This is a genomic window from Catellatospora sp. NPDC049133 (genome assembly GCF_040648455.1).
GTDB classification, from domain to species: Bacteria; Actinomycetota; Actinomycetes; order Mycobacteriales; family Micromonosporaceae; genus Catellatospora; species Catellatospora aurea.
In genome coordinates, this window is sequence record NZ_JBEZDT010000040.1 from 1 (window position 1) to 92,014 (window position 92,014).

At 71.2% G+C, this 92,014-nt stretch carries 83 protein-coding genes, 2 tRNA genes and 3 pseudogenes; 61 read left to right on the forward strand and 27 right to left on the reverse strand.

All coding sequences use genetic code 11. The features are described from left to right. A pseudogene (locus AB0B35_RS34125) lies at positions 1 to 364 on the forward strand (deoxyguanosinetriphosphate triphosphohydrolase); the annotation flags it as partial. 56 nt (positions 365 to 420) lie between these two features. Here AB0B35_RS34125 and AB0B35_RS34130 read toward each other — a convergent pair. Beyond that, the gene (locus AB0B35_RS34130) at positions 421 to 1,236 is read right to left on the reverse strand and encodes a hypothetical protein (RefSeq protein WP_361053585.1); all 816 of its coding nucleotides are present in this window, start codon (positions 1,234 to 1,236) and stop codon (positions 421 to 423) included. A 55-nt stretch (positions 1,237 to 1,291) separates the two neighbouring features. On the opposite strand from AB0B35_RS34130, the gene dnaG reads away from it, so the two are divergent. The 6 genes from dnaG (at position 1,292) to AB0B35_RS34160 (ending at position 7,539) form a co-directional block, all read left to right on the forward strand. Beyond that, positions 1,292 to 3,136, forward strand: coding sequence for a DNA primase (gene dnaG / locus AB0B35_RS34135; protein ID WP_361053588.1), 1,845 nt, complete (start codon positions 1,292 to 1,294; stop codon positions 3,134 to 3,136). Next, on the forward strand, positions 3,136 to 3,645 hold the full coding sequence (locus tag AB0B35_RS34140) for a hypothetical protein (protein WP_360538353.1): 510 nt from the start codon (positions 3,136 to 3,138) through the stop codon (positions 3,643 to 3,645). The genes dnaG and AB0B35_RS34140 overlap by 1 nt, the downstream gene beginning before the upstream one ends. 304 nt (positions 3,646 to 3,949) lie before the next feature. Next, a complete protein-coding gene (locus AB0B35_RS34145) occupies positions 3,950 to 4,864 on the forward strand; it encodes an ABC transporter ATP-binding protein (protein ID WP_361053799.1) in 915 nt (304 codons plus the stop codon). After that, positions 4,864 to 5,619 carry an ABC transporter permease gene (locus AB0B35_RS34150; protein WP_361053592.1) on the forward strand — a complete coding sequence of 252 codons (756 nt, stop codon included), beginning with the start codon at positions 4,864 to 4,866 and terminating at the stop codon, positions 5,617 to 5,619. The genes AB0B35_RS34145 and AB0B35_RS34150 overlap by 1 nt, the downstream gene beginning before the upstream one ends. 11 nt (positions 5,620 to 5,630) lie before the next feature. After that, positions 5,631 to 6,452, forward strand: coding sequence for an ABC transporter permease (locus AB0B35_RS34155; protein ID WP_361053595.1), 822 nt, complete (start codon positions 5,631 to 5,633; stop codon positions 6,450 to 6,452). 163 nt (positions 6,453 to 6,615) lie between these two features. Continuing rightward, on the forward strand, positions 6,616 to 7,539 hold the full coding sequence (locus AB0B35_RS34160; protein ID WP_361053598.1) for a hypothetical protein: 924 nt from the start codon (positions 6,616 to 6,618) through the stop codon (positions 7,537 to 7,539). Positions 7,540 to 7,556: 17 nt separating this feature from the next. Here AB0B35_RS34160 and AB0B35_RS34165 read toward each other — a convergent pair whose 3' ends face one another. Further along, positions 7,557 to 7,763 (reverse strand): hypothetical protein, encoded by a 207-nt coding sequence (locus tag AB0B35_RS34165; RefSeq protein WP_144119525.1) that lies wholly within the window; start codon positions 7,761 to 7,763, stop codon positions 7,557 to 7,559. A gap of 168 nt (positions 7,764 to 7,931) precedes the next feature. Here AB0B35_RS34165 and AB0B35_RS34170 point away from each other — a divergent pair. Then, positions 7,932 to 8,007 (forward strand) — tRNA-Asn (locus AB0B35_RS34170). Positions 8,008 to 8,180: 173 nt separating this feature from the next. Next, on the forward strand, positions 8,181 to 9,641 hold the full coding sequence (locus AB0B35_RS34175) for a hypothetical protein (protein ID WP_361053603.1): 1,461 nt from the start codon (positions 8,181 to 8,183) through the stop codon (positions 9,639 to 9,641). Positions 9,642 to 9,698: 57 nt separating this feature from the next. Here AB0B35_RS34175 and AB0B35_RS34180 read toward each other — a convergent pair whose 3' ends face one another. Then, on the reverse strand, positions 9,699 to 10,508 hold the full coding sequence (locus AB0B35_RS34180) for a serine/threonine protein kinase (protein ID WP_361053606.1): 810 nt from the start codon (positions 10,506 to 10,508) through the stop codon (positions 9,699 to 9,701). A 156-nt stretch (positions 10,509 to 10,664) separates the two neighbouring features. Between AB0B35_RS34180 and AB0B35_RS34185 the strand changes: the two genes are divergently transcribed. Continuing rightward, positions 10,665 to 10,738: transfer RNA gene (locus AB0B35_RS34185), tRNA-Ile, on the forward strand. Positions 10,739 to 10,804: 66 nt separating this feature from the next. Here AB0B35_RS34185 and AB0B35_RS34190 read toward each other — a convergent pair. Then, positions 10,805 to 11,377 (reverse strand): TetR/AcrR family transcriptional regulator, encoded by a 573-nt coding sequence (locus AB0B35_RS34190; protein WP_361053609.1) that lies wholly within the window; start codon positions 11,375 to 11,377, stop codon positions 10,805 to 10,807. Positions 11,378 to 11,576: 199 nt separating this feature from the next. On the opposite strand from AB0B35_RS34190, the gene AB0B35_RS34195 reads away from it, so the two are divergent. From AB0B35_RS34195 to AB0B35_RS34230, 8 genes and pseudogenes are all read left to right on the forward strand, one after another. Beyond that, positions 11,577 to 11,936, forward strand: a complete 360-nt coding sequence (locus AB0B35_RS34195) for a DUF1330 domain-containing protein (RefSeq protein WP_361053612.1) — start codon at positions 11,577 to 11,579, stop codon at positions 11,934 to 11,936. A gap of 13 nt (positions 11,937 to 11,949) precedes the next feature. Next, positions 11,950 to 12,297 (forward strand): annotated as a pseudogene (locus tag AB0B35_RS34200) (alpha/beta fold hydrolase); the annotation flags it as partial. Between the two features lie 85 nt (positions 12,298 to 12,382). Next, positions 12,383 to 12,505, forward strand: coding sequence for an antitoxin VbhA family protein (locus tag AB0B35_RS34205; RefSeq protein WP_361053615.1), 123 nt, complete (start codon positions 12,383 to 12,385; stop codon positions 12,503 to 12,505). Beyond that, positions 12,502 to 12,798 (forward strand): hypothetical protein, encoded by a 297-nt coding sequence (locus AB0B35_RS34210; protein WP_361053618.1) that lies wholly within the window; start codon positions 12,502 to 12,504, stop codon positions 12,796 to 12,798. Before AB0B35_RS34205 ends, AB0B35_RS34210 begins: the two co-directional genes overlap by 4 nt. Positions 12,799 to 13,169: 371 nt before the next feature. Beyond that, positions 13,170 to 13,376, forward strand: a complete 207-nt coding sequence (locus AB0B35_RS34215) for a type II toxin-antitoxin system VapB family antitoxin (protein ID WP_361053621.1) — start codon at positions 13,170 to 13,172, stop codon at positions 13,374 to 13,376. Then, complete coding sequence (locus AB0B35_RS34220) at positions 13,373 to 13,804, forward strand: PIN domain nuclease (RefSeq protein WP_360538331.1); 432 nt, start codon at positions 13,373 to 13,375, stop codon at positions 13,802 to 13,804. The genes AB0B35_RS34215 and AB0B35_RS34220 overlap by 4 nt, the downstream gene beginning before the upstream one ends. Before the next feature lie 449 nt (positions 13,805 to 14,253). Continuing rightward, positions 14,254 to 17,208: an AAA family ATPase gene (locus tag AB0B35_RS34225; RefSeq protein WP_361053624.1), complete on the forward strand. Its 2,955-nt coding sequence runs from the start codon at positions 14,254 to 14,256 to the stop codon at positions 17,206 to 17,208. A 248-nt stretch (positions 17,209 to 17,456) separates the two neighbouring features. Next, positions 17,457 to 23,639 (forward strand): S8 family serine peptidase, encoded by a 6,183-nt coding sequence (locus AB0B35_RS34230; protein ID WP_361053627.1) that lies wholly within the window; start codon positions 17,457 to 17,459, stop codon positions 23,637 to 23,639. A 135-nt stretch (positions 23,640 to 23,774) separates the two neighbouring features. Here the strand turns inward: AB0B35_RS34230 and AB0B35_RS34235 are convergent, their stop codons facing one another. The 6 genes from AB0B35_RS34235 to AB0B35_RS34260 form a co-directional block, all read right to left on the reverse strand. Next, on the reverse strand, positions 23,775 to 24,524 hold the full coding sequence (locus AB0B35_RS34235; protein ID WP_361053630.1) for an ABC transporter permease: 750 nt from the start codon (positions 24,522 to 24,524) through the stop codon (positions 23,775 to 23,777). Next, positions 24,521 to 25,453, reverse strand: coding sequence for an ATP-binding cassette domain-containing protein (locus AB0B35_RS34240; RefSeq protein WP_361053633.1), 933 nt, complete (start codon positions 25,451 to 25,453; stop codon positions 24,521 to 24,523). Before AB0B35_RS34240 ends, AB0B35_RS34235 begins: the two co-directional genes overlap by 4 nt. Before the next feature lie 134 nt (positions 25,454 to 25,587). After that, positions 25,588 to 26,160 carry a dienelactone hydrolase family protein gene (locus tag AB0B35_RS34245; protein WP_361053636.1) on the reverse strand — a complete coding sequence of 191 codons (573 nt, stop codon included), beginning with the start codon at positions 26,158 to 26,160 and terminating at the stop codon, positions 25,588 to 25,590. 111 nt (positions 26,161 to 26,271) lie between these two features. Beyond that, complete coding sequence (locus AB0B35_RS34250) at positions 26,272 to 27,471, reverse strand: serine hydrolase domain-containing protein (protein WP_361053638.1); 1,200 nt, start codon at positions 27,469 to 27,471, stop codon at positions 26,272 to 26,274. Between the two features lie 145 nt (positions 27,472 to 27,616). Then, positions 27,617 to 28,801 carry a glycoside hydrolase family 3 N-terminal domain-containing protein gene (locus tag AB0B35_RS34255; RefSeq protein ID WP_361053641.1) on the reverse strand — a complete coding sequence of 395 codons (1,185 nt, stop codon included), beginning with the start codon at positions 28,799 to 28,801 and terminating at the stop codon, positions 27,617 to 27,619. Between the two features lie 82 nt (positions 28,802 to 28,883). After that, positions 28,884 to 29,741 carry an alpha/beta hydrolase gene (locus AB0B35_RS34260; RefSeq protein WP_361053644.1) on the reverse strand — a complete coding sequence of 286 codons (858 nt, stop codon included), beginning with the start codon at positions 29,739 to 29,741 and terminating at the stop codon, positions 28,884 to 28,886. Between the two features lie 428 nt (positions 29,742 to 30,169). Between AB0B35_RS34260 and AB0B35_RS34265 the strand changes: the two genes are divergently transcribed. Next, the gene (locus AB0B35_RS34265; protein WP_361053647.1) at positions 30,170 to 32,623 is read left to right on the forward strand and encodes a glycosyl hydrolase family 28-related protein; all 2,454 of its coding nucleotides are present in this window, start codon (positions 30,170 to 30,172) and stop codon (positions 32,621 to 32,623) included. A 48-nt stretch (positions 32,624 to 32,671) separates the two neighbouring features. Here the strand turns inward: AB0B35_RS34265 and AB0B35_RS34270 are convergent, their stop codons facing one another. Beyond that, a complete protein-coding gene (locus AB0B35_RS34270; RefSeq protein ID WP_361053650.1) occupies positions 32,672 to 34,660 on the reverse strand; it encodes a bifunctional diguanylate cyclase/phosphodiesterase in 1,989 nt (662 codons plus the stop codon). A gap of 225 nt (positions 34,661 to 34,885) precedes the next feature. On the opposite strand from AB0B35_RS34270, the gene AB0B35_RS34275 reads away from it, so the two are divergent. The 11 genes from AB0B35_RS34275 (at position 34,886) to AB0B35_RS34325 (ending at position 42,436) form a co-directional block, all read left to right on the forward strand. After that, positions 34,886 to 36,070 carry a branched-chain amino acid ABC transporter substrate-binding protein gene (locus AB0B35_RS34275; RefSeq protein WP_361053653.1) on the forward strand — a complete coding sequence of 395 codons (1,185 nt, stop codon included), beginning with the start codon at positions 34,886 to 34,888 and terminating at the stop codon, positions 36,068 to 36,070. A 28-nt stretch (positions 36,071 to 36,098) separates the two neighbouring features. Next, entirely contained in the window at positions 36,099 to 36,890 is a 792-nt protein-coding gene (locus AB0B35_RS34280) for a class I SAM-dependent methyltransferase (RefSeq protein WP_361053656.1), read from the forward strand. 166 nt (positions 36,891 to 37,056) lie between these two features. Further along, positions 37,057 to 37,482: a hypothetical protein gene (locus AB0B35_RS34285; protein WP_361053659.1), complete on the forward strand. Its 426-nt coding sequence runs from the start codon at positions 37,057 to 37,059 to the stop codon at positions 37,480 to 37,482. A 401-nt stretch (positions 37,483 to 37,883) separates the two neighbouring features. Then, a complete protein-coding gene (locus tag AB0B35_RS34290) occupies positions 37,884 to 38,261 on the forward strand; it encodes a hypothetical protein (protein ID WP_360538299.1) in 378 nt (125 codons plus the stop codon). Between the two features lie 8 nt (positions 38,262 to 38,269). Then, positions 38,270 to 39,235 (forward strand): hypothetical protein, encoded by a 966-nt coding sequence (locus tag AB0B35_RS34295; RefSeq protein ID WP_361053662.1) that lies wholly within the window; start codon positions 38,270 to 38,272, stop codon positions 39,233 to 39,235. A 53-nt stretch (positions 39,236 to 39,288) separates the two neighbouring features. Continuing rightward, a complete protein-coding gene (locus AB0B35_RS34300) occupies positions 39,289 to 39,669 on the forward strand; it encodes a roadblock/LC7 domain-containing protein (RefSeq protein ID WP_360538295.1) in 381 nt (126 codons plus the stop codon). Between the two features lie 41 nt (positions 39,670 to 39,710). Further along, a complete protein-coding gene (locus AB0B35_RS34305; RefSeq protein ID WP_361053665.1) occupies positions 39,711 to 40,082 on the forward strand; it encodes a hypothetical protein in 372 nt (123 codons plus the stop codon). A gap of 316 nt (positions 40,083 to 40,398) precedes the next feature. Beyond that, the gene (locus tag AB0B35_RS34310) at positions 40,399 to 40,824 is read left to right on the forward strand and encodes a DUF6232 family protein (RefSeq protein ID WP_361053668.1); all 426 of its coding nucleotides are present in this window, start codon (positions 40,399 to 40,401) and stop codon (positions 40,822 to 40,824) included. A gap of 130 nt (positions 40,825 to 40,954) precedes the next feature. Beyond that, positions 40,955 to 41,845 (forward strand): helix-turn-helix transcriptional regulator, encoded by an 891-nt coding sequence (locus AB0B35_RS34315; RefSeq protein WP_361053671.1) that lies wholly within the window; start codon positions 40,955 to 40,957, stop codon positions 41,843 to 41,845. Positions 41,846 to 41,910: 65 nt separating this feature from the next. Further along, on the forward strand, positions 41,911 to 42,105 hold the full coding sequence (locus AB0B35_RS34320; RefSeq protein ID WP_361053802.1) for a DUF397 domain-containing protein: 195 nt from the start codon (positions 41,911 to 41,913) through the stop codon (positions 42,103 to 42,105). Positions 42,106 to 42,241: 136 nt separating this feature from the next. Continuing rightward, complete coding sequence (locus tag AB0B35_RS34325; RefSeq protein ID WP_361053674.1) at positions 42,242 to 42,436, forward strand: DUF397 domain-containing protein; 195 nt, start codon at positions 42,242 to 42,244, stop codon at positions 42,434 to 42,436. A gap of 185 nt (positions 42,437 to 42,621) precedes the next feature. On the opposite strand, the gene AB0B35_RS34330 is transcribed toward AB0B35_RS34325, so the two are convergent. Beyond that, positions 42,622 to 43,548 (reverse strand): site-2 protease family protein, encoded by a 927-nt coding sequence (locus AB0B35_RS34330; RefSeq protein WP_361053678.1) that lies wholly within the window; start codon positions 43,546 to 43,548, stop codon positions 42,622 to 42,624. 71 nt (positions 43,549 to 43,619) lie between these two features. Between AB0B35_RS34330 and AB0B35_RS34335 the strand changes: the two genes are divergently transcribed. Then, positions 43,620 to 44,300: a VOC family protein gene (locus tag AB0B35_RS34335; protein WP_361053681.1), complete on the forward strand. Its 681-nt coding sequence runs from the start codon at positions 43,620 to 43,622 to the stop codon at positions 44,298 to 44,300. A 54-nt stretch (positions 44,301 to 44,354) separates the two neighbouring features. Here AB0B35_RS34335 and AB0B35_RS34340 read toward each other — a convergent pair whose 3' ends face one another. Beyond that, positions 44,355 to 44,912: a TetR family transcriptional regulator gene (locus tag AB0B35_RS34340; protein ID WP_361053684.1), complete on the reverse strand. Its 558-nt coding sequence runs from the start codon at positions 44,910 to 44,912 to the stop codon at positions 44,355 to 44,357. Between the two features lie 55 nt (positions 44,913 to 44,967). Here AB0B35_RS34340 and AB0B35_RS34345 point away from each other — a divergent pair, with 55 nt between their 5' ends. From AB0B35_RS34345 to AB0B35_RS34390, 10 genes are all read left to right on the forward strand, one after another. Beyond that, positions 44,968 to 46,029 carry an FAD-dependent monooxygenase gene (locus tag AB0B35_RS34345; protein ID WP_361053687.1) on the forward strand — a complete coding sequence of 354 codons (1,062 nt, stop codon included), beginning with the start codon at positions 44,968 to 44,970 and terminating at the stop codon, positions 46,027 to 46,029. A gap of 299 nt (positions 46,030 to 46,328) precedes the next feature. Continuing rightward, positions 46,329 to 47,339, forward strand: coding sequence for a LacI family DNA-binding transcriptional regulator (locus AB0B35_RS34350; RefSeq protein ID WP_361053690.1), 1,011 nt, complete (start codon positions 46,329 to 46,331; stop codon positions 47,337 to 47,339). Positions 47,340 to 47,610: 271 nt separating this feature from the next. After that, positions 47,611 to 48,969, forward strand: coding sequence for an extracellular solute-binding protein (locus tag AB0B35_RS34355; RefSeq protein ID WP_361053693.1), 1,359 nt, complete (start codon positions 47,611 to 47,613; stop codon positions 48,967 to 48,969). Positions 48,970 to 49,074: 105 nt separating this feature from the next. Further along, entirely contained in the window at positions 49,075 to 50,037 is a 963-nt protein-coding gene (locus tag AB0B35_RS34360; protein WP_361053696.1) for a sugar ABC transporter permease, read from the forward strand. Positions 50,038 to 50,048: 11 nt separating this feature from the next. Beyond that, positions 50,049 to 50,936 carry a carbohydrate ABC transporter permease gene (locus tag AB0B35_RS34365; protein WP_361053699.1) on the forward strand — a complete coding sequence of 296 codons (888 nt, stop codon included), beginning with the start codon at positions 50,049 to 50,051 and terminating at the stop codon, positions 50,934 to 50,936. 141 nt (positions 50,937 to 51,077) lie between these two features. Beyond that, a complete protein-coding gene (locus tag AB0B35_RS34370) occupies positions 51,078 to 54,038 on the forward strand; it encodes a carbohydrate-binding protein (protein ID WP_361053702.1) in 2,961 nt (986 codons plus the stop codon). Between the two features lie 29 nt (positions 54,039 to 54,067). Beyond that, complete coding sequence (locus AB0B35_RS34375; RefSeq protein WP_361053704.1) at positions 54,068 to 55,687, forward strand: alpha-amylase family glycosyl hydrolase; 1,620 nt, start codon at positions 54,068 to 54,070, stop codon at positions 55,685 to 55,687. A gap of 281 nt (positions 55,688 to 55,968) precedes the next feature. Beyond that, positions 55,969 to 56,535 (forward strand): hypothetical protein, encoded by a 567-nt coding sequence (locus AB0B35_RS34380; RefSeq protein ID WP_361053707.1) that lies wholly within the window; start codon positions 55,969 to 55,971, stop codon positions 56,533 to 56,535. A gap of 198 nt (positions 56,536 to 56,733) precedes the next feature. Further along, on the forward strand, positions 56,734 to 57,726 hold the full coding sequence (locus tag AB0B35_RS34385) for a LacI family DNA-binding transcriptional regulator (RefSeq protein ID WP_361053710.1): 993 nt from the start codon (positions 56,734 to 56,736) through the stop codon (positions 57,724 to 57,726). 64 nt (positions 57,727 to 57,790) lie between these two features. Beyond that, a complete protein-coding gene (locus AB0B35_RS34390) occupies positions 57,791 to 58,138 on the forward strand; it encodes an ADP-ribosylation/crystallin J1 (protein ID WP_361053712.1) in 348 nt (115 codons plus the stop codon). Between the two features lie 14 nt (positions 58,139 to 58,152). Here the strand turns inward: AB0B35_RS34390 and AB0B35_RS34395 are convergent, their stop codons facing one another. Both AB0B35_RS34395 and AB0B35_RS34400 read right to left on the reverse strand, forming a co-directional pair. Further along, positions 58,153 to 58,650 carry a hypothetical protein gene (locus AB0B35_RS34395; protein WP_361053715.1) on the reverse strand — a complete coding sequence of 166 codons (498 nt, stop codon included), beginning with the start codon at positions 58,648 to 58,650 and terminating at the stop codon, positions 58,153 to 58,155. Positions 58,651 to 58,698: 48 nt separating this feature from the next. Continuing rightward, positions 58,699 to 60,288 (reverse strand): MFS transporter, encoded by a 1,590-nt coding sequence (locus AB0B35_RS34400; protein WP_361053718.1) that lies wholly within the window; start codon positions 60,286 to 60,288, stop codon positions 58,699 to 58,701. A gap of 165 nt (positions 60,289 to 60,453) precedes the next feature. On the opposite strand from AB0B35_RS34400, the gene AB0B35_RS34405 reads away from it, so the two are divergent. From AB0B35_RS34405 to AB0B35_RS34415, 3 genes are all read left to right on the forward strand, one after another. After that, on the forward strand, positions 60,454 to 61,770 hold the full coding sequence (locus AB0B35_RS34405; RefSeq protein ID WP_361053721.1) for a PQQ-binding-like beta-propeller repeat protein: 1,317 nt from the start codon (positions 60,454 to 60,456) through the stop codon (positions 61,768 to 61,770). Between the two features lie 77 nt (positions 61,771 to 61,847). Beyond that, positions 61,848 to 62,603, forward strand: coding sequence for a nucleotidyltransferase domain-containing protein (locus AB0B35_RS34410; protein ID WP_361053805.1), 756 nt, complete (start codon positions 61,848 to 61,850; stop codon positions 62,601 to 62,603). Positions 62,604 to 62,646: 43 nt separating this feature from the next. Further along, on the forward strand, positions 62,647 to 63,555 hold the full coding sequence (locus AB0B35_RS34415) for an ADP-ribosylglycohydrolase family protein (protein ID WP_361053724.1): 909 nt from the start codon (positions 62,647 to 62,649) through the stop codon (positions 63,553 to 63,555). Positions 63,556 to 63,635: 80 nt separating this feature from the next. Here the strand turns inward: AB0B35_RS34415 and AB0B35_RS34420 are convergent, their stop codons facing one another. Genes AB0B35_RS34420 through AB0B35_RS34430 form a run of 3 tightly spaced genes read right to left on the reverse strand, consistent with a single transcriptional unit; the run spans position 63,636 to position 66,085 of the window. After that, entirely contained in the window at positions 63,636 to 64,568 is a 933-nt protein-coding gene (locus tag AB0B35_RS34420; protein WP_361053727.1) for an LLM class F420-dependent oxidoreductase, read from the reverse strand. A gap of 58 nt (positions 64,569 to 64,626) precedes the next feature. Continuing rightward, the gene (locus AB0B35_RS34425) at positions 64,627 to 65,151 is read right to left on the reverse strand and encodes a hypothetical protein (protein ID WP_361053730.1); all 525 of its coding nucleotides are present in this window, start codon (positions 65,149 to 65,151) and stop codon (positions 64,627 to 64,629) included. A 1-nt stretch (position 65,152) separates the two neighbouring features. Then, positions 65,153 to 66,085: an MBL fold metallo-hydrolase gene (locus tag AB0B35_RS34430; protein ID WP_361053733.1), complete on the reverse strand. Its 933-nt coding sequence runs from the start codon at positions 66,083 to 66,085 to the stop codon at positions 65,153 to 65,155. 123 nt (positions 66,086 to 66,208) lie between these two features. Here AB0B35_RS34430 and AB0B35_RS34435 point away from each other — a divergent pair, with 123 nt between their 5' ends. From AB0B35_RS34435 to AB0B35_RS34445, 3 genes are all read left to right on the forward strand, one after another. Further along, positions 66,209 to 66,535, forward strand: a complete 327-nt coding sequence (locus AB0B35_RS34435; RefSeq protein WP_361053736.1) for a hypothetical protein — start codon at positions 66,209 to 66,211, stop codon at positions 66,533 to 66,535. A gap of 147 nt (positions 66,536 to 66,682) precedes the next feature. Further along, positions 66,683 to 67,426, forward strand: coding sequence for a hypothetical protein (locus AB0B35_RS34440; protein WP_360540804.1), 744 nt, complete (start codon positions 66,683 to 66,685; stop codon positions 67,424 to 67,426). 104 nt (positions 67,427 to 67,530) lie between these two features. Beyond that, complete coding sequence (locus AB0B35_RS34445; protein WP_361053739.1) at positions 67,531 to 68,016, forward strand: GNAT family N-acetyltransferase; 486 nt, start codon at positions 67,531 to 67,533, stop codon at positions 68,014 to 68,016. Between the two features lie 514 nt (positions 68,017 to 68,530). On the opposite strand, the gene AB0B35_RS34450 is transcribed toward AB0B35_RS34445, so the two are convergent. From AB0B35_RS34450 to AB0B35_RS34460, 3 genes and pseudogenes are all read right to left on the reverse strand, one after another. Beyond that, on the reverse strand, positions 68,531 to 69,493 hold the full coding sequence (locus AB0B35_RS34450) for a hypothetical protein (protein ID WP_361053742.1): 963 nt from the start codon (positions 69,491 to 69,493) through the stop codon (positions 68,531 to 68,533). 48 nt (positions 69,494 to 69,541) lie between these two features. Next, entirely contained in the window at positions 69,542 to 70,066 is a 525-nt protein-coding gene (locus AB0B35_RS34455; protein ID WP_361053807.1) for a phosphoribosyltransferase family protein, read from the reverse strand. Between the two features lie 63 nt (positions 70,067 to 70,129). Continuing rightward, a pseudogene (locus AB0B35_RS34460) lies at positions 70,130 to 70,777 on the reverse strand (alpha/beta hydrolase); the annotation flags it as partial. A gap of 123 nt (positions 70,778 to 70,900) precedes the next feature. Here AB0B35_RS34460 and AB0B35_RS34465 point away from each other — a divergent pair. From AB0B35_RS34465 to AB0B35_RS34475, 3 genes are all read left to right on the forward strand, one after another. Further along, positions 70,901 to 71,647 (forward strand): DUF6518 family protein, encoded by a 747-nt coding sequence (locus tag AB0B35_RS34465; protein WP_361053744.1) that lies wholly within the window; start codon positions 70,901 to 70,903, stop codon positions 71,645 to 71,647. Between the two features lie 332 nt (positions 71,648 to 71,979). Beyond that, positions 71,980 to 72,135 carry an RCC1 domain-containing protein gene (locus AB0B35_RS34470; protein WP_361053747.1) on the forward strand — a complete coding sequence of 52 codons (156 nt, stop codon included), beginning with the start codon at positions 71,980 to 71,982 and terminating at the stop codon, positions 72,133 to 72,135. 28 nt (positions 72,136 to 72,163) lie between these two features. After that, on the forward strand, positions 72,164 to 72,622 hold the full coding sequence (locus AB0B35_RS34475) for a hypothetical protein (RefSeq protein ID WP_361053750.1): 459 nt from the start codon (positions 72,164 to 72,166) through the stop codon (positions 72,620 to 72,622). Between the two features lie 21 nt (positions 72,623 to 72,643). On the opposite strand, the gene AB0B35_RS34480 is transcribed toward AB0B35_RS34475, so the two are convergent. The 3 genes from AB0B35_RS34480 to AB0B35_RS34490 form a co-directional block, all read right to left on the reverse strand. Beyond that, positions 72,644 to 73,036, reverse strand: a complete 393-nt coding sequence (locus AB0B35_RS34480; RefSeq protein ID WP_361053753.1) for a DUF309 domain-containing protein — start codon at positions 73,034 to 73,036, stop codon at positions 72,644 to 72,646. A 130-nt stretch (positions 73,037 to 73,166) separates the two neighbouring features. Beyond that, the gene (locus AB0B35_RS34485; protein ID WP_361053756.1) at positions 73,167 to 74,420 is read right to left on the reverse strand and encodes a pyridoxal phosphate-dependent aminotransferase family protein; all 1,254 of its coding nucleotides are present in this window, start codon (positions 74,418 to 74,420) and stop codon (positions 73,167 to 73,169) included. Between the two features lie 46 nt (positions 74,421 to 74,466). Then, the gene (locus AB0B35_RS34490) at positions 74,467 to 77,514 is read right to left on the reverse strand and encodes an EAL domain-containing protein (protein WP_361053759.1); all 3,048 of its coding nucleotides are present in this window, start codon (positions 77,512 to 77,514) and stop codon (positions 74,467 to 74,469) included. A gap of 258 nt (positions 77,515 to 77,772) precedes the next feature. On the opposite strand from AB0B35_RS34490, the gene AB0B35_RS34495 reads away from it, so the two are divergent. Continuing rightward, on the forward strand, positions 77,773 to 78,525 hold the full coding sequence (locus AB0B35_RS34495; RefSeq protein WP_361053762.1) for a hypothetical protein: 753 nt from the start codon (positions 77,773 to 77,775) through the stop codon (positions 78,523 to 78,525). A 137-nt stretch (positions 78,526 to 78,662) separates the two neighbouring features. Here the strand turns inward: AB0B35_RS34495 and AB0B35_RS34500 are convergent, their stop codons facing one another. Both AB0B35_RS34500 and AB0B35_RS34505 read right to left on the reverse strand, forming a co-directional pair. After that, entirely contained in the window at positions 78,663 to 80,318 is a 1,656-nt protein-coding gene (locus AB0B35_RS34500) for a sodium:solute symporter (RefSeq protein WP_361053765.1), read from the reverse strand. Between the two features lie 2 nt (positions 80,319 to 80,320). After that, on the reverse strand, positions 80,321 to 80,530 hold the full coding sequence (locus AB0B35_RS34505) for a DUF3311 domain-containing protein (RefSeq protein ID WP_239167841.1): 210 nt from the start codon (positions 80,528 to 80,530) through the stop codon (positions 80,321 to 80,323). 218 nt (positions 80,531 to 80,748) lie between these two features. On the opposite strand from AB0B35_RS34505, the gene AB0B35_RS34510 reads away from it, so the two are divergent. From AB0B35_RS34510 to AB0B35_RS34540, 7 genes are all read left to right on the forward strand, one after another. After that, the gene (locus AB0B35_RS34510) at positions 80,749 to 81,948 is read left to right on the forward strand and encodes an acyl-CoA dehydrogenase family protein (protein ID WP_361053768.1); all 1,200 of its coding nucleotides are present in this window, start codon (positions 80,749 to 80,751) and stop codon (positions 81,946 to 81,948) included. After that, complete coding sequence (locus AB0B35_RS34515) at positions 81,945 to 83,072, forward strand: acyl-CoA dehydrogenase family protein (protein WP_361053771.1); 1,128 nt, start codon at positions 81,945 to 81,947, stop codon at positions 83,070 to 83,072. Before AB0B35_RS34510 ends, AB0B35_RS34515 begins: the two co-directional genes overlap by 4 nt. 223 nt (positions 83,073 to 83,295) lie before the next feature. Next, on the forward strand, positions 83,296 to 84,132 hold the full coding sequence (locus AB0B35_RS34520) for an ABC transporter ATP-binding protein (protein ID WP_361053774.1): 837 nt from the start codon (positions 83,296 to 83,298) through the stop codon (positions 84,130 to 84,132). Then, entirely contained in the window at positions 84,129 to 84,854 is a 726-nt protein-coding gene (locus AB0B35_RS34525) for an ABC transporter ATP-binding protein (RefSeq protein WP_361053777.1), read from the forward strand. The genes AB0B35_RS34520 and AB0B35_RS34525 overlap by 4 nt, the downstream gene beginning before the upstream one ends. A 34-nt stretch (positions 84,855 to 84,888) precedes the next feature. Then, positions 84,889 to 85,767: a branched-chain amino acid ABC transporter permease gene (locus AB0B35_RS34530; RefSeq protein WP_203697288.1), complete on the forward strand. Its 879-nt coding sequence runs from the start codon at positions 84,889 to 84,891 to the stop codon at positions 85,765 to 85,767. Positions 85,768 to 85,834: 67 nt separating this feature from the next. Further along, complete coding sequence (locus AB0B35_RS34535; RefSeq protein WP_361053781.1) at positions 85,835 to 86,947, forward strand: branched-chain amino acid ABC transporter permease; 1,113 nt, start codon at positions 85,835 to 85,837, stop codon at positions 86,945 to 86,947. An 88-nt stretch (positions 86,948 to 87,035) separates the two neighbouring features. Further along, the gene (locus AB0B35_RS34540; protein WP_361053784.1) at positions 87,036 to 88,316 is read left to right on the forward strand and encodes an ABC transporter substrate-binding protein; all 1,281 of its coding nucleotides are present in this window, start codon (positions 87,036 to 87,038) and stop codon (positions 88,314 to 88,316) included. Between the two features lie 134 nt (positions 88,317 to 88,450). Here the strand turns inward: AB0B35_RS34540 and AB0B35_RS34545 are convergent, their stop codons facing one another. Further along, complete coding sequence (locus AB0B35_RS34545; RefSeq protein WP_361053787.1) at positions 88,451 to 89,671, reverse strand: acetyl-CoA C-acetyltransferase; 1,221 nt, start codon at positions 89,669 to 89,671, stop codon at positions 88,451 to 88,453. Between the two features lie 180 nt (positions 89,672 to 89,851). On the opposite strand from AB0B35_RS34545, the gene AB0B35_RS34550 reads away from it, so the two are divergent. The 3 genes from AB0B35_RS34550 to AB0B35_RS34560 all read left to right on the forward strand — a co-directional run. Beyond that, the gene (locus AB0B35_RS34550) at positions 89,852 to 90,634 is read left to right on the forward strand and encodes an SDR family oxidoreductase (protein WP_361053790.1); all 783 of its coding nucleotides are present in this window, start codon (positions 89,852 to 89,854) and stop codon (positions 90,632 to 90,634) included. Positions 90,635 to 90,824: 190 nt separating this feature from the next. Continuing rightward, the gene (locus tag AB0B35_RS34555) at positions 90,825 to 91,445 is read left to right on the forward strand and encodes a TetR/AcrR family transcriptional regulator (RefSeq protein ID WP_361053793.1); all 621 of its coding nucleotides are present in this window, start codon (positions 90,825 to 90,827) and stop codon (positions 91,443 to 91,445) included. Positions 91,446 to 91,516: 71 nt separating this feature from the next. Further along, positions 91,517 to 92,014: AAA family ATPase (locus AB0B35_RS34560; protein WP_361053796.1), on the forward strand; the 498-nt coding region annotated here is incomplete at its 3' end.

The window sequence follows — 92,014 nt, forward strand, 5'->3', positions numbered from 1 at the left end:
CGCCGCGGTCGACGCCACCCGCGACAAGTACGGCGACGGCCGGCTGCGCCGCTATGACGCGGATCTGATCGTGCCGTCCGCCGCCCGGATCCGCTGCGCCCTGCTCAAGGGCATCGCGCTGCGCTACGTGATGCGCCGCCGGGGCATGGAGCCGTGGTACGACGAGCAGCGCAAGATCCTGCGCGACCTGGTACGGCTGCTGGCCGACCGGGCCCCGGACGAGCTGGACCCGGTCTTCGCCCCGCTGTGGCGGGCCGCCGCCGACGACACGGCGCGCTACCGGGTCGTGGTGGACCAGGTGGCCTCACTGACCGACACCGCCGCGCAGGCCTGGCACCAGCACCTCACCGCCCCGAACGCCTGACCCGCCGGCTTCCGGGCGAATCGGCGACCTGGGCAGTCCCGGCCGGAGCGGCAGGGTCACGCCTCGGGCGTGCGCGGTGACGGCACGTCGAGGGCGGGCTCTGCGACCAGGTGCTCCGCGACAGCGGGGGTGGTGGGCGCCTCGGCCGGTGCGCCCGCGTCGTGCAGCGGGTGCGGTCGGGACGGGAACAGGTCGAGCACGTCCAGGGCGCGGGCGGCGAGCAGGCGTTCGCGCTCGGCGGCGTCGCGGCGCACGGTCCGGCTGACCCACCAGAGGTGGAGGGCGGCCGAAGCGGCGAACAGTGCCACGACGAGCAGGAACAGCGCCCAGCCGTCGTTGTCCAGGGCGTTCAGGGCGTACCCGCCGCCCGCGGCCAGCAGCGCACTGTTGACCAGGCCGATGCTGGCTGCCAGGCCGACGGCCTCGCGCTGTCGCTGTCGTCCGGGTCCCGCGCTCGGCAGGAACAGGCCGGGGTCGTCGAGCGTGGGCAGCAGCACGTACGGGGCGACCTGCGGGGCGCGGCGCACCAGGTAGCTGCGCAGCGCCTGTTCGGCCAGTCCGTAGCGGTGCGCCGTGCCGGTGAAGCGCAGCTGCCGCAGGAACACGGCCGGGCCCATCAGCAGCAGAAGCGCGCCGAGGGCCGCGATGACGCCGAGGCGCGCCTCGGCGTCGATGTCGCTGCCGACCAGGCCGGCGGACACGGCCGCCACGGCGGTGGCGATGACCAGGAAGAAGTTGTACCGGTTGTGGGCCTGGTCGCTCACCGCCCGGCGCATCTCGATGATCTTCTGGTACTCGGTGAGGGCGACGGCGAGCTCGATGTCGTCGGCGGCGCGGCGGGCAGGGTCGGGGGCGAGGGTGGGATGGGCCACGATCGCACGGTATCGGCTGTGCGCCCGCCGGGCATCGGCTGGCAGGATGTAGCGCATGGCCGGGGGTCGCATCCGTGATGAGGACATCGCGCTCGTACGCGAGCGCAGCTCGATCGTGGACGTGGCCGGTGAGCAGGTCACCCTGAAGAACGCGGGTGGCGGCAACCTCAAGGGGCTGTGCCCGTTCCACGACGAGAAGACCCCGTCGTTCACCGTGTCCCAGGCCCGCAACGTGTGGTTCTGCCACGGCTGCGGCGAGGGCGGCGACGTGATCAACTTCGTGCAGAAGATCGATCACCTGAGCTTCATCGAGTCCGTCGAGCGGCTGGCCGACCGGGCGGGCATCCAGCTGCGCCGGATCGAGGGCGGCCCGGCGGTCGAGCGCCCGCAGCACGGCCAGCGCCAGCGCCTGGTCGCCGCGCACGCCGCGGCGCAGGAGTTCTACGCCGAGCAGCTGCTCACGCCGGGGGCGCGGGCGGCCCGGGAGTTCCTCGCCGAGCGCGGCTTCGACCGGGACGCGGCCCAGCGATACGGCTGCGGCTTCGCCCCGCCGGACTGGGACCTGCTGGTCAAGCACCTGCGCGGGCGCGGCTTCACCGCCGCCGAGATGGAGACCGCGGGCCTGGCCCGGCCCGCGCGCTCGGGCAGTCTGGTGGACCGGTTCCGCCGCCGCCTGCTGTGGCCGATCCGGGACGTCTCCGGCGACGTGATCGGCTTCGGGGCGCGCAAGCTGTTCGACGACGACGACGGCCCGAAGTACCTGAACACCCCCGAGACGCCGCTGTACAAGAAGTCGCACGTGCTCTACGGCATCGACCAGGCCAAACGCGAGATCGCCAAGCAGGGCCGGGCGGTGATCGTCGAGGGGTACACCGACGTGATGGCGTGCCACCTGGCCGGGGTGACCACGGCCGTGGCGACGTGCGGCACGTCGTTCGGCGCGGACCACATCGGGGTGCTGCGGCGGCTGCTGCTCGACACCGACGCGTACGCCGGAGAGATCATCTTCACCTTCGACGGCGACGCCGCGGGGCAGAAGGCGGCGCTGCGCGCGTTCGGCGACGACCAGCGTTTCGTCGGGCAGACGTTCATCGCGGTCAGTCCGGACGGCATGGACCCCTGCGAGTTGCGCCTGGCCCGGGGCGACCTGGCCGTGCGCGACCTGGTGGCCCGCCGCGAGCCGCTGATCGCGTTCGCGCTGCGCTCGACGCTGGCCCGCTTCGACCTGGACACGGTCGAGGGCCGGGTGGCCGCGCTGCGCACCACCGCGCCCATGGTCGCGAAGATCAAGGACCGGTCACTGCTCACCGGGTACGCCCAGAAGCTCGCCGGGGACCTCGGCGTCGACGTCGACCAGGTGCGTACCGCGATCCGCGGCGCCGACGGCGCGACGGTGCCCGCGCCCCGCCCGGCCGCGGCCACCCCCGACAGCCCGCGCCTGGTGGTCGAGCGCGAGGCGCTCAAGCTGGCGATCCAGCAGCCGGTGCTGGCCGGGCCGGTGTTCGACGCGGTCGACGAGACCCTCTACGCCCACCCGCCGTACCGCGACGTCCGGGCGGCGATCGCCGCGGCCGGCGGTGCCTGCGCCGGGGTGGCCGGGCCGGGCTGGGTCAACAGCGTGCGCGACGCCTGCGCCGACCTGGCCGCGCAGATGCTGGTCATGGAGCTGGCCGTGGAGCCGGTGCGCTACGACGGCGAGCCGGACTCCGGCTACCTGCACGTCGTGCTGGCCCGCCTCCAGCTCGCCGGGCTCAACCAGCGCATCGGCGAGGTGAAGTCGCGGCTGCAGCGGATCAACCCGGTCACCGAGTCCGACGAGTACCGGGCGCGGTTCACCGAACTCGTCGCCCTGGAGCAGCACTCCCGGGCGCTCAAGGAGAAGGCCGCCGGAGGGCTCTGATGAAGTTTCGACTGTTCGGCGGGCGGCGTACGCTGCCCGCGGAGCGCCGCCCGCAGCTGACCGCCGACGAGCGGGTGCTGGCCTGGGCCCCGATGGGCGAGGACACCGTCGTCGCCACCAACCTCGGCCTGTGGTGGGACGAGCAGCGCACCGGCTGGCACCGCATCGACAAGGCGGTCTGGGACGGCGAGGCGCTGGTGGTCACCCCGGCCGAGGTCGTCGCCGAGCGCGCCGGCTACGAGGTGGTCGCCGACGGCACCCCGGTGCGCCTCAAGCTCACCGACCCCGACCACCTGCCGCACCAGGTGCGCCTGCGGGTGACCAGCTCGGTGCAGCATCCGCAGCACCACGAGCTGCCCGGCGGCGGCGCCTGGATCTTCGCCCGCCGCGTCCCCGGAGTGAACGGCCTGTCCTGGACCGTGCGCTACGACCACGGCACCGACGGCGACGACCCCGCCACCGTCGCCGCCACCGACCAACTCATCGCCGCCACCCGCGGCGACCTCTGACCACCCGCCCCGCGCTGCACGCCGCGCGCCGCCCCGCGCTGCGCGCGAAGGAGGGGCACCTTCTTATCGCTATGCGTAGAGGAAGGTGCCCCTCTTAACCTCGGACGGCCGCGGGGCTGGATGAAGATCGCTGTTTCGGGTCGAATTGCGCGGTCCAACCTCGTGTATTGACCGGAAACAGCGATCTTCGTCAGCGGGGCCGCGGGCCGGGCCGCAGGCAGGTTGATCGATTAATCGGGAAAAAGGCCGCGAGATTGTCGGGGCCCGGGGATAGGGTCGCCGCGTGAGTGACCAACGACCCCCGATGATCCATGCCCGCGGACTGGTCAAGCGGTTCGGCGACTTCACCGCGGTGGACGGCATCGATCTGGAGGTGGCGCCCGGCGAGGCGTTCGGCTTCCTCGGTCCCAACGGCGCGGGCAAGTCCTCCACCATGCGCATGATCGGCTGTGTCTCCACGCCGACCGCCGGTGAGCTGCGCATCCTGGGCATGGACCCGGTGCGTGAGGGCCCCGCGATCCGCGCCCGGCTCGGCGTGTGCCCGCAGACCGACAACCTCGACCCCGACCTCACCGTGTTCGAGAACCTGACCACCTACGCGCGCTACTTCGGCATCCCGCGCGCCGAGGGCCGCCGCCGCGCCGCCGAGCTGCTGGATTTCGTACAGCTCACGGAGAAGTCGGGCAGCACCGTCGACCCGCTGTCGGGCGGCATGAAGCGCCGGCTGTCCATCGCCCGCGCGATGATCAACGAACCCGACCTGGTGCTGCTCGACGAGCCCACCACCGGCCTCGACCCGCAGGCCCGCCACCTGCTGTGGGAGCGGCTGTTCCGGCTCAAGCAGCGCGGCGTCACCCTGGTGCTGACCACGCACTACATGGACGAGGCCGAGCAGCTGTGCGACCGGCTCGTGGTCATGGACGCGGGCAAGATCGTCGCCGAGGGCTCCCCGCGCCACCTCATCGAGACGTACTCCACCCGCGAGGTCGTCGAGCTGCGCTTCGGCGACGACGCCCCGGCGACGTACGTGGAGAAGCTGGCGGGCATCGGCGAGCGCCTCGACCCGCTGCCGGACCGGCTGCTGCTGTACAGCGCCGACGGCGACGCGGCTGTGAACGAGGTGCACCGGCGCGGCTTCACCCCGTCCAGCGTGCTGGTGCGGCGCTCGACCCTGGAGGACGTGTTCCTGATCCTCACCGGCCGGACGCTGGTCGACTGATGGACGGCACACTGGCAGTGTTCAACCGGGCGCTGGTCTCGTACCGGCGGCTCTGGCAGGCCTCGGTCTTCTCGTCGTTCATCCTGCCGGTGCTGTTCGTGCTCAGCATCGGCATCGGGGTGGGCGGGTACATCAGCGGCGTCGACGGCGTCAGCTACCTCGACTGGATCGTGCCGGGCGTGCTCGCCTCGACCGCGTTCCAGATGGCGGTGGGGGAGTCGACCTTCCCCGTGCTCGGCGACTTCAAATGGGTCCGCGGTTACCACGCGATGCGGGCCACCCCGGTGCGCATCGCGGACATGATCGCCGGATACCAGCTCTACATCATGTTCCGGGTGGTCATCGCCGCGGTGGTGTTCCTCGGGGTCAGCGCGCTGTTCGGGGCGATCCACTCGCCCTGGGTGGTGCTCACCCCGCTGGTCTGCGCGCTGCTCGGGGTCGCGGTCTCCGCGCCGACCTCGGCGTTCGCGGCCTCGATCGAGAACGACAGCTACTTCGCGCTGCTGTTCCGGTTCCTGGTGATCCCGTCGACGCTGTTCGCCGGGGTGTTCTTCCCGGTGTCGCAGCTGCCTGAGCTGCTGCGGCCGCTGGCGTACGCGTCGCCGCTGTGGCACGCGGTGGAGCTGTGCCGGGCGGCCACGCTGGGCGTCGCGCCGCCGTGGCCCGTCGCCGCGCACGTGGGCTACCTGCTGGCCTGGGCCGGGCTGGGTTATCTGCTGGCGCTGCGCGCGTTCCGCCGCCGGCTCGCGGACTGAGGGGACGGACCATGGTCACCACGTATGCCGTCGCGCGGGTCGCCCGCGGCAACCGGCTCTCGCCCGCGCGGGTGGGCGCGGTCATCAACCGCAACGTCGGGGCGCTGCGCTCCGGCCCCGCGTACTGGCTGGTCCTGGCCTCGGGCTTCTTCGAGCCGGTGCTCTACCTGCTGTCGATCGGCGTCGGCGTCGGCGCGCTCGTCGGCGACCTGACCTTGAAGAACGGCGAGGTGCTGCCGTACGCCAACTTCGTCGCCCCGGCCATGCTGGCGGTCTCGGCGATGTCCGGCGCGCTGGCCGAGACCACCTTCAACTTCTTCTTCAAGTTCAGGTACGTCAAGACGTACGACGCCATGCTGGCCACCCCGCTGCGCCCGATGGAGATCGCGACCGGCGAGCTGACCTGGGCGATGATCCGCGGTTCGCTGTACACCGGAGCCTTCCTGATCGTCATGGTGGCGCTGGGCCTGACCACGCCCGGCTGGGCGCTGCTGGCCTTCCCCGCGACCTGGCTGGTGGGCCTGGCGTTCGGCGCGGTCGGCATGGCGGTGAGCACGTTCATCCGCGGCTGGCAGGACTTCGACCTGATCAGCACGGGGCAGTTCGCGCTGTTCCTGTTCTCCGGCACGTTCTCGCCGGTGCAGGACTACCCGCTGCCGGTGGAGATCCTGATCGCGGTCACTCCGCTGTACCACGCGGTGGAACTGATCCGAGGCATCACCACCGGGATGCTCAGCTGGTCGATGCTCGGCAACGTGGCATACCTGCTGGTCATGCTGGCTGTCGGCCTGTGGGTGGCGAGCCGCCGCCTTACCTCCGTGCTCTGCCGTTAAACCTGTTCGGGCGTGAATGAGCGCATGAGCGAGATCATGCTCATGCGCTCATTTGTTAGGTTCTATTTGTCTGATGTGGATCAGGCAGGTACGTTCTCGGCAACACGCCGCCGGGCGGAGGTGACCGATGCGCCTACGACACCCCGACGGACAGACTGTGCACGTGGCGACCGTCGTGTCCGTCGAGAACGTCAAGGACGTGCGCGCGCTCTTGAAGACCCTGGACGCCCGCGTCGTGCCGCAGCGCCAGCGCCTGTTCGCCGACGTGCTCAGCGTGAGCCTGCGGCTCGGGCCCATCCTCGCCGCCACGCTCGCCTCCTCGCTCGGGCTGCGCCAGCGGCTGCGTCACGAGCTGGCCGTGCGGCGGCTGGAGGTGGTCACCCTCGATACCGGCCCCGACGTCACGCCACCCGACGGCAGCTGGCGCACCTGGTGGATGCACACCCTCGACCTGGCCCGGGTGCTGGTCGACCTGCTGCCCGAGGACAGCGCCCACGGCTCCATCTCCACCACGCTGCCGCGCTCGGCCGTCGCCGCGCTCACCGGTGACGAGGCCGACGGCGAGACCGACGCCGCGGCCGACGAGGTCCGTCGGGAGCAGCGCGAACGCGAGTGGCAGGTGGCGACCCGGCTGATGGCCGACCTCAGCGGCGGCCTGACCGAGATCGCCTGGCACACCGGCCGGCTCGTCCGGGTCGCGGTCGAGGCCGCGCCGAACACCCTGGTCACGGGCTCGCAGGATGTCGTACGGCTGCTGGAGCGCGCCGACCCGGCCCGCATCGGCGCCTGCCTGAGCGCCGAGCAGCTCGCCCATGCCGCGGAGAGCCCCGCTCAGGCGCTCACCCGGCTGCGCCGCGCCCGGCTGTCCGTGGTGAAGCTGCGGCTGGGGCACCACGCCGACGGCACCGATCTCGCCGCGGTCGCCCGGTCGATGCTCGCCGCGGTGCTCGGCGGGGTGCACGCCGGCTGCGACCACCTCGAGGTCGACGGCACCGAGGAACTCGACGCCGCCCGCGACGAGCTGAGCGCGGTGGGACTCGACGGCGCGGCGGACCGCCCGATGCCGGGGGTCGGCCGCGCCGGATAGGTCCGCGCGAAAGGGCTTCAGACCTGCTGGTTCAGCTTGCGCAGGCCCTCGTCGTAGAGCTTCGCGGCCTGCGCCTGGACCAGGCCCGCCGCCTCCTGCACCGTGGGGTGCTCCATCACCTTGCGCGTGGTGGCCACCAGGTCGTCGTAGGTCTGCCGTCCGGCCCGGGTGCCGAACACGAACCCGACGGCCGCACCCGCGGCGAACCACACCAGCTTCCCCATCGTGCCTCCTCAGCCTTGATCGCGTAGTACGTCCCATCCTGCCTGTTGCGGGTACACCGCGACACCAGACCGGCCAGGGTTACCCGTTTGCCATACCCGGGGGAGGGTCCTGTAGTCTTGTCGAGGCGCGCCGCTGAGGAGAGATCCGCAGGGTCGCCGAGAGCACATTCCCCTGTAGCTCAATTGGCAGAGCAGCCGGCTGTTAACCGGCAGGTTCTTGGTTCGAGTCCAAGTGGGGGAGCCAGCAGACAGACCCCGGCCCTAGGGCCGGGGTTTTTTGCTGCCGTTCGCGCTCACACAATGCGAATAAAAGACGTGTTTGACGGTTTTGCCTCATTTGATGCTGTTGTCGGTCATATGCTCCGTCTCGGTGTTTCTGCACCTCAGACGTCATCTCACGCAGCGGAGGCATTGCGTATGACAACACGACTCCACCGGACGGCCCGCCGGGCGGCGCACACGGCGCTGCTCAGCCTGGCCCTGGTGACCGGAGCGGCTTCGGCCGCCACGGCCGGCATGCCGGTCGGCCTGAACAGGGCACTGCAGGACCTGTCCACAGCCGCGTCCGCGGACGTGCCCATCGGCGGCGTCATCTTCGACACGGCCATGGTGAGCGGCGTCGCCACGGGAGTGCCCGGCTCGCTCGTCTTCGAGCTCTACGGGCCGGACGACGCGGAGTGCACGGGCGACATCATCTTCAACCCGACCGTTGTGACCAGCGGATCCGGTAACTTCCCATCGGGCGACTTCACCCCGACGGCTCCGGGAACGTACCGGTGGATCGTCCGGTTCAGCACCGGCACCGAAACGATCGTGTCGGGCTGCAACGAGGCGGGCGAGGACACGGACGTCCTTCAGGCCACGCCGCGGGTGCGGACGCTCGCCTCCGACGACGTCCCGCTGGGCGAACCGATCTTCGACCGGGCCCGGCTCACCGGCGGCTACCAGCCCACAGGCACACTCACGTTCAACCTGTACGGCCCCGGGGACGACGTCTGCGAGGAGGCGCCGATCACCACGTCGCCCGTGACGGTCAACGGCAACGGCCCCTACCGGTCCGCCTCGTTCACGCCGACGGTGCCCGGCACCTACCGCTGGCGCGCCGACTACAGCGGTGACGCCAACAACGCTATCGCCGGCACGGCCTGCAACGACGAGCTTGAGCAGGTCACGGTCCGCGCCGTGCCGACGCTGGCCACCAACGTGACCGACCCCGAGGTCGACCTGGGCGCGGCCGTCAGCGACACCGCGACCCTGACCGGCGGCCTGCGGGCGACCGGCACGATCGTCTTCACCCTGTACGGCCCGGACGACGAGGACTGCGCCACCGACCCGGTGTTCACGTCGGACGAGATCGCGGTGGACGGCGACGACACCTACGAATCCGGCGACTTCACGCCCGACGCCGCCGGCACGTACCGGTGGATCGCCACCTACAGCGGCGACGCCGGCAACGAAGAGGTCGCGACCCAGTGCGGCGACCCGAACGAGACCGTGGTCGTCCGCGGAGACCAGGTCACGCCGGTCCTCACCACCCGGGTGTCGCGCGGCACCACCTACCTCGGCAAGCCGGTCACCGACATCGCCACCCTGTCCGGCGGCGACGACCCGACCGGCACCATCACCTTCAACCTGTACGGGCCCGGCGACGCGACCTGCTCGCGTACCCCCGTCTTCACCTCCGTCGTGGATGTCACCACCGGCAACGGCGACTACACGTCCGGCGAGTTCCGGCCCCGCGTCCCCGGCACCTACCAGTGGGTCGCCGAGTACAGCGGCGACGAGAACAACACAGGCGTCGTGACCGACTGCGGTGACCCCGCCGAGCAGTTCATCGTGAAGAAGAAGCCGCCCTACGGCGGCGTGCCGCGCCCGTAGTTCCCGAACACCTCCGGTGGGCTCGACGACTGTCGGGCCCACCGGTCTTTGTGCAGCTCACGCCGTCACGGCCCGCCAGGCCTCGGTCAACTCGGCGACGGTGGCGTGACGGCCTTCGGGGCGCGAGGCGGTCGCCGTGGTGATCACGGCCGCTTGGCGGTCCGTGCCGCGCCACGCGGCCTCGACGTCGCCCGCGTCCAGCAGCAGGCGCAGCATCCGGCCCAGATTGAACACCGTGGTCCGCTCGTCGATCACCGCGCCGCGGCGGAACTCCTCCGGGGCCATGAACCGGGTCGAGCCGGGCAGGCGGTCCGCCTCCAGCGTGAACGGTCCCGGCCGGTACTCGTCCACGTCGACGACGTGCATCCGGGACGCGGCGAAGTCGTACAGCAGGCAGCCGTCGTAGAAGTCCACCGCGACCAGGCCCGCCGCCGCCACCGCGACATGGGCGTCGAGCACCGCGTCCAGCGCCGCCTCCACCCGGTCCGCCGGCAGCGCCCGGAAACGGGCCATCGCACCGTCGGGGTCGGTACGCACCGCGGCTCCGCGCGCATCGGTCGGGTACAGCACCCCGCCGTCCCGCCACGGGTACACCAGCGCGGACTCGCCAGAGCGCAGCCGGTACGCGGCCAGCGGCGCGACGATCGACTTGTGCGCCACCGCCGTGTGCACCGCCAGCGCGCGATGCAGCAGCCGGTCGTGCTCGGCCCCGAAAATCTTCACGAAACGCCGCCCGGCGGACGTGGCGATCCCGTACGACAGGCAGCCGGAGCCCTGCAGTTCGAAGGCGGCGAAGCGGGTGCCCAGCGAGTCGAGCCAGGCCGGCAGGTCGGCGTCGGCGGGGATCGGCGTCAGGGGAATCGGCATGTCGCGACGGTAGGGGACCGCGCTGGCCGGTGCGATTCGATATCGGGGGCGCTGCCCGTGGCGTGTGGCCGACCGGCCAGGAGTGTCGCGCTGATATCGGGCGTGTAAGCAGCGGCTCAGATTCGCTACGCTATGCGCGCCGGGGTGATCCGGCGCGGGGCGGTAGCTCAGCAGGTTAGAGCAGGGGACTCATAATCCCTCGGTCGCGGGTTCGAGTCCCGCCCGCCCCACCGACTCCGCAGGTCTCCGACCTGGCTATACGACTCGAAGTCGGCGATCTCCCCGGGCTTGGCCGGTCAGCCGCGGGGCGACTCGATCAGGGCTTGCCGCACGACCTGGAGAATCTCATCTGACAGGCTGGTGCCGCTGGTGGCCCGCGACAGGATGAGGGCGCCGACCATCGCCGCGAAATCGGTGATCGCGGCGTGACGTGCCTCCTGCGGGTCGCGTCCCGGCTCATCCTGGTAAGCCGCCAGTTGCCCGATCGTTTGCGCGACCCCGGCGACGTACGACTCCCGCAGGGGGCTGTCGGGCGCCGACCGCGCGGCGTCGGACGCCAGTGCCGCGTTGGCGCAGCCCTCTCCCGGCGCGTCGCGCGACTCGACCGACAGGTACCGGCTCAGCAGGGCGGACCGTGCCTGGGTGTTGTCGGGTGCCTCGGCACGGGTGGCGACCATCAGCGTCAGAATCTCCTCGAAAGCCGACGTGGCGGCGATGCCCATCAGCTGGTCCTTCGAGCTGAAGTGCTTGTAGAACCCACCGTGGGTCAGCCCGGCGGCGGCCATCAGGTCCTGCACGCTGAGCCCTGCCGGGCCCCGTTCCCGCAACAGCCGCGACGCCGCGTTCACCACATCCTCGCGATGCCGCATGGCTTCGGCCCGTGACGATTTGGCCATTGTCTCCGCCCTCTCCGACTCGGTTCGACCCGCCACCCCGCCCGGCGACGGCCCTCCTGGCCGGGGCGCAGAGGCGACCCGGCCCAGAGATTTAGATTACACCCGTCAGCCAAACGCCGATGGCTCTGTTAGATTATGGACGTCATCCAAAAATGCTGGACTGGAGGTCCCCATGAGCACCTATCTGATTAATCACCTGCGGATTCCCGGTGGCGTCCCCAACGAGCAGGGACTGCGCTACCTGGAGCAGGTCGAGGCCACGGTGCGGCCGTACGGCGGCAAGTGGCTGGCGCAGGGCGGCGTCGACGTGGTCGAGGGCGCCTGGCAGGGCTCCGTGGTCCTGATGGAGTTCCCCAGCCGGGCACACGTCGACAACTGGTACAACTCACCCGAGTACCAGGCGATCCTTCCGCTGCGTACCAACAACGCGATCTCCGACATCATCCTTGTCGACGGTATTGATGCCGGCTTCACCGTGGCCGGCTTCGCGCAGCAGGTACGGGCGGCCATCGCGGCATCATCCGCCGGCTGAGCGGGGGTCACCAATGGGCACAACGCCCTCGCTCCTGCTCGTACACGGAGCCTGGCACGGGCCCTGGGCCTGGCGGCAGCTCATCGATCAGCTGCCGGACATCGACGTGCACACCGTTGCGCTGCCCACGTCCGGCGACGACCCCGCGATGCTCGGTGACCTCTACGACGACGCGGCCGTGGTGAGTGCGGCCGTCGCCGCGGTCAGCGGGCCGGTCGTCGTCGTGGCGCACTCCTACGGCGGTGCGCCCGTCACGCAGGCGCTCGCGGACGCCGACAACGTGCGGCGGATCGTCTACCTCGCGGCCTTCCAGCCCGACGTCGGCGATTCCCTGTTCTCCAGCGACGGCAACGCGGCCGCGCCCTGGTGGGAGGTGCACGAACAGGAGGATCTCAGGGGCAAGGGCCACCGAGCGAACTCGGTCGCTGACGCAGGCAGCAGCATCGGTGCGGGCCGAAGGTCTTGCAGTCGGCGCCGATGTCGACGCCATCACCGAACGTTGGGCGCGTGGTGAGATAAGCACCGCGCAGATGCGTGAGCTCGTCCGGCAGCTGTACAGCGCATCGTGACCGTCGATCCGTACGTGGACCCCGCCAGTGGGGTGCTGCGTAACCGGCTCGGCATTTCCGACCCCGAGCGGCTGCGTGAGGTGGAGGCGGGTCTGACGTTGGCGGCGTTGGCGGACCTCGGCACGCGGACGCTGCCCGGCGGCTACGACCTGACTCACTTGCAGTCCTTCCATCAAGAGATCTTCGGCGACCTCTATCCGTGGGCCGGTGAGATCAGGGCGGTGGGTATCGCCAGATCCGACCCGTTCTGCCTGCCGCAGCACATCGAGACGTACTCGGCGCGTCCGCCGTGACCTGGCCAGCTGTACCGGCAGCGGATCACCCAGGACGGCCAGAGCCGATTTCGCATTCTGCCGCGTCGGGCCCACCCCATCACGCTGAGCTGCGCGGGCGCGTCTTGGCATGTGTCGTTGCGCGAAAAGTTGAGCCGCTCGGCATCAGCCAGATCACTCCGTCCGGGCCGGGCAGCTGGGCATCCGGTCCACGCCGTGGCGGGCGGCGATCCTGGCTTCGGACGACTACGTGGTGAGCGCACGCCCGCCCGCTCGGGCCACCCACGAGCAGGATGGGCGGGCGGGGCTGCCACTGCGGTGGTTCGGGGATCTGTCGCCCGAGATCGCCACAACATAGCGATCTTGATATCAAGATAGGCATACTTGATGTCATGGCACGTACTGTGATTGACCTGGACGACACCCAACTGGAAGCAGCCGCTCGCGAACTGGGCACCAAGACAAAGGTCGAAACCGTGAACGCGGCCCTCGCCTTCGTCGCCGGACGTCGCCGACGCGCCGAGGTCTTCGACGACCCGTTTGTCTGGGGCAGCCCTGACATGGCAGACCCCGAGATCCGGGCGGCAGCCCGCCGGTGACTGCCATCCCTGCGGGACTGTATCTGGCTGACACCAGCGCGATCGCCCGCGTCCAGCATGACCCGGTGCGGGCGGAGCTGACTCGCATGGGTAGGGCCGGCCTGCTCGCCACCTGCGTCGTCGTGGACCTTGAAGTGCTCTACTCCGCGCGCAGCCCAGAAGAGTACGCGCGCACCGCGGCTCTGCGAGCGGCCGGCTTCGTGGACCTCCCGCCGACACCGGAGATCGCCCGCCGCGCACGCGAGATACAGGCGATGCTCGCTCGGCGAAGCCAGCACCGAGCTGCGGGTTGCCCGGACATCCTCACCGCAGCCATCGCGGAGCACTACGCCGCCACCGTCGTCCACTACGACTCCGATTTCGAGCACATCGCCACGGTTTCCGGCCTGCAAACCCGATGGGTCGTGCCCCGTGGCACTGTCCCTTGAGGTACGTGGGGACAGGGCCGCGCCCCGGCCGCCGATGCTCAACGTATGACCGTGGACGCGGTTCGTCGGCCACGGTCGTGGGCATCCGGCGTCCGCCGTGATCTGGCCGTCTGCACCGGCAGCGGATCACCCGCGACGGCCAGAACCGTTTCGCATTCTGCCGCGCCCGCCCCACCTCTCCTGGAGCGCCTGGCCACGCATCGGCCACGCGACTCCGTATCGGCGCTGCCTCGCTGGTCAGGACTGCCTGCGTCACGACGCGTACACGAGGCAGCCGAGATGGTCCTCCATCACGTGTTCCTGCTCAACGCGGTTGCGCCTCGGTCGGGTTGCTCTCGGGGTGACCGCTTGCCGCGCAGGCGAGCGCGAGGGCCTTCTCGATCGGCGACCGGAGCGTAGTTAACAGCCCAGGTCTTGCGCCCGAGCTTCGAAAAACGAGATCATCACCCATGCTCGACCCCTCGCTCGAAGACGACGGAAATTCACCGACGGTTTCCACGCCGGACTTCGTGGGTCGTGATCGGGAGATGGCGGCGCTTCGGGGCGCGTTGGCCTGGCCGCCGGCGATCGTGCTGGTGGAGGGCGAGGCGGGCATCGGCAAGAGCCGCCTGCTGCGCGAGTGGTTGGCGGCCCCGGACCAGCGCACCGCCTTGGTCTCGGTGTGCCCGCCACTTCGCGAGTCGCTGACCTTGGGCCCGATCGTCGACGCGTTCCTCGGGATCGACCGCCCGGTGTCGGGATTGCCGCTCACCGCGCTGGCGGGTGCGCTGCAACCCCTGTTCCCGGAATGGTCCGCGGACCTGCCGCCCGCGCTGCAGCCCCTGGAAGACGCGAAGGCGGCCCGGCATCGCCTGTTCCGCGCGCTGGACGAACTGCTGCGGGCACTGCGGGTCGACGTTCTCGTGCTGGAGGACGCCCACTGGGCCGACGAGATGACCTTGGAGTTCCTGCTGTTCGTCGCCTCCCGGCAGCAGACGGACGGGCCGAGCCTGGTGATCTCCTATCGGCCGGAGGAGGTGGCCGACGGGTCGCTGCTGCTGCGGCTGACATCCCGATTGCCCGCCGGGGTGACCCAGCTGAGGATCGCCCTGACGCCGATGCGGCCCGCCGACACCGCGTCGCTGGTGTCCTCGATGCTGGACGGCAACCCGATATCGCAGGAGTTCGCGACGTTCCTGCACGAGCGGACCGGGGGCGTCCCGCTGGCGCTGGAGGAGTCGGTTCGCCTCATGTGCGACCGCGCCGACCTCGTCTTCCGCGACGGGCAGTGGGTCCGGCTGAAGCTGCGCGAGCTCCGGATGCCGCCGACGGTGCGCGACTCCACCCGGGAGCGGGTGAGCCGGCTGTCGCCGCCGGCGCAGCAGGTGCTGCGAGCCGCGGCGACGTTGGCCGAGCGGTCGTCGGCGGCCACGATCGCGATGACCGCGGGCCTGTCACCTGATGCGTGCCGAGGCGCCGTCGCGGAAGCGGCCGACGCAGGCGTCCTGGACGCGGACGACCGCGGCCGGTGGCGATTCCGGCATGTGCTGGCCGCGACGGCTGTCTACGAGGCGATCCCGTTGACCGACCGCAGACATCTCCACCTGCTGGCCGGCCGGGCCTTGGAGAACATCCACCCGTTGCCTGTCGCACGCCTCGCCCACCACTTCCGGGAGGCGGGCGAGCGGCAGTCCTGGGCGCGGTACGCCGAGCAGGGCGCCGAGCTGGCCATGGCGTCGGGCGACCACACCAGGGCGGTCGACATGCTCGTCGATCTGCTGTCGTGGGCCGTGTTGCCGCCCGCGGACCGGGCCCGGGTCGCGCGCCTCGCCGGAGTCGCCGCGCTGGGTCGCCGTGAACCGGTCGACGAGGTCTACCACCGCGTGATCCGTACCCTGCGCTCGGTGCTGGAGACGCCGGGTCTCTCCGCCCGCCAGCAGGCCGAGATCCGCAACCCCCTGGGGCGGCTTCTGATCACCGGAGGCGAGGCGCAGGCGGCCCTCGGCGAGCTGGAGCAGGCGGTGGCCAACCTCGACCATGATCCGGTCGAGGCGGCCCGGGCGATGACCTATCTGGGCTGGGCCTATGCGGGGCCGTGGCCGGCGTCGACCCATCGGCGCTGGCTGGATCGCGCCGCTGAACTCACCGCCGCGTGCGACTCTCCCGCGGAGCGGCTGAACCTGGCCGGCAACCGGGCCGCGGCGTTGCTCATGCTCGGCGAGGAGGAGGCCTGGGACGTCGTCGCCGGCCTGCCGGTCGACGGCGCGACCTCGGCGGAGCGGCTCGATGTGGCCCGCATCCACACCAACATCGGGACCGGCGCGCTGATCTGGGGCCGGTACGCCGACGCGGAAGAACACCTCGCCGTGGCCATGCGCCTCGCCGAGGCCGAGCAGGCGTCCCGGTTGCAGCACAACGTCCGGCTCGAACAGGCCAACCTGGCGTGGCTCACCGGCCGGTGGGAGGGTCTCGCGGAGCTGAGCGCGGCACTCGTCGACGTCGACCGGGACCGGCCGGCGCACTACCTCGGCAGCGTCCGCCTCGCTGCCCGGCTGGCAGCCGCAGCCGGCCGGCGGCGCGCCGCGGAGGAGCAGTTCCGGCTGGTCCTGGAGGAGTCTGCCCGGCTCGGCGCAGCCGACGACACGATGGAGGCCGCTGCCGCGCTGGCCAGACTGTGGCTGACGGACGGCAACAGCGGCCGGGCCCTGCAGATCACGAACGAGCCGATGGACACCGTCCGGAGAAAAGGCATCTGGGTCTGGGCGACAGACCTCGTCCCCGCCCGGATCGAGGCACACCTCGCCGCGGGCGACCTGACGGCCGCGACCCGCCTGGGCGACCAGTTCGCCAGGGGGCTGCGCGGCCGTACGGCACCGGCGCCGCGCGCCGCCCTCGCGGTATGCCGTGCCCTGCTGGCCGCCGCGGCCGGGGACCACGCCCGCGCGGCGACGGCATTCGAGCGCGCGGCGTGCGCCTGGAGCGCGTTGTCGCGCCCCTATGACGCCATGCTCGCCCGCGAGCGCGGAGCCGAGGCGCTCGTGGCGCAAGGCGAGATCGAGCAAGGCCGGGAGCTGCTGGCCGCACAGTACGAGCAACTGTTCAGGCTCGGCGCGCGCGGCGACGCGGACCGGGTCGCGCAGCGCCTTCGCGAACACGGCGCCGAGGTGCCGCGACTGTGGCGCGGCGGCCGACGAGGGTACGGCGACCAGCTCTCACCCCGGGAGCTCGACGTGGTCCAACTGGTCGTCGCCGGCAAGACGAACCGCGAGATCAGCCGGGTCCTGGCCAAGTCGCCGGCCACAGTGGACCAGCAGCTGCGGGCGGCGATGCGCAAGCTGAAGGTGACCTCCCGGACCGCGCTCGCGGTCAAGGCGGTGGAGGCCGGAGTGTTCGCCGAAGAGGACTCCCTCGAAGACCCGTCGTGAAAATTGACGTATCCGCCGGATAGCTAAGGTCACCCGGCCACCCCGAGCATGGCTCCATGATCCATAGCCCCGGGGCGATCGATGCCTGAGCGACCTGTCGCGCGTGACGACGCCGCCGTCGAGCATCCGCCACCACCCGAACCGCCCCGTCAGCCGTGCGTCGGTGACCCCTGCGCCCGCGACGCCGACGGTGCCGGTGACCACCGGAACCACGACCCCTACCAACCCCTGTAGGCCGAAGGATGCATGTGAAATTCAAAGCCCTCGCGGCTTCACTGGCCGCGGCGATGGGCCTGAGCATGATCCAGGCAGCACCGGCGTTCGCCGCCGTGCCGGATCCAGGCCCCACCAACAAGATTGATTCCAGCCTGACGGACCGCTTCCGCACGGAGCCGGCTTCCGACTTCTGGATCACCTTCGACACCGCGGCCGACCTCGGCCCGGCGAAGAAGATCACCGACTGGGCCGCGCGCGGTCGGTTCGTCTACGACGCGCTGACCGCGGCGGCGAAGACCTCCCTGGCATCCGTCTCCACCGAGCTGGACCGGGCGGGCGTCAAGTACACCTCCTACCCGATCGCCAACGCCGTGCTGGTCAAGGGGGGCAGCGAGAAGCTCGCCCTCGACATGGCCGCGAAGGTGCAGGTCGCCGAGATACAAGCGACGCCGCAGGTCGCGCTGGTCGAGCCTGTGGAGAAGGAGATCCCGGCCGACCGGGCTGCCCGCCCCGCCGCCGCGAAGGCCGCCGAGGCAGGCACCTCCACGTGGGGTCTGGACGCCATCCACGCCCCCGAGGCGTGGGCCATGGGCGGCACCGGTGCGGGCATCATCGTGTCCAACCTCGACTCGGGCGTCCAATTCGACCACCCAGCCCTGATGCACCAGTACCGGGGCACGAAGCCCGACGGCACCGTCGACCACGACTACAACTGGATGGCCACCCGGGGCACCTGCACCGGCGCACCATGTGATGACAACGGCCACGGCACGCACACCATGGGCACCATGGTCGGCGCCGACGGAGCCGACCACGTCGGCGTCGCGCCGGACGCGCAGTGGATCGCGACGAACGGCTGCTGCGACCGCACCGGCGTGGAGTCGCTGCTCCGGTCCGGCTGGTGGCTGCTCGCCCCGACCGACGTCCACGGGAACAACCCCGACCCGTCCAAGCGGCCGCACGTCATCAACAACTCGTGGGGTCAGGACGTCGAGCACGACTTCCACGACTTCTTCCAGGCCGTCGACGAGGCCTGGACCGCCGCGGGCATCTTCAGCGTCTGGTCGTCGGGCAACACCTCGCCGTACGCGGCCTGCGACACCGTCTCCACTCCCGGTGCCGCCGAGAGTGCCTACTCCGTCGGCGCCACCAAGTCGGACGGCACCCTGGCGTTGTTCTCCCGCAAGGGCGAGGGTGAGGGCGGCCGGGTCAAGCCCGAGATCTCCGCTCCGGGCGAGGGCGTCTACTCGACCTACCCGAACAACAGCTACACCGAGATGTCCGGCACCTCGATGGCGGCACCCCACGTCGCCGGCGCCGTCGCGGCGCTGTGGAGCTACGACCCGACCCTCATCGGGCAGGTCGAGGAGACCCGCCGCCTGCTCGGCGCGTCGGCCGTCGACGTCGACGACACCGAGTGCGGCGGCACCGCCGAGGTCAACAACAAGTACGGCGAAGGCCGGCTCGACCTCGTCCGCCTGCTGGAGCTCGCGCCTCGCAAGGGCGGCACCCTCACCGGTGTCGTCACCGCGAACGGTGCTCCGGTTCCCGCCGCCGAGGTGACGATCAGCGGCCCGTTCAGCCGGTCGATCGGCACCGACTCCGACGGCCGGTTCACGACGAACCTCCCGGTCGGCGACTACCGGCTCAGCACCAAGGTCTTCGGCTACCTGACCGCGACCGCCGACGTCACGATCACCCTCGGCCAGGACACCTCCGTCACGCTGCCGCTCACGGCCGCCACGCGGCATGACATCAGCGGCCGGGTCGTGGACGACAAGAAGCAGCCCGTCCCGAACGCCGACGTCTCCGTCAAGGACACGCCGCTGCAGTCGGTACGCACGGACGCCTCCGGCGCGTTCACGATCAGCGCCGTCCCCGAGGGCGAGTACCAGCTGGGTGTCAAGCCCAACGCCTGCTACTCGCCCACGACGGTGCCGCTGACCGTCGGCGCGCAGAACGAGTCGCACGAGATCCCCGTCGGGCTCGTCGTCGACAAGGGCGGCTACAGCTGCGCCGTCTCCGACGGCGAGTACCTGCGCGGCACCGATCCGGTCGCGTTCGACAGCGGAGTATGGGCGACGGTGAAACTGCCGTTCCCGATCGCGCTCTACAACGGCAGCCACGACACCCTCGGGGTCGGCCTGCGCGGCGTGATCTCCCCGGACCCCGACAACGGACCCGGACCCGGCACCGGCGGCGCGGGCGTCTTCCCGTTCTACGTCCAGTCCCCGGTCGAGTTCGCCCCCGGCGGGGGAGTCTTCACGGCGGCCACCAAGGTCAACGGCGAGGACGCGTTCGTCGTCGAGTACCGCGACACCAAGCTCTGGGCGTACCCCATCCGGTCGGAGTACACGGAGCCGGTCAGCTTCTCGGCCACGTTCACCCGCTCCGGCACGGTGATCTTCGGCTACGGCGACGGCATCGGGAGCGACGACCCGGTGACCGCCGGCGCGAACGGCGTCACCGGCATCCAGGGCTGGGCGGGCGTCGACGGCATCCGGTTCTCCGACAGCGCCCCGGTGCTGCGCGACGGGATGATCGTCACCTACGACATGCCCGACTTCGGGTACCTCGACGCGACCGTCGTCGACAAGAACGACGGGCTGCCGGTGGCCGGGGCCAAGGTCTCGTTCACGGACAAGGACGGGCTCGTCGAGACGGTCACGACCAACGGGACCGGCCTCGTGCATCGCCAGCTTCCGGTCGGCGACTACACCATGACGGTCGACGCGCCGAACTACACGACCGCGGCGTACCCGTTCTCCCTCGACAAGCTCTACGCGAGCGCCAAGATCGACGTGCGGCTGACCACGGGCGTCGCCGGTCTGAAGACCGATGGCCTCGACGCGCTGCTGGGCGTCGACCAGAACGGAGTGGGCGAGCTGCGGCTGACCAACAACGGTTCCGCCCCGCTCACCTACAGCCTGGGCGAGGCCGCGCGCCACCCCGAGCTCGACGCGGCCGGCGCCACCACGCGCACCGGGAAGGGCGCGACCAGCGCGATCGACCTCACCGCATGGAAGGCCGGTGCGAGCGGCATGAAGCCGTCGAACGTCGACGGCAAGCCGGCGACGGTGAGCGCGGCGGAAGCGCAGGCGGCAGCCAAGGTCGGCGCGACCTCCGGTGGCGACGTCATCACCCGGATCGCCGTCCCCGGCAGGGACAAGGTCACCACCGGCATCGGGTACGACGGCGACGTCTGGGTCCACGACTACACCGCGCGGACCAACACCGCCTTCACGGTGGCGGGCAAGCCGACCGGGAAGGTCTTCGACGCGGCGTGGAACCCGGAGTACCGGGCGTTCGACATGGCGCTCGACACCCGGACCGGCGACATGTGCCAGATGGAGGACAGCCCGGCGAGTTTCATCCACTGCTTCGACCGCAAGACCGGCAAGGAGACCCGGCAGATCAAGGGTGACTGGTCGACGCTGCAGCTGACCGGACTCGCCTACAACCCCGCCGAGGACGTGTTCTACGTCGGCGGCCGACGCAACGGCATGATCGGCACCGTCGCCGGGACGTCGCACGAGAACGCGGGTGCGCTGCTGTCCTTCTGCGCCCCGCCGCTGCCCGAGGTGATGGGTCTGGCCTACAACCAGGCGTCCGACACCATCTGGTACACCGACATCACCTGGAATCGGCTCAGCCGCCTGCTGCAGGTCGACCCCGACGACTGCTCGCTGGTGAACGCCTGGTGGTTCCCCGGCCAGAAGGCAGGCCAGGGCGGCGGCCTCGAAACCGACTCGACCGGTGCGCTGTGGGCAGCGGACCAGCTCACCGATGACGTCGTGCTGGTAGACGTCGAGGACGACCTGTTCACCGACCTGCCGTGGCTGTCGCTTTCCTCGACCGGCGGCACGCTCGCCCCGGGGAAGTCGGCGACCGTCAAGGTGTCGATCTCCGCGAAGGGCGCCAAGCCCGGAGTCCTCGGCGCGAACATCGTGGTGAGGTCCGACTCCGGCCGTCAGTCCAAGACCTACGTCCCGGTGACGCTGACGACCACGAAGTACCAGGTCGGCGTCAACGCCGGTGGCTCGAAGGTCACCGACGGCTCCGGCTACACCTGGTCCGGCGACCAGGCCGCCGGCAAGACGGCGTGGGGCTACGAGGGCCGGACGAAGGTCGCCTCCACGAAGTCACCGATCGCGGGCACGCGGGACGACGCCCTGTTCCAGACGCAGCGCACCACGGCGGACCAGCGGCTGTTCTACCGCTTCCCCAACGCGCCCAAGGGCACCTACGTGATCGATCTCGGGTTCGCCGAGATCGAGAAGGCGGCCCGGGGCAAGCGGGTGTTCGACGTGGTCGTGGACGGAAAGTTGGCGGAGTACGCGTACGACCCGGCCGCGGCCGTGGGGCAGAACACCGCCGACTGGCGCACCGCTGTCGTACTGCACGAGGGCGGTCCGCTGACCGTGGAGCTGCGGGGTTCGAGGGGCCTGAAGTCCCCGACCATCGCCGCGCTGCGGGTGACGCTCGACCCGCGCAAGGACGTGGCGGAGCCGGAGCCCCAGCCCGAGCAGCCGGATCCGGGTCCGGTGCCGGTGGCCCCGGCCGGTCGCTCGTACACGATGAAGGTGACCGACGGGCTCTACCGCCAGGGCACGGAGGAGTCCGGGTGGCACGGCGACGACTCCTGCGGCGTGCTGTGGTTCGGCTCCGGTTTCCTGGCCCCGTTCTACGACACGGCCTGGGACGGTGTGTGCGTGACGACGAACGGCACGCTGACCTTCGACCGCGTCGGCACGTCGGGGTACAACACGGCACTGCCGTCGCCGGATCCGATCGACGCGGTCTACCCGTTCTGGGACGACCTCCTCGTCGACGACGAGGCGGGGATCTACTTCGGCACGACCGAGGTGGACGGGCAGGCGGCGCAGATCATCGAGTGGCGCGACGTCACCTTCTACAGTGACCAGACGGCTCGCGTGAGCTTCTCGGTCACTCTGATCGCGGACGGCCGGATCCAGATCGGGTACGGCGACGGCGTCGGCGGCGACAACCCGCTCACCCAGGGGTCGTCGGCGACGGTCGGCGTGGAGAGCCTGAACCGCAACCCCGCGGCCCAGTACTCCTTCGACCAGCCCGTCCTCAAGGCCGGTCTGGGACTGGAGTACGCCATCCCGGCCGCGGGCACGATCGAGGGCACGGTCACCGACGCGAACGACGGCAAGCCGCTCGCGGGCGCGATCGTCACGCTCGACGGACCGAGCGGGGAACGGGTCATCACGGCCGACGAGCTGGGCCGGTGGAAGGCTCAGGCGCTGCTCGGCGAGAACACGGTGCAGGTCTCGGCGTTGAACTACGTCACCGCCGGCCGCTCCGTGACCATCGCCAAGAAGGATCAGGCGGAGGTGTTCAACACCGCGCTGACCACGGGCGTCGCCACCGTCAGCGGAGGCGACCTCGACTGGCTCGTCGGCCCGAAGCAGAAGGCGACGGCCGACGTGACAGTGACCAACAACGGCTCGGCCCCGCTCGATGTGCAGGTCAGTGAGCAGATGCGCACCGGCGACGGCGGGCACGAGGCCGCCGACCTTCCATGGCTGACCCTCACCGGCGCGGCCGCGACCGGCACGGTCAAGCTCGCGGTCGGCCAGTCCACCACGGTCACGGTGACGGCCGACAACACCGGCGTCGCGCCCGGCGTGCTCGTCGGCGACCTGCTCGTGGCGTCGAACGTCGGCAAGGGCGAGGCCCAGTTCAAGCCGGTACGCCTGGCGACCTCGGCCTACTGGAAGGGCGTCGACGTCGGCGGATTCGGGTACGTCGGCACGGACGGCTTCGTCTGGGCGCCCGACCAGGGGCTCGGCTCGCGGCCGTGGGGCTACGTCGGCGGCAAGGTGCAGGCCACCAAGGCCGACATCGCCGGGACCGTGGACGACGCGCTGTTCCGCACCCAGCGGACCGGCGACACGTTCAGCTACGTGTTCAAGAACGCCCCCGCCGGGAAGTACCGGATCTCCCTCGACTTCGCGGAGATCGAGAAGGTCAAGGCCGGCAGCCGTGCCTTCGATGTCCTGATCGACGGCAAGGTCGTGCTCTACGACCACGACGTGCAGGCCAAGGCGGGTGCGCTGACCGCGGACATGAACATGGTCATCGTCGAGCACGCGGGCGGCGATCTGAAGATCGAGCTTCGCCGCGACAAGGGCGAGTGCGACCCGATCCTCAACGCCCTCAAGATCCAGCAGGATCCGCGCCCATGAGATAGCAGAACCGAAACGGCGTGCCCCGGGATCCGATGCGGATCCCGGGGCACGCCGTGGTGCGTCGGATCAGGCGGCGTCGAGCGCCTTGGCGGTCGTGGCGGTCTCTGGTGAACGGGAACGCAGGGGCATGGGTCAGGCGCGCTTGGTGAACGTGGACCGCGCCCACAGGTAGCCGACGACGGCGATGGCGACGCACCAGGCGAGAGCGGGGATCACGTCGTCGGCCGACGGCGCGCCGGCGAGGAACCCGCGCAGGGACTCGATGATCGGGGTGAAGGGCTGGTATTCGGCGAACTGCCGCAGGCCGGGGCCCATCTTCTCGGCCGGGACGATCGCGCTGCTGAAGAACGGCAGCATGACCAGCGGCACGGCGGCCATGCCCGCGGTCTCCGGCGACTTCGCCGACAGCCCCAGCGCGACCGTGATCCAGCCGGCGGAGAAGGCGAGCAGCACGATCACGCCGATCGCGCCGAGCCATTCGAGCGGGCCCGCGGCCGGGCTGAAGCCGAGCAGGAACGCGACCCCGACCAGGGCCGCGATGGCGATCAGGTTGGTGAGCACGCTGGCCACGACGTGGCCGGTCAGCACCGCGCCGCGGGACACGTCCATGACCTTGAAGCGGTTGATGATGCCCTTGGTCATGTCCGAGTTCACCGACGTCGCGGTGCCGCCCAGCCCGTAGCAGACGGCCAGCAGGATCAGGCCCGGTGTCGCGTAGTCGATGTAGTCGACCCCGACGTCGAAGGCGTCGCCGAACATGTACACGAACATCAACATGATCACGATCGGCATGACGACCGCGTTGAACACCGAGGTGGGGTTCCGGGCGATGTGCTTGGCGTTGCGGCGCAGCATGACCAGCGAGTGGGACTTGGCGCTCATTTCGCGACCTCCGCGGTGTGGCCCGTCAGGGCGAGGAAGACGTCATCGAGATCGGGGGTGTGCACCGAGCACTCCTCGGCGCTGAGGGAGTGCTCGTCGAGCCGGTCCAGCACGGCCCGCAGCGATTTCGTGCCGCCGTCGCCGGGCACCCGCAGGGCCAGGGCTTCGTCGTCGCGGGTGGCGTCGGGGAAGGCCCGCGCGGCGGCGTCGAGTTCGGTGACGGTGGTGAACCGCAGCCGGATGTGGGTGCCGGGGATCTGGCGCTTGAGCTCGTCGGGCGTGCCCTGGGCGACCAGGCGGCCCTGGTCGAGCACCGCGACGCGGTCGGCGAGCTGGTCGGCCTCCTCCAGGTACTGCGTGGTGAGGAAGATGGTCACGCCGTCGGCGACCAGGCCGCGGATGATCGACCACATCGTGTGCCGGCTGCGCGGGTCCAGGCCGGTGGTCGGCTCGTCGAGGAAGATGATGCTCGGGTTGCCGACCAGGGTCATCGCCAGGTCGAGCTTGCGGCGCATACCGCCGGAGTAGGTCGCGGCGGGCTTGTCCGCCGACGCGGTCAGTTCGAAACGCTCCAGCAGCTCGGTGACGACGCGTTCGCCGTCACGCACCCCGCTGAGGTCGACCATCAGCCGCAGGTTCTCCTGCCCGGTGAGCAGTTCGTCCACGGCGGCGAACTGGCCGGTGACGCCGATCGCGGCGCGCACCGCCTTGGCCTCGGTGGCGATGTCGTGGCCGGCGACGCGGACCGTGCCGCCGTCGGCCCGCATCAGCGTGGTCAGCACGTTGACCGTGGTGGTCTTGCCCGCCCCGTTCGGGCCGAGCAGGGAGAACACCGTGCCCGCGGCGACCTCGAAGTCGATGCCGTCGAGCACGACCTTGTCCTGGTACGCCTTTCGCAGTCCGGAGACCGTGATCGCAGATTTCGTCATGCGGCGACTATCGGGGGCTGGCCTGTCACTCCCCTTACACGCGCCTGACACGCGACCTGACACGACGGCGCCGCCGGGCCGCGCGCCGGACGACCTCACGGCAGGCGGCCCGGTGGCGCCGGGTGGTGATCGCGTCAGCGGGCCAGGAAACCGAGGATCCGGTCGGTGACGAGTGCGGCGGCCTCGGCGTCGTACGAAGGCAGCGAGCTGTCGGTGAACAGGTGCCGGTCGCCCGGGTATACGAACAGCTCCCCGTCTGCGGCCTCCTTGACCAGGGCGCGGGCCGCGTCGATGTCGCCCTCGCCGGCGAAGAACGGGTCCGCGTCCATGCCGTGGATCTGCACGGGCACCGCCGCGGGCCAGGTCCCACCGAACTCCGACGGCGGCACGCAGGACTCGAGCAGCACCGCGCCGCGAGCGCCGGGCCGGGTCTGCGCCAGCCGCTGCGCGGGCATCACGCCCAGCGAGAAGCCGATGTAGACCAGCTCGGCGGGCAGCGCGTCGGCGGCCCGTACCCCTCGCTCCATGACCTCGCCGAACCCGGTCTCGCGGGCGTAGGCCAGCCCTTCGTCCAGCGTCGCGAAGACGTTGCCGTCGTACGAGTCCGGCGTGTGCACCGTGTGCCCGGCCTGGCGCAGCCGGTCGGCGAAGGCTCGCAGGCCCTCGGTCAGCCCTTGTGCGTGGTGGAACAGCAGCACTTCGGCCATGGGAAGCTCCTCGTCGGTCGGGGGAGTGTCTCGCCGCACCCTAGAACCCATTGCGGACGTTCTGCGTCCGGAACCGCCGCGCGCCTCGGGTTCCGATCGTCGAGCCGGGGGTCACCGCCCCGGGGTCGGTGTGGCCTGCGGCACCGGGGCGGCCAGGTCGTACACGTTGTCGGGCGTGACGAGCCGGGTGACCACCTCGGCGATCCGGCCCGCGGCGTGCTGGGCGGGGATGTCGGTGTTCGCCAGCACCACCAGGGTGGCGTTGCGCTCCGGGATGGCCACCACCACCGTGCTGTAGCCGGGGATGCTGCCGTTGTGCCCCCACCATCCGGCGACCTCGAAGACGGCGAACCGGTACAGCGCGCCCAGGCCGGTCCGGTCCACCTGTTCCAGCCGCACCCGCTGCAGCTGGGGAGTGAGCAGGGTGCCCTTGGCCAGCGCCAGCGCCCAGGTCCTCAGGTCGGCGACGGTGGACACCATCGCCCCGGCGGCTCCCGCCCACACCGGGTTCCACAGCGAGGCGTCGGTCTCCTCGCCGTCCGGGCCGAGCGTGTAGCCGTGCGCGTACGGGGAGGGCAGTTTCCCCGAGGACGGGTAGCTGGTCCGGGTCAGCCGCAGCGGGTCGAAGAGGTGCTGCTGGAAATACTCGGCGAGCGGCTGCCCGCCGGCCTTCTCGACCACCATGCCGAGCAGCACGAGATTGACGTTCGAGTACTGGAAGCGGCTGCCCGGCGCGAAGTTCAGCGGATGGCGGGCGGTCAGCTCGACCAGCTCCCGCGGGGTGACCGCGCCCGCGTCGGGGCCTTTCGGCAGCTCGTCCAGGACCTTGGTGGCGAACTCCGGGTCCTGCTCGAACGAGTCGAGCCCGCTGTGCATGTCGCCGAGCATGCGCAGCGTGATGTCGTCACCGGCGGGCACGCCCTCGACGTACTTGGCGATCGGGTCGGTCAGCGCGATGCGTCCCCGCTCGACGAGCTGCAGCACGGCGGTGCCGGTGAAGGTCTTGGTGACGCTGCCGATGCGCATGTGGTCGTCGACGCTCATCGGGGTGCCGGTGGCCTTGTCGCCGACACCGTACGCCCTGGTGTGGTCGATCACGCCGGGCACGGCGACGGCGACGATCGCACCGGGCACGCCGAGTTCGCCCATCGTCTGCTGCACGGCCGCGTCCAGCCGGGCGGTCAGGCCGGTGGCGACGTCGGGCGACGGAGCGGCTGCCGGCCGCGCCGCCAGCGTGCCGCACCCGGCCACCCCCGACAGAACCATCAGCGCGGCGAGCGCCACGGCCAGTACGGCTCTCCTCACCGGCACAGCAACCACCCTATGCAGCGGCGCGGGCTCGGCATGCCGGTTGGCCGGATGTCCGGTTCAAGCAGCGGAGCAGCCTGGGGTCAGCCACGCATGGCGTTCTACCCTACGGGAAGCCCCGGTCGCCCCGCGACATCATTCCGGCTGCTCAGCGCGGTGGCCACAGGGCGTCGATGCGGGCCACGGACCGGTCGATCCGCGCCGCCGGGATCTTTCCGGCGCGGACCAGCCCGAGCACGTGCTCGACGGTCTCGGTGACGATCGCCGGGTCGTAGACCGCCTGGTTGCAGAAGACGAGTTGGTCCACCCCGGCCTCCAGGGCGTACGTGGTCGCCTCGTCCCGGGCGTACCGGCTGGTGATCGCGACGGCCTGCATGTCGTCGGTGACCACCACACCGTCCCAGCCCAGCTGCCCGCGGAGCAGGTCGGTGACGACGGCATGGGACAGCGACACCGGCCGATCGGGGTCGAGCTTGCGGTTCAGGAAGTGGGTGACCATCACGGTGTCGGCGGTGCCGGACTGGATCAGGCGCTGGAACGGCACGATCTCGGCCCGGGTCCAGGTGTCGGTCACGTCGACGGCCTCGAAGTCGGTGTTGCCGGTGGCGCTGCCCAGTCCCGGGAAGTGCTTGATCGAGGTGCGCACGTTCGCCTTGCGGTAGGTGTCGATGGTGTCGGTCGCGCAGGACACCACGACGTCAGGATTCGCCGAGAAGCTGCGGCCGAGCAGGGCGATCGCCGGGTTGTCCGGGTTCACCGCGAGGTCGGCGACGGGCGCGAAGTTGAAGTTCACCCCGATCTGCACCAGGGTCTGCGCCATGCCCCCGGCCCAGGCCCGGGTGGCCGGAGGCGAGTTGAGCGCGCCGATCTCGGCCTGCGACTTCGTGGCGGGGAAGCCGTTCTGCGGGCCGAGTCGAGCGATCTTGCCGCCCTCCTGGTCGATGGAGACGATCAGGCCGTGCGGGGCCGCCCCGGTCAGCGTCTTGATCAGTGCGGTGACCTGCGGCGGGGAGTTGATGTTGCGGCTCCCGCCGGTCAGCTGGTCCCGGTCGAACAGGATGACGCCGCCCAGCCCGCGATCGGTGATGTCTTTCATGATCCAGTCGTCGGGGCCGACCTGGGCGCCGCGGAAACCCACGATCATCATCCGGGCGATCTTCTTGCGCAGTGCGGCCTCGTCCAGGGCAGGACTGGTCGCGGGGGCGGGCGTGGTGACCGCGGCCGCGGGCGTCGTCGCGCCCGGTCGCTTGGCGCAGCCACCGAGGCCCGTGGCGACCAGCGCGGCTCCCGCCGCGGTGAGCAGCCCCCGGCGGGTGATCCCGTCGCCTGTCACGCCGTCCACGTTACTGAGCCGCAGGCCCGCCCAGGTCTGTTATCGGGTCCTTGCCACCGGGCCGTTCGCCTGGTCGAGGCCGTTACGGGGTTGCCGGAGCCGGGTCGGCGCGGAGGAAGTCCCGCACCGCGGTCGTGAAGGCCGCCGGCTGTTCGACCCAGGGCATGTGCCCTGCGTCGAGGCTGATCCGGTGGGCGTCGGGCAGCGACCGGGCCAGGGAGTCCACGCTGCGCCGGGGGCGGACATCCTGGGCGCCGTCGATGATCAGTGTGGGGGTGCCGAGGTCCGCGATCGCGGCGAGCGCCGCGCCCGAGTCGACGTACTCGTCGGTCTGCCGGGTCAGGGCGGCGTGGCAGTCGCGGTTGATGCCGAGGAACGGGGTCGCGAAGCGGTCGGCCAGGTCGTACGCCGTAGCCGGGTCGGCGAAATCGGCGGACCACTGCAGCACCGCGAACTCCCGCTCCTGCGCGGGGGTGCGCTCCCGGCCGAGCAGCTCGTCGAAGCGTGCGAGGCGCGGGCCGAGCCGGGCGCGCACACCGGTCAGGAAGTCGTGCCGCCAGGTGGCCGCCGGGTCCACGCCGACGCCGGACACGTACACCAGTCGGCTGACGCGGACGGGGTGGGCCAGCGCGTAGCGCAGCGCGAGCAGGCCACCCCAGGAGTGGCCGAGCACGGCGACCGGCGATTGCCCGGTGCTGCGGACTACGGCGTGCAGGTCGGCGACGCTCTGCTCGATCGTGTGCGGCCCGGTGGACGGAGACCGGCCGCAGCCGCGCTGATCCCACCGCACGACGGTGAAGTCCCCGTCGAGCAGCGCGGCCGCGTCGTCGAAGTAGTCCCAGAGCCCGGGCCCGCCGTGGCACAGCACCAGTGGAGGACCGCTGCCCGTGCGCCGGGTCCACAGCGCGGCCCCGTCGTCAGCCAGCACTGCTTCTGTCATTCCGCCATCATCCGTCCTCGAAGGGTCCAGTGTGGACCGTGGCGTTAATGCAACAGCTTGCACAAGTCGTCGGGTTATTTGCGTAAACACTGCTGTCGTGAGGCTGCCACGGGCCTCGACTCGGGGCCGATACCCAGCCTGCCACGCTTTACTCGACCGTCAAAGACATTGTCTGATCAGGGATAAGGGGAGCTTTGCCCACCAAGGCGGCTCGGCAAGAGCGTGCTGGACCTTTGTTTGAATTTTGCGTACTCCTCTGGACGTGGCGGCGGTGGCGGCCCTAATCTGCTGACGTCGTCGGAACACGCTCGCGACGTGTCCGAAACAGCCGCCGAACACCGCCCGCTCCGCGTGCCGGCCGCGAACCCCCTGCCCCGAACCCTTCAGCGCGACCACATCCGCGCAGATCATCCCGATAGGAGCCATTGATGAAGCTCCGCACCGCCCTGCTGGCCGCGACGACGCTCGCCGCGGCCGGCGTCCTGGCCGCCACGAACGCGACGGCCGCGCTCGCCGGTCCGGCCGTCCCGACCGTGCCCACCCTGCCCGGCACCGCCCTGCCGCTGCCCGTCCTCCACGGCGCACGCGGCGCGACCGTGCCGTTCACCGAGTACGAAGCCGAGCACGCCCGCACCGACGGCCGCGTGCTCGCCGCGACCCGCGCGTTCACGCAACTCGCCGCAGAGGCGTCCGGCCGCCGCGCGGTCGCCCTCGGCGCGGGGGAGTGGGTCGAGTTCACCCTGGCCAAGCCCGCCAACGCGGTCGACGTGCGCTACTCCGTGCCCGACGGCACGACGGCGGCGCTGACGGTCACCGCCGACGGCAGGTCCGCCGGACAACTGGCCCTCACCTCGAAGTACGCGCACGTGTACGGCAACTTCCCGTACACCAACGATCCGTCCGACCGGGGTCAGCACCACTACTTCGACGACGCGCGCACCATGTTCGGCCGCACGCTGCCGGCAGGGACCCGGGTGCGGTTCAAGGCCAGCGCCGCAGCCGTGGTCGACCTCGCCGACTTCGAGGTCGTCGCCCCGGCCCCCGCCGCGCCCGCGGGCTACCTGAACGCGCTCGACTTCGGGGCCGACCCGAGTGGCGCGGCCGACTCCGGCCAGGCGCTGCAGACGGCGATCGACACCGCCCGCGAGCAGCAGCGCGGCCTGTGGATCCCGCCGGGCGACTACGCCGTGACCCGCCACCTCCAGGTGGACCGGGTGACGGTACGCGGCGCGGGCCCGTGGCGCACCGTGTTGCGCGGCGCGGGCGTCGGCGTGTTCGGCAACGCCGCGCCGAACCCGAGCACGGCGGTGCACCTGTCCGACTTCGCCGTCTTCGGTGAGACCGTGGTGCGCGACGACGCCACCATCGACAGCGGCTTCGGCGGCTCGCTGAGCGGCTCGACCATCCGCAACGTCTGGGTCGAGCACGTCAAGGTCGGCATGTGGTTCGACGGCCCGTCCGAGGGCCTGACGGTCGACGGCGGCCGCATCAAGAACGTCTGGGCCGACGGCCTCAACCTGCACAACGGGGTCAGCCACAGCACAGTGACCAACCTGCTCGTGCGCAACACCGGCGACGACGGCATGGCGATGTGGTCGGCCGCGAACGCCGACACGGGCAACACCTTCACCCGCAACACGGTCTCGGCACCGTTGCTGGCCAACGGCTTCGCGGTGTACGGCGGCCGCGACAACACGGTCAGCGACAACGTCGCCGCCGACACCGTCACCCAGGGCGGCGGCGTGCACGTCGGCAACCGCTTCGGCGCGAGCCCGCTCGCCGGCGCCACCACGATCAGCGGCAACCTGCTGGTGCGCACCGGCAGCCTGGTGCCCAACGAGCCGACGCAGATCGCCGCGCTGTGGTTCTGGGCCGCCGACGCCCCGATGACCGGGGCCGTCCGGGTCCGCGACACCACGCTGCTGGACAGCTCGTACGCCGGGCTGCAGTTCTTCGGCAAGTCGATCACGAACGTGTCGGTGGAGCGGGTGACCGTCGCCGGGGCGGGCACCGTCGCCCTGCAGTTGCAGTCGCCGGGGGCGGCCTCGTTCACCAAGGTGGTCGCGTTCGGACTGGGCGACACGGGCGTGCACGACTGCGCCACCGGCTTCACGGTGACCCGCGGCGCGGGCAACCTCGGCTGGAACGGTGCCCGCTGCGGCTTCGCCCCGGCCGGGCAGCTGGAGATCGCCCAGGCCACCGGGGTCGAGTACGGCTTCCAGCCGATCGGCGCCGAGGCCGTGCGGCCCGTCGCGATCACCAACCCCGGCCCGCTGCCGATCACGATCGACGCCGTCGTGCCGCCGCGCGGGTACGCGGTCGACAGCGGCTGCGCCGTGATCGCGGTCGGCGCGACCTGCACACTGCAGGTGCGCTTCGCCCCGCAGTCCTCGGGCAACTACGCGGGGCTGCTGACCGTCCACAGCACCTCACCCGCCGGTCCGTACGTGGTGGGCCTGAAGGGCATCGGGTTCGACCCCGACGGCAACCTGGCCCTGGGCCGCGACATCACGGCCAGCTCGCAGGCCGGCTGGTGGATCGCGCCGCCGAACCTGGTCGACGGCGACCAGTCGACGTACTTCGAGAGCCTCAACGGGGCCTTCCCGCAGACCGTCACGCTTGACCTCGGCCACCAGGTGTCGGTCAGCCGGATCGTGCTGAAACTGCCCGCCAACTGGGGCGGCCGGTGGCAGACCATCGCGGTGTCGGCCGACGGCGCTCCGCTGGTGGACGCGGCCGAGCACCTGTTCGCCCCCGAGAGCGGCAACGTCGTCACGATCACCTTCCCGGCCGTCACGGCGCGGGAGCTGACGTTGACGTTCACGGCCAACACCGGCTGGCCGGCGGCGCAGATCTCCGAGTTCGAGGTCTACGCGCACTGACCGCGCGCCGCGTCCGCCGTGCCCGTACCGGCGCGGCGGGCGCGGCGGTCACGGATTGAGGGCCGCCGCGGTCTGCGTCTGCACCGTGGTGGCGCCACGGCGGGTGGGCGGTTTGAGGGTGGTCCGGGCGGTGTCCTGCGCCTTGCGGATCTCCGCCATCAGCTCGTCGGCCGGCACCGGGTAGGCCAGCGCGAAACCCTGCACCTGGTCGCAGCCCAGGTCGTCGAGGATCGCCAGCGCGGTGAGATCCTCCACACCCTCGGCCGTCACGAACAGGCCGAGGTTGTGCGCCAGCTCGATGGCGCTGCGCACCAGGATGGCGTCGCCGGGGTCGGTGGCCAGATCGTGGATGAAGGTCCGGTCGATCTTCAACTCGTCCGCGGCGAGCAGCTTGAGCTGGCTCAGCGAGCTGAAGCCGGTGCCGAAGTCGTCGATCGAGACCTGCACCCCGTCCCGGCGTACCCGGCGCAGCGCGTCCTGGGCCCGCCCGGGGTCGGTGGTCATGCCGCTCTCGGTGATCTCCAGGCGCAGCAGCGTGGCGGGCAGCCCGTGCTCGGCCACGGCCGAGCGCACCTCGCCGACGAAGGCGTCGTCGAGCAGGCAGTTCGGCGACACGTTGACGGACACGGTCATCGGCCGGCCCTGCGCGCACCAGTGCGCGGCCTGCTTCACCGCGATGCGGAGCAGGTGGTAGGTGAGTGGGATCTCCAGACCGCCGGTCTCCGCGACGCCGAGGAACGCGCCCGGCGACAGCAGCCCGAGCTGCGGGTGCCGCCAGCGCACCAGCGCCTCGGTGGCGCTGACGGTGGCGTCGGCGAGGCGCACCTGGGGCTGGTAGTACAGCACCAGCTGGCCGTCGGGGTCGCCCTCGGTGAGCAGCGCCCGCAGGTCGCCGAACAGCGCCATCCGGCCGGGCTGGTCGGTGTCGACCTCGGGGTCGTACAGGGCGACGCCCTTGCCGCTGGTCTTGGCCCGGTACATGGCGGCGTCGGCGTGGCGCAGCATGTCCTCGGCGCAGGTGCCGGGGCGGCCCAGCACCATGCCCACGCTGCCGCTGACGGCCGCGGAGCCCGCGGGCAGCAGGTAGTTGCGGCGCAGCGCGCCGGTGGCCCGCTCGGCGATCTCGACGGCCCCCTCGGCGGACGTGACGCTGGGCAGCAGCACGGCGAACTCGTCGCCGCCGAGCCGGGCGACGGTGTCCCCGTCGCGGACCACCTTGCGCAGCCGGTGCCCGGTCTCCACCAGCACGTCGTCGCCGGCCTGGTGGCCGAGGGTGTCGTTGACGGCTTTGAACCCGTTCATGTCGATCAGCATCACGGCGAGCTGTTCTGCGTCGGGTCGGGCCGGGTCCAGGGCGTCCTCCAGCCTGCGCTGGAACAGCAGGCGGTTGGCCAGCCCGGTGAGCGGGTCGTGCAGCGCCTGGTACTGGCTGACCTCGGCGTGCTGGAGCACGCGGCGCTGGTAGCCGAGCATGACCCGCCAGATCGCGGCGACCAGGCCCAGGCCGACGGCGAACCCGACGATCGTCGCGGCGAACATCCGGGTCTGCACCTTGCGCAGGTCGGCGACGAGCTTCTGTGCCTGTGTGTGGTGGTCTCGGGCTACTTCGGTGATGTCGTGCTGAAGTGTGTAGTACGCCGGAGTGACCTCCAGCCGGTCCTGCTGGACGGCCTCGGGGTTGCGGTCGGTCACCATGATGATCAACTCATCCGCGGCCTGCCGGTACGCCGACTGCTCGGCCTGCAGCCGCAGCGCGTCCTCCAGCGCGGGTCCCGTGCTCAGCTCCACCGCCCGGCGCAGTGTGGCGTCGGCCTGCGCGGCCGACTCCAGGTAGCGGGCGCGGCTGGCCACGGACGGTTCGAGCTGGTAGTGCCGGGCCTGCATCTCCTGAACCGCCACGGCGGCGCTGGCCTCGCTGAAGATCGCGTCGAGTACGAGCGCCTGGCTCTGCACCTCGGTGGCCCGGGTGGCCTGCAGCGTGCCCCACAGCGTGAAGGCGCCCAGCCCGCAGAGCACCGCGGCGAGCGCGGCGGTCATACCGAGGCTGCGACGGGGCCGCAGCACCGGATCGGCCCGGCGGGCGGCCCTGCCTCGCCTGCCGAGCCGTTCGACGGCCCGCCTCCAAGACGGCCAGTGCATTTTTCGGGGGTCCTCCTCCGAGCGACCTGGCGACCGCTCCGTTCGGGTCTTGTCCGGTGGTCAACGCGATCTTCCACGCGGCAATTCCGGCTTATCCCGCGAACTCTGATAATAATTCACGATATGGACATCCTCCACGGACCGCGAATGCCGCGGCGGCTGCGAACGGCGGTGGCGCTGCTGGCCACCCTGCTGCTGGGCGGTGTGGCCGCCTGCAGCCAGCCCGAGGAAGCGGACAAGACGCCCGATGTCATACGACTCGGCGCACTCGTCCCGCTGACCGGCGACAACGCGCCCACCGGGCAGCGCCTGCTGGAGGCGTTCCAGATAGCGGTCAAGGACGTCAACGACGCGGGCGGGGTGCTCGGCCGGAAGATCGAGCTGGCTGTGGGCGACGACGCCTGCGACCCCGGCACCGCCGTGGTGAAGGCGAACGAGATGATCGGGCGGGACATCACCGTATCCGTCGGCGGCGGGTGCAGTGTGGCCGCGGTGCCGACGCTCAAGGTCTTCCGGACCGCCGGCATTCCGATGATCATCCCGGCGGCGAACTCGACCGACCTGCTCGCTCCCGGCTACGACAGCGTCTTCCTGCTCGCCGGAACCACCACGATCGAGGCGGACCGCGCCGTCGACGCGATGGAGAAGCTCGGCCGCCGCCGGCTCCTGGTGATCGACGACGGCACCAGCTTCCCGCAGACCATGGCCGCCGCGGCCGTCGCCAGCGTCGAGAAGGACGGCGGACCGCTGACCCTGGCCGGGCAGATGAAGGTCAGCCAGGGCGCGACCAGCTACCCCCGGGTGCTGGAGAAGGTCAAAGAGGTCGACGCCGACCTCGTGTTCTTCACCGGGTACTACCCCGAGGCCGGCCGGATGATCCGCGACCTGCGCGACGGCGGCTACCGCGACACGATCATGCTGTCCGACGCGGGCACCGACCCGACCCTGTTCGACGTGCTCGACGACAAGCAGGCCGAGGGCGTCTACGGCATCACGCTGCCACTGGCGCAGTTCGAGCCCAAGGCCGACGCCTGGGCGGCGAAGTACCGGGCCTCGTACGGCCACGAGCCGGGGCCGTTCACCATGCAGGGCTACGACGCGGTACGCCTGGCGGCCAACGCGATCCAGCGCGCGGGCACGACCGACCGCGAGGCCGTACGCAAGGCGATCGCCGACACCAAACCCGGCGACATCGAACTGCTCTCCGGGCCGGCGCAGTTCAGCGCGAACGGCACCCAGCCGAACCCCACCTTCGTCCTGCTGCAGATCAAGAACGGGGCCTTCACACTGGTCCGCGAAGTCAGCTGAGTCGGACGGCGGTCGTATCCTCGTTCGCGTGGCGGATCTCTGGACGGCAGGCGTTGCGTACGAGGTCTACATGGGCCGGTGGAGCGCGCGGATCGCCGACGCGTTCGTGCGCCTGCTGGCGGTGCCGTCCGGGCGTAGCTGGCTGGACGTGGGCTGCGGCACCGGCGCGCTGACCGCCGCGGTGCTCGCGCGGGCCGAGCCGTCCCGGGTGACCGGGGTCGATCCCGCGGAAGGTTTCCTGGCCCACGCGCGCACCCGCGTCACCGATCCGCGGGTGACGTTCTACAGCGGCGACGCCCGGTCGCTGCCGGTGCCCGACGGCTCCTTCGACGCCGTGGTCAGCGGCCTGATGCTCAACTTCGTGCCCGAGCCCGAGCAGGCCGTGGCCGAATGCGTGCGCGCCGCGGCGCCGGGCGGCGCGGTCGCCGCCTACGTCTGGGACTACGCCGAGGGTATGGCGCTGCTGCGGCATTTCTGGGACGCGGCCGCCGCGGGCGACCCGGCCGCCGCACCGCTCGACGAGGGCCGCCGCTTCCCGCTGTGCCGACCCGAGCCGCTGTCGGACCTGTGGACCCGTGCGGGCCTGTCCGCCGTGACGGTGCGCCCGGTCGAGGCGGTCGCCGTGTTCACCGACTTCGCCGACCTGTGGACGCCGTTCCTCGGCGGGCAGGGTCCCGCACCCGGTCACGTCGCCACGCTGTCCGCGGCCGACCGGGACGCGCTGCGTGACCGGCTCCACGACGCGCTGCCCGTCGCCGCCGACGGAACCATCACACTGCCCGCACGAGCCTGGGCCGTCAGCGGCGTACGCCCCAGCTGACCTGGACAGACGTTCCGCCGGCGGCCGTCCGGGCCCTGCCGGAACGCGCCGCGTGCCGTCATGTCCCCTCCGGACGGAGGTTAGCGGCCCGCTGAGCGGGTATCCGGTTCGCAACGGGCCGCCGTTCCCTTCAGGCGTGCTCGGCGCGACAGAGGAGGGCAGCTCAATGGCCAAGAACAGCAACGGAGTCGCCGCTTCGGCGGAGCAGCTCAAGCACACCCTGGCCGAGTCGGGCCGCGCGGTCGCCGCGCAGGCCGGTGAGGTCGGGCACACGCTGGCCGAGTCGGGTCGCGCGGTCGCCGCGCAGGCCGGTGAGGTCGGGCACACGCTGGCCGAGTCGGGCCGCACCGTCGCCGCACAGGCCGGTGAGGTCAAGGACCAGGTCGCTGCGACGGCGGTGCTGGCCAAGGACAGGGCCGGCGAGGTCGTGCACGACCTGGCCGACCGGATGCCGTCCAGCTCGCAGGAGTGGGAGGAGATGGGCCGCGACGTGATGCACAGCGTCCGCCGCAACCCGCGACCCTGGCTCATCGGCGCGGCGGTGGTCACCGTCGTCTGGTGGCTGGGCCGCAAGTCCAAGCGGTCCCACTGATCGCGAGCAGTGCCGCACCAGGCGGGCGGGCCGTGTCACCTGACACGGCCCGCCCGCTGTTCGCGTGGAGCACGGTGCTGGTCGCCATAGGACAGTTCGTTGCGCGACGCAACCCCCTGGTGACGGACAGCTTGTGCGATTCGTCGAGGTGGAACGTGCGTAACCTGCCGAGCGGTCGGGAGTTGGTGAGGCTCTCGGCATTCCTGCTGTCGGACCATCTATATACGACTTCAATGGCCTTTCGGGCAGAAGTTGCGAACGAATAGTTTTCACCTGAACCATCCTTTATCTCGGTCACCTGTTGTAGTCTTCACCGAGCTAACCGTTACTGCCGTGGCGTTTTCGCGCGTTCGGTGGCGACGTGAATCGTGGGTGGCGTCATGAACTTCTGGGGAGCGGGTGTGCTTGACATCGACGAATGTCTTCACCGTCTGATGGCCCTCCAGGGCGTCCACGGCGCCAGTCTCATCGACTTCCCCAGCGGCTCGGTCATCGGCGCGGCCGGGCGCGGGCCGGGCAGTCGCGACGACACCCCCGCCGACGCGGTCGGCATGATCCACGCGACCATGCAGACCGCCGCGTTCGCGACGGTCGGCCAGCCCGCCCACGTCGAGGACATCGTGATCACAGCGGGCAACGGATACCACGTCATGCGGCTGCTCTCGACGGAGGTCGAAGCGCGCCTGGTGCTCTACGTCTGGCTCGACCGCGCGGTCGGCAACCTGGTCATGGCGCAGCGGCAGCTCAGCGCGATCGCGTCCCAGTTCAGCGCGAACTGACCCGGCGCATGTCGAAGAGCTCACGCCCGCCCCTGCTGCGGGAGTCCCTGGAACCGTGGTGCGCGGCCGGGGTCACCGGCGCGCTGCGTGTCCTCGACCCGCCCGGCGGCGTCGTGTACGTCGTCGACGGCCGGATCGCCTACGCCGAGACCCCCGTCGCGTCCGGAGTGGAACGACTGCTCACCGCCTCCGGCAGGCTGCCCGCCGACGCCTGGCGGGCCGCCGTCACCGCGGGCCGCGCCCAGCACCGCATCGGGCCCGAACTCGTCGACGCCGGCCTGGTCACCCAGACCGAGCTGGAAGCCCTCGGCGTGATCGCCCTGTACGACGCGGCATTCTTCCTGTTCGACCTCGTGGTGTCGGCGCACTTCGAACACCGCGCCCGGCACCCCGTCGGCCACCTGCGCACCCTCGACCTGCGCTCGGTCTGCCAGGAGGTGGACCGGCGCAAGCGACTGCTCGCCGACGCGTGGCCGGACGCCGCCATCGACACCGCCGCCGTGCTGCCCCAGCGCAGGCTGCGCTCGCAGTGCGTGGCGCTCACCGCGCTGCAGTGGGAGGTGGTGGCCAACGCCGACCGCCGCCGCAGCCCGATCGACCTGGCCCGGCTGCTCGGCCGCGACACGTTCACGGTCATGCTCGAAGTGCGCCGGATGGCGCGCACCGGCCTGGTCGAGCCCGGCCGTCCCGGCGGCTCCGCGGCGGCCGAATCCGTCGCCACGGTGCGCGCGAAAGCCGCCGCCGACGTGGCCACGACCGCGCTGCCCATCGTGCAGTCGGCACGACACGCGAGGCCCGAACCCGAACCCGAGCGTGCTCCCGATCCGCCTGCCGCGCAGGCTCCACACGTCCCGCTGCCGCGGCGAGCACTGCGCCACGAGGCCGCTCCGCGCCCCGAACTCGCCGGCATGCCGGACACCCGTGTGTCCGAGCAGATCCTCACCCGACTCATCGCGGGGCTGGGTGCGCTGTGATGCGAGACCTTCTGAGATCGGTCCTACGCGGTAGGAGGAGAGGAGTCGTCCCTTTGGCCCCAGACAGTCTGGTGTTCGTCGAGATACGCGAGCTGCGCCTGCGGCTGCCACACGTGGTCGGCGTACTCGTCGCGAGCGTCGACGGGCTGCTCATCGCGCACGACGCCGAATGTGTCGAGCCAGAGGTGTTCGCGGCGATGTCCGCCGCGCAGCTCGGCCTGGGGCAGCAGATCATCGCCACGGTGCGCTCAGGGGAGTTCCGGGAGACGGTGACCACCGCCAGCAACGGCTACGTCGCGATCTTCGCCGCCGGCGCGTCGGCGCTGCTCACCGTCATCGCCGGGCGCGAACTCAACGTCGCCCGACTGCACCACGAGGCACGACCCGTGGCCGCACGCATCGGGGAACTCGTCCAGCACGTCGAGACCCGCTGAACAACCGACCATCCTTCGTCGAACGAAAATGAGGATCCACCATGGCTGACATGGAAAGCTCGCTGCAGGAAGCGATGCAGATCGAGGGCGCGGTGGGCGTCGCGCTCGTGGACTACACCAGCGGCATGGCGCTCGGGGCGCTCGGCAGCTCCAAGGAGATGGACCTGACCATCGCCGCGGCCGGCAACACCGACGTGGTCCGGGCCAAGCTGCGCACCCTGGAGATGCTCAAGCTCAAGGACACCATCGAGGACATCTTGATCACCCTCGGCGTGCAATATCACGTCATCAGGCCGCTGACCAGCCGTAACACTCAAGGGCTGTTCCTGTACCTGGTGCTCTCGCGGTCTCGGGCCAACCTCGCCATGGCGCGGCACAAGCTCAGGACCATCGAGGAGGGGCTGCAGATGTGACCGCCGCCGATCTCATCGCCGATGGCTGGATGCGTTGTGTGCCAAGCCATCGGCGGTGGGGCGGTCGTGATAGGACGTGATTCACTTTAATGTTCGTTCAAATCTGCGGTACCGCAGATTGCGGTATGGCGATCAACGATCGTCCATCTCATACTGAGCAGTAAGGAAGCGGCCGTGCTTCCTGGAACAGGAACAGCGCCCGGCTGGCACCGAGCGCCGTTCTTGGCCTCGTCCCGTGCAGGGAAGGAGGACTGACTCATGTCAACTTTACGAATGCAACTCTCTCCCTGCAAGGGCTGTTCAAGGGAGAGGGAGGATGCCCGTCTACTACCGGGGGCCATGCGCCCACATCGATCACCGGTACTTCGAGGTGTTCGAGCCTGAGCCCCGCAGGTTCGCCCTGGGCGGACTGCACGGGGTGCACATCGTCTGCGTTCCGTCCGTGCGGGGCGGCGGTGGCGGAGCCGCCACGCGGCTGTACGCGACGGGCACCGCCGGGGTCGCGGTGGCGACGGTCTGGCCGGCGCTCGGGACGGGGGCGATGTCGGTCGCGGCGACCGTCGCGGCGGCGATCCTGGTCGGAGCCCGCGGGTGCTGGGGGACCAGGACCCACTCGTTCGAGTTGTACGGGCTCTATCGCGGGGTCTACCAGCTGCTGTTCGCGACGACCGACGAGCGGATGTTCGAGCAGGTCAGGAGGGGTCTGGTGCGAGCGATGGAGTACCAGGCGGACACGAAATGACGTCACCTTCGCGGTGATGGTGTCCTATCGGGATGCCGCGGTGTAGCGTCTGTGCGTTGCATAAAACAGCGGCATCCCACTCTGCAGTATGGCTGGATCGCGAGGGCGGGAGAAACCGGGAGGGGCTGCCATGGCGTCGGCTGATGCGCCCGTAGTGGCCCGCCGCCGACTTCGCATCGTGCTTCGTGGGCTTCGAGAAGCGGCCGACCTGACGCAAGGCGATGTCGCCACTGCACTCGACTGGTCGCTGTCGAAGGTGCAGCGGATCGAAAGTGGTGAAGTCACCATTTCGAGCACGGATCTGAGGGCACTGCTCGACAAGCTTGACGTCACGGATCAGGAAAGGGTCGCTCAACTCGTCTCGGATGCGAAGGTCGCTCGACGGCGCGTCGCCGGATGGTGGGATGAGCCAGGTTTCCGGTCCCACCTGACGCCCGGAACGGCGCAACTGATGCAGTTCGAGAGTCAAGCGACCACCATCCGAATGTTCGCTTCCATCATCATTCCGGGTGTGCTGCAGACTCGCCGGCATGCTGACGCGGTGCTCGCGTTCTGGCACAGCGACGTCAACGCGCTCACTGACCAGCAGCGGGCTGCTCGTCTGGAAGTGCGATTGCGTCGGCACAGGCACGTCTTCGAGCGCCCTGACCCGCCTGCCTATCTACTGACCATCGACGAGTCCGCGCTCTACCGCGTGAGTGGAGCAGAGGTGGCGGTCGAACAGCTCCAGCATCTTTTGAACCACATCGTGACCGGCAAGCTGAGTCTGCGCATTCTGCCGGTTGGGCCGACCGGGGCAGCGACGCTTGGACCGTTCACGCTGCTGGAGCTGGACACCGAGGGTGACGCCGTGCTTTACCGCGAGAGCTGGTCGGTCGATGAAGTAGTCGACGACCCGGCTGAGGTCGCGCAGCATCGTCGCATATTCGACGAGCTCACGCGCCGTTCGTACTCGGCGGAGCGATCAACCCGCGTCCTTGAGGCGCGCATCGCAGCGGTCCGCGCCGAGATAGATAACTAAGCGGCGGTTGCCGCTGAAGAACCACCCAGGTTCAGAGGAGAAAGGTTTCAGGTATCCGCGTGTCCATCACAGAACCATTCGTCGACTGGCGCAAGAGCCAGCGCTGCGGCGACCAAGCGTGCGTCGAGGTAGCGCAGCTCGGCCAGGACGTTATTCTGCGCGACTCGAAGGATCGGGAGGGTCCGGTCCTTCGATTCACGCGTGCGGAGTGGGACGCCTTCGTCGAGGGGGTGGAAGCGGGCGATTTCGCCTTCGGCTGATCGTTTCCGCTTCGGGTCCGTCTCCAGATCGAGGAGACGGACCCGTGCTGTTGTGCCAATCGGTCCGATCGGTGTTCGTCGGTGCGTCTGCCGCTTGTAGGCTGGACTGCCAGTCACCCGATGAAAGGGTCAACCCATGCCATCGGATAGTCAGGATGTTGAATGGCGCATCGGTTCCCACTGTGACTCCGGCGGCTGCGTCGAGGTCGGCATGGGCGGCGATGAAGTGCGCCTGCGGCGGGCTCGGACCGAGGAACCTGTCGTCGTCTTCACGCGGGACGAATGGACGGCGTTCCTTAACTCTGCCAAGGACGGCGAGTTCGACCTCTGACCCCAAAGGTAAGACGCGGCTAGTGCAGAGATGCGCGGCAGTCAGCGGCGACGGCCGGGACCGGCAGCGCGATGAGTTCGCGAGCCAGGACGGTGACCGCCATCTCTGTCACGTATCCGAGGGCTACGGTGGCCGACGTGGTGACGACGAGGTCACCCGTCCGGTCTCGAACGTCAGTTCCGGGGTCACCAGCTCTTCCAGAACTGGAACAGGTGGCCGCCGTAGCCGGCCAGGCTGCCCGGCACGCCCGAGACGTCGAAGAAGAAGATGGTCGCCTCGCCGAACAGGTCTCGCGCCAGGGGGATGTACAGCAGGGCGAAGACGATCAGGATGCCAAATGGCTTGATCTTGCTCCCTGCATGACGTGCGCTGGACGACAGGTATGGCTCGATCATCCCGTACCCGTCCAGGCCCGGCACCGGCAGCAGGTTGAGGATCGCCGTCGCGACCTGCAGGTACGCGAGGAAGGCCAGCCCCGACCAGAAGACCAGGTGCGTGTCCGCCCAGTCGAGGAACGTCGGCCCCGCCAGCGCGAGCACGGTGAGCAGCCCAATCGAGGCGACGACGTTCACCGCGGGACCGGCCGCGGAGACCAGCGCGTCGCGGAAGCGGTTGCGCAACCGGTGGCTTTCGATCATCACGGCGCCGCCGGGCAGCGGCAGCCCGCCGATGAGCAGGTACAGCATCGGCAGCAGCAGCGTGAGCACCGGGTGCCCGTACTTGCGCGGGTCGAGGCGCAGGTAGCCCTTCTCGGCGACGGTGTGGTCGCCACCCCGGTGGGCGGTCAGCGCGTGGGAGAACTCGTGCAGGCAGAGCGTGACCAGCCAGCCCGACAGCCCGAAGAAGAACACGACCAGGGACGGGTGCCCGACGCCGGTCCACATCGCGCCGGCGCTGACCAGCATGACGACGACGAGCGCGACGAAGATGAGCGAGATTCCGCCCCGCGGTTCAGGAGAGCGCCAGGGGCGGGGCGTGCGCGCCGGCCGCAGTGAGGGCATCCGCCGCTGTCGTACGACCTGGTTTTCGATCGCCTTGGCGCGCTTGGTCCAGTCCTCCTCGGCCGCGAGCCGGTCGAGTGGATCGTCGTGTTGCCCGTGCCCAGCGCTCATGGCGGGCAAGGCTACCCGAGCCGACCCCATGAACGCTGTACCCGCGCGTCGTGCCCTGGCAGCATCAGGGCATGAGCGAAACGGTCCTCACCCGGCAGCAGGCGTCCGAGGCGGTCACGGATCACGGCTGGCGGTTCGTGCTCGGTTCACTGTGTACAGCCGTGGCGGTGTCGTCCCTGGCGCAGGCGGCAGAGGTGGCCGCGCTCGCCGTTGCGGCCGCGGGCCCGGGGGCCGAGGAGCGGCTGCTGCTCGACCTGCGGGGTGACCGGGTCCTGTTGACGGTGCAGGTGCCCGGTGCGATGCGGGTGACCGGCCGGGAGACCGCGCTGGCGGTACGGGTGTCGGCCGCGTTGACCGAGGCCGGGTACACCACCGACGCGGTCGGTGGGCCGAAGCGCGCCGTGCAGTTGCTGGAGATCGCTGTGGACGCCCTCGACATCGCCGCGGTGCGCCCGTTCTGGCTGGCCGTCCTCGGTTACGACGAGGTGGGCGACGATCCGGGAGCGGCCGTCGTCGACCCGTACGGCCAGGGCCCGGCGGTGTGGTTCCAGCAGATGGACTCCCCGCGCACCCAGCGCAACCGCATCCACCTCGACATCTCGGTGCCCCACGACGAGGCCGACCGGCGCGTCGCGGCGGCCGTCGCCGCCGGCGGGCGGGTGGTCTACGACAAGGAAGCGCCCGCGTTCCGGGTGCTCGCCGACCCCGAGGGCAACGAGGTATGCGTGACGACCTGGCTCGGCCGCGACTGACAACCGGCGGTTGCGAGCTGCCGGTGCCGCGAGAGCGGCCGCTCGACCGGCGGATCAAGTGGTCGTCATCCCGCGCAGCGTGGTGAGGATGGACGGGGTCGGGTCGAAGTCGGGTTCGGGGCAGGCGAGCTGGATCGCGACCAGGCCGTCGATCAGGGCGAGCACGGTCAGGTAGTCGGCGGCGGGGGCGGTGGAGCCGAACTGGGCGAGCCACGGCTCGCCCCACGCCGCCAGCCGGTGCCGCGCCGCGCGGATCTTCTCCTGCAGTCCGGGATGGAAGGCCGCCTCGTGGAAGATCGCGTGCCGGGCCAGGGTCAGCGCCCTGGCCGGGCCGGTCACCTCGCCGACCATATCCCCTATGAGCTGGGCGAACTGTTCCAGCGAGCGGGGCGGACGCTGTCCGGCGAGGCGTGACCACACCGCTGTCTCGATCTCGACGAGCTGGTCGAGGATGCCGCCGACCAGGGCTTCCCGGGTGCGGAAGCTGTTCGACGTCGAGCCCTCCGGCAGTCCGGCCTGGGCGTCGACCGCGCGATGGGTGAGCGCGCGCAGCCCTTTCGTGCCGAGTACGGCGATGGCTGCGTCGAGGATCTGCTCCCGGCGGTCGGACATGAGATTCATACTACAGCTGTAGTCAGGGCTACTACAGCTGTAGTACGTTCGGGGCATGACGAGAACAGCGGCCGTCGTGGGTGGCGGCATCGGCGGTCTGGTGACCGCCATCGGCCTGCGGGCCGCCGGCTGGCAGGTCAAGGTGTACGAGCGCAGCGACACCCTGCCGACCGCCGGCACCGGCCTGGGCATCTGGCCCTCGGCGCTGCGCGCGCTCGACGGGATCGGCATCGGCGCGGCCGTGCGCGCCGCCGGGCTGCCCCAGCGCAACGGCGCGATCCGCCGGCCCGACGGTTCGCGCATCGTCACCCTCGACATGGACAAGGTGCGCGAGCGCCACGGCGAGCCGGTCCACCTGGTGGCGCGGCCCGCCCTGCTCGGCGTGCTCAGCCAGGCACTGCCGGACGGGGTGGTCCGCTTCGGCCACGCCGTCGGCGACATCACCGAGCTGCGCCGCGACAACGATGTGGTGGTGGCGGCCGACGGCATCGGCAGCCGGATCCGCACCGCGCTGTTCGGCGAGCGGCACGGCCTGCGCTACGCGGGCGCGACCGTCTGGCGCGGCACCGCCGACCTGGACATCGAGCTCGGCGGCGAGACCTGGGGCGTCGGCGCCCGCTTCGGGATCACGCCGCAGGGGCCGGGTCGCACCAACTGGTACGCCGTGCTGACCGCCCCCGAGGGCTACCAGCCCGCGCTCGACGGCCCTGACGAGCTGCGCCGCGTGTTCGGCCACTGGCACGATCCCATCCCGGCCGTGCTCGACCGGTACGCCACCTCGCACGTCATCCGGCACGACCTGCACCATCTCGCTCCTGCGCTGCCGTCGTACACGTCGGGCAACGTGGCGCTGCTCGGCGACGCGGCCCACGCCATGACGCCGGACCTGGGGCAGGGCGCGTGTCAGGCGATCATCGACGGGGTCGCGCTGGCCCGGTGCCTGTCCGGCGGCGACGTGGCGGCCGGACTGCGGGCGTACGACCGTGAGCGCCGCCGCCCCACTCAGCGCCTGGCCACCGCCTCCCTCCTGGTCAACCGCATGGCCCAGGCCCGCCGCTTCCTCCCCCTCCGCGACACCACCCTCCGCCTCGCCCTCTCCCTCGGCCCACCCGCCTGACCCCTCGCTCCCCGCCGCGTTGATCATGAACTTATGGCACGGCTCGGCGGCGTGTCGCGGGCCTAACCTCATGATCGATTGCGGGCCGTTCGGGTGGTGGCCGGGGATGGCGAGCTCCTGCGTTGGTCAACAGGAGGTTGTGGACACGACACGCCGCCGACCCTTGCCATAAGTTCATGATCAACGCGGCGGGGCGCGGCGGGGCGGGGTGGGAGGGGTGGTGAGCTGGGGGGATGGGGGTGTGCAACGGGTTGCGTGGGGTGGGTTGGTTTTTGCATTGGGTGCTGTAAGATGCGGGGGTGACGACGAGCAGGCTTTCGGCGGTGGCGAAGTTCGCGGGGGTGTCCGAGGCGACCGTCAGCCGGGTGCTGCGGGGCAAGCCGGGGGTTTCCCAGGTGACCCGGGATGCGGTGCTGACGGCGCTGGACGTGTTCGGGTTCGCTCGGCCGGAGCCGGTGCGCAGTGAACGGGCGCGGCTGATCGGGCTGGTGGTGCCGGATCTCAGCAATCCGATCTTTCCGGCGTTCGCCGAGGTGATCGGGGTGTCGCTGATCCAGCGCGGGCTGGTGCCGGTGCTCTGCACGCGTACGTCCGACGGGGTGTCCGAGGCGCACTACATCGAGATGCTGCTGGCGCAGCAGGTCGGCGGGATCGTGTTCGTGGGCAGCAGCTATGCCGACGCGGGACCGGCCGCGATCAAGCAGCTCACCGAGCGCAGGCTGCCGATAGTGCTGATCAACGCGGCCGACGAGAACCTCGGCGTGGCCCGGATCTGCGTCGACGACACAGGTGCGGCCGAGCAGGCGCTCGCGCACCTGGCGGGGCTGGGCCACGAGAAGATCGGGCTGATCCTCGGGCCGGTCGGGCACGTGCCGTCGGCCCGCAAGCTGGCCGGGTTCGCGAAGTTCTGGGAGGAGCGGGGCGAGACGCGGTGGCGGCGGTGGGTGGACCACACGGTGTTCACCGTCGAGGGCGGCCGGGGTGCGGCGAACCGGCTGCTCGCGGCCGGGTGCACCGGGCTGGTCTGCGCCAGTGACGCGCTGGCGCTGGGTGCCGTGCGGGCCGTACGCAAGCAGGGCCTGGAGGTCCCGGACGACGTGTCGGTGGTCGGCTTCGACGACTCGACCTTCATGGGCGTGACCGATCCGCCGCTGACCACGGTGCGCCAGCCGGTCCGGGCCATGGCCGGCGCCGCCGTGCTCTCCCTGCTGTCGCAGCTGGAGGGCCGTCCGGCGGCCTCCGAAGAGGTGCTCTTCGACCCTGAGCTGATCGTCCGCAGCACCACCGGCCCCTGCCCGGTGCCCGCCTGACCCGCTCCCACCTGCCGCAAGTCTTATAGAGTCGCGCCCTTCGGTGGCGGTCGTATTGATGAGTCACGAACTTGCGGTGCAGTGCAAGCCGATGGCAAACCGGCGGTCACGTTTTTGCGTCATCCTCTGGACTTCTGCGCGCGAGCGCGCCTATCCTTCTGCTCACGCCACGGCGCGGTAACCCCCGAGCGACGCGGCTGCAATGCGCGATTAACAAAACCGGAGCGCTCGCCGCTGCCGGAGTGTGCATACAGAAGGGATCGGAGAACCGATGAACCGACGTTTGCTCGGCAAGTCGCTGGCGCTCGCGCTGGTGGCCGGCACGACGATGCTCGGCGCGGCCTGCGCCGGCGATGAGCCGGAGACCCCCAGCGGTCCGGTGACCATCACCGTCAACGGGATGCCCCCGGCGACCGACGCGGTCAACCGCGCGAACTTCGAGGCCGACGTCAAGGCGTTCGAGGCGAAGTACCCGAACATCAAGATCGATGCCAAAGAGGGGTTCATGGACCCCCAGACGTTCGCCACCAAGCTGGCCGGAGGGCAGCTGGAGGACGTCTTCTACGTCTACCTGACCGACCCGGCGGCCCTGATCGCCAAGCGCCAGGTGCAGGACATCTCGGCGCAGCTCGCCGACTTTCCGTCGATCAAGGACGTCAAGCCGGACCTGATGAAGGTGTTCACCGGCGGCGACGGCAAGATCTACGGCGTTCCGGTGGCCAACTACTCGCTGGGTCTGGTGTACAACCGGACGCTGTTCACCAAGGCCGGTCTCGACCCGGCCAGCCCGCCGAAGACCTGGGAAGAGGTCCGCGAGGCCGCCAAGAAGATCACGGCGCTGGGCAACGGCGTCGTCGGCTACGGCGACTACAGCAAGAACAACACCGGTGGCTGGCACTTCACCGCCGAGATGTACTCGGTCGGCGGCGACGTGGCGGTCAAGGAGGGCGACACCTGGAAGGCCGCCTTCAACAACGACAAGGGCAAGCAGGTCCTGCAGCAGCTGAAGGACATGCGCTGGACGGACAACACGATGGGCCAGCGCCAGCTGCTGGAGTGGGCAGACCTGCTGCAGATGATGGCCTCGGGCAAGCTCGGCATGTACATCGGCTCCGCTGACAACTTCCCCGTCATCGTGAACCAGTACAAGGCCAAGTACGAGGACTTCGGTCTCGGCGGCATCCCGGGCGGCCAGGGCACCCTGGGCGGCGGCGACGGCTACATGTTCAAGGCCGGCCTCAGCCCGGAGAAGATCAAGGCTGGTCTGACCTGGCTGTCCTTCAAGGGTGGCGCGCTCGACCCGGACCGCATCGCGGCCGACAACGAGAAGGCGGCCGCCAAGGGCCAGCCGGTGGGCCTGCCGCAGCCGAACATCTGGACCGGCGCCTCGCTGGCCAAGTGGGAGGAGGCGACCAAGAAGCACGCCAACATCCCGTCGCAGAACTTCGGCCCGTTCCTGGCCACCGCCACCACCATCCCGCTGAAGCTGGAGCCGCCGCTGGCCCAGCAGATCTACGCGGTGCTGGACACGGCCATGCAGAAGGTGCTGACGGACCAGAACGCCGACATCAGCAAGCTGCTGGCCGACGCCGAGAAGCAGGTCAACCAGATCCTGTCGACCGTCAAGTGACGCGGTAGGGTCCCGGGCCGCGGGGGCGCCGGTGGCGAACGAGCCACCGGCGCCGGCCCGGGACCTGCCTCCCAGGTTCAGCACAGCAGGGAAGGAAGCACGACGATGACGGTGATCGCGCCGCAGAGCTCGGCAGCGGTGACACGGGGGACAGGGCGCGCCGGTGCGCCCGAGGGGCCGCGTTCGGCCCGCACGGCGCGGCTGCGCCGCAGGATCGGCGACAACCTCCAGGCGTACGCGTTCCTCGCGGCCGGCCTGCTCTGCTTCGCCCTGTTCTCCTGGTATCCGCTGGTCAAGGGCATCATCCTCAGCTTCCAGCAGGACAACTTCGTCACCGACCCGATCTGGGTCGGCATGGACAACTACACGGCCGTGCTCGACGACCCGCTGTTCGCCACCGCCTGGCTGAACACGCTGGAGTTCACCGGCCTGGCGCTGCTGTTCGGGTTCGCGGTGCCGTTCGTGCTGGCGCTGGTCATCAACGAGTTCCGGCACGCCAAGGGCTTCTTCCGGTTTGCGGTGTACCTGCCGGTGATGCTGCCGCCGATCGTCAGCGTGCTGCTCTGGCAGTACTTCTACGACCCCGGCAACGGCCTGTTCAACGCGATCCTGACCGGCGTCGGCCTGCCCGGCTCGGACTGGACCCAGTCGCCGAAGATGGCGATGATCTCGCTGGTGCTCGTCTCGACCTGGGCGAACATGGGCGGCGCGACCATCATGTACCTGGCCGGCCTGGCCGGCATCCCGGGCGAGCTGTACGAAGCCGCCGAGCTCGACGGCGCGACCGTGTGGCAGCGCGTCCGGCACGTGACGATCCCGCAGATGCGCTTCATCATGCTGGTCCTGCTGCTGCTGCAGATCGTCGCGACGATGCAGGTCTTCATCGAGCCGTACCAGCTCACCGGCACCACCAACCCCGAGACGATCACGGTGATGGTGCTGATCTACCGGTACGCGTTCACCATCAACAACGACTTCGGCATGGCCGCCGCGATGAGCGTGCTGCTGTTCATCGTGCTCGGCGCGTTCTCGGCCCTCTACCTGCGGCTCACCCGCAAGGCCGACTGAGAGGATCCCCGATGAGTTCCCTGACGCGATCCCTGATCTCCGACGCCGACCTGCGCCGCGGCCGCGGCCGCCTCGTGTACCGCCTGGTGCTGGGCACGATGGCGGTGCTCTTCCTGCTGATCTTCATCTTCCCGCTGTACTGGATGCTCACCGGCGCGATGAAGACGCCGATCGAACTGGCGCAGCCGTCGCCGACGCTGTGGCCGACCGAGTGGCACCCCGAGACCTACCTCGACGCGTGGAACCGGCTGGAGATCGGCCGCTACCTGCTCAACACCGCGGGCTACGCGCTCGGCGGCTGGCTGTTCCAGCTGATCGTGGACGTCGCTGCGGCGTACGCCCTGTCGAAGTTGCGGCCGGTGCTGGGCAACGTGGTGCTGGGCGGCATGCTGGCCAGCCTGATGCTGCCGGCCGCGGCGCTGCTGGTGCCCGCCTACCTGACCGTGGCCGAGGTGCCGGTCTTCGGGTTCAACCTGCTCAACACGCCGTGGGCGCTGTGGCTGCCGGGTGCGGCGAACGCGTTCAACATCTACGTGCTCAAGCGCTTCTTCGACCAGATCCCCAACGACCTGCTGGACTCGGCGGGCATCGACGGCGCGGGGCGGCTGCGGCTGCTGTGGCACATCATCCTGCCGCTGTCGCGCCCCGTGCTGGCGGTGGTCTCCATCTTCGCGATCATCGGATCGTGGAAGGACTTCCTCTGGCCGCTGCTGGTGCTGCAGGAGGCCGAGGGGCAGACCATCAGCGTGGCGCTGAGCCGGCTGGCCAGCACCGGCCGGGTCACCAACAACGAGATGTTCGCGGGCCTCGCGATCGCGAGCATACCCATGGTGATCATCTTCATGGTCTTCCAGCGCAGCATCCTCAACGGCCTGTCCGCCGGAGCCATCAAGGGCTGACCCGGCACACCTGAGACTTCCGGCCGCCCGAGCCGGAGAGAGATCCGCTCACGCACCGCCGCCCGGTTCCGCCATGCCCGGGGGCCGGTCGGTGCTGCTCCGCCACGGGGGACACACCGACGCAAGTGAAGGGAGTACGCAATGACGCTGCACCATCGCACCGCTCCACGCATCCCCGCTCGCACCCTGCTGGCCGCCTTCGCCGCGGCCGTGCTCACCCTGGGCGCAGGACTGCTCACGGCCCTGCCCGCGGCCGCCGCCACCACCATCTACCAGGCCGAATCGGCGTCGCTGTCCGGCGGGGCCGTGGTCGCCACCGACCACACCGGGTACACCGGCTCCGGGTTCGTCGGCGGTTACACCGACGGCAACAAGGGCAACGCGAACACGTCGTTCACCGTGAACGTGTCCGGCACGGCCAACCGCACGCTGACCCTGCGCTACGCCAACGGCACCACGGCGACCAGGACCCTGTCGCTGTACGTCAACGGGGCGAAGATCAAGCAGATCGGCCTCAACGCCACCGCCAACTGGGACTCCTGGGGGACCCAGGTCGAGACGGTTTCGCTGGCCAACGGCAACAGCACGGTGTCGTACAAGTTCGACAGCGCCGACTCGGGCAACGTCAACCTGGACAGCCTGACCGTCGCCGACATCGCCGCCCCGCCCGCGGGCCAGTACGAGGCCGAGTCGGCGTCGCTGTCCGGCGGCGCGACGGTCGCCACCGACCACCCGGGCTACACGGGCTCCGGGTTCGTCGGCGGCTACACCGACGGCAACAAGGGCAACGCGAACACGTCGTTCACCGTGAACGTCACGAGCGCGGGCACCGCCACGGTGACCGTGCGCTACGCCAACGGCACCGGCGCGAACATGACGCTGTCGCTGTACGTCAACGGCGGCAAGCTGCGCCAGATCAACCTCCCGGCCACCGCCAACTGGGACACCTGGGGCACCATCGCCGAGTCGGTGCCGCTGAATTCAGGGAACAACACGGTCGCGCTGAAGTTCGACAGCACCGACTCCGGCAACATCAACCTGGACAACATCACCGTGTCCGGGACGACGCAGCCGAGCCCGACGCCGACCCCGAGCACCAGCCCGACGCCGCCGCCGACCGGGGTGACGTACGAGCTGGAGACCGGCTTCCTCGCGGGCGGCACGTCGACCGCGACCGGCACCGGCGGCTACACCGGCACCGGTTACGTCACCGGCCTGACCACGGCCGGGGCCCGGGTCGTCCGGACCGTCAACGCCACCACGGCCGGGGCGACCACGGTGACGCTGCGCTACACCAACACCAACGGCGCGGCCCGCACCGTGTCGGTGTACGTCAACGACCTCAAGACCGGCCAGCTGTCGCTGCCCGCCGGGTCCGGCTGGCTCACCGCCGCGCAGAGCCTCACCCTGCGCGCCGGGCTGAACATCATCGCCTACCAGTACGACTCGGGCGACTCCGGCAACGTGCTGCTGGACAACGTCACCGTCGGCAGCGGCACCGCTCTGGCCACCCGTGGTGCGACGCTGCCGTACACCGTGTACGAGGCGGAGTCGGGCAGTACCAACGCTTCGCTGATCGGGCCGAACCGGGCCTACCTGTCCGAGCCGTCGGAGGCGTCCGGCCGCCGCGCCGTGAAGCTGTCGTCGACCGGCCAGTACGTGCAGGTCACGCTGACCAAGCCGGCCAACGCGTTCGTGATCCGCTACTCGATCCCGGACAACGCGGCGGGCACCGGCAACACCAACCCGCTCGCGCTGTACGCGGGCGGCACGAAGATCCAGGACGTCACCCTCAGCTCGGTCTACAGCTGGGTGTACGGGGCGTACCCGTACAACAACAACCCGGCCGGCGGCGAGCCGCACCGCTTCTTCGACGACGTGCGGGTGCTGCTCGGCACCACGTACCCGGCGGGCACGGTCATCAAGCTGCAGAAGGACGCGACCTCGTCGGCGTCGTACTACACGATCGACCTGATCGAGGCCGAGGTCGCCCCGGCGGCCCTGTCCGCCCCGGCCGACTACCTCACCGTGACCTCGTACGGGGCCGTCGCCAACGACACCGGTGACGACACCAACGCGTTCAACAGCGCCATCTCGGCGGCGCAGAGCCAGGGCAAGGGCCTGTGGGTGCCGGCCGGCACGTTCGTCACGAACGCCCGGCTCAACATCCAGAACGTCAGCCTGCGCGGCGCGGGCGTGTGGCACACCGTCATCAAGGGCACCAACGGCAAGGGCGGCTTCTTCGCCACCGGGTCGAACGTGCGGCTGGCAGACTTCACGCTGTCCGGCGACGTGCGCTACCGCGACGACAGCGCGTTCGACGCCGGCATCGAGGGCAACTTCGGCACCGGCTCGCTGGTCAGCAACGTCTGGATCGAGCACACCAAGGTCGGCATGTGGCCGACGACCGGCACCAACGGCCTCTATGTCGTCGGCACCCGGATGCGCAACATCTTCGCCGACGGCGTGAACGTCAACGGCGGCGCGACCAATGTGCGCGTGGACCAGAGCACGCTGCGCAACACCGGCGACGACGCGCTGGCCATGTGGTCCAACTCGGCGCCCGTCACGAACAGCGCGTTCACCTTCAACACGGTGGCGCTGCCGATGCTGGCCAACGGCGCGGCGATCTACGGCGGCAACGGCAACCGCGTCGAGGACAACCTGATCAGCGACTCGGTGTACGCCGGGTCCGGCATCGCCATCAGCACCTGGCACGGGGCGCTGCCGTTCAGCAACACCACCTCGGTGCAGCGCAACACGCTGACCCGCACGTCCAGCTTCGAGCGCAACTGGAACTCGTCACTGGGCGGCCTGTGGATCTACGCGGAGGCCACCGACATCACCGCGCCGGTGCTGGTCAAGGACGTCGACATCGTCGACTCCACGTACCAGGGCATCCTGCTCAGCTTCCAGCGCAACATCACCAACCTCACGCTCGACCACGTCACCGTCAACGGCGCCGGGACGTACGGGATCGAGCTCAACGCCGCTGGCAGCGCGTACGTCACGTACGTCACCGTCTCCGGCGCCGCGAGCGGCGGGTTGATCAACCGCCTGGGTTACACGCTCAACCGCGGCCCCGGCAACAGCGGCTTCTGACCGATCCACTGAACTGAAGGCAGGTACCCGTGTTCCACAACGACGCCCGCGACTGGTGGCGGCACGCCGTCATCTACCAGGTCTACCCACGCTCCTTCGCCGACGCGAACGGCGACGGCGTCGGCGACCTGGCGGGGATCCGCGCGAAGCTCGGGTACCTGCACTCCCTCGGCATCAACGCGATCTGGTTCAGCCCCTGGTACCCCTCGCCGATGGCGGACGCCGGCTACGACGTGGCCGACTACCGCGACATCGACCCGTCCTTCGGCACGCTCGCCGAGGCGGAGGCGCTGATCACCGAGGCGCACCGGCTCGACATCCGCATCATCGTCGACATCGTGCCCAACCACTGCTCCGCCGCCCACGCCTGGTTCCAGCGGGCGCTCGGTGAAGGGCCCGGCTCGCCCGCCCGGGATCTGTTCTGGTTCCGGGCCGGGCGGGGCGAGCACGGTGAGCTGCCGCCCAACGACTGGAACTCCGTCTTCAACGGCCCGGCCTGGACCAGGGTCGCCGACGGCGAGTGGTACCTGCACCTGTTCGCCCCCGAGCAGCCCGACCTGAACTGGGAGAACCCGCTGGTCCGCGACGAGTTCGAGGACATCCTGCGGTTCTGGTTCGACCGGGGCGTGGACGGCATCCGGATCGACTCGGCGGCGATGTGCGTCAAGGACCCCGAGCTGGCCGACTTCGACCCGGCCGCGCCGCCGACCCCGCACCCGTTCGTCGACCGCGACGAGATCCACGACATCTACCGTTCGTGGCGGACGGTCGCGGACTCGTACGAGACCCCGCGGGCCCTGATCGGCGAGGTGTGGCTCGCCGACATCGACCGGTTCGCCCAGTACCTGCGCGCCGACGAGATGCACGCCGCGTTCAACTTCGACTTCCTCGGCTGCCCGTGGGACGCCAAGGCGCTGCGCCACTGCGTCGACGCCACGCTGGCCTCGCACGCCGGGGTCGGCGCGCCCAGCACCTGGGTGCTGTGCAACCACGACGTGACCCGTACCGTCACCCGCTACGGGCGGGCCGAGACCGGGTTCGAGCACGGCCTGCGCCAGGCCCGCCACCTCACACCCACCGACGAGGCGCTCGGCCTGCGCCGGGCCCGCGCGGCGGCGCTGCTGACCCTGGCCCTGCCCGGCTCGGTGTACGTGTACCAGGGCGAGGAACTGGGCCTGCCCGACGTCGAGCGGCTGCCCGACGACACCCGCCAGGACCCGATCTACCACCGTTCCGGCGGCACCGACCCGGGCCGCGACGGCTGCCGGGTGCCGCTGCCCTGGTCGTCGTCGGGTTCCTCGCATGGGTTCAGCCCGTCGGGCGCGGCTCCGGCCTGGCTGCCGCAGCCGGATTGGACCAACCTGACCGTGGAGGCGCAGCAGGCCGATCCCGGCTCGATGCTGCGGCTCTACCAGGCGGCGCTGGCCGTGCGGGGTGCCGAGGCTGGGCTCGGCGACGGTCCGATGACCTGGCTGGACACCCCGGAGCAGGTCGTCGCCTTCACCCGGCCCGGCGGCTTCACCTGCGTGGTGAACCTGTGCAGCGAGCCGGTCGACCTGCCCGAGCACTCGGCGGTCCTGCTGACCAGCACCGAGCTCGACGGCGGACGGCTGCCCGCAGACGCCGCCGCCTGGCTGCGCACCGTGTGAGAGCCACCCGCGGCGGTGGTTGAGCGGACCACCGCCGCGGGTTCACCCGATTTTCAGATTCGGTCAACCAGGGTCAACGTGAGGTCCGCCGCGGCGGTATGGTGCCGCATCCCTTCGTACACCTTGGAGCACAAACCTTGAGGCGGTTCGCACTTCCCATCGTTGTCGTTGCCGTGTTCGCGGGTGGCTGCGGCGAAGCCACACCAGCGGAGAGCACGGCGTCGTCCACCTCCACAGCGGCGTCTGCGTCGCCAGTGCCCGCGTTCACTTCCACTCAGCTGATGGAAACGGCCACGCTCACCGAGGACCAGTTGGAGTGGGTGCTGGCCATGCCCGGCAAGGAGGCCACCCGCCTGGTTGACGCCTCTTCCTGGCCAGGCTTCCCCGCGGGCATCGTGACGGCCTGCGGAGAACGTCCTGCCTCCGCTGTCGCCGATGCGAAGGACACTCTGACCCACGTTCGGTCATGGATGCTCTCAGGCGGGTTCAATGTCCCAGACGGGATGCTCGTCGCGCAGGACGTCTTTGTCCTGCCGAAGCAGAAGGCCAAGGACGTCATCGCCGAGGCGGAGTCCGTACTGCGGGAATGCACGTCGTATCGCGAGGCGGGGGTCACCCATACCAAGATCGAACTTAAGCGCATCACGTTGAAATCAACCGTGTACCAGGCCACCGCCGCGTGCTACAGCAGTGACGCGGACGCCAACGTGCGATGCTTCATGTACATCGGGCGGGGGAGCGTGGTCGTCATCCTGAATACGACGGGACCCGACCAGGTGTGGTCCGAGAACCTGACAAATTGGGCCCGTACCGCCATCGAACTCCAGCTTTCCAAGCTGCCCGCATAGTCGAACCGCCGAGAGGTGCCCAGCCGCTGGCGGCTGGGCACCTCTCGGCGCTTCCGATGCGGTCATCTCGCGAGCTGCGGACGGCTCACGTGCGACGCGGTGGCCAGGTCGACCACTGACAAGGCGCACTTCCTGTCGGTCGTGAGATCGGTTCGGTTTCTGCAAGTGGCTTGCACTGGGGTGTTCTACACTTGCGCGATGGCGCGGAGGCTGGCCGAGGTGGCCCAACATGTCGGAGTCAGCGAAGCCACCGTGTCGCGGGTGCTGAACAACAAGCCGGGGATCTCCGAGGCCACCCGGGCGGCGGTGCTGTCGGCGCTCGACGTGCTCGGGTACGAGCGGCCGACCAAGCTGCGCGGCGAACGGGCCCGGCTGGTCGGCATCGTGCTGCCGGAGATGCAGAACCCGATCTTCCCCGGGTTTGCCGAGGTCATGGCGGGGGCGCTGGCGAAGAAGGGGTTCACGCCGGTGCTGTGCGCGCGGACCGTCGACGGGGTCGCCGAGTCGGAGTACATCACCATCCTGCTGGAGCAGAACGTCTCCGGCGTGATCTTCGCGAGCGGGCTCTACCAGCAGACCCGGGCGGCGCACGAGCATTACGCGCTGTTGCGCGAGCGCGGGCTGCCGACGGTGCTGATCAACGCGAGCGCGGACGGGCTGGCGTTCCCGCGGGTGTGCACGGACGAGGAGCACGCGGTCGAGCAGGCGTACGCCCACCTGACGGCGCTCGGCCACGAACGGATCGGGCTGGTGCTCGGCCCGGCGGACCATGTGCCCTCGGCGCGCAAGCTGGCCGCCTACCGGGCCGCCCGCAAGGGCGCGGCCGAGCTGGTCGCGTATGGCGCGCTCACCATGGAGGAGGGCCACGCCGCCGCCGCGCGCCTGGTCGCCGAGGGCGCGACGGGGCTGATCTGCGCCAGTGACGTGCTCGCCATCGGGGCGATGCGGGCGGTACGCCGGTCCGGCAAGCAGGTGCCCGCGGACGTGTCCGTGGTCGGCTTCGACGACTCGGGGCTGATGGCGTTCACCGACCCGCCGCTGACCACGGTGCGCCAGCCGATCGTCGCGATGGGGCAGGCCGCGGTGGCGCTGCTGCTCAGCCAGATCGAGGCCGAGCAGGTGCCCGACGATGAGCTGCTGTTCGAACCCGAGCTGGTGGTACGCGCCTCGACCGGTCCGGCCCCGGCCTGAGCAAACCCGCTGGCCGGGCCGCCTCTCAGGTCGGTAATGTGCGCCGCTGCGAGAGGAGCACATGATGACCGAGACGTTGACGCTGTGGCGGCCCACCGGCCCGAACGAGCTGGAGCTGGTACGCGAGTCCGGCTGGCGGGCCTGGCCGCCGCGCCTGCCCGACCAGCCGATCTTCTACCCGGTGCTCAACGAGCAGTACGCAATCATGATCGCCCGGGACTGGAACGTGCCCGCGAGCGGCTCCGGCTACGTCACCCGGTTCGCGGTGGACCGGGAGTTCGCGCAGCGTTACCCGGTGCAGCAGGTCGGCGGGCGGGACATCCTGGAGCTGTGGGTGCCGGCCGAGGAGCTGGACGAGTTCAACCGGCACATCGTCGGGCTGATCGAGGTCGTGCACGAGTTCCCCGGCTGAGCCGGGCGTCGGCCTCAGGGGCAGCGGGTCTTCAGGATCTGCGACTTCTGTTCGAGCGCCGTGGTGTACTTCTCGATCGCCTGCTGGGCCGCCGCCGGGTCGGTGCCCGAACGCAGGGTCTGCTGAAGCGTGGTGACCTCGGTCCGGATCGATCCGGCGATGACCCTCAGGTCCTCGCCGGTGGTCTGGGCGAGGGCCTCGTCGAGGATGGTCAGCGGCATGTCGAGCGTCGCGGCGGCCTCGTCCAGCCCTTCGCGTGGCGTCTTCACGCCCTGCTCGGTGAGGGTGACGGCGACCGTGACCCCGGCCGTACGCATCGACACGATCAGCATCGCGGTCTTGACCGTGGCGCAGTCGTCGACGGATTCGGTGGCGGTGCCGGGGGTGGCGAGGGCTGCGGCACCCGCCGAGGCGCCGGCGGCGGCCGGTGCGGGCGAGCCGCTCTCCGTGCAGGCGGTGAGGGAGGCGGTGGCCACGAGCAGCGCGGCGAGCAGGCGGCGGTGAGGGATCACCGCGGGAGATTAGCAACGGCGGCCGCCGCGCACTGTCCCCGCCGGACCTCAGCCGGCTGAACGTCCGGCGAGGACCTCCGTCTGGTACGAGGCGAGCAGCCGGGTCTCCTCGGCGTGGCGGGGGTAGTACCGGGCGACCAGGGCCATGCCGAGCCCGATCGCGACGATCGCGGCGGAGTACGCCCAGCGGTCGCCGGCCAGGAACGCGTTGCGGGCGCCCTCGATGATCTCGGCGGCGTGGCGCGGGTAGCGCTGTGCCGTGTCGGCGGCGCTGGCGAACGACTTCTGCAGTTCGGAAACGACCGCCTGGGCGATCTCCGGTGACTGCGGCAGCTCGCGTACCTGCGTGGAGATCGACCGGACGTACCCGGCGGTGAGCAGCGCCCCGAGCAGCGACTGCATGATCGCCCCGCCGAGGTCGCGCTGCAGGTCGGCGGTGCCCGAGGCCATGCCGACGCGCCGGACCGGCACCGAGCCGGTCAGCGAGCGCGACGCCGGGGTGCCGGCCAGCCCGATCCCGACCCCGATCAGCGCGTACGCCAGCCCGACCCGCCAGTAGGCGACGTCCTCGTGCCACAGCAGCAGCATGGTGAGGAACGCCAGCAGGCAGAACAGGTAGCCGATCAGCAGCGTGAAGCGTGAGCCGCGGCGCTCCACCAGCTTCGCCGAGTACGGCGCGACGAGTGTCATCAGCAGCGGTGAGGGCAGGATCGCCGCCCCGCCCTGCAGCGCCGTGTAACCGAGCACGTTCTGCATGAACTGCTGCCCGATGAACACCGCCCCCATCAGGGAGCCGAAGACGATGGTGCCGGCCACCGCAGCGACCCAGAACGTGCGGCGGGCAGCGATCGTCAGGTCGTACAGCGGATGGGCGGCCCTGCGCTGGCGAAGCACGAACGCGATCGTCGCGGCGGCCGCGACCACCGCCAGCCCGGCCGCGGCCGGGCCGGACCCGGGGGACGGCGCGAAGTTGACGGCCAGCACCAGGGACGCGACCAGCACCACGGACAGCACTCCGCCGAGGTGGTCGACCGGTTCGGTGGACTCGTTGACGTGCGCCGGGACGCAGCGGACCGCCAGGATCAGCGCGACGAGCGCGAGCGGCAGGGTGAGCAGGAAGACCGAGCCCCACCACCACCGCTGCAGCGCGGCTCCGGCCAGCAGCGGGCCCATCGCCGAGATCGCGCCGCCGATGCCCGACCACAGTGCGATCGCGTGGATGCGGGGCGCGCCGCGCCACAGGGCGGCGATCAGGGCCAGCGTGGTCGGGTAGGCCATGCCGGCGGCGAGGCCGCCCAGCACCCGGGCGCACACCAGCATCACGTCCGAGGTGGAGTGGGAGGCCAGCAGGCAGGCGGGCACGGACAGGCTGACACCGAGGATGAGCAGCAGCTTGCGGCCGTAGCGGTCGCCGAACGCGCCCAGGTAGAGCACCGAGGCGGCCAGGCCGAGCGAGTAGCCGACGGCAACCAGGTTGAGCATGGTCTGCGACGAGTCGAAAGCGCGCCCGATCGCGGGCAGCGCCACATTGGCCACGCTCAGGTTAAGGTTGGCCACCGCGGCGACCAAGATCAACGTGCCCAGCACCAGAGCCGGGCGCGGGGGAGCCGCGTCCGGCACCGCCCCGCTCGGCGTCATCGCTCGCCTCTCGTGCCGCGTCGCCCGGCAGGTGGCCAGGGCGTATCTCCACGTTATGCGGCGGGGCGGCGAGCGTACGCGGATTGCCCGGACCGGATGCGCCGTCCGCCCGTGGTTAAAGGGCGGCGGGCATTGGGTGTGGTGTCGTACTGTGCCGTCCGTCCGATGGTGACGGGGGAGGCCGCGATGCGGTGGTGGGCCAGGGGTCTGTCCGGTGTGGTGAGCGCGGCGCTGCTGCTGTCGCTGCCGGGCCCGGCCGGGGGCGGGCCGTTCCGGGTGAGCACGGAACTGCCGCCGCTCGGCGAGTGGCAGCAGTATGAGGTCGTCGCCGACGGGTACGCGCTGCGCCGCAGCTACTCCCTCGAGCCGGACGACACTCTGGCGGTGTTCGACCTGAACGACGGCCGGGAACTGTGGTCGGCGGATCCGGGCGTCGGGAACGTGACCACGCATGTGGCCTCGGACGGGGTGCTGGTCGTGCTCGGCAGCGCGCGCGAGGACGGCGTGACCAACATGTCGCACAGCCAGACGGTGGGCCTGGACCTGCGGACTGGACGTGAGCTGTGGCGGCGACCGCACAGCCTGGTGGGGCCGCCGGCCGGTTCGGTGGTCGCCATCACGTGCAACGGCTGCAGGGAGGACTCGGTCGGCGTCGATCTGCGCACCGGCGCGCAGCTGTGGCGGGCCCCGTGGCAGGGCACGGTCAACCTGGTGGAGCGCGACATGGCGCTGCTCCGCGACGACCAGGGCACGCTGCGCTCACTCGACCTGCGTACCGGGCGGCTCACGACGCTCGGCACGCTGCCGCCCGGTTCGTGGATCGTCGACGCGACCGAGCGGCACCTGCTGGTGAAACCCGAGGCGGAGTATCCGGAAGGCGGCGGCACCGCCCTGCCGACCACCGTCACGGTGTACGACCGCGCCACGTTCGCCAAGGGGCAGACCTTCCCGATGCCGAAGCCGGGCATGGTGCCGTGGGAGCTGTCGCTGTGCGGCGAGGACACCGTGTGCGCCCGGCCCGACTTCCACGACACCCAGCTGTACGACCTGGACAGCGGCAAGCTCCTCGGCGACCTGCCGAACTTCGCGCTGGGCGGGGCGGTGGACGTGCCGAGCCGCGGCACCGTCGTGGCCGGATTCCTGAACCCGGGTCGCCGGGGTGTGGACCGTCCCCACAGTCAGCTGCTCGACCGGCGTACCGGAGCGGTGCTCGCCGACCTGGTCGGCTGGTCGCCGGTGCTCAACGACGGGGACCGGCTCTGGGTCGTCGAGCTGGCGCTCGGGCAGCCGGGACGGCTGGGCCGGGTCGATCTCGACGCTGCGGTGTTGCGGGTGACGCCGGTCGCGCGGTTCGGCACCGGTCATGACGACTGCCAGCTGCGCCACGGCTGGCTGCTGTGCGCCGGCCGTGACCTGGCGACGGCGATGCGGCTGCGGGTGCCCGCCGAGACCGGCGCCGGGCCGGACGGCCACTGGTCCTGACCGGTGCGTGCCGTCTGCGGCGTGCAGAGCGGTCCTGAAGGCGGTGGCCCGCTCGGGTAGTGTGGGCTGCCGTGGAAATGGATCTTGCGCAGCGGCTGGTGGCGGTGCCGGGTGTGGAGGCCGTCGTGCTGGGCGGCAGCCGGGCCCGCGGCGAGCACCGGCCCGACAGTGACACCGACCTCGGGCTGTACTACCGCGGCCCGCTCGACGTGGACGCGCTGCGGGCGCTGGCCGCCGAGGTGGCTTCCGCGCACGACGTGCACCGGCCGGGGGATTGGGGCCCGTGGGTCGACGGCGGCGGCTGGCTCACCGTGGACGGGCAGGCCGTCGACTGGATCTACCGGGACCTCGACCGGGTACGGGCGGTGTGGGACGACTGCCGCGAGGGCCGGTACACCGTCGAACGGCAGGTCGGGCATCCGCTCGGGTTCTACAGCCACGCCTATGCGGGAGAGGTCGCGCTGTGCCGGGTGCTGGCCGATCCGGCCGGGGAGCTGGCCGAGCTGCGGGAGTTGACGCTCGACTACCCGGCGGCGCTCGGGGATGCGCTGGTCGCGGGGCTGTGGGAGGCGGAGTTCTCCATCGCGGGCGCGCGCAAGGTGCCGCAGGACCGGGTGTACGTCGCGGGCTGCCTGTTCCGCTCGGTCGGCGTGATGGCGCAGGCGCTGCACGGGCGGGCCGGCCGCTGGACGGTCAACGAGAAGGGCATCGTCGCCTCCGCGGCCCGGCTGCCGATCGCGCCGTCCGGGTTCGCCGAACTCGCCGAGGCGGCGGTCACCGATGTGGACGCCGCCATGGCGCTACTGGCAGAGGTCCGGTCCGCGGTCGGTTAAGCGATTGCTGGAGTGGACTCGGTGGGACATGATCGGCGGCACGATGAGGTTCGTCCTACACGAGAACACGCGGCGCGGATACGCCGCCGAGAGCCTGGCGGGACTGTCCGTCGGGGACGCGCTGGGAGCGCAGTACTTCATGGTCGGCCGCAGGGTCGCCGACCTCGTGGCGGGCGTCGTCCCGCCGCCGGTCTGGGAATGGACCGACGACACCGAGATGGCCTGCTCCATCACCTGGATGCTGAACGAGGCGGGCGGGATCGACCCGGACCGGCTCGTCGAGGCGTTCGCGCAGCGCTGCGAACCCAACCGGGGGTACGGCGTGGGCGCGTTCATCATCTTGCGGCGGGTGCGCGGTGGCGCGCCCTGGCAGCAGGCCGCCACCGAGGCGTTCGAAGGGCAGGGCTCGTGCGGCAACGGGGCCGCGATGCGGGTCGCGCCACTGGGCGCGTACTTCCCCGACGATCCGGTCCGCGCCGCCGAGCAGGCCGTCGCGTCGGCGATGGTCACCCACGCCCATCCGGAGGGGGTGGCCGGGGCGGTCGCCGTCGCCGTGGCCGCGAGTCACGCCTGCGCGGGACGGCTGTCGGGCACCCGCCCGAAGCCGGGGCCGTTCGTGGACGCGGTGCGGGCGCTGACGCCGCCCGGCCGGGTGCACCGGGGGCTCGGCCGGGCGCGGCGGATGCTGCACCTGCCGGCCGCCGAGGCGGCGTACGAGCTGGGCAACGGCGCGGCGATCACCGCGCAGGACACGGTGCCGTTCACGGTCTGGGTCGCGGCGCGAATGCTGCACGACTACCCGGCGGCGATCCGCACCTGCGTCGAGGCGGGCGGGGACGTCGACACCACGGCGGCGATCGTCGGCGGCATCGTGGCCGCGTACACCGGACTCGCCGGCATCCCGCCCGAGTGGCTGGCCTCGCGCGAGCCGCTGCCCGACTGGGCGGGCTGACGCGGCGGCCCGACCGGGGTTCCGGCACAGCACGGAGCCCCGGTCGGCCCGGCCGACGAGGACGGACGAACATGGCCGGGTCAGCTGACCTGCGGGGCGACTTCGGAGGCGACCAGGTCCAGGTGGTCGAGGTCGGTCAGGTCGAGGACCTGGAGGTAGACGCGCTGCGCGCCGATCTCGGCGTACCGGCCGATCTTGTCGACGATCTCCGCCGGTGAGCCGGCCAGGCCGTTGGTCCGCAGCTCGTCGACCTCCCGGCCGATCGCCTTCGCACGGCGGGCCACCTCGGCGTCGGTACGCCCGCAGCACAGCACCAGGGCGTTCGACAGGCGCAGCGCGCCCGGGTCGCGGCCGGTGCGCACGCACGCGTCCCGGACCCGCCCGAACTGCGCTGCCGTGTCCTCGACGCTCGCGAACGGCATGTTGAACTCGTCGGCGAAGCGCGCCGCCAGCACCGGGGTGCGCCGCTTGCCGCCGCCGCCGAGCAGGATCGGCGGGTACGGGCGCTGCACCGGCTTCGGCAGCGCCGGTGACCGGGTCAGCGTGTAGTGCTTGCCATGGAAGTCGAACGCGCCGCCGAGCGGGGTGGACCACAGCCCGGTGATGATGTGCAACTGCTCGCCGAGCCGGTCGAAGCGCTCGCCGACGGGCGGGAAAGGAATGCCGTACGCCTCGTGCTCCTCGGTGTACCAGCCCGCGCCGATGCCCAGCTCGACCCGGCCGCCGCTCATCGCGTCGACCTGCGCCACGCTGATCGCCAGCGGCCCCGGCAGGCGGAACGTCGCCGCGGTCATCAGCGTGCCGAGCCTGATCCGGCTGGTGTCGCGGGCGAGCCCGGCCAGCGTGGTCCACGCGTCGGTCGGCCCCGGCAGCCCGGTCACGTCGCCCATCTTCAGGTAGTGGTCGGACCGGAAGAACGCGCCGTACCCGGCGTCCTCGGCGGCCCGCGCCACCCCGAGCAACTGCTCGTACGTGGCGCCCTGCTGGGGTTCGGTGAACACGCGCAGTTCCACGCCCCGAGCCTAGAAGCGGGGCCGGCGTGGCGGGGGCGTTTGCCGATGCCGGACCCGGTCAGCCGGTGACCGGCTCCGCCCCGCGGGGGCAGGCCGGGCTGTCGGCGGCCAGGGCCAGCGCGGCCAGACCCGCGCCGATGGCGGTGCCCGTGTTCGCGGCCGTGCGCAATGTCGCGAAGACATGCACCCGCCCGGCGGTCCGGCCCAGTGCGCCGACGAGCGCGGCCCGCACCGTCAGGTTGCCGGTGACCAGCAGCGCCTCGACGGCGGCGACCGCCAGGAAGCTCGCCGCCGAGTCGACGAGCAGGAACATCAGCGCCGCGCCCGCCTGCAGCACCTGCAGCACTGCGCGCAGCGAGCGCGGATCGCGGTGGTCGGCGAACCGCCCCGCGGGCACGCTCGCGGCCAGGCCGACCAGTGCGGCGGCGGACAGGCCCGCGCCGACCACGGTGGCGGGCAGGCCCGCGACCCGGGTCAGGTACAGCGCGCCGCCCGCGGTCCACAGCCCGCCGCCGACGGTGTTGGCGAACGTGGCGTAGGCGGCGCTGCGCAGCTCTCCGGACGGCGGGAACCAGCCGGCCACGTCAGGCGAGGCAGGTGGGGATACGCCCGCCGTTGAACGCGGCCACGTCGGCGAGGATCGCGTAGTTGTCGAGTTCGGCACCGCGTTCGACACCCTGCGCCTCGGCGTACGCCCGGTGCAGGTTGGCGACCAGCCGCTCGGCGTCCAGCCAGGTCTTGAACGGGCCCAGGTCGGCGCGGCGGGCGGCCTCCAGCGGGGTGAGCCCGGCCGCGAGTCCGTCGGCGGCCAGCTCCTGCACCAGGCGCAGGTATGCCGCGTTGGCCTCGAACACCTCCGGCCCGGCGAGCGGGCCGTGCCCGCTGACCACGACCGCGGGATCGAGTGCGGCGAGCTGCCCCAGCACCTCCAGCGAGCCCTCGATCGAGCCCATCAGGCACAGCGGCGTGACCTCGGAGAACGTGACGTCCCCGGTGAACAGCACGCGGTGTTCGGGAATCCAGACCAGGGTGTCGCCGGTGGTGTGGGCCGGACCGGGGTGCCACAGCTCCACCCGCAGCGCCCCGGCGTGCAGGGTGAGCCGGTCGGTGTAGGTGAGCGTGGGCACGGCCGGGGCGACCTCGCCCCACGCCACGTCGGGCCAGATGCCGGGCAGGTTCAGACCGTCGCCGATGATGTCGGCGCGCGCCTTCTCGTGCGCGACGACGACCGCGTCGGGCGCGACCGTGCGCGCGCCGTAGTGGTGGTCGCCGTGCCGGTGGGTGACCACCAGGGTGCGCACCGGCGCCCAGGTCAGCGTGGCGATGTGCTCGGCCAGCAGGCGGGCGCGGCGTTCGGTGGCGGTCGCGTCGATCAGGGTCACCGCGTCCTCGCCGAGCAGCACTCCCGCGTTGCTGACGCACCAGCCGCCGTCGGGCTGCAGGTACGCGTACACGTCCGGTGCGAGGCGGGTCAGCGTCGGCGTGGGTTCCACGATCGGCGAGGCGGTGCTGCTCATGTGATCCCCCGGGTTCGTCGGGCAGCGACGGTCGCCAGTCTGTCAGAGAACCGGCGCGGCCGTGTCCTGTGGTCTCGATCACTCCGGATGCGACGTTCGCTCGAACGGGGTAGTTTTCATTTTGTGACATTCAGCGCGCTCACCGGTCCAATCCGGTGGGTCGCGCGCCTTTCGGCGCGTCTGCTGACCGCGCTGGTCCTGATGAGCCTGCTGCTCGCCCCCTCGGCGGGGCAGTCCGCGGCGCAGGCCGCCCCGCGCCCGCACGCCGCACAGGCCGCCGCGAGCACCGAGGCCGCCGGGCACGAGGCGGCACCCGCCCCGGTGGCGGCCGCACCCGTCCAGATCGGAACCACCGCGCCGGCCGTGACGGCCCGCATCGTCGTGGACACCGACCGGCTGCCGGCATCGGCGCACCTTCGGGCGCAGGGCAGCCGCGCCCCGCCCGCGTAACCTCCCGTCGCCGCCGCGCCATGTTCGCGGCGTGCAGCTTTCTCGTGGCCGCCCTTCCGCCCTGCCGCGCCCTGTCACCGCAGTAACCCCACCTCGCGACGAACCCTGGTGTCGCGTCCACCCCTCCACCACCCCGAGGTGTCGATCATGAACGTCGTCCTGGACCTGTTCCTCCGTGACCTGCCGAACGCCGCGCTCGTCTGGTCGCTGCTCGCCGTGCTCGCCGTCGTGGCCATCGGCGCGCTGACCCTGTACACCCGCCAGCCGGAGCCCCAGCCGGTGGCGCCCGCGCCGGAGGTGCTGGAGCAGCAGGCGCTGCTGGCCGCGCACGCCCAGGCGCTGGTCCGCAAGGCCCGCGAGGCGACCGTCGCGGCCGAGCGCGCCGCGGCGACCGCCCGCCGCCGCCGGGAGGAGTGGCTGGCCGCGCAGGACGTGGCGGAGACCGCCTGGCAGCGCTACGACGAGGCCGACTCCGAGGCACGCCGCAAGCTGACCGCCGCCGCGCTGCCGCTGCCGCGCACCCCGCAGACCCCCGCCGAGTACGCCTTCCGTGAGCGCCACCTGCACCGCTCCGCCATGTCGGCCTGCTCGCACCAGCAGCTGTCCGCCCTGGAGCTGAGCGACGCGCTGGCCCACCGCGCCGGCTGGGACCCGCGCCGCCACCCGATCGAGCAGGAGACGATGCTGTCGCAGTTCGCCCGCGCGTCGCTGCGCACCGCCTACCGCCGGGCGGCCGACACCGAGAAGCAGGCCTGGCTTGCCACCGAGGCCGCGACCGCCGCGGCGGCGTCCCTGCGCGCGGCCGCCCACGCCGCGAACGTCCGAGCCCGCCGGGTCACCCGCCGCGTCACGACGCCGCCCACCGACGTGACCCTCGCGGACCTGATCTGACCCCCAAGATCACTCGACTTGCCTGGCAACCGGGCGAAAGGGCGCTCAAGATACGCACAGGTGCCAGGCAAGTCGAATGATCGAGGGGGCGGTAGGGTCCCGGCGTGATCATTCGAGAGGCGAGCGGCCAGGACTGGCCCGCGATCTACCCGTTCTTCACCGAGATCGTCGCGGCGGGGGAGACCTACGCCTTCCCGGAGGGCATGGAGGCCGAACAGGCCCGGCCGTGGTGGATGGAGCGGGCCCCGGGCCGGACCGTGGTGGCCGTGGACGGGGACACCGTGCTCGGGTCGGCCAAGATGGGCCCGAACCGGCCGGGCCGGGGCGCGCACATCGCGACCGCCAGCTTCATGGTCGACCCGGCCCACCGCGGCCGCGGCGTGGGCCGGGCGCTCGGCGAGCACGTGCTGGACTGGGCGCGGGCGCAGGGATACCACGGCATGCAGTTCAACGCGGTGGTGGAGACCAACACGGCGGCCGTGCGGCTGTGGCAGGCGATCGGGTTCGAGATCCTCACCACGGTGCCGGAGGCGTTCGAGCACCCGAGTCACGGCCGCGTCGGCCTGCACGTGATGTACCAGCGGCTGTAGCCGAATCGCCCACCCGGGCACGATCCGGTGGCGCAGGAAGCGTGAAACGGCGGAAACCGTGCGCATCCGTGCGGTGGCCGGGTGCGAAATCCGCACTCCGTGGCGAACGCGGAGAGTGGAGCCCCGATTACTTTCAGTGAAAAAATCTTGAGTTTGCCCTGGACGACCCCAGGTCAGGCGACGTAGCGTGATCCCCAGTGGCGCGACGCTCGATGAAGGCCCCAGGGGTCCCAGCGGGCCGGCCCGGCCGGAAGACAGGTTCTTCAGGTTGGTGGCGCCGAGCGAAGTGCACAGGGGGATGGGTGGACAGATGCCGTTGGGGGACGGCGTCCACCCGGACAGTGAAAGGCCGGCGGTCGCTAACGGGGGTGAGCGACCGCCGGCCGCACTGTCGCCTAAGCCGAAAGGAAGGGCATCGTCGGCTCGCGTCAGCGAGACGAGCAGCAGCCCGGCACAACGCCATGCGTCGTAGAAGGTGCCCTTCTTAACTCTGCCGGTGGCGTGACCTGCGGGTTCAGGGGCCCGGAGAGGGCCGTGGCGCGATCGGGGGCAGCGTGATCTCCGTGGGCAGCCGCGCGGCCTCGGCGAGGCGGCGCTCCCAGTCGGCGCGGATGCGGTCGAGCTGCTCACGATGCTCGGCCTCCCAGGCGTCCAGCCGCCACGACAGCAGCCGCATCGCGGCCGTGTACGCGGGCATCCGGCACTCGGCGTCGTCGCGGAACAGCGCGGTCAGCTCGGCCTCCGCCAGCACCCATCCCGGCCCGGCGGGACGGCCGTCGATCGGGGCCTCCTCCCGGCGCAGGTCCCAGTTCCGAAACAGGAAGTCGTCGCGGCGGTCCCAGCCGACGTCATGCCCCCGCTCGGCCATGCAGGACGAGTACGGCAGCCCCGCGGCGAGCACCGTCGGATGCGATGAGATCCGCCCCTGCAACCCGGGCAGGTTCACCAGGTCGTACGCCCCCATCGGCGGATCAGGCTGGTGGTAGTCGCGGTGCTCGTACCTCTCCCGGCAGGAGTTGCTCGCCGCCACCCAGGCGTCGACGTCGTCGTCCGGTCCCAGGTGCCACTGCGTCGCCAGCGGGTCCTCGGGCAGCCGGGCACTGCCCATCGCGTTGCGCACGAACCGCCGCCCGTGGTGGGTGACCGAGTCGAGCACGCCCGCCCAGCCGTCGCCGTAGCCGAGGTCGGCGTCGGTGAAGTCCTGGTAGAAGCTGACGAACGGATGGATCCGCCACGGCTGGCCGCGTTCGCGCATGCAGGCCGCGGTGCCGCCCTCGACCCGGTGGTAGTTGAGCAACTCGTTGGCGCGCAGCTCGGCAGCGGAGCCGGTGATCCTGATCGTCAGCGCGTCCAGCCGCCGGACCGTCGCCGCGAGGTCGAACCGGGCCGCCCGATGGATCGCGTATCCTCCGCCCGCGATGAGCAGCGCCACCGCGACCACGACGATGACCAGGCGCTTGCGGGTGAGCCGGAGCATGCGAAGTCCCTTCACGACAGGCGGCGACGGGGATGAACGTATCCCCGGCTAGCGATCCGTGCCGGCCCGTGCGCGGTCGAGGTCGGAGCGGGTCAGCAGCGCGCTCAGCGTGATGCCGTCAGCGGCCAGCGCGGCCGCGCCGCCCTCCTCGCGGTCGATGACGCACACCGCGTCCTCGACGGTCGCGCCCAGCTCGCGCAACTGCCGCGTCGAGATCGCGATCTGGCCGCCGGAGGTGACCACGTCCTCGACGACCAGCACGCGGCGGCCGGTGACGTCCGCGCCCTCGGCGAGCCGGGCGGTGCCGTACTCCTTGGCGGTCTTGCGCACGAAGGCGCACGGCAGCCCGGTGTGCCGGCCCAGGGTGGTGACCACGGCGATGCCGCCCATCTCCAGCCCCGCCAGCACCTCGGTGCCCGCCGGGACGAGCGCGGCCAGCCGTGCGGCGAGCGCGTCGAGCAGCACGGGATCGGCCTCGAACCGGTACTTGTCGAAGTACTCGGTGGCGGTGCGCCCGGAGCGGAGCAGGAATTCGCCGCGCAGGCGGCAGGCGGCGTCGACCTCTCGGGCCAGTTCGTCGAGGTCATCCTTCTGGTCGTCGGCTGTCAGGAAGGCCCGCAGGGCGGCGAGGAACTCCTCCGGTTGGTTGCGATGCACCTGGTGGCCCGCCTCGACGGTCACCATGCGGGCGTCGGGAATGCGGGCGACCGCCGCCGCGACCATGTCCGCCGGGACCGGGCTGGCCGCGCCGCCGTGGATCAGCAGAGTGGGTACGGCGATCCGGTCCAACCGTGCCCACCAGGCCGGATCGGGGTCGTTCACCTGTGCCATCAGGCTCGCGAAGACGGCCCAGTCGTGGTCGAGCTCGCCGTCGGGCCGTTCCGGGATCTCGTAGCGCCGACCGCCGGGCCACGGTGGCGGGGAGTCCTCCAGCACCAGCCGGGACAGCCAGCCCGGCCGCTCCTGGGCGACGAGGCAGGCCACCGTTCCGCCGGCCGAGTGCCCGACCAGCGTGACGTCGCGTAGGCCCAGGAACTGCACGAAGCCGAGCACGTCGTCGCGCATCAGCTCGAACGAGTACATCCCAGGGTGCTCGCTGCGGCCCTGGCCGCGCTGGTCCAGCGCGTAGAGGTGGTGCGTCGCGGCCAGCCCCGCCATGGTGTGCGCCCAGGTCTCCGCCGCACTGGGCAGCCCGTGCAGCAGCACCACCACGGGCCCGCCCGCCACCCCTTCCTCCAGAAAGGACAGCCGCACCCCGTTGACCGTGCTCTCACGCCGTGTCACGGCCGCGACGGTACTGCACTCGCGGCGAAACCGCCGCCCCGCGCGCCGGGGTCTTGCCTCGGCGATGATGTCGGCCGATGGTGGAACCGCAGTCTGTGTTCCGCGCCGGAATGGGGGATGGTCATGGCCACGGTGGAGACCGCCACGGACGTCACCGAGGTCGAGCCGCCCGTGGCGGCCGGCCCGTCCCCGCGCTGGGTGCTCGCCGCCGGAGCGGTGCTCGGCACGCTGGCCTTCCTCGGGGACGAGCTGCCCGAGACCGTCGGGCGCATCGTGCTGACGCTGACCAGCAACGGCTTCGCCTGGGGAGCGGCCGCGTTCGTCACGGGTCACCTGGTCCGCCGGGCCCGCCGCGCACCCGTCGTCGCCACCGGCTTGCTGCTCGTCGCCACCGCCGTGTACTACCTGCTCATCCTGGTGGTGTCGCGGCGCTGGAGCGGCGGCTACACCGAGGACGGCTCGTCGTACGACATGTACGGGCTGATCAGCCTGGTTCGCGCGGCGGGCTTCTGGCTGGTGCTCGCCGTCGGCGCGGGGCTGGTCTTCGGCCTGCTCGGCCACGTCGTGCGCAACGGTTCGCCAGGGCTGTCCGCGGCCGCCGCGGGCCTGTCGTACGGCCTGCTGGCCGCGGAAGGCATGTACGGCCTGGCCACCGCGTCATGGTCGATGATCGACGACCCCTTCGTTCAGGCATACGTCGTGTCGGACGCGGTCCAGGTGCCGCTCGCCCTGGCCGTCGTGACCGTCCTGATCGCCCGCCGTGGCGCACCCGTCGCCTGGACGGTCTACACGACGTCGGCCGTCTGCTCCGCAGGTGTGGGCATCGCCCTCTGGTCCGTCATCGCCTCGATCCGCGTATCCGGCTTCTGAACCTTCGCCGCACCACTCCATGATCGTCTGACGTGCCTGGCAGACGTGGGTATCTTGGCCGCGCTTTCGCCCACCTGCCAGGCAAGTCGGATGATCGTGAGCGGTCGTTCCGGCCGTACCGCGTGTCGGGTGGGGCGGTGGGTGGGGCACGGGTACAAAGGGCACGAATCGTGTCGCGCGGGGTCGGGTCCGCGGCTGTCGTCCACGGGGGAGTCTCATGCACCTGACGTCTCAGCACCGCAGGGTAATCGGGGTGGTGGCGTTCGGTGCGCTGCTGGCGCTGATGGGTGGCGCGCCGACCGGGGCGGCCCCCCGAGGGCAGGGACACGCCGGTGCTGCGGCCCGCGGTGGCCTGGGGAGACAACGGGGCGGGCCGGCTCGGCGACGGCAGCACCGTGCGCCGCAGCCTCCCGGTGACGGTGCAGACCAGCCTCGATCGCGTCGCCACCTTCGCCGCGGGCGACGGATTCGCGCTGGCCGCGGGCTGACCCGCGCCGGGTCGTGCATACTGCCCGGATGCGGTTCACCAAGACGTTCAGCGAGCAGCAGTACGCCCAGGCCCTCGACTCGTGGTCGTGGCTCGGCCTCGACGGCAGGAAGCCGCTGTTCACCTCGCTGTTCGGCGACGTGTTCCTGGCCGGCCGGGACGGCTGCTGGTATCTCGACACCATCGAGGGCGCCCTCACCCGGGTCTGGGCCTCGGCCGACGAGCTGGAGCGCGACCTGTCCACCGAGCAGGGGCAGGACCGCTACCTGCTGGGCGGGCTGGCCACGCAGGCCGCGGACCTCGGTCTGGAGCTCGGACCCGACCAGGTGTACACGTTCATGCCGCCGCCGGTCATCGGCGGAGGTGTGACCATCGAGTCCGTGGTCGTGGAGAGCTTCACCGTCGCGGTGAACATCGCCGGCCAGATCCACGAGCAGGTCCGCGACCTGCCGCCAGGCACCCCGATCACGGGCATCACGCTCGGCTGACCGGCGCGGACCGGCCGACCGTCAGGGCCGGTCGCGCAGGCGCGGGACGAGCGCGTCCGGGCCGAGCCGGTCCAGGCCGTCCTGCTCGATGCGGGTGGCCAGGGCCCGGGACCAGTCGACCAAGCCGGTGACGGCCACGTCATGGGGCGGGCTCGGCGCGTACGGCGCGATGCGGTCGGCGGCGCGGCGCAGCAGGCGCGGGGCTCCGGTGGCGTTGCCCCGCCGGGCGTGGGTGAGGCCGACCGCGAGCTGCGCGAGCCCGCGCCACAGCTCCCGCTCCGGGTCGGGGGCCGCCTTCCACGCGCCCTCCAGGATCTCGTGCGCGTGGAACGCGCGCCCCTCGTCCAGCAGCCGCTGGGCTTGGGCGAGAGCCTCGTCGGGCGGCAGCCGCAGATCGTCCGGGGTGGTCGGCACCCCCGGCGCACCGTGCGGCAGCGGGCGTCCCAGCTCGTCCCGGGGCCGCGCGTTCCGGGGCCGCCCCGCCACATCCCGATCCCGATCCGCTCCAGCGCTCATCGCCCCATCCTGCCCCGGCCCGTCGCGGTCAAGCCAGAGCGCGGCGCAGGGCGCCGCGGCCGTCCAGTTCGGTCAGCACCGTGTTGAGGTGGTCGACCTGTTCGTCGGTGTGCACCGAGGTCAGCTGCACCCGGAAACCGACCTGCCCCCGGGGCACCAGCGGGTACGCGGCGAGCGTGACGTACACGCCGCGCCGCCAGAGCAGGCGGGCCACGTCGGCCAGGTCCTGGCCGGGCGCCAGCGGCAGCTCGATGACCGGCGTCTGGTCCCGGTTGGGGGTGTGCACGCCCAGCGAGCGCAGGTGCGCCAGCACCCGGGCGGTCAGCCGGTGCAGCGTGTGCCGCAGCTGATCGCCGCGGGTCTCGTTGACGTCGAACCCGGCCAGCACCGCCGCCAGCGAGTGCACCGGTGAGGGTCCGGAGTAGAGGTAGGGCGGCGCGGCCAGTTTCAGGCGCTCCTTCAGCGCGGTCGGCACCGCGACGAACGCCAGCAGCGCGGAGTACGCCTTGGAGAACCCGCCGACGAGCACCACGTCGTCGTACGTCTGCCCACAGTGCCGCACCACCGCGTTGCCGCGGCTCCCGTACGGGGTGGGCGCGCCGTCGCCGCGTTCGCCGATGACGCCGAAGCCGTGCGCGTCGTCGACGTAGAGCAGCGCGCCCCACTCGCGGCAGATCTTCGCCAGGGCGGGCAGGTCGGGGATGTTGCCGGTCATGCTGTTGACGCCGTCGAGGCATACCACGCGGGGGTGGGCGGTGTCGGCCGAGCGCAGCAGCCGCACCAGCTCGTCGGGGTCGTCGGCGTGCCAGCGGTGGAGCTGCGCGCCGAGCCCGCGGGCGTACGAGCCGCCGTCGTAGATGGTCTTGTGGGCCCCGGCCTCCACGAACACCGCGCCGCTGCCGACCAGCGCGGGCAGCACCGAGAGGTGGATGTGCGTGATCGTCGGCAGGACCAGGGTGTCGGGCGCGCCGAGCAGGTCGGTGAGCCGCTCCTCGATGTCCGGGTAGAGCCGCGGGCTGCCCAGCAGGCGCGACCAGCCCGGATGGGTGCCCCACCGGCGCACCGCCCGCTCGCCGGCCGTGATGATCTCCTCGTCGAGGTCGAAGCCGAGGTAGTTGCAGGACGCGAAGTCGGTCAGCCAGGTGCCGCCCACGCGGATGCGCCGGCCGTCGACCTCGTCGATGACCGCGTCGTACATCGGGGTCACCGCGCGCAGCCGGTCGAGCTGGTCGACCGACGGCACCTTGTGCGCATCCGGCAGATGCGGCGACGCCTTGGTCACGCCGCCACCTGGCCTTGCGCGGTCCTGCCGGGACGGGTCGCGAGCGTCATGCGGCCACCTTCTGCTCGGTGATGAGGTTGATGGCCTGCTCGCCGGTGAGCGGGCGGGCGAAGAGGAAGCCCTGGCCGTAGCGGCAGCCGATGCGGGAGAGCAGGTCGCGTTCCACGGTGCGCTCGATGCCCTCGGCGATCACCTGCAGGCCGAGCGTGTGCGCCAGCCGGACGATGCCGTCGACCAGTGCGGCCTGCTGCGCCGAGGAGGCGATGGTGCTGGTGAACAGCCGGTCGATCTTCACCACGTCCAGCGGCACGTGGCGCAGGTAGCTCAGTGACGAGTACCCGGTGCCGAAGTCGTCGATGGCCACCCGGATGCCGGTGGTGCGCAGCTCGGTGAGGTCTTCCCAGACCCCGTCGTCGTCGCGCAGCAGCAGGCTCTCGGTGATCTCCAGCATGAGCTGGTGCGGCGGCAGACCCTCCTCGGCCAGGGTCTCGTGCAGGCTGGCCACGAAGCCCGGGGTGCGGAACTGGCGCGCGGAGACGTTGATGCTGACGTACGGCACCGCGGCCGGCCCGGCCTCGCGCTGCCACCGCGCGGCGGCGGCCACGGCCTGGTGCAGCACCTCGTTGCCGATCCCCACGATCTGCCCGGACTCCTCGGCCACCTCGATGAACTCGCCGGGCAGCAGCCGGCCCCGGGTGGGGTGGTTCCACCGCACCAGCGCCTCGTACCCGGCGGTGACCCCGGTGCGCAGCTCGACGATGGGCTGGAACTCGACCGTGAACTCCTTGGCGGCGATGGCCCGGTCCAGCTCGGTGCGCAGCTCCAGCCGTTCCACGATCGCCGTGTGCAGGTCGGGCTGGTAGCGCCGCCACTGGCCTTTGCCCTCGCCCTTGGCGACGTACAGCGCCAGGTCGGCCTGGCGCAGCAGTTCCGGGGCGCTGCGGGCGTCGGCGCTGGTGGCGATGCCGATGCTGGCGATGCCGGAGACCAGCCGGTCGTCGATGGTGAACGGCTCGGCCAGCGCCTCCACGATCCGGTCGGCGACGTCGTCGATGGTGGCCGCGTCCGGCGCGCCCTCGATCAGGGCGGCGAACTCGTCGCCGCCGAGCCGCGCCGCCACGTCGTCGGTGCGCAGGACGGCCGCCAGGCGCTGGCCGACCGCGCGCAGCAGCCGGTCGCCGTGCTCGTGGCCGAGCGTGTCGTTGACCACCTTGAAGTCGTCGAGGTCGATGAAGAGCACGCCGACGACGCTGCCGTCGGCGTCGGCACGGGCGATGGCCTGGCCGATGCGCTCGGCGAAGCGCACCCGGTTGGCCAGCCCGGTGAGCGAGTCGTGGTAGGCCAGATGGGTCAGCTCGGACTCCATCCGGCGCTGGTCGGTGACGTCGCGCAGAGTCACCACCAGGCCGTTGACGGTCGTCTCGTCACGCAGGTCACGGCAGGAGACCTCGGTCTGCACGGCCGTGCCGTCGGGCCGCAGCACGGTCCAGTCGGCGGTGTCGACCGCGTCGTCCTCCGCCGCCGCCAGCCGGAACAGATCGGCGACCAGGGCGTGGTGCGGGCTGTCGACCAGTTGCGACAGGTTCTTGCCGGGAAGTTCCGCGGTGCCGAAGACCGACGGGGCGGAGGGGCTGGCGTACCGGATGCGCCCGCCGTCCGGTTCGACGATCAGGATCACGTCCGAGGTGTTGTGCACCAGGGTGCGGAAGTACTGCTCGCTGTTGTGCCGGATGATCTCGTTGCTCAGCATGATCCGCTCGATGGCGAGCGCCGCCTGCGAGGCGACCAGCTCCATCGGCAGCTGCAGGTAGCTGAGCGAGTTCTCGTCGGACGAGATCAGCAGCATGCCGATGTGCGGGTCGCCGGTGGGACGGTCCTCCAGGGCGAGCGGGCAGATCATGGTGATCTCGAAATCGCCCATCTGGGCCGCGATGTCCGGGGGCAGCGACTTGGTGAAGCGCAGCCGCGAGCCCATGGTGGTGGGCGCCGGCTGGAACAGCTCGGGCGCCGTGCCGTCGTTCATCACCATCGCCACGCGGTAGTCCGAGCCGGGTGGCAGCAGCCGCTCCGCCGTGCGTTTGAGGGCCCAGGTGACCCCCTCCACCGTGGTCGCCGACATCAGCGCGGCGTTGCTGGCGCGGATGCCGCTGGTGCGCATGGTGTTGCCGCGATAGCTGTTGACCACGCCGAACAGTCGGATCAGCGCCAGCAGGACCGTGGTCACCACGAACGCGACGATGACCATCGGATACTTCAGTCGCCCCTGTCCCACGCCCACCACCAGCACCGCGAGCGGGATGAGCACGAACAGGGTGAGCAGCGCCTGGTGCATGGCGCGCATCTCGCGCGGTCTGACCACGCGGGGGGTGGTCAGGTCGGCCATCGACGGGTGCAGCGCGGCCGCGCCCCAGCACGCGTAGAAGACGATCCAGCCCAGGTCGACCGGGCCGCCGACGGTCCAGTAGCCGTGCAGCTGGACCAGGCCGTACATGACGTCGGCGGCCAGCAGGCCGACCGCGCCCACGGTCAGCAGCGCCACCGTGGGGCTGAACGGCACCACGGCGATCAGCCGGCCCACCGTGGCCAGGATCAGGATGTCGCCTAACGGATAGGCCACCGAGACCAGGCGCTGGCTCATGGTCAGGTCCTGGTTGAGGATCTGCGGGCTGATCAGGAAGATCCACGAGAGCAGGCCGAGCCCGGCCGTGACGATCAGGGCGTCCAGCGGCACGGTGCGGTCCCTGCTGGCCGCGCCCGCCTTCGACAGGCCGAGCAGGCCGATCGTGACGGCGGGGTACATCGCCAGGTAGAGCATGTCGGCCGGGGAGGGGAACGGGTTCACCTTGCCCAGCACGTCGGTCATGACGTTGTAGAGCGTGTCGCCGGAGGAGAGCAGGAGCAGCCCGGCGATGATCCACAACCAGGGGGACCAGCGGCGTGGGCGGTAGCGGTACAGCCCGTACCCGATGGCGCCGGCGCTGCTGAGGCCGATCGTGCTCCAGAGCAGGATGTGCCAGCCGGGCAGGGCATAGAACAGCGCCGCCAGGACGGCCATCCAGGCGCCGTACCAGGCCATCACTTTGCGGGCTGACACGCTCCTCCTTCCGGCGGGGCGACATGCGGCCCGAATTAGGCAATTATGACAGCTTTTCGTATACCTTATCGCCTCGCAGCTCACCGGCGGCCGGAGATATGGCCAGGTCAGGGGCTACCTGCGTAGTTCGTCCCGGCTGCCGAGGGGCCGGCTGCCGGGAACGCGAGACCTGGACCACAAAGGGTACAAGTCCGGAACACCGGAAACGCCCCCTCGGTTAAAACCCCTCGTACGCAATCCCAACGAAGGGACCTACTCGTGGTCAACGTCGACCTGATGGCACGGCACCTGCCCGCACTCAAGCGCGTGTCCTTCCGGGCAGTACTCGCCGCCACCGGCATGGCAGTGCTCACCGGCATCGCCGGCTCGCCCGCCAGCGCCAACCCCGCGGCTGCCACCGCGCCCGAGGCCAAGGCTGTCGCCCAGGCATTCGCGGCGCCCGCCACCGAGGCCGCCGCTGTGCAGGCCAAGGCCGTCGCCGCGGCTCCCGCCGCGAAGCCGGCTACCAAGGCTCCCGCCATCAAGCAGGCCCAACAGTCCGCCAAGGCGCCCAGCCGCCAGCAGCTCATGCCGGCTCCGGTCGCGGAATACCAGGAGACTTTCCAGCCCACCGCGGAGCAGAAGCACAACGCGGAGGTCATCATCGAGACCGGCCAGAAGATGGGCCTGCCGCCGCGCGCGTGGGTGATCGCGGTCGCGACCGCCGCCCAGGAGTCGACCCTGCGCAACCTGGGTCACCTGGGTGACATGAACGACCACGACTCGCTGGGCCTGTTCCAGCAGCGCCCGTCGGCCGGCTGGGGCACCCCGGCTGAGATCACCGACCCGGTCTACTCCTCGAAGGCCTTCTACAACGGCCTGAAGAACGTCGAGGGCTACGACAGGATGGCGCTGACCGACGCCGCTCAGACGGTGCAGGTCTCGGCCTTCCCCGACCACTACGCCAAGTGGGAGAAGCTGGCCGCCAACCTGGTGCTGGCCAAGTACGGCCAGGGTCCGTACGCCGCCTGACACAACGCACCACCACGCAGCCTCAGGCCGCGCCGCCCTTCGGGGTGGCGCGGCCTGGCGCAGTTCAGAGGCTGTTCCTTGTCGGGAGGGGCACCTTCACATCGCGGAGCGATGTGAAGGTGCCCCTCCTTTCGCTGTCAGCGGGCGGCGTGGGCGCCGACGCGGGGGCGGGACGGGCCGTCGAGCAGGGAGTCGGAGTGGCGGGGGGCGGTGCTGGTCGGGCCGGTCGTGGTGGCGTCGGCGTGGTAGTCGGCGGGGTGGGTGGCGTCGACGCCGGCGGGGACGCGCAGGGCGCGCAGCAGGAGGGTGGCGGCGACGACGATGACGAGGTTCACGGCCAGGGCGATCAGGCCGGTGTAGACGGCGGAGCGGCTGTCGAGGCCGAGCTGGGACAGCGGCAGGTTGGAGCCGCCGAAGTGGGCCTTGACGATGCGGCCGTCGGGGGCGCGTTGCGGGACCAGGTAGAGCAGGAACAGGCCGGTGGCCAGGCCGCCGAGCAGGCCCGCGGCCAGCGCCCAGCGGTGGAACCAGTTCGTCCACAGGCCGAGCACCACGGCGGGCACCGTCTGTAGCACGATGACGCCGCCGATGAGCTGGAACTCGATGGAAAACTGCGGGTCCAGCAGCAGGATGAAGACGAGCGCGCCGAACTTGGCAAGCAGCGACACCCAGCGGCTGACCCGGGCCTCCTCGCGCGGCGACGCGCCGGGGCGCAGGTACTCGCGGTAGATGGAGCGGGTGAACAGGTTCGCGGCGGCGATCGACATGACCGCGGCGGGGATCAGCGCGGCGACGCCGACGGCGGCGTACGCGATGCCGGCGCACCAGGCCGGGAACACCTCGTGGAACAGCTGCGGCACGACCGTGTTCAGGTCCCCGCCGACCGGCCGCACGCCCTGCCCGATCGCGAAGAAGCCGAGCATCGCGACCAGCCCCAGCGCCAGGCAGTACACCGGCAGCGCGGCGGCGTTGCGCTGCACCGTGGCCCGGTCGCGCGCGGCCAGGATGCCGGTCAGCGCGTGCGGGTAAGCGAAGATGGCCAGCGCGGAGCCGAGCACCAGGGTCAGGTAGCCGAGCCAGCCGCCCTCGGGCAGCAGCAGCCCGCTGGCGGGGGAGACGTCGGCGGTGAAGCGCTCACCGGACCCGCGGAACGCCGCCGACCAGCCGCCGGACATGGCGACCAGCAGCACGATCGCCAGCACCAGCCACAGCAGCAGCACGTCCTTGGCGATGGACAGCAGCGCGGGGGCGCGCAGCCCGGACCGGAACGTGCAGAACGACGCGACGAGCACCGCGACGGTGAGCGGCCACTCGCCGGTGACCCCGAGCGTCTTCATCACCGCCTGCAGCGCCACGAGCTGCACCGCGATGTACGGCATGGTGGCCACGATGCCGGTGACCGCGACCAGGGCGGCCAGCCCGCGCGAGCCGAATCGGGCCCGGGTGAACTCGGCCGAGGTCACGAAGCCGTGCGCGTGCGAGACCGACCAGGTGCGCGTGCTGATCAGGTACGCCATCGGCGCGGTCATGATGGCGAACGGGACCGCGAAGAAGCCCGCTGCGCCGACGCCGTACACCAGGGCGGGCACGGCGATGTAGGTGTACGCGGTGTACATGCTGCCGCCGAGCAGGAACCAGGTGACCCAGTTGCCGAACGCGCGCCCGCCGACGCCCCACTCCTCCAGTGAGTGCAGGCTCGGCGGCCGCCGCCAGCGCGCGGCGGCGAAGCCGAGCACCAGCATGGCGCCCAGCAGCACGGCGAAGACGCCGATCTCGACCTGACGTGCGTCCACGGTCACCGCCCCGCCCGGGTCAGCCGGTGCACGAGCGTCGTGACCGCCATGGCCAGCACCGCGCAGCCGATCTGATACCAGTAGAAGAACGGGACACCCCACAGCTGCGGCTCCAGCCGGTTGTAGAGGCCGACCGGCAGCGGGGCGAGGATCGGGATCAGCAGCAGCCACCGCCATCCCCGCCGTTGCGCACGTACGCCGAGTTCAGGCACCTGACGTCTCCTCTCGCCCCGTCCCGGCGACGATCGGCGGCACCGGGGAGCACGCTGGGTAATCAGGACACTGTCCGGTCGTAACGCGCCGGAGACATCGGCGAAATCACCGGTCTTGCGGCTCGCGATCATCGCCGGTGGCCGCCCTCTTCCGCAGCGGCCGTCCCGCGCTTATATTGCACTCGCAGTGCATCAAGTTTGCGGCGAAGGGGGCCGAGGTGGGGGCGAGCGCGGCGGAGCCGGTGACGGCCGAGAGCCTGCGGGAACGGATCGACGGCTTCCTGGCCGGGCACGATCCGGCCGGCGACCGGCTGGAGTTCCTGCGCGCCCGGTTCGATGCCGGGCTGGCCTGGGTGCACTATCCGGTCGGGCTCGGCGGGCTCGGTGCACCGAGGGTGCTGCAACCGGTGGTGGACCAGCGCTTCGCCGCGGCGGGCGCGCCGGACAACAGCCCGCGCCGCATCGGCATCGGCCTGGGCATGGCCGCCCCGACCATCCTGCGCCACGGCACCGCCGAGCAGCGCGAACGCTTCCTGCGTCCGCTGTGGACGGCCGAGGAGGTCTGGTGCCAGCTGTTCAGCGAGCCCGGCGCCGGGTCCGACCTGGCCGGCGTCGCCACCCGCGCCGTACGCGACGGCGACGGCTGGGTGATCGACGGGCAGAAGGTGTGGACGTCCATGGCGCACCAGGCGCGCTGGGGCATCCTGCTCGCCCGCACCGACCCGGCCGTGGCCAAGCACGCCGGGCTGACCTACTTCCTGTGCGACATGCACGCCCCCGGCGTCGAGGTGCGCCCGCTGCGGCAGGCCACCGGCGAAGCCGAGTTCAACGAGGTTTTCCTGTCGGGCGTACGCCTGGGCGACGAGCTGCGGCTCGGCGCGGTCGGCGAGGGCTGGGCGGTGGCGCGTACCACGCTGATGAACGAGCGCGTCGCCATCGGCGGGGCAGCGCTGCCCCGCGAGGGCGGGATGATCGGCGTGCTGGCCCGCACCTGGCGGCAGCGGCCTGAGCTGCGCAGCCCCGCGTTGCACGACGAGGTGCTGCGGCTGTGGGTGCGCGCCGAGGCGCTGCGGCTGACCGGCCTCCGGCTGCGCCAGCAGCTGGCCGCGGGTGAACCCGGCCCCGAGGGTTCGGCGATGAAGCTCGCCTTCGCCGCGCTCACCCAGCAGATCTCCGGCACCGAAGTGGAGCTGCTCGGCGCGGAGGGCCTGCGGCACGACCACTGGCGCGCCGACCGCCCCGAGGAGCTGGACCTGATCGGCCGCGGCCCCACCTACCGCTGGCTGCGCGCCAAGGGCAACTCCATCGAGGGCGGCACCTCCGAGGTGCTGCGCAACATCGTCGCCGAGCGGGTGCTCGGCCTGCCCGCCGAGCCACGTCAGGACACCGGCGTCGCCTGGAAGGACCTGCCCCGATGACCCTCGACCTGCGCTACACCGAAGAGCAGGAGCAGCTGCGCGACTCGGTGCGCGCGATGCTCGCCGACCACGCCGGCTGGGCGCGGGTGCTCAAGGTCGCCGAGAGCCCCGAACCGGACGACGCCGACCTGTGGCGGCTGCTGTCCGTGGAGACCGGGCTGGCGGCTCTCGCCGTGCCCGAACACCTGGGCGGCGCGGGCGCGACGCTCGCCGAGACCGCGGTGGTGCTGGAGGAACTCGGCCGCGCCGCCGCGCCGGTGCCCTATCTCGGGGTCGCGGTCGCCGGTCAGGTGCTGCTGCACCTCAGCGAGACCGACCTGCTCCGCGAACTGGCGGGCGGCGGGGTGGTGGCGCTCGCGGTGCCGTTCGACATCGGCCCGGCGCCGGCCCCGCCGAACGGGGCGGCCGGTCCGCGGTTGCCGGACGTCGAGGTGTCGACCGCAGCGGACGGCAGCCCGCTGCTCAACGGCCGGGTGAGCAGCGTCGCCGACGCATCGCGGGCGCGGGTGCTGCTGGTGCCCGCGGGCGGAGCGCTGTTCGCGGTAGAGGCGGACGCCCCCGGCATGCGGCGGACCGGCGTGGTGTCGCTGGACGAGACGCGGCCGCTGTGCGACCTTGCGATGTGGAACGCGCCCGCGCGGCTGCTGGCGGCAGGGGACCGGGCCGCCACAGCGCTGGACGCCGCGCTGGTCGCGGGCGCGGCGCTGCTGGCCTCGGAGCAGCTCGGGTTGGCCCAGTGGTGTCTGGACACGACGGTGGAGCATCTGCGCACCCGCTACCAGTTCGGGCGGCCGGTCGGCTCGTTCCAGGCGCTCAAGCACCGGCTGGCCGACCTGTGGGTGGAACTGGTGCAGGCGCGGGCGGTGGCGCGGCACGCCGTGGCCTGCGCGGCGGCCGGCGACCCCGACGCGCGGCTCGCGGCATCCCTGGCCCAGGCGCACAACGGCCCGCTCGCGGTGCGGGCGGCGGAGGAGTGCGTGCAGATGCACGGCGGCATCGGCTTCACCTGGGAACACCCGGCGCACCTCTACCTGAAGCGGGCCAAGAGCGCGTCCGTCGCGTACGGCACGGCGGCGCGGCATCGCGCGGTCCTGGCCACCTTCGCCGACCTCGCGCCCGCCTGACCGGGTTGCTTCACCGAGCGTGCATATAAAGATCGACTAGACGGTGTCCGGTGCGGACGGCGGGCTTCTTCGTGCCCGTGGATCACGTGATTTGAACGGCTTCGCGCAGTGAGGTCACGGGGTCGTAACAAGGGTATTGACGAGCGGTTTCCCAAACCTACACTCCTAGTGTAATAACTTAGCCCTCCCTCATATCGACCCCGACCGACCTGTAGAGGTGACGATGAGACCGCCTTCCGGGCAGACACACGCGGCAGGCCACAGCCTGTTCCTGCGGGGCATCGGGGTGCGCTTCGGCGGGCTGACCGCACTCGACGACGTGTCGCTGGAGGTGGCCCCCGGGCAGGTCGTCGGGGTCATCGGCCCGAACGGGGCGGGCAAGACCACGCTGTTCAACGTGGTCTGCGGGCTGGTCCGGCCGACCTCGGGCACCCTCGAACTCAACGGCGCGCGCCTGACGCCCGCCCCGCACCGGCTGGCCGGGCTCGGCATCGCCCGCACGCTGCAGGGCGTCGGCCTGTTCCGCGGGCTGACCGTGCTGGAGAACGTGATGGCGGGCGCGACCTGCACCGCCCGCGCCGGTTTCTTCTCCGGCCTGCTCGGCCTGCCGCGCAGCGACCGCGACGAGCGGCGGCTGCGCGAGGAGGCGCTGGCCCTGCTCGACCGCTTCGACGTCGGGGCGTACGCGGCGGCGCTGCCCGGCACCCTGCCCTACGCGGTCGGCAAGCGCGTCGCGCTGGCCCGCGCGCTTGCCGGCCGCCCCCGCCTGCTGCTGCTCGACGAGCCCGCGGGCGGGCTGGGCGCGCAGGACATCGAGGAGCTGGCCGCGCTGATCACCACCCTGCCGGCCGCGGCGGGCTGCTCGGTGATGCTGGTCGAACACCACATGGATCTCGTCATGCAGGTCTGCGACCGGATCGCGGTCCTCGACTTCGGACGGCTCATCGCCACCGGCACCCCGCAGGAGGTGCGCGACGACCCTGCGGTCGCCGAGGCCTACCTCGGAGCCGAGGCCGACGCGGCCACCCCGACCACCAGCCGCCAGGAGGCTTCGGCATGACCGCTGACGACGTGATCCTCCAGGTCAACGGCCTGACCGCCGGGTATGGCGCGGCGCCCGTGCTGCAGGAGGTCGACCTCACCGTGCGGGCCGGGACCATCGCGGCGGTGCTCGGGGCCAACGGCGCGGGCAAGACCACGCTGCTGCGCACCCTGTCCGGGCTGGTCAAGCCGAGCGGCGGCGAGGTCGTCTACGGCGGCCGGCCGCTGCGCGACGTGCCGGTGGAGCAGCTGGTGCGCCGGGGCATGGCGCACGTGCCCGAGGGCCGCGGCGTGGTCGCCGAACTGACCGTCGACGAGAACCTGCGGCTCGGCGGGCTGTGGCGGCGTGACCGCGCCGACGCGGCCAAGGCGCTGACCGAGGTGTACGAGCTGTTCGAGCCCTTGGCGCAGCGTCGCCGCAGCGCGGGTCACCAGCTCTCCGGCGGCGAGCGGCAGATGCTGGCGCTGGGCCGCGCCCTGGTCGCCCGCCCGAGGCTGCTGCTGCTCGACGAGCCGTCGCTGGGCCTCGCGCCCCGGGTCATCGCCCAGATCATGGCGCTGCTGCGGCAGCTGCGCGACACCACCGGGCTGACCGTGCTGCTGGTGGAGCAGAACGTGCGCAGCGCGCTGTCGGTCGCCGACGAGGCCGTGGTCATGTCGCTGGGCCGGATCGTCACCGCGACCAGCGCCGACCGGCTGCGCGACGACGAGGAACTGCGCCACGCCTACCTGGGCTTCTGAGCCCGCCCCGACAAGAGCTAGAAGGAGGTATCCGTTGGACCGCTTCGTGTTCCTCACGTTCGACGGCCTGTCCAAGGGGGCGGTGCTGGCCGCGTTCGCGCTGGCCCTGGTGCTGATCTGGCGGGCCGCGCGCATCGTCAACTTCGCCCAGGGCGCGATGGCGGTCGCCGCGGCGTACGCCGGTTACAGCGTCACCACGGCGACCGGCTCGTACTGGCTGGGCTTCGCCGCGGCGCTGCTCGGCGGGCTGCTGATCGGCGTGGTCGTCGAGCGGGCGGTGATGCGCTTCGTGGACCACGCCTCACCGCTGTCCGAGGTGATCGTCGCGCTGGGCCTGGTGCTGGTGCTGCAGGCTGTGCTGGGCATGGTGTACGGCAACGAGTTCCTGCCCGCGGGCACCCCGTTCAGCCGTACCGCGCTGAGCGTGGGTGACGTGCCGCTGCTGTCGCGATACGACCTGTTCGTCTTCGGAGCGGTGCTGCTGGTGCTGGTCGGGCTCGCGCTGCTGTTCACGCGTACCTCCGTCGGCCTGCGGATGCGGGCCTCGGCCTTCGCCCCCGAGGTGTCGCGGCTGCTCGGCGTGAACGTCGGCGGCATGCTGACGCTGGGCTGGGCGCTGGCCTCGGCGGTCGGCGCGCTCGCCGCGCTGCTGGTCATCCCCACCGAGCTGGGCCTGCACCCGCACGCCATGGACCTGGTGTTCGTGTCCGCGTTCACCGCCGCGGTGGTCGGTGGACTCGACAGCCCACCGGGCGCGGTGGTCGGCGGCCTGACCGTCGGCCTGATCCTCTCGTACGTCAGCGGCTACCTGGGCAGCGACGTCACCCCGATGGCAGTGCTGGTGCTGCTGCTCGCGGTGCTGCTGGTCCGCCCCGGCGGCCTCTTCTCCAGCACCGTGGCGAGGCAGGCATGAACGAGCGGAGCGAGCGAATCATGTCGGCAGGAACTCGTGCCGCCGACGAGCGCAGCGAGGAGAAGGCATGAGCGAGCAGACGATCACTCCGACCGCGCCTGCGACGGCCCCCGCACCACGCCGGGCACTGGCCCTGCCGGGCTTCCTGAACCGGTCGACCCTGCTGCGCCATCTGCTGCTCACCGTGCTCGCCGGGGTCGTGCTGTTCCTGCTGACCCAGCAGCTCGACCCGTTCCGCAACTTCCAGCTGGCCACAGTCGCCGCCTATCTGTGCGCGACGGCCGGGCTGACCCTGCTCGTCGGCATGAACGGGCAGCTGTCGCTGGGGCACGGCGCGCTGATGGCCGTCGGCGCGTACACCGTGGCGCTGACCCAGAACGCGCTCGCCGACCGGGGGATCACCGGCAACCAGGTGCTGCCGCTGTCGCTGGCCCTGGGCGTGCTGGTCACCATGGCCGCCGGTGCGGTCATCGGGCTGGCCGCCGCCCGGCTGCGCGGGCCGTACCTGGCCGGCGTGACCCTGGCGGTGGCGATCGCGGTGCCCGCCGCGACGGTCACCTTCGACGAGGTCTTCAACAGCGAGCAGGGCCTGTCGGTCGCCGTGGAGCCGCCGCCGCTGTCGCTCGGGCTGTACTTCCCGAACGAGCGCTGGCAGGCCTGGGTCGCGCTGTGCGGGGCGCTGCTGACCATGCTGCTGCTGGCCAACCTGGTGCGCAGCCGGATCGGGCGCAACCTGCGCGCGGTACGCGACGACGAGGTGGCCGCGCGGCTGTCCGGCATCCACGTGGCGCGTACCCAGGTGCTGGCGTTCGTGGTGAGCGCGGCCAGCGCCGGGCTCGGCGGCGGCCTGATGGCGCTGCTGGCGCAGAGCGTCTCGCCGGGCGCGTTCTCCTTGACCCTGTCGCTGTTCCTGCTGATGGCCGTGGTGATCGGCGGCCTGGGCAGCCTGTCGGGCGCGGTGTGGGGAGCGATCCTGCTGGTGGCGCTGCCCGACCTCACCCACGACACCACGACCTGGGTGTCCCTGTCGCCCGCGGTGGCGCAGCGGCTGGAGGGCAACCTCCCGCTGGCCGTCTTCGGGCTGACCCTGATCGTCGTGATGATCGCCGCCCCGGGCGGCGTGCAGGGCCTGCTGCGCCGGATCGGCGCGGGGGCCCGGCGGCGGGCGCCTGCCCGCTGATCTCACGGCCGCACCACCGTACCAACCGCTCCACCCCTGTTATATCGATAATCATCAATGTAAACGTGACGGAAGGATCGGTGTCACCATGAAGGCCCTGACCCGACGCGGGCTCTCGCTCGCCACGGCCGCCGTGCTGCTCACGGCTGTCGCGGCCTGCAGCGAGGACGCGAACACCCCGCCGGCCGAGGTGCCCGGCGTGACCGCGGGCGAGATCGTGATCGGCTCGCACATGCCGCTGACCGGCCCCGCCGCGGCCGGCTACTCCGAGATCGCCCCGGCGAGCAAGGCGTACTTCGACTACGTCAACGCCAACGGCGGCGTGCACGGTCGCAAGATCACGTACAAGTTCATGGACGACGGCTACAACCCGGCCAACACCCAGACCGTGGTGCGCAAGCTGGTCCTGGAGGACAAGGTCTTCGCCATCCTCAACGGCCTGGGCACCCCGACCCACACCGGCGTGCTGGACTTCCTGAAGACCAACCGGGTGCCGGACCTGTTCGTCGCCTCGGGCAGCCGCAGCTGGAACCAGCCGGACAAGTACCCGGGCACGTTCGGGTTCAACACCGACTACACCGTCGAGGGCAAGATCCTGGCCACCCACATCAAGGCCACCCACGCGGGCAAGAAGGTCTGCTTCATGGGCCAGGACGACGACTTCGGCCGGGACAGCCTGGTCGGCGTCGAGCAGGTGCTCGGCGCGGGCGCCGTGGTCGCCAAGGAGAAGTACGTCACCAGCAACCAGAACGTCGCCCCCCAGATCGGCGCCCTGAAGGCGGCCGGCTGTGAGGTCGTCGTGCTGGCCACCGTGCCGGGCTTCACCGCGCTGTCCATGGGCACCGCCGCCCGCCTCGGCTTCAAGCCGGCGTGGGTCGTGTCGAACGTCGGCTCGGACTACCTGACCCTGTCCAAGGTGCTCGGTGCGGGCAAGGTCCTGCTGGAGGGCATGGTCGGCATCTCCAACCTGCCGTCGCCGGTGGACATGAGCGACCCGTGGACCGCGGCCTTCAAGAAGATCCACGACCAGTACAACGGCAGCGCCCCGTTCAACGGCAACACCGTGTACGGCATGTCGGTGGCGTACCTGTTCGTGCAGTCGCTCCAGGCGGCCGGCAAGGACCTCACCCGCGAGGGCCTGCTCGCCGCGATCGAGAAGGGCGGCTTCAAGGGCCCCGGCCTCGCCCCGTTCCGCTACAGCAAGGACAACCACGCAGGCTACGGCGGCGGCAAGCTCACCAAGGTCACCGCCGGCAACCAGGAGTTCTTCGGCCCCGTCTACGAGACCGACTCCGCCGCCGGCCCCGTCAACGAGTACAAGGAAGAACGCCCCGCCCCCACCGCCAACACCATCCCGGCAGCAGCCTGACCGCCGCCCTTCCGCGTCGATCATGAACTTATGGCACGGCTCGACGGCGTGTCACTGGCCTAACTTCATGATCGACGCCCGGTGAGCACCGGCCCGGCATGCCTGCGCATGCCGGGCCGGTGGGGTGGGCGGGGTCAGGAGAGGCGTTCGAGGACCATGGCCATGCCCTGGCCGCCGCCGACGCACATGGTCTCCAGGCCGATGGTCTTGTCGTGCCAGGCCAGGGAGTTGAGCAGGGTGGTGGTGATGCGGGCGCCGGTCATGCCGAAGGGGTGGCCGACGGCGATGGCACCGCCGTTGACGTTGAGCTTGTCCCAGTCGATGCCGAGTTCGGCGGCGCTGGGGACGACCTGGGCGGCGAACGCCTCGTTGATCTCGACGAGGTCGACGTCGCGGATGGACATGCCGGCGCGGGCGAGGGCCTGCCGGGAGGCCTCCACCGGGCCGAGGCCCATGATCTCGGGGGACAGGGCGGACAGGCCGGTGGAGACGATCCTGGCCAGTGGGGTGATGCCCAGTTCGGCGGCGCGGACGTCGGACATGATGACCAGGGCCGCCGCGCCGTCGTTGAGCGGGCAGCAGTTGCCCGCGGTGACGGTGCCGTCGGGGCGGAACACGGGTGCGAGCCCGGCCAGCGCGGACAGCGTGACCCCGGCGCGCGGGCCGTCGTCGGCGCTGACCACGGTGCCGTCGGGCAGGGTGACCGGGGTGATCTCACGTGCCCAGAAGCCGTCCTTGATCGCCTGCTCGGCCAGGTTCTGGGAGCGGCAGGCGAACTCGTCCTGCAGCTCGCGGGAGACGCCCTTGAGTTGGGAGACGTTCTCGGCGGTCTGGCCCATCGCGATGTAGACGTCGGGCAGCTCCCCGTCCTCGCGGGGGTCGTGCCAGGTGGGCGCGTCGACAGCGGCCCGGCGTTCGGTACGCGCCAGCGCGGGCGCGTACGCCTCGTTGCGGGTGCCGGGGATGCCGTCGCTGCGGCCGAGGCCATAGTGCGACACCGACTCGACGCCGACGGAGAGGAACACGTCGCCCTCGCCGGCCCGGATCGCGTGCAGCGCCATCCGGGTGGTCTGCAGCGAGGACGAGCAGTACCGGTTGACGGTGGTGCCGGGCAGGTGGTCGAAGCCCAGCATGGTGGCGACCACCCGGCCGAGGTTGTGGCCCTGCACGCCCGCGGGCTGGCCGCAGCCGAGCACCAGGTCGCCGATCTCGCGGGGGTCCAGGGCGGGCACCTGGTCCAGGGCCGCGCGCACGATGTCGGCGGCCAGGTCGTCGGGGCGTTTCGTGGCCAGGGAGCCCTTGTTGGCGCGGCCGATGGGGGAGCGGGCCGCGGCGACCACCACAGCTTCAGGCACGGTCAGGTCCTTTCACGAGTACGGCTATCTTTGTGCACTCAAGCTGCATCTTTCGGCATGGCCCTGTCAATGCCGCGCCAGGTGGGGCATGTCACCATGACCGTGGTCCGTTGACCGCCCGCGTGGCGGTCCCTAATATCGGCACTGCTAGTGCAATTAACCCACCTGGATGGAGTCCACGTGACCGCCCTCGATCTCGACGGCGCAGCGGTCGTCGTCACCGGCGCCGGCTCGGGCATCGGCGCCGCGATGGCCCGCCGCTTCGCTGCGGCCGGTGCCCGCGTGGTCGTCAACGACCGTGACCCAGGCGCGGCACAGCGCGTCGCCGAGGAGACCGGCGGGCGGGTGTTCCCCGCCGACGTCGCCGACGAGGCGCAGGTCGCCGCGCTGGTGGACTACGCGTGGGAGTCCTTCGGCGCGCTGGACCTGTTCTGTGCCAACGCCGGGGTCGCGCCGCCCGCCGACGGGGCCGCGGCGTGGGACCTGGCCTGGCGGGTCAACGTGCAGTCGCACGTGCTGGCCGCGCAGGCGCTGCTGCCGCGCTGGCTGGCCGCCGGCAGCGGCCGCCTGCTGGTGACGGCGTCCGCGGCGGGACTGCTGACGATGCTGGGCAACGCGCCGTACGCGGTCACCAAGCACGCGGCCGTGGCGCACGCGGAATGGCTGCGGGCCACCTATGCCCACCGCGGGATCGTCGTGCAGGCGCTGTGCCCGCAGGGCGTGCGCACCCCGATGCTGGAGTCGTCCGGCCCCGGCGGCAGCGTGCTGCTGGACCCGGGCGCGATCAGTGCCGAGGAGTGCGCCGAGGCCGTCGTGGCCGCGCTGGGCGGAGACGCCTTCCTGGTGCTGCCGCACGCCGAGGTCGCCGCGTTCTACGAGCGGCGGGCCGCCGACCCCGACCGGTGGCTGCGCGGCATGAACCGGCTGCAGCAGGAGCTCGAACACCGGCTGTCGGGCTCGTGAGCCCCGGGCGGGTTCGCCGCGGCGCCGAGCGCGCCGGGCTCGGCGGCCGTGGGCCGGGCGCGCTCGGCGCGCCCGCATCGCGGACGGGGTGCCGAGCGGCGGGATCACGCCGTCGGCGGCGCGACTACACTCTGCGTGCACGTTCGGTCGGCGCGGTCGGTGGGGCCGTGGAGAGGTGGGCAGAAGCGGCATGAGCAGGACCGGCACCGAGGGCAGGGTCGACGGGCGCACCGCCCGTGCCGAGCGCACCCGGGCCGCCATCGTCGATGCGCACCTCGCGCTCATCACGGAGGGTGATCTGCGGCCGACCGGGGAGCGCATCGCCGAGCGGGCCGGGGTCTCGCTGCGTGCGCTGTGGACCAACTTCTCCGACATGGAGACCCTGTTCGAGGCCAGTGGCGTGCGGGTGCTCGCCCGCCAGGACGCGGCCTACCGGCCGGTGGACCCGTCGCTGCCGCTGAACCGGCGGGTGGAGGAGTACTGCCGCCAGCGGGCCGAGCTGCTGCAGCTGATCGCGCCGATGGCGCGCGCCGCGGCGATGCGCGAGCCGGTCTCGGCGCAGCTGCGCCGCAACCGGCTCAAGCACATCGAGCGGGTACGCGACGAGGTGTCCGTGCTGTTCGCCTCCGAGCTGGAGATGGCCGGCCCGGGACGGGAGCAGCTGCTCGCCGCGCTGATCGCGTCCACCATGTGGCCGGCCTGGTCGATGCTGCTCGACGGGCTCGACCTGGACGTCGACGCGGCCCGCGGCGTCATGGTGCGCACCGTCACCGCGCTGCTGCTCACCGCGATGGCGTCGGGGATGGCATAAGCGGCACGATCCGCGTCTTTCCAAAGCCGTTACTTATAGGTAACACTGTCGGCATGGTAAATGCATCGACAGTGCACATACCACGGCTGCGCGGCCGGGACCGTGAGCAGCAGGCGATCGCCGAACTTCAGGCGGGCGCGGCCGGTGGGCTCGGCTCGGCTCTGCTCTTGCACGGCGACCTGGGCGGCGGCAAGACCGCTGTGCTGCGCCACGCGGCGGCCGCCGCCCCCGACGGAACCGTGCGTCTGTGGGCCACCGGCCTGGACGAGGAGTCCGACCTGCCGTACGCCGGACTGCAGAGCCTGCTCCAGCCCGTCGTCGACCGGATCGTGGAACTGCCCGCCCACCAGGCGCGGGCGCTCACCCGGGCGCTGTCCGGTGAGGGCTGCGCCGCCGACGACCGGCTCGCCCTGTCCATGGCCGTGCTCACGCTGCTGGCCACGCTCGGCCGGGAACACCCCGTGCTGTGCTGCGTCGACGACGCCGACGCGCTGGACCGGCCGTCGCTGGACGCCATCGCCTTCACCGCCCGCCGGGTGGGCGCGCACCGCGTCACGCTGCTGCTGACC

What these genes read in the sequence shown, in the direction of transcription:
- AB0B35_RS34400 (WP_361053718.1), bottom strand. Translation starts at nt 60,288, where the DNA reads ATGACGCCGAGCGGGGCGGTGCCGGACGCGGCTCCCCCGCGCCCGGCT.
- AB0B35_RS34295 (WP_361053662.1), top strand. Translation starts at nt 38,270, where the DNA reads ATGTCGAAGAGCTCACGCCCGCCCCTGCTGCGGGAGTCCCTGGAACCG.
- AB0B35_RS34405 (WP_361053721.1), top strand. Translation starts at nt 60,454, where the DNA reads ATGGTGACGGGGGAGGCCGCGATGCGGTGGTGGGCCAGGGGTCTGTCC.
- AB0B35_RS34540 (WP_361053784.1), top strand. Translation starts at nt 87,036, where the DNA reads ATGAAGGCCCTGACCCGACGCGGGCTCTCGCTCGCCACGGCCGCCGTG.
- AB0B35_RS34440 (WP_360540804.1), top strand. Translation starts at nt 66,683, where the DNA reads ATGAACGTCGTCCTGGACCTGTTCCTCCGTGACCTGCCGAACGCCGCG.
- AB0B35_RS34225 (WP_361053624.1), top strand. Translation starts at nt 14,254, where the DNA reads ATGCTCGACCCCTCGCTCGAAGACGACGGAAATTCACCGACGGTTTCC.
- AB0B35_RS34345 (WP_361053687.1), top strand. Translation starts at nt 44,968, where the DNA reads ATGACGAGAACAGCGGCCGTCGTGGGTGGCGGCATCGGCGGTCTGGTG.
- dnaG (WP_361053588.1), top strand. Translation starts at nt 1,292, where the DNA reads ATGGCCGGGGGTCGCATCCGTGATGAGGACATCGCGCTCGTACGCGAG.
- AB0B35_RS34415 (WP_361053724.1), top strand. Translation starts at nt 62,647, where the DNA reads ATGAGGTTCGTCCTACACGAGAACACGCGGCGCGGATACGCCGCCGAG.
- AB0B35_RS34515 (WP_361053771.1), top strand. Translation starts at nt 81,945, where the DNA reads ATGACCCTCGACCTGCGCTACACCGAAGAGCAGGAGCAGCTGCGCGAC.
- AB0B35_RS34325 (WP_361053674.1), top strand. Translation starts at nt 42,242, where the DNA reads ATGCCATCGGATAGTCAGGATGTTGAATGGCGCATCGGTTCCCACTGT.
- AB0B35_RS34465 (WP_361053744.1), top strand. Translation starts at nt 70,901, where the DNA reads ATGGCCACGGTGGAGACCGCCACGGACGTCACCGAGGTCGAGCCGCCC.
- AB0B35_RS34190 (WP_361053609.1), bottom strand. Translation starts at nt 11,377, where the DNA reads ATGCGGCATCGCGAGGATGTGGTGAACGCGGCGTCGCGGCTGTTGCGG.
- AB0B35_RS34195 (WP_361053612.1), top strand. Translation starts at nt 11,577, where the DNA reads ATGAGCACCTATCTGATTAATCACCTGCGGATTCCCGGTGGCGTCCCC.
- AB0B35_RS34150 (WP_361053592.1), top strand. Translation starts at nt 4,864, where the DNA reads ATGGACGGCACACTGGCAGTGTTCAACCGGGCGCTGGTCTCGTACCGG.
- AB0B35_RS34285 (WP_361053659.1), top strand. Translation starts at nt 37,057, where the DNA reads ATGGCCAAGAACAGCAACGGAGTCGCCGCTTCGGCGGAGCAGCTCAAG.
- AB0B35_RS34430 (WP_361053733.1), bottom strand. Translation starts at nt 66,085, where the DNA reads ATGAGCAGCACCGCCTCGCCGATCGTGGAACCCACGCCGACGCTGACC.
- AB0B35_RS34155 (WP_361053595.1), top strand. Translation starts at nt 5,631, where the DNA reads ATGGTCACCACGTATGCCGTCGCGCGGGTCGCCCGCGGCAACCGGCTC.
- AB0B35_RS34165 (WP_144119525.1), bottom strand. Translation starts at nt 7,763, where the DNA reads ATGGGGAAGCTGGTGTGGTTCGCCGCGGGTGCGGCCGTCGGGTTCGTG.
- AB0B35_RS34365 (WP_361053699.1), top strand. Translation starts at nt 50,049, where the DNA reads ATGAGTTCCCTGACGCGATCCCTGATCTCCGACGCCGACCTGCGCCGC.
- AB0B35_RS34265 (WP_361053647.1), top strand. Translation starts at nt 30,170, where the DNA reads ATGAAGCTCCGCACCGCCCTGCTGGCCGCGACGACGCTCGCCGCGGCC.
- AB0B35_RS34245 (WP_361053636.1), bottom strand. Translation starts at nt 26,160, where the DNA reads ATGGCCGAAGTGCTGCTGTTCCACCACGCACAAGGGCTGACCGAGGGC.
- AB0B35_RS34240 (WP_361053633.1), bottom strand. Translation starts at nt 25,453, where the DNA reads ATGACGAAATCTGCGATCACGGTCTCCGGACTGCGAAAGGCGTACCAG.
- AB0B35_RS34520 (WP_361053774.1), top strand. Translation starts at nt 83,296, where the DNA reads ATGAGACCGCCTTCCGGGCAGACACACGCGGCAGGCCACAGCCTGTTC.
- AB0B35_RS34305 (WP_361053665.1), top strand. Translation starts at nt 39,711, where the DNA reads ATGGCTGACATGGAAAGCTCGCTGCAGGAAGCGATGCAGATCGAGGGC.
- AB0B35_RS34555 (WP_361053793.1), top strand. Translation starts at nt 90,825, where the DNA reads ATGAGCAGGACCGGCACCGAGGGCAGGGTCGACGGGCGCACCGCCCGT.
- AB0B35_RS34340 (WP_361053684.1), bottom strand. Translation starts at nt 44,912, where the DNA reads ATGTCCGACCGCCGGGAGCAGATCCTCGACGCAGCCATCGCCGTACTC.
- AB0B35_RS34275 (WP_361053653.1), top strand. Translation starts at nt 34,886, where the DNA reads ATGGACATCCTCCACGGACCGCGAATGCCGCGGCGGCTGCGAACGGCG.
- AB0B35_RS34260 (WP_361053644.1), bottom strand. Translation starts at nt 29,741, where the DNA reads ATGACAGAAGCAGTGCTGGCTGACGACGGGGCCGCGCTGTGGACCCGG.
- AB0B35_RS34145 (WP_361053799.1), top strand. Translation starts at nt 3,950, where the DNA reads ATGATCCATGCCCGCGGACTGGTCAAGCGGTTCGGCGACTTCACCGCG.
- AB0B35_RS34215 (WP_361053621.1), top strand. Translation starts at nt 13,170, where the DNA reads ATGGCACGTACTGTGATTGACCTGGACGACACCCAACTGGAAGCAGCC.
- AB0B35_RS34535 (WP_361053781.1), top strand. Translation starts at nt 85,835, where the DNA reads ATGAGCGAGCAGACGATCACTCCGACCGCGCCTGCGACGGCCCCCGCA.
- AB0B35_RS34380 (WP_361053707.1), top strand. Translation starts at nt 55,969, where the DNA reads ATGGAAACGGCCACGCTCACCGAGGACCAGTTGGAGTGGGTGCTGGCC.
- AB0B35_RS34310 (WP_361053668.1), top strand. Translation starts at nt 40,399, where the DNA reads ATGCCCGTCTACTACCGGGGGCCATGCGCCCACATCGATCACCGGTAC.
- AB0B35_RS34140 (WP_360538353.1), top strand. Translation starts at nt 3,136, where the DNA reads ATGAAGTTTCGACTGTTCGGCGGGCGGCGTACGCTGCCCGCGGAGCGC.
- AB0B35_RS34355 (WP_361053693.1), top strand. Translation starts at nt 47,611, where the DNA reads ATGAACCGACGTTTGCTCGGCAAGTCGCTGGCGCTCGCGCTGGTGGCC.
- AB0B35_RS34525 (WP_361053777.1), top strand. Translation starts at nt 84,129, where the DNA reads ATGACCGCTGACGACGTGATCCTCCAGGTCAACGGCCTGACCGCCGGG.
- AB0B35_RS34385 (WP_361053710.1), top strand. Translation starts at nt 56,734, where the DNA reads ATGGCGCGGAGGCTGGCCGAGGTGGCCCAACATGTCGGAGTCAGCGAA.
- AB0B35_RS34315 (WP_361053671.1), top strand. Translation starts at nt 40,955, where the DNA reads ATGGCGTCGGCTGATGCGCCCGTAGTGGCCCGCCGCCGACTTCGCATC.
- AB0B35_RS34390 (WP_361053712.1), top strand. Translation starts at nt 57,791, where the DNA reads ATGACCGAGACGTTGACGCTGTGGCGGCCCACCGGCCCGAACGAGCTG.
- AB0B35_RS34175 (WP_361053603.1), top strand. Translation starts at nt 8,181, where the DNA reads ATGACAACACGACTCCACCGGACGGCCCGCCGGGCGGCGCACACGGCG.
- AB0B35_RS34180 (WP_361053606.1), bottom strand. Translation starts at nt 10,508, where the DNA reads ATGCCGATTCCCCTGACGCCGATCCCCGCCGACGCCGACCTGCCGGCC.
- AB0B35_RS34235 (WP_361053630.1), bottom strand. Translation starts at nt 24,524, where the DNA reads ATGAGCGCCAAGTCCCACTCGCTGGTCATGCTGCGCCGCAACGCCAAG.
- AB0B35_RS34360 (WP_361053696.1), top strand. Translation starts at nt 49,075, where the DNA reads ATGACGGTGATCGCGCCGCAGAGCTCGGCAGCGGTGACACGGGGGACA.
- AB0B35_RS34370 (WP_361053702.1), top strand. Translation starts at nt 51,078, where the DNA reads ATGACGCTGCACCATCGCACCGCTCCACGCATCCCCGCTCGCACCCTG.
- AB0B35_RS34410 (WP_361053805.1), top strand. Translation starts at nt 61,848, where the DNA reads ATGGATCTTGCGCAGCGGCTGGTGGCGGTGCCGGGTGTGGAGGCCGTC.
- AB0B35_RS34330 (WP_361053678.1), bottom strand. Translation starts at nt 43,548, where the DNA reads ATGAGCGCTGGGCACGGGCAACACGACGATCCACTCGACCGGCTCGCG.
- AB0B35_RS34335 (WP_361053681.1), top strand. Translation starts at nt 43,620, where the DNA reads ATGAGCGAAACGGTCCTCACCCGGCAGCAGGCGTCCGAGGCGGTCACG.
- AB0B35_RS34475 (WP_361053750.1), top strand. Translation starts at nt 72,164, where the DNA reads ATGCGGTTCACCAAGACGTTCAGCGAGCAGCAGTACGCCCAGGCCCTC.
- AB0B35_RS34270 (WP_361053650.1), bottom strand. Translation starts at nt 34,660, where the DNA reads ATGACCGCCGCGCTCGCCGCGGTGCTCTGCGGGCTGGGCGCCTTCACG.
- AB0B35_RS34450 (WP_361053742.1), bottom strand. Translation starts at nt 69,493, where the DNA reads ATGCTCCGGCTCACCCGCAAGCGCCTGGTCATCGTCGTGGTCGCGGTG.